Origin of the sequence: Robertmurraya dakarensis (genome assembly GCF_900156875.1) — a bacterium.
GTDB lineage: Bacteria > Bacillota > Bacilli > Bacillales > Cytobacillaceae > Robertmurraya > Robertmurraya dakarensis.
This window is the reverse complement of record NZ_LT707408.1, coordinates 1,397,481-1,512,823: the sequence shown is the minus strand read 5'-3', so window position 1 is coordinate 1,512,823 and position 115,343 is coordinate 1,397,481. Positions and strand designations below refer to the sequence as shown.

Here is a 115,343-nt window from a genome sequence, read left to right as displayed (position 1 = left end):
GCGATTAAAGCATGCGTATTTCATTAAATGTGAGGATGTTATTAAAGACGAAAATGGAAATGTCGTCGAAATCCATTGTACTTATGATCCGGAAACAAAAAGTGGGACAGGGTTTACGGGAAGAAAGGTGAAAGGAACGATCCATTGGGTTGACGCAAAACATGCTCTCCCTGCAGAGTTCCGCATTTATGAACCTTTAATATTAGATGAGCCAAAGACAGAGGAATTTGAAGACGAGGCTGCTGAAAAAACATTCCTTGATCAAGTTAATCCTAACTCACTTCAGGTGATTCAAGGGTATGTTGAACCAAATATGAAAGACGTCAAAACACAGGATAAATTCCAGTTCTTCAGACATGGTTACTTTAACGTTGACCCCAAACATACTACACCAGAAAAACTAGTATTTAATTTAATCGTTTCACTCAAAAGCTCATTTAAATTATAAAAGACCAAACCTCATCAATGTGCAAAATAAAGCCTGCCGGATAAATCAACCTTCCCGGCAGGCTTTATTATTGATAAAAACAAACTGTCCACTCCACACAAACAAATGTCCACGAATGGTACCAGGTACCTAATTATTAAAAGATGGTGACACTTTCGCTTGAGTCGGTGAATTCTCTTGTCCGTCTTGCAATTTCTTCTGGGTCCACTTGTTTCTGTGCAACACCCGTCTCAATTGCTGCCTGCGCAACACTTTTTGCTACTTCTGCTGCGACACGAGGATCAAACGGAGCTGGGATGATATAGTCCTCAGATAGTTCATGCTCTTCGATTAAATTAGCGATTGCATAAGCAGCAGCAATTTTCATTTCTTCATTAATGTCCGTAGCTTGGACGTCAAGTGCTCCTCTAAAAATACCTGGGAATGCTAATACATTGTTTACTTGGTTCGGAAAATCCGATCTTCCTGTTCCGATGATTCTTGCCCCTGCCTCTTTAGCCTCATCAGGCATAATTTCAGGAACTGGATTAGCCATTGCAAATATAATCGGCTCTTCCTTCATCGATTTAATCATTTCTTGCGTTAAAGCACCTGCAACTGAAACTCCGATAAACACATCAGCATCAACAACTACATCCTCAAGCTGACCTTCAATTTTTTCATTATTCGTAAATCCAGCCACTTCCTCTTTTACCGGATTCATACCATAAGATCTGCCTTTAAAGATCGCTCCTTTTGTATCGCACATGATCATATCATTTACACCTAGGCTGTTAAGCAGCTTTGCTATCGCTACTCCTGCAGAACCTGCGCCATTAATAACTACCTTAATCGTAGATAAGCTTTTTCCTGTAATCTTTAAAGCATTAATTAATCCAGCTAGTGTTACGATGGCAGTTCCGTGCTGGTCATCATGAAATACAGGAATATTCATTTCCTTTTTTAAACGTTCTTCAATGATAAAGCAATTTGGTGCTGCAATATCTTCAAGGTTAACCCCGCCAAAAGTCGGCTGCATCAACTTTACTGTTTCGATAATCTTCTCAACATCATTTGTATCTAAGCAAATTGGGAATGCATCAACACCCGCAAACGATTTAAACAAGACTGCTTTACCTTCCATAACTGGCAGCGCTGCTTCTGGACCAATATTTCCTAAACCTAAAACCGCTGTACCATCAGATACAACTGCTACCATATTTCCTTTCATGGTGTACTCAAAAACTCTGCTCTTATCTTCAGCAATATCCTTACAAGGCTCCGCAACTCCTGGAGAATAAGCTAAGCTTAAATCCTTTGCATCCCTCACAGGTACTTTTGATGTTACCGATAATTTCCCCTTTGCCTCTTTATGAAGTTGTAGTGCTTCCTCACGTAAATTCATTCCCTTTTCCCCCATCAATTTAAAATTTATTTTTTATTTAACCTTCTAGCTACCCCAGACAATCTAGATAACTGAATGGCAGTTTCCAACTTTCATTACTTCTGCATCCTTATAAATACATTTGCAAAATTCATGCCACTTGTTTTAAAAATTCAAAATTGTCTAACTTTAATTCTGTATATTAATCAGACCTACGGCTTTTGCACCCTGTTTTTATATTAATTAAAACATAAACAACATAAATATATTAGTTTTAAAATTAAAAAAACTGTTTGATTTTAATACAATATAAAATACTCTTGTATGGAATCAAGATTTGTTGAAGTAAAAGTTAACTGACCCAAAAAGTCCTTTCGGGTCAGCTCTTTTACAAGAGATAATAGCTCTTAAATGGACACTTCGCTCCATTTTTGCTAGTTAACAAAACCTCTCCACAGGAAAATTATTTAACGTCCTCAATTTGTTCACGAAGAATGAACTTTTGTATTTTCCCACTAGCGTTTCTAGGGAGCACATCAACAAAGACATATTTTCTTGGGCGCTTATAGTTCGCTAGATGATCACTGTTTCTGCAGAAATCTTCAAGTTCTTGTTCAGTTAAAGCAGGATCCTTCTTAACGACAAATGCAATAACTGTTTCACCCCATTTTTCATCAGGCTCACCTAGGACAGCCACATCTAAAACTCCAGGATGCTCGTAAATAACATCTTCAACTTCACGTGGATATATATTTTCTCCACCACTTATGATCATATCATCGACACGATCCTTAACCCATAGGTAGCCCTCTTCATCAAGATATCCAATATCCCCTGAATGGTACCAACCTTTATACATGGATTTTGCTGTCGCCTCCTCGCGATTGTAATAGCCGCTCATCATGCATGGCCCTTTTACAATTATTTCTCCTGTTTCTCCTGCCGGAACCACATCATCTGGATCTGAAGGTCCGTTTTCATTTGGACGAACAATCCGGATTTCATGGTTTAAACAAGCTTGCCCTGCTGAACCCGCCTTTCGAATCTGATCTTCTTCCGATAAAAACGTAATAGCAGGTCCCATTTCAGTCATTCCGTATGCTTGAACAAGGGAGATCCCGAGTTTTTCCTGGCAAGCATACACTAATGTTGGGGCCATTGGTGCTGCTCCATACAAGCCCAATTTTAAACTTTCAAGATTGTATTGAGATAAATCTTCCTGCAGCAGCATATTCCACATCGTAGGCGCTGCAAAGAATTTCGTGATTTTCTCTTTTTCTATTAACCTTAGGACCTCAGCAGGATCAAAATGATGCATGATGACACTAGAGGCACCACAATGAACTCTCGGAATGATATTACAATGCAATTCTGCACAATGGAACATCGGTGCCGTAACAAGTCCACGATCATTTGAACTTAGCTTAGTCCCAACAATACAAATTAAGCTTTGTTCTGCCATATCACGATGGCGATGTATAACCCCTTTTGGCCGGCCAGTTGTCCCGCTAGTGTACATAATTGCATAAATATCATTCTCATCAATATTAGCTACTATATCAGTATGTGGAGCTGACTGAACCTTTTCTTTGTAGCTAGCCCCATAGGAGGCTGCATCATCATCAATACTCCAGAAAGAAATATGTGAAAATCTCTCTGCAATCGGGGTAATGCCAGACTCCAGCATTTTTTCAAAGAGTACCACCTTTGGTTCCGCATCGCCTAAAATAAAAGCCACTTCTTCTGACATGAGACGAAAGTTAATAGGGTTAAAGACAGCACCTATCTTTGCACAAGCAAACAGAGCTGTTGCCATTTCTTCTGTGTTAAATAAATAAGTAGATACACGGTCACCCTTTCTAACTCCTTCTCTTAAAAGGGCATTTGCCAGCTTATTGACCTGAATGCTCCACTCCTTGTATGTGTACCTTACATTTGTTCTAACATCATAAATGGCTTCCTTATTTGGAAACTTCGATACCGTTAAATCGAAAATTCTCCCTAGTGTAACCGTCACTATAATTCCTCCTTTAAGATATGTAAAATAGAATTGACTTAAGGACCATGCCACACCTGCTGAACTTCCTAAAAAAACTATTGAAGTGTAATACATCTATTCTACAATATTTTATTAAATTTTAAATATTTTTATTTTTAAATTTTCACAAAATATTAAGATAACTTTAAAGTTTATAAAAAAGTACCCATTTTCATGGATACCGTTTCTACTTAATTATTTGGTTTAACCCACTCAGGATATATTGGTGCGAGATGTTCAGTTGTATCAGACTGAATCCCAACGGGAGGTATTGGATAACGTATGCCATTCTTAGAGAGCTTTTCTAACCCTTCAAGTCCTTTTATTAAGTCCTTCGGGGCAATAGCCATTAGCATTTCATCATCTTGCACTCCGCCAAAGCGCCTTTCTGCATAGCACGGGATGGAAAGACAAGGTTCTCCTGTTGTTAATGCTTTTCCCCATGAGTCTGCACATGCACTTTCACCAGAAACACTCCACTCAAATTTCTTAAATCCAACCCACTGTAAGCCATTTATCAATAGTATCATTTGACCCGGGGTTCCATAGATTAAGCAAATGTCTGGCTCTTGAAGCCTGCCTGACTCAAGTGGTGAGATAACAAGTGCTTCATAGCTGCCATATGGTACAACATCTAGACATTTCTGATGCGCAGCAGAATCTTCCCTCGTACCAAACCAAACACCGTCCATCGCCTTTCCGGAATAAAAGTCATCATCCTGTGGCATCAATCCAGCGATTGCCCCGCATTGCTTCATCGCAAGGTCTTCCGCCGTTACCCCTACTGTCCATCCTAGACGAACCGACTGGGCAACAAGTTGATCTAATAGATATCGCTTTTTTGGACGGCGTATTCTTGGAATCGCTTCCATTTCTGCTTTTGTTGAACACTTTTTCATCCCAACCGGCGTTGTTTTTATGCGCAGAAGACGATTCAATCTTTCTACGACTTCCTTCCAATCATATGCAGCTTTATGATTTGTTTCCATCGTTCCACCCCTCCCAAACTTAAGTGAGTATCCTAATGACGTGGCCTCTTAACGTTTACACATCATATATGATTAAATTTATTATAACGAAATAAAAAGATGGTATCAATATAGTTTTTAAAATATTCAAAAAATTAAACAAAGTAATTTTCTTAGACTTATTAAATTAAAAAAGCTGACACACATTGGTCAGCTTTTTTTAATCCTGCTACTGCTTCTTCGTTAAATGAACTAAATCAATGTTCATCCACTCATATTGGCGATGACGAATTTCAAATAATGTTAACGGATCTTGGAAATGTTCTGGGTTTGTTTTAAAGGCATTTAAATCATTCTCGGTTTGCTTTATGACCTGCTCTAACTCCCCAACCACTTCACTTAGCATATCGAATGGCTGTTGAAAGAACATTTCCACATCCCGATCCATGGATCGTTCAAACAATTCAAATTGCTGTAGAAAACGGTCAGCAACTAATTTTGCCTCATCATGAAATTCCCCGTTCTCAATCATTTTTTTATATTGAGAGGATAAGAGTTTATTATTTTTCGGAATTGCACCAAGTAATTTTCCTGCGCTTTTTAGAATGAATTGTGCAGGTGTGAACTTTTTCAAAATATTGATCTTTTCTATTGGAACAAAACCTGTCATTCGATTGATATCACGACGCCAATCCTTTACGACTTGAATGTCGCATTCCATCTTTAAGCGTTCTTCACCAAACAAAGCATTAAAGCCCTCTTGCATTTCCTCAATAAATTTTTCGCTTTCAGAGAACACTTCAACTGTACTTGAAATCCATTCCTGAAGCTGACTCTTAAACCTTGGTGATATCGATTCATTTAAGTATTGCTGAATACGAAGATTCATTTCATCATTCAGCTCGTTCTCAATATTTTTAAAATCACTATCATCCTTAATGTAATCCGCACATTCTCTAAGTATCCCTGGGACATTATTTAAAATGCTATCCCTCACTTCTTCTTTACGAACATTAAAGATTTTTTTGATAATCCTGCTTTTATCTTGTTGAAGATCATTAAGCTGATTGATTGCTCCGTTCATCTTTAAAAGCATTTCTTCGTTCCATTTTTTCGCATCAAGAAGGAAGTTCTCCTGTTCCACTCTCTTTTCAAGAAGAGAGTTAATAAAATTACGAATGACTAACAGAAGTTTTTCCTCTCGATTTACTGCTGTTTCTTTTTCAAGTTCGGCAGCAATCACTGATTTAAGATCTTCCTTATTTTCTAAATCTAATTGGCTTCCATTAATGTTAAGCGACTGGGCCCAATCAATATGCTGTTCCTCGGCCCAATCTACAATATTCAACAGTAGTTCGATACGGTCCTCTAGCTTACTTCCTCCATTGATTCTTTGACCAATTCCCGTTTCAGCCTCCTGCACTAATGGTGCTGGAAGGCTTGTTGGTAAATAGTCATTCCATGCAAGAATGGCTCCACATATAGATGGTGCTTGCTGGTCACTCGCAACATTCAGCCAGTTTTTAAAATAAGCCGGCATCAATGGTTCAATCTTTTTAATAAAATAAGATCCGCTAATCAGCCTGTGATAGGCCTGCTGGAATAACAGGGTTGTTGTATCCCAGTTGTGTTCATTATTGATTTCTAGGTTAGAGAATAAGTGATTGATTGTTTTGATCCACTGCAAGAACGTTTCTTCCTTTTCATAACAATGCCACAGGGAAGATAGCAATTGTTCGAATTGCGGCTGGTTCATCTTATATAAAGTAACTAAAGGCTTTTCAAAGTAGTCAGAGGGCATATTCACTGCTGCGCCATTATCAACATATGTCTTTAGCGTCAAGAACCATTGCACCGATTCTGTTCTGATTCCTTCATTTACTGCTAACTCAATGGCATTTTTCCAATCTCCATGGTCCTCATAAAGCTGACGTGCCAATTCCGTTACGTTCTTATAATCTGGGTTCACTGAAATAACACGTTTGATGACCTTGTCGGCCCTTTCAATGTTGCCACGATCTATGTAAAGCGCGAACAATTTCAAGCCAATTTCTGCATTTAACACAGGAGAATCTGAAACAATCGAATTATAGAGATCCTCTGCATTAGTCAGCAGCCCAAGCTCCATATAAGCATCCGCTGTATTTTTCTTAGCCCACGGCTCTAATTCATTCCGAATGCTCTCCCATTTAAAAATCGCTGATTCATAGTCCTTGTGGTGAAAATAGACCTCTCCTTGCGCAAAACGGATCGACGATAAATCATATAATTCATTTTTCTGCTCTTGATAGTAAATCTCCCCAAGAGCTTGCACCGGATGAATATGATTATTTTTATCTAAAAAACTTTCATAATACTTTTTATTAGTAAGCTGGACTTCGTATGTCATTCTTTTTCCTCCGTAGAATGTATTTACAAACAGAAGATATTTATGTAAACATCCATTATCTTATACTTTATCATGATATTTTATCAAAGAACCAGATGAGGAAAGTATGAATCTTCTTACAAACACATTACAAATCATCTCGATAGTGTAATAATACAGGAAATATCTGGACAATACCAAAAAAAGATAGTCATATAGACTATCCTTCAATATCTCTTTAAACAGTAACCTTTGAGATTGCATTAACCGCTATGATCGCTTCGGCCTCTATCGCCTTAGCAACCGTATCAGTATGAGGATCATACTCATCACGAAGATCAGCATCAGCAAAGCCATCAATAGCTAAGATGGCGCCAGCCTTAATTCCGTTTAGTGCAGAGATAACGAATAAAGCGGAATTTTCCATTTCTGCAGCTAGTACACCCGACTTTTTATACAAATGATGTGGAAATTCAATGACTCCACTATAAAAAACATCTAGAGTCAATGTCATCCCTTCCTGTATATTTAAACCTTCTGCAGTACTGCTAACAGAAGCAGCATTCAACGCGTCTACAATATGCCGGTCAGCAACAGCTGGGAAACCTTCTGGTACAAGCTGGCTTGTCAGACCGTCACATCTAACTGTCGACGTACTGATCACAATACTGCCAGGAGTTATATGAGATTGATAAGAACCAGCAGTTCCGACACGAATGATTGCATTTGCTCCACCTTTAATCAATTCTTCAAAGCAAACGGCAGCACCAGGTGCCCCAACACCATGACTGACAACGGCAATTTCCTGACCTTCCCATTCACCCACATAGCTATGATACTCACGATTTTCTGCTAGAAGTCTGCCATTCTTTAATAACGAAGAGATTTGCCTTGCTCTTTGCGGATCCCCGCACACGATTACTCGACAAGGCAGTTCAGCAGGATTTACTTTTAAGTTTGGCAATAACTCAGTCATAATCTTTTCTCACCCACTCATCTTCCGGAATTGGCAAATCTTCTCCTGAAAAACGTTCTTCTTTAAATGGATCTCCATTGATGTGAAAACCATTTTGTTCCCAGAAGCCAGGAGCATTGTCATTCATAAATTCAATACCGCGTATCCATTTAACACTTTTCCAAAAATAGAGATGCGGAACCACTAATCTAAGCGGCCATCCATGCTTAGCCGTAAGATGCTTTCCATCAAAGCTATGTGCTAGCAGGACATCTTCGCGGTCTAAATCACTGAATGCTAGATTAGCAGTGTAATCTTGATCAGCGTGAAGCATCACATATTTACCCTTATGCTGTATTCCCAGCTCTTTTAAGAAATCTCGAAAAAGCACTCCTGTAAATTGATTATCAAATCTAGACCAGCGTGTTACACAATGAATATCCGTTGTAATCGTTGTTTGCGGCATCTTCATAATATCGTCGTATGTTAGTGTTACTTCTTGATCAACTTCTCCAAAAACACGCAGTGACCAAGTTTTTAAATCATAAGTTGGTACTTCCCCTTCATGAAGGATCGGAAAACGTTCCGTCAACGCTTGTCCAGGAGGCAGACGTTTAGCCATCGCCGGATCTGCCACTGGTACTACCATGTTTTTAATACGATCTGCTTTATTCATTTTCTAACAACCTCCCTAAATACTATTTTAATCACCTATTTATCGTGAACTCTGCTGCTCAGACATCTGTGAGGCTGCCCCACGATCTTTCAAGAAAAACATCGCTATAATCGTAATGACATATGGAAGCATCGCTGTAAACTGTGTTGGCATCGAGAAACCTTGAAGTCTTACACTCAATGCATCCATTAATCCAAATAAGAAACTCGATCCAATGATTCCGATTGGATGCGACTGACCAAGCATGGTTGCAACTAAAGCGATGAACCCGCGCCCGGCAGTCATTCCCTCTGTGAACATCGTAACCTGTCCTAAAGACAGCTGAGCTCCGGCCATTCCGCAAAGAATTCCGCACATTAAGACAGCTAAATATTGAAGGCTGTTTGTTTTTAAACCGATGCTATTTGCTGCTACTTTGTTCATCCCAACAGCCAATACTCTAAATCCCATCACTGTACGGTACAGGAAGAAAAAGAGCAGGATAGCAAGGATAAATGATAAATAAACGAGTGCTGAGTGTCCAGAAAGGACCTCGCCAAGGAATGGAATATCTTTTACAAGTGGGATATCAATCTTCGGAAGTCCGGTCATATCTTTATCATAGAAAGCTCCCTTAACATCAAATATTGCTCTTAATCCAAATGTCGTTAACCCTAATGCTAAGAAGTTTATCCCGAGACCGACAACAATGGCGTTTGCTTGCAGATGAATCGATAGATAGCCAAATAATAAAGAAAATATCATCGAAACCCCCGCTGCAAAACAAACAGCTAAAAAGACACTGCCTGTGAAATAATTGCCGACAATAGCTGAAAATGCACCGATTAAAATCAGTCCTTCTAACCCTACGTTGAATATGCCAACGCGTGCACAGATTGCTCCGCCTAATGCCGCGAGCAAAATTGGGGCAACCATACGAATCGTTGAACTGAGCAAGGCAGCATCAAACCATTCCATTTTTATCCCTCCCCTTCTTCATTCGCTTCCACCAGTTAAACGAAATTTTTGCTGAAATTAATAGAATAAGAACCGATTTTATGACACTAGCAATCTCAAGTGGAACGTCAGTGTTACGCTCTAACCCCATTGCACCTGTTTCTAATGCGGCAAGAAAGATTGCTGTTACTGCCGTTCCTAGTGGATGCGAGTTTGCTAATAATGTCGCCATCATTCCCGTCCATGCAAAACCAGGACCTGTTAAAGCCCCATCAACAAACCGATATTGAGTACCAAGTACTTCAACTGTACCGGCAAGACCAGCAAGACCGCCGCTAATAAACATGCTCGCTAATAATACCTTCGTTTTATTTACTCCACCGTAAGATGCAAAATAAGGATTTAAACCAAGCATTTTTACTTCATAGCCCACACTTGTCAGTTTGAAAATGAAATACATGACAATCGCAAGAATTACTCCAATGATGAACCCCCAATGTAAGCTCATCCCTGCAAATAACTTAGGCAGCCATGCGGCTTGTTCAAGCATAGGTGTCTGCGCAAGAGCAGCAGACCCGGAACGATCTTGAAATGGCTCAGATACTAGGAAACTAGCAAATAAAACAGCAACATAATTTAATAGTAGAGTTGAAATTAATAATTGTACTTTAAATTTCGTTTCCATCCAGCCGGCAAGTAAGGACCAAAGTCCTGCAACGGTGATACCTGCAATTAAAGCCGAGAGTATTTTTACGATCCCTGGACCTGGAACATATAGAGCTGCAAGCGCGGCACTCACTGCACCTAATACCATCTGCCCTTCTGCCCCAAGGTTAAATACACCTGCGCGAAAAGCAAGGGAGACCCCTAAGCCAATGATTAAGATGGGAGTTGCTCTAGCAAATGTAGAAGTCATAAAATAGAAGTTTCCGAAAGCCCCCATCCAGAGCTCTTTATAAGTTTCCAATATTGGTGCCCCGACAATACTAATCGCAATAGCTCCTGTTAATAATCCAATAAATATCGCGATAAATGGCTGGAGTAAAGGGCTTAATAGCCGCTGTATTCTTTGCTGTGCTTTCATTGTTTGCTCCCTCCTGCCATAAGAATACTTATTTTCTCCTCAGTCGCTTCTTCTCGTGTTAATTCCCCTACGATCTTACCTTCATAGATGACTAGAATTCGATCGGATAAAGTCAGAATTTCAGTTAATTCTGATGAGATCAGTAATATCCCATCTCCATTATTTCTTTTTTGAAGCAATGCTTCATGAATATATTCCATCGCACCAATATCAACACCGCGGGTAGGTTCTGCCGCTAACAGCAGCGGCGTCTCTTGGCCAAGCTCTCTTGATACAATCAGCTTTTGCAGATTCCCTCCAGAAAGATTCCCTGCTTGCTCATTAATAGACGTCGTTTTGATTTCAAATTTCTTTATCCATGATGATAATAAGCTTCTAAACTGCTTTTTTAGTAAAATCGATTTATTATTATAATCTGGCTTATTCTGATAACCCATCAAACCTGTTTCTTCGACCGTTGCCTGTTTAGCAGCGCCCCATAAATACCTATCTTCAGGGATATGAGAGAGTCCTGCAAGGCGAATATCTGCCACGCTTTGGTTGGTGACGTCTTTTCCATCAATTAAAACCTTGCCCCCGTTAACTTTCCGCAGGCCGGAAATGGCTTGCAGCAGTTCAGATTGTCCATTTCCTGACACACCAGCAATACCGACAATTTCCCCTCTTCTCACAGAAAGTGAAATACGATCAAGAAGCGGTTTCTCTTGTTTTTCCTTGATTGTCAGTTCATTTACTTCCAATAGTGAGTTTCCATTAAGCTGGATGCGGTCACTAATCGTTTGAAGCTCTCTGCCAACCATGAGTTTTGCCAGCTCATCAGCCGTTGTTTCTTCTTTATTTACAGAACCTGTCACTTTCCCGTTTCTAAGTACGGTAACCCGATCTGCTACTTCCATCACTTCACGAAGTTTATGCGTAATTAAAATGACACTTTTACCTTGTTCAGCTAAATTTTTAATGTTCTTTAATAAGCCCTTTACTTCAATCGGAGTTAATACAGCAGTAGGCTCATCCAGAATGATAATATTCGCACCTTGATAAAGCACTTTTAAAATCTCAATCCGCTGCTGCTCTCCAACTGAAGCATCTGCCACTTTTACATTCGGTCTTACTTGGATTTGATACTGCCCGGCTAATTTATTAACCGTATCAATTGCATCCTTTCTTCTGAAAAAACCTGCTTTTTTAGGTTCATGTCCGATTACAACGTTTTCTGCTGCAGTAAAATCTGAAAATAACATAAAGTGCTGATGAACCATACCGATTCCATGGGAAATTGCATCATTTGGTCCATCAAAAGATACAGGTTCTCCATCAAGATAGATTTGACCGCTTGTTGGCGGTTCCATGCCATATAGCATCCGCATCAGGGTAGTTTTTCCTGCCCCATTCTCCCCAACAATCGCGTGAACTTCGCCAGCGTTGAGTGTAAATGATATATCTTCATTTGCAAGAAAATCTCCATATTGTTTAGTCATTTTTCTCATTTCCAAGCGAATTGACATTTCTTGCTGCCTCCCATCTGAAAAAGAAAACCGACTATAGGCTAGTCGGCTTCATATCTTATTGGTTTAATGGATTAGCTACTTCTAAAGTTCCAGCGATGATTTCGTCTTTAATCGCAACAACCTGGTCAATAACGTCTTGTCCAATAAAGTCATGTAATGGCGTCTTACTTTCATGCGTTACATAAGTAAGGCCCACTCCACCTTCTTTTAAACCGTACTCTACGCTGCCTGCTTCAAATGTACCTTCTGCAAAGGCTTTGATCGTTTCATATGCTACTGCATCTGTACCTTTTAACTGTGATAAAACAATATGCTCTGGATCCACTTCTGTACGATCCACATCTTGTCCTGCTGTGTAGAATCCTTGTTCCTTCGCAGCTTCAAATACTCCTAAATCACCTACAGCTGCTGCACCAACGATAAAATCAGCACCCTTAGAAGCTTGTAATAAAGCTAACTCTTTCGCTTTTGCAGGGTCGCTGAAACTTCCAACATAGTTTAATAGAAACTCAGCTTCAGGATTCGTGCTCTTAAGTCCTTGCTCAAATGCTACTGTCCATTTTTTCATCAATGGAATATCCGCTGCATTTACCATTCCTACTTTGTTTGTTTCTGTTGCTAAACCTGCCGCTGCACCCATCAAGTATGCCGCTTCATGTTCTCTGAAGTTAACACTTTGAACGTTCGGTAAATCTACTGTTGTATCAATAATTGCAAATTGACGGTCAGGATTTTCACTCGCAACCTTCATCAATGCATCCTCTGATTCAAAAGAAGATGTAATAATTAAGTCATATCCTTCTGCTACAGCTACTCGTAAATTCTCTTCAATCGCTGAATGATCAGCTGATTCGATCGTATTCAATTCAACACCGAATTCTTCTGCTGCTTTTTGCGCACCTTCATCCATTTGCTGGAAGAACGGGTTAACTCCAATTTTTTCTGGTAAAACTAGCGCAATTCTCTTTTTCTCTTCTGCTGCACCTTCACTATTCGCTGGCTGCGCTTCTTCATTTGATCCACAACCAACTAACAACGCTGCAAATATCGTTAAAAGTAATACTATTTTTTTCATCTAATAAGTTCCTCCTGTTGTATCATTCGTTTTCTACTGAACACAAATAATACTTTAACCTATAACTATGTTATTTTCAATAAAAACATGAACTTTTTTATGTTTTTCATTGAAAATGTTCGTGTATTGACGAAAACAAAAACTCTTCCGTACTTTGGAAGAGTTTTTTGGATATCTTTTTTTTCTGATTAGTCTACATGAACACAAAACTATATTTAAATAACAACCAGTATATATATACTATTTTAAAGATTTATGAGAATATTACAAGCATTCTTTAACATTTTATAATTGAGAATTCACTTTATCTTCCATACACGTTTATTCTCAACTCGTTTTGTGAAACCTTTGTTATCCATACATTCCAAAAATGGGATCATATACTTTCTCGACAATCCCAGTATTTCTTTTGCAGCACCTACATCAAATTCTGAATCTGTTTGCGCTTTTAACCTTTCAACCGCCTCATTAAAGACTTCCCCATGCCAATAATATTGGTCATCAAGAGCAACGATAGAGCCTTCCTCTTCAAGAAACTTCTTTAAATCAGCAGCGATTTTATCTGGGATCCCTGCGTCTGTTAAGTAATCTTTAAAATATTTGACTTGCATCCCATCGCCTTTTAATTTTGCCAGCATATTAACTGTCCTAGTTTTCCAATTGTTTGGAACATGCGGCTCAAAGTCCCCAATTGAAATAAACTGACCTTCTCTTTTAAAGGTATTTTTCTTGACTCCTTCATCAATTGAAAAGTCAATGACTGTATTCGGGTATGATTTTGAAAGAGTTTGAAGTAGTTCAGCTTTATTTAATCCTTTTTTCATTGGTGAAGAGGTGTGGAAGTCCCTTAGGATGTTATAAAGTTCCTCTTCAATCACATCCACTAACGCCCTTAGTGTATACTCTTTTCCGTTATACAGAACAAAGTCATCACTCCCTAACTCTTGCATTAGCGCTTCTTTTTCGAGTGAAGTTCGAGTCAACAATTCATCCAAAGACAGACTCTTTGTTTCCATTAATGCTGAAACCATTCTTTCAGCAGGTGTGCCAACTTTTTTCTTTTCCAATTCTGCAACGGTTCTTTCACCGAAACGGTATTTTTGTCCTTGTGGGTCTATCACCCAGCCGCCGCCAATTGTTTCTTGAGGGCTTGGCCTTCTTAAAATGAATCGATCTCCCCGTTTCGTGACAACTTCTTCATCCAAGCGTATTTGGCAAAGAATTTCCCCATTTTCTTCCTTTAATTCATTTCGATCAAAGAAAACAATTCTTCCCATAACCTCGGCTGTCCCGATATGACATTTAATCGGCATCCGTTGTTTTACCATATAATCCAAATCTTCGACGACGCGAATCGCCACATCCATTGTTCTTGTGACTATAAAATGCTCAGAAGAAACAAGGACATCCCCGCGTTCAAGATCTTCTTTTGACACCCCTGATAAATTAATGGCCGCACGCTGTCCAGCATACGCTTTGTCTGCATTCTGATGGTGAACTTGAATTTGTCTTGCTCTTGCCTCTAGACCTTTCGGCATGATTTTTAAAGCTTGACCTTCTTCCACCATTCCGTCATAAACGGTTCCACGGACAACCGTTCCCTGGCCTTTCACCGTAAACACTTGATCTATCGGAAGCCGAAAAGCCCCTTTGCTGTCTCGCGTTTGCTGCTGCTTTAATGTATGTATAATAAGTTCTTTTAAGTCATCGATGCCTTTTTTAGAAAGACTGTCAACTAATACGAAAGGAGATTTTTCAAAAACAGTTCCCTCAAGCTCCTCCATAATATCGTCCTTCACCAGATCGATAAATTCTTCGTCAACACGATCAATTTTCGTGACCGCCACGACTCCATTTCGTATCTCAAGAAACCCTAATATATCCAAATGCTCGCGTGTCTGCGGCATGACGCCTTCATCTGCTGCCACGACTAAAACCACCAAATCAATGCCAGCAACACCCGCAATCATTTGTCGAATAAACCGTTCATGTCCCGGCACATCCACTACAGATATTTGGATTTCATCGTCCTCATATAAAGGGGCAAAACCGAGTTCAATCGATATTTGCCTCTCCTTTTCTTCCTTTAAACGGTCCGTATCAACATTCGTCAGCGCCTTCGTAAGCGTTGTCTTTCCATGATCAATATGCCCTGCCATTCCGATCGTAAAATATCTCTTCGTCAAAACTGCCACTTCCTTTGATGGTACTTCTTATAATGTAGCTTTTAATCTAGATTTGTTCAAGGGAACTAGTTTTATTTAAGTGTGTACGCTTGTAAAATTACGCTACCTTCGTAAAGTAACTATGAAATACCTCAAACGGAAGTCCTTCACCCGAAAAAATTAAAAAACACCTCAGTAGCGAGGCATTAGTAATATATTTTTTTAATCAATTATTCAACTCTACCTTCGACAACACCGATGTCACAAAATGCAGCGTATCCCACTCTCCGCCAGAAATTTCAACAAGCGGGTGTTTGCTCGGTAAAAGCTGAGCTTTAATTTCTTCTGGTGTATATCCTTTAGCATGAAGATTCATTATTTTTCCGCTGATTTCTTCCATATAATCTAGTTTCTTTTTTAACATCTCTTTTCCATTGGGAACATGTCCAGCATGACCGCAAAACATGTCTGTAAAATCATAGTTTTGAATTCTTTTTAAGGAATTTATGATGTCTGGCACCGATTCCTCTCTTAGCAGCATTTTCGGTTTCGGCGTAACGTACAAATCCCCCGTAAATAGATAACCTTCACTGTAATTTAGAAAAGCCATTTGGTCAAAGGCATGCCCTGGAACTGGGATCGCCTCCCATTTTGATGTCCGTGTGGAAAAATGGCTATTTAACGGCTTTGCCTGAAATGCCTCTCTATCTCCCCATACGTCGTGACGGTATGGTAAATAATCTCCCTCTCTTGAACATATATCCACCGAGATTTCATTAATATAAATCGGTTTTTCCTTATGATCCTGAATCCACTTTGCACCGCCCGTATGGTCTTCATGGTGATGCGTCAAATATACCTGATCAAAATCTTCTGATTCAAAAAAAGGAATAAAATCTTTGATTAATGAAGGTGAGCCTGTATCAATTAATAATCCGTCCATTAAATACACCATCACACTGCTAAACCTTTCCCGATCTTCCACAATACCCTGAGCACAAGTAACATTGTTTATCTTATTAATTTTTAACATCTTGAATCCCCTATTTCATTAAATTTAAAACCTTTGAACCATTTCGTCTTTAATAACTTCTTTCTTTTTCTTAAATCCCCTTCCTAATTTTTCTAAAAAAATGAATATGCATACAGAAGCGAAAAGCGGATATCCTACAATAAAAAGGGGGTACCTCATGTTAAAAACTATTGTATTTCTCCTTGTATTCAGCATTACTTTTTCTACGAATTTACAGCTCCCATCCATGATTACCCCTGTTTTTGCAAAAGTTGAAATGAATCAACCTGCTTATGCAAAATGGGGGAAGGTTGCTATGGAGAAGACAAAAGAAAAGTATCCACAAGCTTCCATTGTTGATTACCTCCACGTTGAGAGAATCGCGGGCTCTCAAACCACTACTGAGCGTTTTAAGTTGTGGTTAAAGGAACAAAATAAAGAATTCGGGGTGTTTGTAAACATTGAGTTTGAAACAGACACGGAACGGATCGTGAATGTTACTTTTAAAGAAGTAACTCAATAAAAAATATTATTAAGGAATTAAACTTTATCTTTAGACTAAGTCCTTCATCACGTTGATGAAGGACTCAGGCTGTCGAGAAAGTCTCGGCAGCCTATATTTCGTCCATTTTCTTTATCAATTCACCGCGTTAATTTGGTATAATATAAGTATTAATACTATTTATGAGTGGTGAAATATAATGTTAAAGTCAAAAGGTTCTTCCCAAAATGAATTTGAGTTCGTTTCAATTGACGAATTAGTACCAGAAAATCATCTCTTACGCGTGATAGACAAATATATTGATTTCTCTTTTATATTGGAAAAGGCTCGTCCTTATTATAGTGAAGATAATGGTCGTCCAACTGATCCACTTATCCTTTTTAAAATGATGTTTATTGGTTACTTATACGGCATTCGTTCAGAACGACAATTAGAACAAGAAATTAAGATGAATATCGCATATCGTTGGTTTTTAGGTTTAAAATTCCATGATCCAGTTCCCCATCATTCTACGATTAGTTGGAATCGTAAGCATCGTTTTAAGGATACTAATATTTTTCAAGATATTTTTGATGAAATTGTGCTTCTTGCTATCAATCACAAGATGGTTGGAGGAAGAGTTTTATTTAGTGACTCTACTCATTTAAAAGCTAATGCTAATAAGCATAAATTTACCAAGGAAGAGGTCGAGGTACAGACTCGTGAATACTTCGAGGATTTAAATAAAGCAGTTGAAGAGGATCGGGAGAACCATGGAAAAAAGCCTCTAAAAGAGAGAGAGGAAGTGAGGGAAACAAAAGAGATTCGCGTAAGTAAAACTGATCCTGAAAGTGGGTTTATGTCTAGAGACAATAAGCAGGAAATGTTCTGTTACTTGGATCATAGGACAACGGATATGAAGTTTAATATTATTACCGATGCTTTTGTTACGCCTGGTAACGTTCATGATTCGGTTCCTTATCTTAATCGTTTAGACCGCCAAATCGAAAGATTTGGATTCAAAGTAGAAGCTGTTGCGCTGGACTCCGGGTATCTGACGAACCCTATTTGTAAAGGATTATCTGATCGGAAAATTTTTGGAGTGATTGCCCATAGAAGATATCATCCTACTAAAGGTTTATTCCCAAAGTGGAAATTTACATATGATCAAGAACGCAATTTATATGTCTGCCCAAATAATCAAGAACTGACCTATCGAACAACCACTCGTGAAGGATATAGAGAATATAAATCTGATCCCAAGAAGTGTTCCAGTTGCCCACTACTAACTCAATGCACGAGATCCAAAAATAAAGTAAAAGTGGTCACACGCCATGTTTGGGAAGAGCATAAGGAGAAGGTAAGGTTAAATCGATTATCTAATTCGGGAAAAATGCTATATAAATTTAGAAAAGAAAAAGTGGAGCGAAGCTTCGCAGACTCAAAAGAGCTGCATGGGCTTCGCTACTGCCGGTTACGGGGATTAGAGAAGGCAAGTGAGCAAGTTTTATTAACAGCTGCTTGCCAAAACATGAAAAAGATTGCCACACACCTAGCAAGACTAGGGTAAATGTGTGGCAATCTTTTATATTTATGGGTCCATTAAAAACTAGATGGTAATAAACACAAAAATAAAACAGCTTGCCGAGAAAAAATACCCCTTTCTCAACAAGCTGAGTCCTTCATCACGTTGATGAAGGACTTTTTTTTCATCAGCAACCTAGTTTTGGTCTTCATCCAGTGCACGATGACCAGTTTTATAGATCTCATGTCAGGTTTCGGTTTTCATTCCGTGTATGACCATTTTTAAAGATCTCATGCCAGATTTCGGCTTTCATCACGTACATGATGACCATTTTTATAGATCACTTACCAGATCTCGGTTTTCATCACATGTATGATGACCATTTTTATAGATTTCATGCCGGATTTCGGTTTTCATCACGTGTATAATGACCAGTTTTATAGATCACATACCAGATTTCGGTTTTCATCACGTACATGATAACCAGTTTTATAGATCCCCTACCGGGTTTTGGTCTTCATCCCGTGTATGATGACCAGTTTTATAGATCACATGACAGGTTTCGGCTTTCATTCCGTGCATGATGACCATTTTTATAGATCACATACCAGATTTCGGTTTTCATCACGTACATGATGACCATTTTTATAGATTACATACCAGATTTCGGTTTTCATCACGTACATGATGACCATTTTTATAGATCACATACCAGGTTTTGGTTTTCATCACGTACATGATGACCATTTTTATAGATCCCCTACCAGGTTTCGGCTTTCATCACGTACATGATGACCATTTTTACAGAACTCCAACCGGGTTTTGGTTTCGTCCCCTTAATGAAGGCCTTTCCCCTCCACATCTAAACAAAATTTGCCTTTCATAACATTATAAAAACAAAAAATAACAGGAGAATCATAGGATTCTCCTGCACGTTATCTCGGGTTGTTCACGCTAAGCCCATTCTGTATTTAAATCTGATTACTTAGACTTATTTTCAAGCCAATATTGTGGGAAATCATCTTTACTAATGTTTTGCTCTTCTGCTTCTGCAGTGATTTTTTCCCATTCTTCTTTCAGACTCTTACCATATTCGATTAATTCATTGTTTTGAGTTGTTTGCTCTTCACTCCACATTCCTTCTTCTTCTAAGAAGCGGATCGTTCCTTCATGGAAAGGTACTCCTAGTGGTGTTGTATTAACGCGATCTTTAGCCCATTGGATATTACCAGGAGTTGCATCTTTATATTGATCAATTGTATTGTCGAGTCGTTTAATTAGTTCATATACTACTTCCTCGTCCACATCTGCACGAGAAACTAGAGGATAAGGATATGCCATAAATGTTAATGGTTCATCTTTTGACAAACCTGCTCCTACTGACCATTCATCTGGCACTAACCAAGGTACTACCTTTTGAACGTTTTTCCACTCTTCTGAATTTACATCATCTGATAATTCTAACCAACGAATACCTTGCATTTCATCAAGCTCTATAAGTGATGATGCTCCTGGCAGCATAAGTGCCATATCTGTTTGACCTTGTTTTAAAGCATCAGCCTGAGTTGCATAACTAGTTAATTCAACTCTTTCAACATCATCCCAAGTTAATCCACCTGCAGCCAGAACTGCTTCAACTTTTGTATTAATTGATGCATTTGCTGTGATATAAGGGATCTTTTTACCTTTAAGATCTGCTGGTGTTTTAATATCTGAATCCTCTAGAACTGCTCCATTAATGTGAGTCATTGTTTGCCAAACAACTCTTAAATCCTGTGGACCCCAGTCCATTGTAGCAAATTCTTGTTCTCCGCGATAAGCAAATTGGTATTCATCACCTAAACGACCAAATGGAGTAACGCCATCTTTCATTGGGATCATTCGGCCAACACCAGTTCCGGAAGGAATTAAACGAATTTGTGTTCCATATTCCGAAGTCAACGCATTCGCAACTGCTGAAAATTCTGCATATCCTGATGAACCAACATCATACACACTCACTGCCAACTGTTGTGGAAATCCACTTTCATCTTTTGGTGCATTGTTACTGCCGCTATTATTTGATCCGCTGTCTGTTCCACCACTGCTGCCCTGACTGCTGCACCCCGCAGCGATCATTATGACTGCTATACAAGATAGGAGCCACTTAAAAGATTTCATTTTTCGCATCTACTTTCTCCCCTTTTTACTTTTAAAATAAATTATTTTTATAGTTACAAGCTGCAGGTGTTATTCCCCTTTTTGTAAGTTATGAAAGTCCCTGCAGCTAGTAAATCAATCAATTTGAAACTACCTGATTACCCTCTTCTATCCTTACGAAATTCGATATTAAACTTCTTGATTTTCCTCAACATTGACAGAAACAGAAGGTTTAATAAATTTTAATAGATAAATGGCCACCATCAAAGCTAGTCCTAAGATATCTGTCCAAACTCCCGGAATGAACATACATAAACCGCCAACTACCCCAACAACCCTTAGCAATATATTGTTCATTCTGCCGAAGCCAGCCATATATCCCTCTAGTGCTGATGCGAGCATAAACACCCCAATAATAGCTGATATAACTGTGATTGTGATATCTAATGGCTCTCCTCTTGCAATTAAAGCAGGTTGATATACAAAGAAGAATGGAACTAAGAATGTTACAATTCCAAGTCGCACGGCTGTGAAACCTGTTTTCATAGGACTTGCCTTTGCAATTCCCGCTGCAGCAAAAGCAGCTAATGCAACTGGAGGCGTGATATATGAAACAGTTGCCCAGTATACAACAAATAGATGGGCCGCTACCGGATCTACCCCTATGGAGATAAGTGCCGGAGCCATGATAACTGCAAGAAACACATAAACAGCTGAAACGGTCATTCCCATACCTAGAATGAAACTTGTTAATGCTCCCCCAATTAAGATGAGAAACATACTATCTCCTGCTGCTGCAACAAGTTCTCTCGAAAACGAAAATGAAACACCTGTTACAGATAAAGCACCAACTATGAAACCAACTCCAGCAATAATACAAACAATTTCTGCTAAAACTTTTCCTATTTCTACAGTCATATTGAAGAGTTGTTTAAGATTCATTCTTGTTCTTTTATTGATCATGGCAATAACCAATAATACTAAACTGGCATAATAAGCTCCTTGGCCTTCAGAATTAAGGACGACAAGGAACACAACTAACAATACTAGAGAGAATAGATAGAACCATCCTTCTTTCATTGTTGTGATAAAGGAAGGAATCTTTTCCTTTGGCAGCCCTCTTAAATTATTCTTTGCGGCATATCCATCTGCTTGGATAAGTAATCCCGCATAATATAAAAATGCTGGAATGGCTGCAGCAATCGCTATTTCATAATAGGGAATCGCTAAAAAAGAAGCCATAATAAACGCTGCAGACCCCATTATTGGTGGAGTAATTGAACCACCAGTTGACGCAACCGATTCAATTGCACCTGCATAGTGAGGTTTATAACCCGATTTTTTCATGGCAGGGATAGTCATTGCACCAGTTGTAATTACGTTTGATATTGCACTTCCACTTAACATACCGAAAAATGCACTACTAACGATTGCAACTTTTGCTTCCCCGCCGCGATATCTGCCAAATAATGACTGAGCTAACTTAAAGAAGAAATCTCCGCCGCCTGAATGTGATAACACAACACCAAAGACTAAGAATCCAAGGATTAAATTTCCAACCGTTATTAGTGGGATTCCTAGAACACTATTGGCACTCATAATATGATTTCTTGCTATCGTAAAGAAATCATATGACTGCCCTTGTAGAAATCCGATTGGCACTCCCGAAGCAATTAAAGGGTAAAGAGAGAAGACCAAACAGATCATCGATAATACCAAACCTGCAGCCCTTCGCAAAGCTTCTAGTAAAATAGCCCAAAGAACAATGCTGGCATAAGTAACATATTGTGGAGCGTTATACTCCCATCCTTCTAAAATAATCCTTTGCCCGTTCAACGCAAGATAGAGCAAAATGGCAAAAGAAACCACAGCAATTGCAAAATCATACCACTTTATCTTTTGACCTTTTTTTGCCGGGAAAATTAAAAAAGATATTGGAATAAAGCAAGCTAAGATAAAGTATAAGTAAGCATTTTGGATAGGATTAAATCCAAAAAGTTCTAAGTAAAACAACATATTAATGGATAACAAAATCCCTATTATGGTAAAAACTACGATGATAACTTTTAGAGATTTATTCAATCTTTCTACAGCCATTCAAATCCCCCTCGAATAAAATGATATTTATTGTTTAGCAGCGTTTTCTAAAGGAATCTCCTCATCGAACAAGAACTGGGAATATCGCAGATTGCAAAATCACTATATTTGAACATTGGTTGGTCCCCTCCTCTACTGTCACTTCACCACGATTGCAACCGTTTGCTTGTAAAATTTCAACCAAACATTTGTTAGAATCTGTGAATCATTATTGAAAATATTCCACAGGCCCCGAAACAAGATAATAAAATCTACTATTTCAGGCAGTTTATTCTATAAATAACGCCATTCTATTGCAATCGCTTCCAAATTGTATGTACTTTATTTTATATATTAAAAAACTATTAGTCAACATAAAATTATCAATATTCTGCAAATTCTATATTTAAATAATATATTGTATTTTTAGTTTAATAACTTTTCGTTTAATAAAATTCGATGAATTGACTAAAATACCTCTCAGTAAAGCAGAGATTTTTGAAAGTAAAGGGAAACATTAAAATAAAATATCTTTTACAATAGCTTTTCAATGATTAAAACTGTAGATGTTTCCTTATGAAACACAAAAACCCGATGCTTTTCAAAACATCGGATTTTTCTTTAGCTGCTGCTTTTTATCCTTTCGATTGCCATTTGCGCTAACAAATCACGTCTGATCTTTTCCCCGTTAGATCCAAATGACTTAGGAAAATCTTCTACAATAAAGATTTTCTTTGGACGCTTGAAGTGAGCTAGTTTCTTACATTCCTGCTGAATATCTTCGATTGATAGTGTCTTTCCTTCTTCTAATTTTACAAATGCCGTAACGATGATATGATGATCGAGTTGTACACCAACAACTTGAGCTAATTCTACTCCAATAATCTCTTCCAAAAAGCCCTCAATTTCACTTGGTGATACCAGAAATCCTGATAAACGCAACGCTTCCTTTAACCGTCCTAGGTATTCAATTGTTCCATCCTCTAATTTTCTGCCGAGGTCACCAGTTCGGAAAAAGTTACCTTCCATAAATGAAGACTCATTTGCTTCCGGTCGATTATAATATCCCGTTGTCACGTTCATACCCGAAACAACAATTTCTCCAACCTTCTTAAAAGGCAATTCCTCTAACGTGTTAGGGTCGATAATCTTCACTTTGCCTGAGGTTGGCTGCCCCCCAGAAATTGATCTTGTTTCTGGTCGATCACTTGGCTTTCTTAAAAATAGCATGGATCCAACTTCCGACATCCCATAAGTATGCAAAATACGATAATTAAGATTCTTTTCAACCTTTTGAATTATATCAAGACCATCATAAATAAACATACCTGCTGCACCAATGCGCAAAGAAGATAAATTCACTTTATTCTCATTGCTATAATCAATAAGCTTCATGTACATCTGATCTGCTGCATTCCAAACAGTACAGCTGTATTTCTCAATTCTGTCACAGACCTTTTCAATTTCAAATTGATCAATAACTACAACAGTTGCTCCTTTTACTAAAGCTTGCCATAGAGAGTTCAAACCAAAAATACCACAAAAAGGTAGTGCTGCCAAACATACATCATCTTTAGAAATTTCCATCTTGGACCCGGTATTAAAGGAATGACCAATAATGGTTCCCTGATTTAATATAGCCCCTTTAGGACGAGATGTAGTACCAGATGTAAATAAGATATTTAGTGGATCCAGTTGATTAGAAAGGATATGCAATGGTTCCTTCTGATTAATAAACGGCGCACCATTGAACTTCTCCCAACTCTCGGCACCCTTTGGACCGTTACCGCCTATAGATATTACTTTTTTTAGTAAGGGGAAATTCTTAAAATTTGCTGGTGCTTCATCTATAAATAATTCAGGCAGCATTTCTTTCAAGATCTGCTCCGCTTCGACTATTCCATGATCATAAAATAACCATTTACAATCCGTATGACCTATCATATATTCTAACTCATGTATACGATATCTAGGGTTTAAGCCCACCAATACAGCCCCCAGCATACCGCAGGCAATTTCTAATAAAATCCATTCTAGAGAATTGGGCATCCAAACCGCAATATGATCTCCGTCACTTATGCCATCATCCCTCATAGCTTTTGCAAGTTCTGTAGATTGATTAATCAAGTCTCTGTAGGAGATTTCTATTTCATCCTCACCTATTACTGCCGTCCGTTCAGCAAAATTTTGTTGAGCTAATTTCACCCATTGGCTAATATGATCAATCAATCCTATCTTCCTCTCTTAAACTAAATCTTTTTCCTTTAATTTTATTTTCGCGATCTCTTGCAGTTTGTTCTTCTGAATTTTCTCTCCATTTGATCCGGCAGTTGTAGGAAATTCATTAACAAAAATAATAGCATTTGGACACTTGAAATCCGCTAAACCTTCCTTGCAATATTTGAAAATTTGTTGGTCGGTAATTTGTTTACCTTCTTTTAATTTAATAAAGGCAACTAGCCGGTCATTTTTTTCTGTTGTAACATGTACAATTTGAGCAATTTCCACCTCTGGCATTAAACTAATGAAGTCTTCAATCTCTTTTGGAGAAACTAAAAACCCTCTTAATCTTAATGCATCCCTTAAACGCCCTTTATAGATGATAGAACCATTATCTAATTTAACTCCTAAATCACCTGTCTTAAACTTTCCATCAGCTGTAAGTGACTCTTTTGTTTTTTCAGGGTTACCGTAATAGCCTGACATAACGCTATAACCCCCTACTACAATTTCTCCCTCCTCACCATTTTTCAAAGGCACTCCTGTTTCCTTATCTATTATTTCTATTTCTATTTCCTTGCTCACTCTAGGTCCACCTGCCAGTGTTCGAACCTCAACAGACTCATCAGGATCACCAACAAATAACATTGACCCAACCTCTGTCATTCCGTACGGCTGAACAACCGTCATGTTTGGGAAAATCTTTTCAGTTCTCTCAATGAACAATTGATTATTAGTTGCAAAAATCGGGAAAGCTCCAATTCTCATAGCATCTAAATTAAAGGCGATATCTTTCTTATCAAACAATGGTGTTATCATCCCATCAACACCATTAAACACAGTACACTGAAATTCTTCTATAAGCTCCAATGCATCGAAAGGTCTATACCTATCCATTGGTACCATACAAGCGCCTGAAGTTAGGGTGCCAAATAGTGTGTTAAAGCCAAATACTCCGCAAAAAGGGAGTGCACCAAGTACGATATCTTCCGAAGTGATTCTAAGATATTTCGCCGCATTATTTGAATGTTTTACCGCTGCACGTTGAGAAATCATAACTCCTTTAGGATTGGATGTCGTCCCGGAGGTATACATAATATTAAGAATATTATTCGGATTAGATGACTCACTTTCAAAATGATCTATCCTGCTTTCATTCTCATTAAAAAATGTAACTAACTCATCTGCTTTAAATTTACAATTAGTTGGCAGTTTGTCTGAAGAAACAATATATTTTAAATCAGGAAATTCTTGTTCATTTAATAATTCTTCCACAATAGAAGTATAATTGTAACCTTCCAACTCCGGCTGAAGGATTAGCATTTTAGTCTTAGAATCTTGTAAAATATACGTTAACTCATGCTTTTTATAACGTAGATTCAAGGTTACCACTGTCGCACCGATGAGCCCAGCCGCAAGCTCTATTAATACCCATTCAATCGAATTCGGCAGCCAGACTGCAATTTTATCACCTGGGTTTATCACCCGTTTTAATCCAGTGGCCAAGCTAAAGCTTTTTTTAATCAGTTGTTCATATGTCACTGTTTGGTCACGTGTTACAAATGCTTTCTTATAATCATGCTTTTCCATGCTATTAAATAAATCTTGAATAGTCTCCACGTTAAAAGACCTCCCTCCGACGGTAAAAATTGGATATTAATATTAATAAAATACTCTGTTACTCATAAATCTATAAATCTTGATATCTCTTTCTTTTAATTGAAATAACATTATCACAGACAGTATATAAGTTACCCGCCATACGGCCAACAGGTTCAAGACCTTCCCACCTAATCCGATGACGATCCATCATGATATCATCATCAATGTGAAATAAAACCACTTCACCTATGATAAAGGCGTTTGGTCCTTCACCCAACTCAACAATTTTATGAAGTTTGCATTCAAGATGGATTTTTGACTCAGCTACTCGAGGTGGTTTTACTGAAATACTTTCTTTCTCCTGCAAGCCCGCAAGTTCAAACTCGTTAACTCCAATAGGCGAATCTGCGGCAGTTATGTTCATTTTTTCTAAAAAACTACTTGAAACGATATTTACAACAAATTCACCTGTTTCCTGGATGTTTAACTGTGTGTCTTTAGGTCCATATGGCCCTGGCATCGAAGTGAATCCGACCATCGGCGGATCTACTGATACACCCGTAAAAAAACTGAATGGAGCTAAATTAGGTCCGTGCTTTCCTAGTGTTGATACAAATGCGATTGGTCTTGGGACAATTGAACCTATTAATAACTTATATCTGTCTTGATGCTGAAGTTCAGCTGGATTAATTTGCATACTATACCTCCTACATTAATTGCCATAATTCCTCTGAATTTATTGTTCCCGGTACAAATTCCTTAATAATTGACCCTCTGCTCATGACATAGACTCTATCAGCTATTTCTAAGACTTTTTTTATGTTTTGTTCTACAATTAAAATACTAATACCAAATTCTTTGTTTACCTTTACAATGGTTTCCATTACTTTATCCACTAGATTAGGCTGGATGCCAACAGAAGGCTCATCTAACAGTAGATAACTTGGATTGGACATTAGTCCAATTCCTATCGCTACCATTTGACGCTGCCCACCGCTCATCGTACCAACTAATTGCTTTTTTCTCTCTCTTAGTATTGGGAAAATTTCATAGACCTTTTCGATCGTAAATGCACCATTTTCCCCCTGATTAACAACAGATCCTAATTCCAAATTTTCTTCTACTGAAAGATTTCGAAAGACGTTATTTAATTGAGGAACAAGGCCTATCCCTTCTCTTACAATATCAGTTGTCGACAAATTCGTTAGAGCTTTGTTATTTAACTCAATCGTTCCATTTTGTATCCGATGTGTACCAAGCACTGCACCAAGTGTTGTGCTTTTTCCAGCACCATTATGACCGATAAATGCAACAATTTCTTCTTTAGCGACATGCATGGTAACATCCTCTAAAATCCTTTTCTTTCCAATGCTAACTTGCACATTTTCAAGCTTAAGCATATCCAATCCCTCCTCTCTGTTTATGCACCGAAGTATATGTCACGAAGCTCTTCATTTTTCGCTACTTCATCAGGCTTTCCTTCAGCAAGTGCCTCACCATGATGTAAAAATACCATCTTATCGGAGATCTCACTTACAAGGGAAACATTGTGTTCAACGATTAAAATCGTTTTGTTATTATTTGTTAGATCCCTAATCAGCTCGACGAATTTCCTCAATGAACCTGGGTCCAAGCCCGAAGCAGGCTCATCCAATAAAAGTAATTCTGCGTCTGTGGCAAGTAGACGTGCCAAAATTAGCAATTTTTGTTCTGCATAGGATAAATCTCCAGCTAACTTATCTTTTTTATCACTTAATCCTACATACTCTAGGATTTCAAATACTTTTTTTATGTTGTGACTTTCCTCTTTTCTAACTTGGTTAGGTCTAACAAGTGATAAGAGAGGGGATTCAGCGTACCTGCTCGGACATGCTAAGATCACATTTTCGAGAACAGTCATTTCCGTTAAAGCCCTCACATCTTGAAAAGATCTTGCCATCCCTAAATGTACTCGTTTATGCTCTTGAACATTCGTGATATCCTTCCCTTTAAAATATATTGAACCGCTGTCAGGTTTTAACGCACCCGTAATTAAGTTAAAAATAGTAGTTTTACCTGCTCCATTGGGACCAATTAAAGCAACTACTTTTCCCTTCTCTACGGTAAAAGAACAATTAGAAACAGCTTGTAACCCGCCAAATCGTTTTGAAATTCCATTTAGTTGGAGAATCAAGCCTTTTCCCCCTCTCCTAATTCAGCAGTAATATTAGAATCTTTGATTTTAATTTTTTTGGCCATATTTGTTCCAAAAATACCCTGTGGCCTAAGGATCATGAAACCAATAATTAGTAATCCGAAAAATACTTGTCTAAGTGGCGCAGCATATGTCTCTGAAATTGGCAAAAACTTTAGGACTTCAGGCAGACCTAGTAGAATGATCGTTCCTATCGTAGCGCCTCTCCAGGAACCAAGACCCCCTAGGATAATTAATTGTGCAATAAAGATTGATTCATGAATTGTAAAGCTTGCTGGACTAATATATGTAACATAATTTGCATAAATACTTCCAGCAACTGCTGCTACACAACCCGAAAGTACAGTCACAGTTATCTTTGAACGTTTAGCGCTTTTCCCTAAAGATTGAACTACCGTTTCATCTTCCTTAATGGCTCTTAATACACGACCAAAACCTGTTTTACTTATTCCAACTAAAAACCACAAAACGATAGCGGTTAACAGTATTGTTAAAATTAGATATTCTATATCAGAATTCAGTTGATAGCCAAAAAACTCAGGTCTTGGGATTCTTTGAACACCTGCAGGACCGTTAGTTAAACCATCTAAATTCATGAACAAAGTATGAATAAGCATCTGTAAGCCAAAAGAGGCAACGATGAAATAATCTCCGGAAACTCCGAGTGAAGGGAATGCCATGATAGCACTGATTACACCAGCTATGACGATAGCCCCAATTAATGAAGGGATAAACCCCCAAGTTAACTTTGTTTCCAACAGTGCTGCAGCATATGCACCCACTCCGAATACGGCGGCTTGCGCCATTGAAAATATTCCCGTATATCCAATTAAAATATTTAATGAACTAGCCAAAATAATATAAATACATGCCAGAATTGCAAATCCAATTAATAATTCCATAGTCCCTCCTAAGCCCGTTGACCAAATAAGCCTGTTGGTCTAACCATAATCATAATTAAGAAGAGGAAAAAGATAATAGATGTTTGCCAGTGTGGTGGAATCCACAAAATGGACATATTATAAAACATCCCAATAAATAGTGAAGCAATCCATGCTCCCACTAGACTGCGAATACCGCCCATAATTACTGCCATTACAGCTAAAATGACTAATTCCACACCTTTTCCACTGTTAGCCCCTGTATCTAATGCAAAGTAAAATCCTGGAATTGCGACTAAAGCAGATCCGATCGCATAACAAATAACATGAATCTTTTTTAAGGAAATCCCCACTATTTGTGATAAGTCTGGATTTACAGAGGCAGCCTTTATCATTCTTCCAGCTTTTGTGCGGTTCATAAATACATAAAGGAGTAATAAGGCAACTATTCCGATAATGATCATCCCCAGCTGAATAACAGTAACAGGAGCCCCTAAGATCATTAATACCTTGTTAAATTCCACAGATGTGGTAAACGTTTGTGGATCTGGTGAGAAGATAGCAACGATACCATTATCGATAACCGTTAACAAACCTAGCGAAGCAATAAATAGCACTAGATGTGTTCCATTTCTAGATAATACTGCTCGATAAAGGGTCAGATAGATTAGTGCACCCAAAATGGCAGATATCACAATTGCTAAAATGAGAGAAATCCAAATTGGCAGCCCCATACTTTCCATTAATAAATAAAGGACATATCCAGCCAGGGTAAAAACCCCGGCGTGTGAGATATGAAAGTGTCCAGTTGTTCCGTAAATTACACTAAACCCTGAAGCAATAAGCAAATAAACCATTGACAGGACAACACCCTGTATAAATAATTGCCATAAAATTTCCACTAGCAATTCACCTACCTTTAATAAGACTTTATAAGATTACTTTGGTTATCTACAATTTCCGAAACATCTATTTGTCTAATAGATGTACCATCATCATTAAAGGTAATGATTCCATTTGCACTTTCGAATTCTTTAATTTCCTTAATGGCGTTGGCAATGGCCTCGCCATCTTCTCCTAATCCATTTTCAATTGCATATTCATAAGCTTGCGCAAATATTTTCACAGCATCATAATAGTTTGACACATAACTACTTACTTGGTCAGTTCCATATTTTTCTTTGTACTTCGCTAACCATTCTTCCGCTGGATTAAACGCTATTGATGTATGGATAATTCCTTGGCCATTCGGATTCGTGACTATTTCAGGAATAACAGTCCAAGATGTATTAACAATTTGAGATTGAATCCCTAATTCTTTCGCTTGATCAATAACTAATTTGGCATCTTGACCATGAGACGCAATATAAAGTAAATCAGGATTTGATGCCTTAGCTTTTGTTAGAATTGCACGGAAGTTTGTTTCACCAAACTTATGAGATCCGCTTCCAAGAATTTCTCCACCATTTTTTGCGAATTCTTCTGTGAATTTGTTCAAACCAGAACGACCAGAATCATCATCAACATGGATCACATAAGCATTTTTTAGCTCAGGCTTTTCTTCAGTTAAGTATTTTACTAATACTTCTACTTCTAATCCTAATAACGGAATGGTGTTAAATAGAAAAGGACTTGCTCCAGCCAATTCGTCGCCTTGCCCACCGCCATTGATTACTGTGATTTTATTTCTCTCAGCTGTAGGTAAAATACCTAATGTTACACCTGTATATGCGGAAAGAACAAATGGTATATCTTTGGCTGCAAGTGTTTGAATAGCCTGAACAGAAGTTTTAGGCTCTGCTCTTCCATCTTCATAAATAACAGATAGTGGTTTCCCATTAACTCCACCAGCAGCATTGATTTCCTCAATTGCCAAGTCCACACCCTGTTTGTACATCTCTCCGTATGTTGCACCAGCTCCAGTGAGTGGGAAAATAGCTCCAATAGCAATTGTGTCACCATTTGTACTGTTACTTCCATCAGAACCTTCATTGTCTCCAGTTGAAGATGATGAACTACTGCAGCCTGATAAAATACCTAAAAATAAAATAAATGAAAACATTAATAGTCGTACTTTATTAAATTTCATATTACATCCCCCGTTCTTCCTCTAATTATTTAGATTTGTGAAACTTTAAAATTATTAATATAATTATCACTGCAATTTCAAATTTACTTATGCGACATTACTAAACTAGTATTAACTAAACTAAAATTGAAAATATGTAAAATCTTTTAAAAATATCAATGAACATATTCCCTTTAATTTATTAAACAAAAAACAAATGACCGGTAGAATTATTTGCCTAAATTCCTCTTAATAAGTACGGGCATTTCACCGTTTTGGACAACCTCTCCTTTTTGATTAATTAATTCATAAAACCTATTTACAATTCCTGTTTCTGGATTGGACTTTGAAGGCCTCTTTTCGGTTATTGTATAACGAACATATACAGTGTCCCCGATAAAAATTGGTTTCAAAAACTTCCAATTATTAATCCCCAGCATCGCAATTGCTGTACCCTCAAATGTACCAGCTCTGCTCATTAAGCCAGTAATGATTGAGATACCAAGCAAACCATGGGCAATCCTTTCCCCAAACTGAGTGTTTTTACAATACTCTGTGTCGGTATGAATGGCGTTATAGTCCCCAGAAAATCCAGCAAACATAACCACATCTGTCTCAGTTATCGTTCTTGCTGGTGAGTCAAAACACATTCCCACTTCAAAATCCTCATAATAAAACGCTTTCATTTAATCACCCTTTCATCAGTAATGTAAACATTTAAAATGTTTTAAAGATAATGTTTATACTTTGAAATTTTATGAAAAAAACAACTTTTTGTCAACTGAAAATTCAAAATATAAAGATATTTTTGTAAAATTAGTATTTTGAAAATTTTATAAAAATAAATTTTGTACTATTATTCCCATTCTTAGAGACCTTTTCTTCTCAATTAGTTAGTACAAATAAGTTATGGGGATAGTATAATACTCTACTTATATTTTGCTTTCCATCATAATATTTTTGCTTTTGTACAAAAAAAAAGCGTCTCATCAAATTTCAGAAACACTTTCAAATTAACCAATTTGTATTTTGTTTATAACAGTTTTAATATTTATTTTTTTATCATTATTAGAAAACAACCGTCTTATTCCCATGTACAATAATACGATCATCCAAATGCCATTTTACTGCTCTTGCTAAGACACTTCTTTCTATCGAACGTCCGATTTTCTTTAAATCATCAATGTTGTCACGATGGTCCACTCTCATAATGTCTTGTTCAATAATTGGTCCCTCGTCTAAATCATTCGTTACATAGTGGGAAGTGGCACCAATTAGTTTTACCCCACGTTGATAAGCACGGTCATACGGCCTTGCCCCAACAAATGCCGGTAAAAAAGAATGATGAATATTAATGATTTTAAATGGATTCGCTTCCACGAAATTCGGTGTCAAAATTTGCATATAGCGTGCTAAAATAATGAGATCGATATCGTGTTCTTCCAGTAATGCCAGCTGCTGCGCTTCTGCCTCAGCACGATTTTCTTTGCTTGCCGGGATATAGTAAAAAGGAATACCCAACAACTCAACCTCTTCTCGTGCTACTTCATGATTACTGACAACGAAAGCAATGTCTGTCATTAAATCGCCGCTTTGCCATTCCCATAATAGTTCTCGCAGACAGTGAAGTTCTTTTGAAACAAACACAGCCGTTCTCTTTATTTTTGATACAGACGATAGTGTCCATTTCATCGAGAAGGTATCACCAATACTTTTAAACTGTTCGTTCAGATCCTCTAACTTATGTAGTAACTCAGCGCATTCAAATTCAATACGCATAAAAAACTCCCCGCCCTGCGGATCAGTTGAATACTGGCTAGATTCGATAATATTTGCTCCATGATCAAATAAAAACTTAGAAACTGCTGATACAATTCCTGGCTGATCTGGACATTTAATTAGGAGCCTTCCCCGGTTTTTTTGCTTTTCTTTATACAAATTTAACTGTTTTTCAATTTGCGCGTGCATGATGATCTCCTTTTATCCTCATTTTTCTAATAATTGAATGTAAACTGACTGAATCCTATTGTACCAAAAAAAGTTCTATACTACATTAATGTTCGGCATTAGATATTTATCATCTTTATTTCTCCGTAACAAAAGCAGCTTGTTTTCTATGAAGCTTATTTTTTCTTCCCTCAATAAAGGTCATAACCATTGCAATCAGCAGGAAGACACTTGCTATTTGGAACAAAGCCCCTGTCTCAACATAATCTGCCAGAAAGCCAAAGACGATGCCGCTTAAGCCAATGCCAAGATCCAATGCGGAAAAATACATTCCATTTGCCACTCCACGACGATTTGGTGGAGTGAGAGACAACACCCATGACTGCATCGTAGGCATTAACGAACCAAAGCCCAGTCCAAATAAAATCCCTGCACTTAAGATGTGTATATCTGAATGTGCAAAGGAGAGCACCCACATTCCTAGGAAGGTAAACGCAGAACACACGATGACTAGCCCTATTGGACCCTTTTGATCAAACCATCTTCCAACAATCGGCCGAGTCAGCGCCGCAACAATTGCATTGCCTAAGTAAAAAAGAAAAATATGCTGAATTCCTCTTTCTTCTCCAAAAATCACAATAAAGGTCATGATCGCTCCATAACCGAACGTGGCAATCACTGTAATAAGTGCCGGAAACCAGCTGGATTTTTCAACCATCGATCCTAGGTAGGTAAATTTAATGTCCTCTTTCCTCGTGTTCTTTACTGCTTCAGGTGTTCTAAACTGAACCGAAAATACTAGCATAATCGAAATAAAGCCTAAGATTGCAGATGTGTAGATAAGATTGGTAAATGTGGTGATTTGAAATAAAAAAATACCTAAACTAGGAGCAATAATCATTCCGAGTGTAACGGAAAGACCAAAATACCCCATTCCTTCACCAAGGCGTGAATTAGGTACGATATCAACACCTGCCGTTCCATTTGCCGTTGTAGACCATCCCCATGCTAGACCATGAACGAGACGAAGAAGGAGCAGCAAGAGTATCATTTGTGAAATTGGATAAAGCAATGTTATGAGCAAGAGAGCAATGACGCCGAATAATACAAGGGGTTTCCTCGTTTTATACTCTAAGAAATATCCAATAAAAGGTCTGCTAAAGATCGCCCCTACCGAAAATAATGTCGTCACTAGTCCGATCTCTAGTCCTGATGCACCGATTGATTTAAAATAAGGCGGTAATGTGGGAATAAGCATTTGAAAGGACATAAATATAAATAAATTCGCTAAAATTAACATAATAAATGACTTCGACCAAAGCTTTTCTTTCTGTTTATGTTTCAGATTCGTTCCCTCCTTTAATAGGTTTATAGCAGCCTAGTTGATCCTCTAAATTTTTCGTCACCAATTCTATTTTATTAATTCTAAACAATTTCTTTCCCTTTTTAAATGATTTTGTATAAATTTCCAAATCTTTTTGTTTTAGCCGCTAGAAAAAGGAGCCCGCATCACAAGGCTCCTCTTCATAATAATTAACTTATATTATCCATTCATAAAATGAAATTCTGTCATACTTCCCATTTGTGTAGCTGTTACTTCTAAACGTGCATCAATTCGTTCCTTCAACTCAGGGACATGGGAAATAATCCCTACCAAGCGTCCACTGCTTTGGATATCAATAAGGGCCTCAATTGCTTGGTCAAGTGATTCTGGATCAAGCGTACCAAAACCTTCATCAATAAACATCGTTTCTAAAGACACACCGCCCGCATAATTTTGGACTACATCCGCCAATCCAAGCGCCAATGATAAGGCCGCCTTAAAACTTTCCCCACCGGACAATGTTTTTACATGCCGTTCCTGGCCTGTATATTGATCAAATACAAGCAATTCTAGTCCGCTTTGTACATTTCCCTTAGAACGGTCGGTTTTTCGTCTCATTTCATAACGTCCATTCGTCATTTTAATGAGTCTCCCATTTGCTTCCCGCAAAATGTCATCAAGAAATGCAGCGAGTACATAACGTTCGAATGTGATCCGCTTTGTATTCTGACCTTTTGAGATATCAGAAAGCTCACCCACAAGCTTATATCTTACTTCTAGAGTTTTTATCTCTTCATTGATTTTCAGAATACGATCCCGGATTTCTTCATTGTCACGTTTTTTCATGTAAAGTTCACGGATTTGATCATGTAAGCTAGAAATTTGCTGCTGGATTTCTTTCATCACAGTCTGTAATCCTTCGATATCTGGCTCTTTCACATCTTTCAAAGCAAGAGTAACTTCATTTAATCGATCTGTAACAGAACGGACGTCTTCACGATATTCACGGATTTCTTTATCTAGCTGTTTAATCTGTTCATCCGATCGTTTCGCACTGTCATAACCCCGGTAATTTTCAAAGCCTTGCGCCGTCATTTGTTCTACAAAGGCTTCTTTTTCGTTTTTCAACTCTCGTTCTTTTTCGAGCATATGTGATTTAACGGTTAAAAACGCAGATTCCTCATTACCGTGTTTTTCCTTTGTCTCTTGATAAATCTGTTGCGCTTCTTCATATCTTCTTTGCAGATGTTCCTGCAATTGAACAGCCTGCTTCCACTGCTTTTCAAAACCTTGTATGGAGCGTATCTCTTCTGGAATTCTGTCTTTAATACCAGTTAAGTTTGTGTTTTTTTCAGTAAAAGTGACCGTGACCTCATTTACCTTTTCATTAATTCCATTAAGATGTTCTCTACCTGCAGTCAGCTTCTCTTCATATTTTTTAAGATTAACCTTAACTTTTTCTAATACATCAAGATCTTGCTGGAACTTTTGTTGTTTTTGTAAAAGCTCGCTTCGCTGCTTTTGGATAAAATACTTAATGTTCTCAACTTGATCATCTGCAAAATCACTGCGCTTCTTTAGTATTTCTCCACGAAGCTCACCAAGTGTTTGTTCCAGTGTTGTGACCATTGATTGCACTTCAAAAAGAGCAGATTCTGCCTTCGCCTTTTCCTTTTCAGTATAGGATACCTGTTCTTTAGCAGCTTTCAAATCTACTTCATTAGGAATGACGCCCACACTGAGTTTGGCAGGGTTCGGATGATGTTCTGATCCACAAACAGGGCACTCTTCCCCATCACGAAGCTGATTAGCTAAAATGGAAGCTTGTCCGTGCAGCCACTTGTGCTCAAGCTCCTCTAAAAGAGCTCTTGCATCCTGCAGTACCAGCTCTGCTTGCTGGAATTGCCCTTTTCTCTTATCAAGTAAAATACGATATTCGTGGTAACGCTGCAACTGATGCTCAAACTTCATGATGTACTCAATCTCATTGTCAAGCACCTCGATATTGCGAGTGTTTTCCAAGAGCAGGACATCTGTCTTTTCTAACACCTGTCTTTCTTCTGTTAAAGATTTAATATAACCTTCAGTTTTTCTAAGACTTTCTTCGGAATTCTTTTTCTCCTCCAAGATCTGGGCTAGATGCTTTTCCAAACCATTGACCTCTGTTTGAAGGACCGCAAAGGAATGAACCTCATCTTTCATTTGCTGAAGCTTATGAACTTCCGATTGTGCCGCTTTTCTCTCATCTTCCCGCTCTTTTTCCTGCTTATAGGCTTCTTCTTTCTCTTTTAAAAGATTAGATAACTCCGAGATCCTCTTATCACGCTTCATTATGTCCGCTTGATATCCATCGAGCTCCCTTTTCAAACGATGGCACAATTCTTCTTGTTTTGAAAGAAGCGCTGCTTTACCCGCAAGGCTGATCTCAATTTCTTTTCCTGCGATTACCTCTTTTTTATTTTCAAGCGCCGTCTTGTTTGCTTCCAATTCACTTTTTTGCTTAAGCTGTTTTACAATCGTTTCAGCTTCATAAAGTTTTTGCTGCAGCACATCACGCTCTTTTTCTTTTCCTTGCACCTCTTGATTTAATGTCTCCAGCTGCGCTGTCATTTGTTGAATTTCATCAAGTAATAATGGATAAATAACCGTATCATTGTCACTTTCTTCTTCTAGAAGGGTTTTTAATTCTCCATTGTGTAAAGCCGTAATTTTTCGAATCCAGTGATTCCGGTCTTCTGTTTCCTTTTCAACTGCCTTTTCTAAGCTTTTCGCCTCTTCCTTGAGCTTTTCCTCGACTCGTTTATATACTTCCGTATGAAAAAGCCTCTGAAGAATCACTTCTTTGTCCTTACTGTCTGATGTAAGCAGCTTTCGAAATTCCCCCTGTGGAATCATCAAGATCTGTCTAAACTGATTGCTGTCAATCAGCATAATTTCTTTTATTTTCTCATCGACATCCCTTACGTTCGAAGCAATAAGCTTTTGCTCACCGTCCTGTTCAATCAAATAAAGCTCTGCTTGGGCGCTGATGGTCCTGACGCCATCTCCGCGTTCTTTCTTCTTTTCCTGCTGGGGAGCCCGTTTTATATAATAACTTTTCCCTCTTAAGCTAAATTGTAAAGAGACTTCAGTGAGAACGTCCTCATTCGCAAACTGACTTCTCAGGTCAGGTCCATGTCGGTCATCACCGCTCGCCTTCCCATAAATCGCGTAGCTGATGCCATCAAAAATGGTAGTCTTTCCTGAACCAGTCTTTCCAGAGATTACAAACATCGTTCGATTTTCAAGCTCTGTAAAATCAATGATCTCTGTCCCAGCATAGGGCCCGAACGCTTGCATCGTTAATTTTAACGGTCTCATTTCACACCCTCCTCAATCAGAACCTTTCCGATTACTTCTGTCATGACATCCTTTTTCTCATCACTAAAATGCGATGATGTCATATCCTCATAAAATTGCTGAAATAATTCTAATTCTGATTTTTTTCCTTCTTTTACCGAGGTAAAGGATGTACCTTTTTTCATGTCCGTAAGAGTAATTTTTCGTTCTAAATGTAGGACATTTGGATACACCTGTCTTAATTTATTAATCGGATCGATCAAAGCACCTTCATCAAGAAGGGTGATTTTTAAGTAATCATCAAGCTTTTCTTTTTCGTAAAAGCCAGGGGCTAATAATTCCTCTAAGTATCCTTCTAATTCACGCATATCATGTCTTGGTTTTAAAGAACGATAGCGAATCTGAAAAGTGCCATCATCATTCATTTCAATGATGGAAACTGACTTCTTTTGCTTTGCTTCGGAAAAAGAGTATTTTAGAAGAGAACCTGAATAATAGACTTTTTCATGTTTAATCGCATCAGGGCTGTGGAGATGTCCTAAAGCTGTGTACGAAAACGGTTCGAACAGGTCCACACTGACACACCCAGATCCCCCAACTGATAATGTCCGTTCTGAATCAGAGGTTGCCCCACCCAGTACGAAGGCATGTCCAACAAAAACATTTGGCTCATTATGGTTCATGTTCTCTTCGATTTTTCCGATCACAGCTTTCATCGCATCTTGATGAGAATGGATACTATCATCTTCGAGTAGATACTTGACAACACCAGGTTCAGCATAAGGGACTAAATAGAAATTCACTCCTTTTATCCTTACAGGATGAAATGGACTTTGAAGTTTACCTGCTAAATAGAATCCGCTGTTCCGGTACCAAGAGCTGCCGAATGACAAGCGTTCTGCACTATCATGGTTCCCAGAAATCGCGACAACAGGTGTTTTCAGCTCAACATTAATTTTAAAAAGAATTTCATCCAAGAGCTCAACCGCATCAGTAGGAGGGACAGACCGATCATATAAATCCCCTGCAATGACAACCGCATCCGGCTTTTCTTCTTCCACTAAAGCAACAAACTGGTTGAGCACTTCCCTTTGGTCATCTGTCATGTAAATACCATGAACAAGTTTTCCTAAATGCCAATCTGCTGTATGAATAAACTTCAAACCGTTCACCTCTTCAATAGTTTCTCTGATTCTTTAATAGTATCATTATATCAAACCGTGGAATGTGAAAAGCTATACAAAAATAGGAAAATCAACATTAAAAAACAGTCCAACCAATGGTTGAACTGTTATACTAGTTGTTTTAATTATAGTTTAGTAACGTTAGCCGCTTGTGGCCCACGAGCTCCTTCAACAACTTCGAAAGATACTTCTTGACCTTCTTCTAAAGTTTTGAAACCTTCAGCTTGGATTGCAGAGTAATGAACGAATACATCATTTCCATCTTCAGCTTCGATAAATCCGAAACCTTTTTCAGCATTAAACCATTTTACTTTACCGTTTTTCATTTAAAAAGATCCTCCTATTTGGCTCCTAAAAAGCCTATAAAAATTCACCATTTACAACGTATTGCATTTTCTTGACATTACTCTTCCAAACTCGTTTTCAAACTTTGGAACAAGCGTTTTGCAAAAATCAATCACGATGCAGAACGGCTAATAATAATTTAACATTTTCAGCCTGTTTTGTCAAGAATGAAAGCGCATTAAATGCCTATATATCAAGGTTTTATCCATTGTCGAACCTTGAATGATCCTATCGAAAAATCTTGTCATTTCTCGTCTATTTTCTTTGGAATTTTGTAAGAATCACTTCATCATTTCATTTTCCTCACTTTTGCTAAATCCCTCTTTTAAAAGGTCTGCAAATAGGCTCAAATCATGAAACGTTGAAATATCAGATGACAATAATGGAACCAGAACTTTCTTTTCTTTCGCAAACACAGTCTGAATTTCACCTAGATAATGTGATTCAGTTTCCTTTCTCTTTTGTAAGAAAATCCCATCAGCTTCTTCAGGGATCAGTTTATTAATTAATATGGTATTCACCGCAATACCATGCTGTTTAAGAGTGTCCATAGCCTTTCTTGTTTCTAAAATCGGTAGCCTTTCAGCATTTAAAACAAACAGATATTCAGACTGATTTCGATCCAGAAGAATTTCTCTTACTTTATTAAACTTTCTTTTTCGAGATTGAAGGACCTCATAAATGGGATCTTCTACCTTTTCTCCATCATCCATCCATCTATTATAGTTTTTTTCATTCACGGCCCTTCTTCTTTCCAATAACCCATCCATCCAAACTCCCATTAATTGCGGCAGCGTTAACAAACGGATCGTATGCCCAGTGGGAGCTGTATCAAATATGATCGCATCATAGTGATGGATTTCTTCCATGATAATGGATGACATGCGGTCAAATAGGGCTGCTTCTTCTGCGCCAGGGGTAGTGGAGGCCAGATCAATTTGTCGAAAGGCCTCCTGAATCATTGTTGACTTTACAAATCCTTTTATGTTCTCCTTTACGGTTTCAATGTACCGGTTGGATTCCTGTTTGGAGTCAATTTCCAGAACATCTAGATGATCTTTTATATTCGTCACTTTCCCCTCCAGCTTGACATGAAAAAGATCTCCTGTATTATGAGCTGGGTCTGTGGAGACAAGTAATACCTTCTTCTTTATTCTAGATAAGTTGTATGCAAGTGCTGCAGAGGTTGTACTTTTTCCTACACCGCCTTTTCCACCAACAAAATATAGTTTCTTATTAAAACCTTCCATCCGTTTTCTCTCCTTTAGCAGCATCGAATTCCATCAAGTGGTGAGGTTTCCAAGCCCATTCGTAAATGCCAATCGTGAAATCGTACTATTAAAAGCGGATATAGTTCCAGCGTGTAATAAAATGCGGGATTAGGGACACCAACCATTTCAGAAAAACAAAGAAGCATAAATAAGTCCTCTTCATCCCTTAATTCTCGTGCAAGTTCCGTCCGGTGAGGCTGTTTTAAAATTTCATCATATAGTGCAATGAGCTTCTTTAATTGATCAAAAATATACATTGAAATCACCACCCTCGTAACCACTTAATCAATAAAAGACCGAACCATAAGTCCGGCCTCTCTCATGAAGATTATTCATCATCAGGAATGGATGGAGGCTCTTTTTTCTGGAAAGCTGAGATGGCCTCCAAAATAATCCAGAAGACAAGAATTAAGATGATCCCTCCTAAAATAAAGAGAAGTAAATTCGCATCTTGACTTCCTAAGCCAGACCATGTGAAGACCACCTGTTGTATCATTGCCCATAACGTCATAACAAAAATGAATACCATTGGGATAAAGGTCGGTAAAAAGTTTCTTCCTTGCCGTTTTAACCAAATCGAAATTAACAATAAGCTCACTCCAGCTAAAAGCTGATTACTCGTACCAAACAATGGCCATAATAAATATCCTCCAGACCCGAATCCATTTGGTCCTTTTGGTAAAAGGACCAGCGCTGCACTTGCAACCACCGCAACAGATGTTGCAGCATGTGTCTTTGTTAATGGTTTAAAATTGTACTCCAATCCAATCTCCGCAATGATGTATCTCATCAAACGGACAGATGTATCGAGTGTTGTAGCTGCAAAGCTGACAACAATAACTGCAACGATCGTTCTGGCAATTTCCTCAGGAATCCACACACCGGTTGCAAGCATTGCTGCACCATTAATGAAGTTCGTCAGCCCTCCACCATTTGCAGCGGAGAAGCTTTCATAAGCAGTTAAAAACTCCCCTTGTGTGGCAAAAAGCGTGACACAGGCAATAATAGAAATCAGCGCTAAAGCTCCTTCTCCTACAGCCCCGAAATATCCTACAAAGCGGGCATCAGTTTCTTTATCAAGCTGTTTTGAGGTAGTTCCTGAAGAAACTAGACCATGAAATCCTGAAATCGCCCCGCAGGCAATAGTGATAAACAATAACGGAAACCATGAGGCATCTGTTACTGCCCCGTTTGTTACAGGTGCAGTTACTTTTGGCTGTAAAAACACTAAACCTGCATATAAAATGACCAATCCGACAACAAGCTGGTGAGAATTGATATAGTCCCGAGGCTGCAACAGTTTCCAAACAGGCAATGTCGAAGCGATATAGCAATACACCATTAAGATAATGATCCAAACAAAAAATGACATTGCTACTCCATCTAAACCAAATAAAACTGTATTCTCAGCACCGCCAAAATACTTTAAAAGGTCAATTTGAAGGGCAGGAGTGCTCGCTGACAAAACAGCTGTCCCGTACATAATCACCAGCGCAATAATGGAAGGGAGGAGCATTTCTTTTTTTCGCTTGTATACAGCATAGCCAATCCAAATAGCTAATGGAATCTCAATGAATACCGGAAGCACACTGGCAGGAAATTTAATAAATAAATTTGAAATAACCCATGCAAACACAGCGTTAACCATTAATACCAATATGAGAATGATAAATAAGAACATGTTTTTAGCCCGTTTTCCAATGATTCGATTTGTGATTGTTCCAACGGACTGACCTTTATTTCTAACCGATAATACAATGGTGCCAAAATCATGTACCCCTGCCGCAAATACAGTACCTAGGAGTACCCAAAGAAGCGCTGGAAGCCATCCCCAATAGACAGCTATCGCCGGTCCGACAATGGGAGCAGCACCGGCTACGGAGGTAAAGTGATGCCCCCAAAGAACCCATTTTTTTGTTGGAACAAAATCCACTCCATCTTCATATCGATGTGCTGGAGTCACATAATTTGGGTCTAGGCGGTAAATCTTTTCTGCCACCCATTTAGAGTAAAAGCGATAGCCAAGTGCGAATACAACCATTCCAATGATTGCAAGCCAAAGTGAATTCATCGTAAATACACCCTCCTTTTGACTATTTCTCACTCTATTCATATGAAAACGTTTGCATATTATTATTCTTTTAGCTCATAAAATATTAATTTTTATGTTTGTTACAAACAAACATACGAATACTGCGGACAAGTCATATCATATAATAGAAGTTTTTTAATATCTCGATATAATAATCGTCACTAAACTGTAGAAGCGGTACAGCATTAAAAAAGGAGGTGGATACATTGGAATTAATTGACTTTTTAAATCAAAACTATTATATGCTCGTACCAGCACTATGGGTAATTGGATATGCTTTAAAACAAACACCAAGAATCCCCGACTGGACCATCATCTGGTTCCTGCTGGCAATATCCGTAATATTCGGTACGATTACTTTTGGCTTTTCGGGAGAAGGAATCATTAATGGGGTTATTGCCGCTGGGGTTGCCGTACTTGGTCATCAAATGTTTAAACAAACTGTTGGAGCTAGAGCTGCGGGGAAAAATAAAAAATAATGAAGGTGGTTTAAAACTTTTGTAAAAGGGTATTGATAAACTAGAGTCAAAAACTAGATCCTCTCCCCCTCCCTGCCGAGTTCTTCCCCTCGACAGGGATTTTTTTCTGTTACTGTTAATAAAGGAAAATACGTATGGAGGTGTTACGATGTGTGGAAGATTTACATTAACAGATGAGATACTGAAACTTCAATCACAATTTCAATTTGAATATTCTGAGGAAACTGTCCCTCGATATAACATTGCACCTGGACAAGATATATTAACGATCATTTCAGATGGAACTGGCAGAAGTGGTAAAAACATGAAATGGGGGTTTATCCCTAATTGGGCAGAGGATAAAAAAATTGGCTATAAAATGATAAACGCACGTGCAGAAACGATCGAGACAAAGCCGAGTTTCAAACATTCTTTCCGACGCAGACGATGTTTAATTTTAGCTGATGGTTTTTATGAGTGGAAGAAAACCGAAAATGGCAAGCAGCCGTACCGATTTGTCATGAAGGATGGAAGTACATTTGCTTTTGCGGGTCTATGGGAGAGTTGGCATAAAGAGAATGAACGAATTATATCTTGCACAATCATTACGACTGAACCCAATGAAGTGACAAGAGAGGTTCATAATCGAATGCCTGTGATCTTACCACAACATACATATGACACTTGGCTTGATCCAAATTTTGATCATATCAATGAACTAAAAATGCTGCTTAAACCCTTTCCAGCGCAGGAAATGGATAAGTATGAAGTCTCAACATTAGTCAATGCTGCAAAAAATGATCATCCAGAACTCATTTCACCGCTAAATAGCTTATAATTGGATTAGAAGGGAGTTTTGTACTCCCTAATCATTTTGATGATTCCTTACCTGCTTTACTCGGTGCAGGCTGCTCTTCCATTACTGATCCACTCAAATTTTCTCGATTAAATTTACTTTTATCATCTCCCATACTAGGCGCTATATTAGCCATTGGCAGCTGCTCTAACTCTTTTCCTCTTGGCATTACTAAAACACCTCCTTGCCTATAACATGTACAATACACGCTAATCTAATCTGAGTCTGATGAAATCTGCAGAAGGCTATTTCAAAAAAATGAATAAAAAGGGATGGAAAATAATGTTTTTTGTGCATCCTAATGAGAGTAACAAAAAGGGAGGACGGATTATGGATTATGAAATGAACTTTGAATATGAATTTTCCACATTAGAGAAAGCAATGGAGTATGCTGGCACGAATGAAGAAAAAGCTATCATTACAAAAGATTATAATATGTTCTATGTGGTGGACTGCCCATCAGTCGATGAATATGTGAAACTTGGATATGATCATGTTTAACAACTCTTAAAAATATCGTGCATATTTTTTGTACAACTACTCAAACTATCATCAAGGGACTTGTAGCTCAATGTGCAGAGCAACCAACAGTTCTACCGAAATCTGTTGTGTATCTTGCAGGTTCAAATCCTGCCAAGTCCCCTCTCAAACGTTAAATATTTTCCATATTTTAAAAAATATTTTCTTTTTTCTCCCATATAACATAACTCAAGATGGTATATTGGTAGAAAGGAGGAACAATATGGTAGTTAAAAGATGGATATGGATTCTCGGTACTCTAACCGGACTGATCATTATGATTAGCTTTGACTATATTAAATCTTATAAGGAAGCAGAGCCTCCAATCCCTATTGTCACAGTAGGGGATCAAGAAGCTGCAGTTACTCTTGGTACATTTCAGTGGAATGATGAACCATTAAATACATTTACGAAAGAAGAAATCATTGCAGAAGCATCCACTACAACGATAAACCCCCTCCAAGATATACAGATAAGATTCCCAGATCCTATACCAGCAAATTTTACTGTTTCCTCTTTAGAAGAAATGAAGGAAGGAAACGAAACAAAACTGCTCCAAATCTCATCTACTCACAATTATCAGATTCCCAATCAACCAGGCAGCATTACAGTTATTATTTCTGCTTCCTGGGGTAAAAAAAGACAGGCTGACTATTATGTCTCGCTAGAAAGAGAAGAAGTACTATCCTATCAGGAGTTATTAAGTGAGGAAAATGGATCATACTCAACTTTAATTATTTATCCCTCCGATGGAGGAGATCCATTCCAAGATACTCCTATGCAGACTGGAATTGTTCCTATTTATCATTGGAAAGGAACAGACAATTTAGATAGTATTCAGAAACAATTCCCTGACCTCGACATAAAGGAAGCACCTGCATATCTCGTATTTGACCATGAAAAACTTCTCATCCATACAAAAGAAATTGATGAGCTCACCCAGTTTTTCTTATCCAACTATCAACCAAGAAGGATTGACCTCCATGGTCTCGTAATGCAAGTTGACCGTGACAATCATTTAGTAAATATCTCGGGAACGAAGTTTTTCTCTGAGGAAATTGACAATATCAAAGTAGGTCAAGAAGCACATGCGGTCGTATCATTCAATCATCTAACAGACCCAAAAAAATCCGTTACTCATTTTATTACCGTACAAAGGGAAGCTCCAGATTTTGTACTAGAAGATACTTGGAAGTCAAAAAGACCTAACCAGTATTCAATTTTGGGAGTTGGAGACGAAGATTTTCTACACAAGTTAGCTAACCATTCCTCTAGTACATTAAAGAATGTGGAAAAACACTTGGAATTAATTAACAACGTTAAAGAACCAATGCCCATGCTGGGTCATACCATAACCCTTTTTAATCAGAATGAAGCTGTTTTAATGGCTTACGACATTGAAGAAATCTTGAGATATATAGAATCGAATCCTCTAACACCTAAATAACTTTATAGAATAAATAAACTGCTGCAGGAAATGCTAATCATGTATTGACTATTTTCTATAGGGGTGCTGAGAATGGCAGTGTATGTCTACCAAACCTTTGAGATAAAACAAGGCAAATTTAAAGATGCCATCGAAAATTTAAAAAAGCTAAAAAAATACCGAAATGAGCAATATAGCCATACTGTAGACATTTTAACTCCGATCTCCGGAAAAGATCATACATATGCACTTCTTTCTAAATATGAAGGACTAGCAGAAATGGAGTTACAAACGAAGAAGATGCACGAAGACGAGGAGTATGGGAAAATGATAAACGAATTTTTTCTTGAACATATAGAACAAGGCAGCATGCATACTCAGTTATATAGACCAATGTTAGACTAACACGTGTTCGTAAAAAACCATCAAGGCAGAGCCTTAGCGACTCTCTTCCTTGATGGTCTTAATGGTTATAAGAAATAAAAAATTTTTTATCATTTTTTTCAAAAATGACTCTTATAATTTATTTCCATCTCTATCTATTCTTGATAATTCCTCTAACTCCATATTCCTTGCTTCCTCGTCCATTCGATAATGATCATGTAATAGCTTTTCCAGCCATTTATTTTTTTCTTCGTATGATAGAGGAAGTTTCTTTATAATCTTTCTGCATTCTGATAGAAATTCTGTATACGTGTCCCAAGATTGATCAAATTGTGATTCCAAATCTTTTTTTAACTTGCGCGTGAGTTTCGGACTAGCACCAATTGCTGAGACTGCCAAGTGGAGATGGCCTCTGCGAAGACTTGCGGGGAATATGACATTTCCTTCTGTTGCTTCATCCACTACACAAACAAGCTGGTTAGGAGGTAATGTTTGCGCTAGTATCCGGTTTGTATCACGGTCATTGGTTGCAAGAATAACAAGAAATGCTCCTTCAAAATCGGCTAACTCAACTTTCCGTTCCACAAGAAAAAGACCCTTCTCCTCGGATAGTTTTCTTACCTCATCCGAGAAGTCAGGAGCAATAAGCTTAATCTCCGCATGTTCCTGTGATAGTACTCTTGCTTTTCTGGCAGCAATTTTCCCGCCGCCAGCTATCACTACTTTCTTTCCCGACAAATTAATAATGAACGGCTGCATGCTGGTGCTCCCTTCCAAGTGCACTTCTAAGCACAACTTCTTCTATAGCCGAATGAGTACTTAACGGTCCAGTATGAAGTATGGATTGCCCATTTCTTTGCCGTTTGAGCACATGCTGATGTACCTCTGATAAGAGGAGGCCCGAAAATAATAAGTAAGGAATGACAATTACTCTTCCTGCCGCTTTTTCTGTTATATTTTCCAGACCTTCTTCCAATCTTGGTTCTGTCGCTGCTAAATAACAAACATCCACATTTTCTGTGTTAAGCCTAGTTTGGATCCCTTTTGAAATAACAGCAAAAGATCGATGAATCTCCGGATCACTGCTTCCCCTGCCGACAATCAAGATTGAATCGTTAGGAGACAAATCTTCAACGAGATTTCTCACAAGTGCAGCAATTCCTTCTAGAATCACATCTTGTACACCAAATGAATTCCTAACATGAATCTGGACGAAAGGATATTTTTTTTGCAAAGATTTAAGTGCTTGCGGGATATCTTCTTTAATATGCCCTGCAGTTAATAGAAAGATAGGAACAACGGTTATTTCCGTTGCTCCCCTTTCCACACAGCGTTTGAATCCTTCTTCTATTGACGGCAGAGTCAACTCAAGAAAACAGAATTCTTGCACCGGTACATCTATTTTTTTCATCACATTTTGGAAAAAGGACACTGCTTCCTTTGCACCTTTTTTAGACCTCGTTCCATGGCCAATATAAAGGATAGCTCTCATTTTCACGTCCCCTTTCCTAACGCCTGGCTGCCTCTTGTATGTCTTTATTGAACCAGCTAAGCTGCTCATGTAAAGTGACCACTTCTCCGATCACCATCATACTTGGATTAGAAATACCTTTCTCTTTAACAATTTCTTCAATTGTCTCGAGAGTTCCAACAGCTGTTTTCTGATTGCTTAATGTTCCCCAATGAACTAGAGCAATTGGAGTCTGTGGAGATTTCCCACTTTCGATGAGACTCTTTGTAATGGTCGGCAACTGCGATACCCCCATATATATACAAAGAGTATCCACTCCCTTAGCTAGATGCGTCCACTGGTGATCTGCAACAGTATCACCAATCTGATGTCCTGTAATAAAAGCAAAGCTCTTACTCAATGTACGATGCGTCACCGGGATGCCTGCATAAGCAGACGCACCAATACCGGCCGTTATACCGGGCACCACTTCAAACGGAACGAGATGCTTCACACATTCATCTGCCTCTTCTCCGCCCCGGCCAAAGACAAAAGGATCGCCTCCTTTTAATCGTACAACCTGCAGCCCTTGCTTCGCATAATCGACGAGAAGTTGATTAATAGACTCCTGCTGCAGAGTATGCAGCCCTGGACTTTTACCACAAAAAATGAGCTTCGCATCTTCTTTAGCATGATTCAGTAAGTCCGGATTGACTAAGCGATCATAAAGGATCACATCGGCTTGCTGCAGGCATCGCAGTCCTTTTACTGTAATTAAATCTGGATCTCCTGGTCCCGCACCAACTAAATATACCTTGCCAATCATCGGACTTCCCCACCTTTTCTTAACCTATAATGTTATCTTATTTTATCAAGTATGTTCATTATACTTCAATAACATAAAATAATCCATGTAATCCGACCAACTTACTCAAATTATATTTTTTTCTTTAAGAAAGTTAAAGATCGCCTCAACCGATTCTTCTACAGATAACTGGTCTGAACGAATCGTTAATTCTGGTCGGTCTGGTGCCTCGTAAGGTGAATCGATTCCTGTAAAATCTTTGATTTGCCCTGAGCGTGCTTTTGCATATAATTGCTTAGGATCACGGCGCTCACATTCCTCAATAGGACAATCAATAAAGATTTCAATGAATTCTCCATCCTCAAAAAGTTCTCTCACTCCATCTCGATCCGATTTAAATGGAGAAATGAAAGCTGTTGTTACAATCTTTCCACTGTCTACAAATAGCTTTGCTACTTCACCAATGCGACGAATATTCTCAGTACGATCATATTCCGAAAAACCTAGATCCTTATTCAGACCATGGCGAACGTTATCGCCATCAAGGACATACTCGTTGATTCCTTGCTGAAATAATTCATTTGAAACAGCATTCGCTATCGTGGATTTGCCTGATCCTGAGAGGCCAGTGAACCAAAGAACACAGCTCCCATGACCATTTTGACTGCGTCGGTCTTGCTTTGTAATCGTTGCGTCATGCCATGTAATGTTCGTTGCTTTTGTCATTTTCAATCACCTCGGAACCGTTGTTTTTTCTTTCAAGCCTTCGATCAATACCTCTACTACCTCTTTGCGGCTAAAAGTAGATGGCGGAAGAACACCACTTCTTAACATTTCTCTAACTTTAGTGCCCGATAGAATAACGCGGTCTTCTTTGCTATGCGGACATGTTTTATCAGATGCCATTCCTTCACATTTGTTGCAATAGAAGCTATGTTCAAAGAATAACGGTTTGATTCCCAATTCTTCTTCTGTAAAATTGCTAAAAATATGCTGTGCATCGTATGTTCCATAATAATTTCCTACACCAGCATGGTCACGGCCAACAATAAAGTGTGTGCAGCCAAAGTTTTTACGAGCAATAGCATGGAAGATTGCTTCTCTTGGACCAGCATATCTCATTGCTGCAGGGTACACACCAAGCTGTACTCGATCCTCTGGATAATAGTTATCTAGTAAAGCTCGGTAGCTCTTCAAACGAACGTCTGCAGGGATATCATCGGATTTTGTCTCTCCAACAAGCGGATTAACGAACAAACCATCAACTGTCTCCAATGCAGCCTTTTGAATATATTCATGCGCACGATGAATTGGATTTCTCGTTTGGAATCCAACTACAGTCTTCCAGCCCTTTTCTTCAAAGAATGCACGAGTTTCTTTTGGTTCATACCATACATCTGCAAATACACCTTTTTCAGGCTTCTTAATAAGTGTCACATCACCAGCTACATAAACAGAGCCTCTTTCAAACAAACGTTTTACCCCTGGATGGGCAGTCTCATCTGTTTTATAGACTTCAACAGCCTCCGTATGTAAATCCGGCTCATACCATTCTGAAACCTCAATCACACCGTATACATCATTTTCAAAACGTAATTTATATTGTTCTCCTACTTTTAATCCTTCTGCTACTTCGCTCGATACTGGAAGTGTTACAGGAACAGACCACACGGTTCCATCCGCTAATCTCATTGACTTCACAACATTTTCATAATCTTCTTTTCCTAGAAATCCAGTCAACGGACTAAAAAGCCCAACACCAATTAGCTCTAAATCACTCAATGCAATGGCATCAATTTCAATTTCCTCAGCTATACTTGCAACATTAAGATTTGGATCAAACGCCTGAATCAATTTACCTCCATGAGGTTTTGGCAAAAATGACATATCTATTCATCCTTTCAGTATTGTTTATTCTTTTAAGGCTTCTGACGAAATCGACACAGCCTGAGTTTGTTTTTTCAATAAGAACAGAACACCAAGTACAGAAATAATAACTCCCACTACGACAATGATCGGGTATACATTTTGTTCAATCACTAATTGAATCAATGTATAGGACATCACCATAGAGATGACAGGTGAAACAATCCATACTGTCAGTAATTGAATAACGATATCCTTTCTTAAGACACTCGTTCCTTGTTTGGCAAAGCCCATCCCGATAATCGAGGAAGTCGTAATTTGCGTTAATGGGACGGGAATACCGAATAATGATGCAACCGTAACGATGCTTGCCCCAGTTCCGGATATTACGCATCCTTCCTCCAAACGAAGGGTTGTTATCTTCTTCCCATTTGTCTCAAGAACACGCCCACCAAGAACAAGGGCTCCTAGTGCGACAAAAAGCCCGCCCCAGAAAATGCCGTTTTCCGTAGACATTATACTAGCTCCAACTAAAGGACCAACTGCATTTGCAACATTGTTCATCCCTGCGGAAAATGCTTCAAATAGCCCCATGAACAGTACTAGAACAGTAAGGAAAGGTGCAGCCTTTGGCGCTTCAACAATTGGCTTTATTTTTTTGCTTTTCAATAGGGTTGCGGCAATGACAGCTATCGTAAATGCAACGATTGGAGTCAACAACCAGAAAATCATGATCCAAACCAACTTACCAACAAACACGGATTGATACACAATCCCCGCACCCACTACAGCTCCGACTGCTACTTCACTTGTCGAAAGTGGAATGCCGATCACATTTGCTAAAAACAAAGATAATGCTGCTGAAACTAATACAATTAAAGCAATCGACACAGAGAAAATTTCATTCGGTACTATTCCGCTTCCAATCGTCTTTACAACCTCGGAACCGCCAAGCCAAGCACCGAAGAAAACAGCAATTGCACAGAGTGCTAACGCTATTCTTTTCTTAACAACTCCGGACCCATAAGCAATTCCCATCGAGGCTGCAGCACCACTGGCACCGATATTAATAGCAAAAAATAGTCCAATTATTATTGCTGTTACGACCAAAAAGACGACCTCCTTTCCTGCATATGGTTACATCTATCAACCTATCAACTTCTAAAACATTGACTCGCTAAAATTGCTTTATCACCCGTCCACGGAAAATTCACCCTTTACTGAGTATGCAAGCCACACTCCGTCTTCCCGCTTCCTGACCAACGTCCTTCCCGCGAATCCCCATCCGCTGAAACAGCTTGAGTACAAGGGAAGCAGCCAATGCTTGGGTATTGGTGGTCATGTAATTCGTTATATGGAAGATCACGTTCCCTGATATAGTTCCAAACATCATCCCATGTCCAGTGAATCAGCGGGCATAGTTTAATATTTTCAAATTTTTCATCCTTGTTGACAAATTCCGTATTTGCGCGTGTCGGAGATTGTTCCCTGCGCAGTCCAGAAATCCAAGCATCCTTCGTGATCAAGGTTTCTCTTAAAGGAATGACTTTTCGAATATTGCAGCATTGATTAGGATCCCTTTTCCAAAGTGCTGTGCCATACTGTGCTGCCTGCTCATCCAATGTAAGTTCAGGCTTTTTCTTTTCAATCTTTAGTAAAGGAAAGCGCTCTTCAATCTTTTTGATCACTTCATATGTTTCGGGAAAATGCAAATCGGTGTCTAAAAATACAATATGAGCATCAGGTTTGACCTGCTGGATTAAATCAATTAAGACGATTGCTTCAGCTCCAAAGCTCGACGCATAGACGATTTTGTCATCACGGTAAACGCTATATGCCCATTCGAGCACAGCACGGGCACCTTTTGTTAAATCATCATACGAAAAGGTTTCCGAAATCGGTTGCCAATTTTGGTAAGTTACAGAAACAGACATTATTTCATACCCCCTTATGTTTTAAATAAAAAAGGCAGTCTTCCACTTCCTGTGAAGTGTGAAGACCGCCTCTAGTTGTCTAGTCAGCGTTCCTTATTTGGTTGAAGACGAACCTTTTCGTTTTTCTCAATTTGTACAATCTTACCATCTTGAACGACAAGTGTGATGGAACCAAATTTAAGAGTTCCAAGCATTCCTTCAAGATGATTAATAACTTCTTGCCATTCAGTCTTGTTCAGTTTGATTCGCCCCTCCTTTTCCTAAAAACCTTCCCTTTTTTTAGGAAAGGTATAGTTTCACAAATTATCCTTCCGTCATTCACTGGACTGCCACCATGCTTGCCTGCTGCAAGCTTCAGGGCTTCATAAAGCCAGTTCCCTGCACCACTAAGGATAAGAAATATGGAATTGAATAAATTAATCCTACCATACCTATAGGTTTTGTCAATATGTTGAAAAGAAAATTTTTTCAATTCTATCTTTAGTTGGTGTATGATGAGAATCAGACAAAGTAATTAGTCATATTACTAGGCTTTTCGACCATGAAATCAGTCCTTAGTAATCATAAGAATTTCGATATTGTAAAAAATATGGCCCTTCATTAAGCTAAAAGGTTGTTTATTTATCCTCAGTATTTTATTATAAAATTAAGAATATTTTAAAAACAGGCAAAAACTTTGTGAGGTGTATATTTTGGCAGTCATCGAGATTATTCCAATCTTAGTTCCAGTTAAATTTGATTTAAAAACGGTAAATTTCTACTTAATTAAGCAAAATAAGTCTTTAACATTAATTGATGGCGGATATAACGACGAACAATGTTGGAATGCATTAATAAGTACGCTTGAAAACAACAATCTTCAGTTACGTGACCTTACGGAAATCATCCTTACCCATCATCATGTTGATCATGTTGGATTGGTAGACAGAATTGTTTCGAAACATCCGATCCCTGTCTACGCTTCCCCGCTCTCCATTCCCAGATTAAAAAGAGATAAGGCCTTTTTTGAAATGAGGGTAGAGTTCTTTTCGAATTTATATCGTTCAAATGATTGCGGTGAAAAGGGAGAAAAACAAATTGCTTATTTACATAAAGCAATTCGAAACAATCAAAAGAAAGCCATGCAGGCAGATGTTATTGGGATAACTGAGCCGACACTGCTCAACTTTGAAGTCATCCAAGTTCCAGGGCATGCCCCAGATCAACTTGCTTTTCTAGATAAAACAGGCAATCAATTAATTGCTGGTGATTTGCTCATTGAACATATATCAAGCAATGCACTGGTTGAACCTGACGAACATGGCAATAAACTGCCATCTCTTATCCAGCACAATGACTCTTTATCCAAATGCATGTCCCTAAATGTTGATCGAGTCTACTCCGGGCATGGTAAAATAATTAATAACCCTAATCCGTTAATCAAAAAAAGACTGGAACGTACAGAGGAAAAAGCTGAGCGACTGCTCAATCAAATTAAATCAGGTATTACCACGGCAAATGGACTCGCCGAAGTCAATTATAAAAAAATCTACGAACAGCAATTTTCCCTAGTTATGTCAGAAATTATCGGTCATTTAGATTACCTGGAGCACAAACAGAAAATCCAGAAAGACCTTCTTCATGGTATTTGGCAATATTCAGTTACTAGTGCGTGTAAAATATAATTATAAAAGCCGCTCAATTACTTTCATTAATACAGCAAAAATTGCTCTTGCGATGCAAGAGCAATTTTTAATTTAATAAACTAGCTTTAGCTATTCAAAAACTTGACTGTCCCAAGTGTTAGAGGTAATTCCCTCTTGTCTTAATATATTCTTCCTAATCTTTTCAGTCGGTGTTTTCAATATACTTGTTTTATACTCAATATAGCGTGGAACCATAAAATAAGGCATTCTGCCCTTTAAATAAAGATGTAGATCCTTGTGATCCAAATAACAGTCCGGCTTAAACACAACAACTATTTTAATTTCGTCCTCAGAATATTCCGAAGGGACCGCTACAGCAGCTGCTTCAAATATATAAGGATGGCTCAAAACCTCAGCCTCCACTTCAGCAGATGAAATATTTTCTCCTCTTCGACGAATGGAATCATTTACACGGTCCACAAAATAGTAGTTTCCTTCCTCGTCATAATACATTGCATCCCCTGTATGAAACCATAAATTCCTCCATGACTTTAATGTTTCAGCGGGTAAATTATAGTATCCTGACATTATCGTCCATGGAATTTTTGGTCGTACACATACTTCTCCAATTTTTCCAGGCGGTAAGGGATTATCGTTTTCATCTACAACTTGAATTTCATAATCACACCGAACCTTTCCACAGTAACTAGCTGATGTCACTGTATTAGGAATAGGAAATGTATGAATTGGCATACTAGATTCCGTTGAACCATATGACGTAGCAATCTGTAACTGAAATCGTTTTGCAAACATTTCAAAGTTCTCAATTAAAGGGACCATAGTTACTACCCTAAGAGGATTTTGACCGTCATTATCACGCTCGGGCTGCTCCCATAAAAAATTCGCCATTGCCCCCAGTAGTAATGTAACTGTACATCCGTATTCATTTATATGCTCCCAAAATCTAGATCTGGAAAATTTCGGGAACAAAGCAACCTGAGCACCTTTTGCCATTGCTGTATAAAAACCAGCCCACTGTCCACCAACATGAAAGAGTGGAAGTGGTAAATAAAAACAGTCATCTACTTTAAACCAAGTTTTAGATTCTAATCCTATATAGCTGTAGGCATGATAATAGGTCAATACAACTCCCTTTGACTTGCCGGTTGTTCCAGATGTATACATAATAGCCATTACATCATTGCCCTTTAATTCTACATCGGGGCGTGAAGTATTAGGTCCTAACAACTCTTTAAAACTACGAATTTTCCAGTTAGTAAAACCTTGTTTAATATTTTCTAGATTACTATTCCCATAAACAAAAAACTGATTAAGAAAATTTAGATCAGGTAATATATTTCTTAAATTTTCCAAATAATTTTCGTGCACAATCATTGTGGTTGCTTTCGAATCGTTTATAACATGCTTTAACAAATTACCTTTATAAGCTGTATTTACCGGAACCTCTACCCCTCCTATTTTAGTTAAACCGAGGAATGCGAAAATAAATTCCGGAACATTTGGTAACATTATTAAGACATGATCCCCTTTATTGATGCCGAACTTGGAAAATTGATTTCCAATTCTATTTGCTAAGGTATCTACTTCTTGATAAGTCCAACATTTATCCTCATATTTAAGTAATACTTTATTTCCTTGTTTTTCTGCATGATTCTCTAAGATTCGTGGGCATATCCGTTCCTTTTTTAGTATTTGTTCTAAAACATTGCTCACTAAGTAACCTCCTAATTTTGTATTCTAATTTTTTGCATAGATTATCATTAGGTACAGCTAGACTATTATCTTTATATGAATATTTAACTCATGGTCTGAGGTAAAAACAAGGCAATTTCCGGGAATATAACAAGTAAAATTATTAAAAAAATAATGGGGATGACAAAGAGTAATGCCCCTTTAAAAATGTCCTCAAGTTTATATTCAGTCACAACGCCATTCAAAACGAAGCAATTCATTCCAATAGGTGGAGTAATCAATCCCATCTCAACCACAAGAACAATTATTACAGCAAACCAAATAAGATCGAATCCTAATGCCTCAATAATCGGTAGCACAATCGGTACTGTAACTACAATCATCGCTAACGCATCCATGACTGCACCTAATAATATATACATGAGTATGATACAAGCAAATATTGCAACGGGCGGTAGTGAGGTATTAGCTAAAAATTCTTCCAACAGCATCGGAACACGTGTGATTGCTAATAAATAATTTAAAAAAAATGCTCCAATTACAATAGCAAATATAAATCCTGTAGTTCTCAAGGTATCAGCCAGCGCCCCTAGTAAATTCTTTAGTGTTAATTTTCTTTTTATTAACGCTATGATAGCAGCACCTACAGCTCCAACACCTGCAGATTCAGTTGGAGTAAAAAGACCAGTATACATACCTCCAATCACCACGAGAAAAAGTATTAGCACCCAACCGGTAGCTCGTAGGCTAGTTATTTTCTCTTTCCAGCTATACTTTTCTCCTACAGGAGCTAAGTCTTTTCTAAAATACACTACGATCATCACTGTAAAAATAAAAAAAAGTGTCAAGAGAATCCCAGGTATTATTCCGGCTATAAGCAATTGTCCAATTGACTGTTCTGTAAGCATCCCATATATAATAAACATCGTACTTGGAGGAATTAAAATCCCCAAAGTACCACCTGCTGCTATAGAACCCCCTGCTAAAGAATTATTATACTTTGATTTAATCATTTCTTTTGCTGCTATAACTCCCATTGTTCCTGTTGTAGCTACACTAGAACCAGAAGAAGCAGCAAACACTCCCGATGCACCAATTGTTGCTATAGCTAACGCTCCTCTAACTCTACCAAATAACTTTCTAAACATTTCAAACAAATTAGAACTAATTCCCGTAAAGTAAAGAATTTGCCCCATTAGTATAAACATGGGAATTGTAGTCAAGGTGTAGTTATAACTATGGTCCCACACAATTGCTTCGATAGCACCAAATAAGGCCATTTCACCTCTTAAAAAGTAAATTGCAACGATTGAAGGAACCCCCATAGCAATTGCAATTGGTATCCTTAAAAACATTAGTATAAACATGACCAGAATTACTAATAAACCAATATATTCAACTGACATCTACTCACCCTCTCGATAAGTTTCCCTAGATTTAGAAATATCAAGAAATAATTTTAGGATACACTCCACCGCCCATAACAAAGATAAAATAAAGATCAAAATTTTAAACGGAAGAAGTGGTATGTTTAGTAGGACAGAAAACTCTGGATTTTCTATATATCGCAATGTGGTATGATAATATACAATGGAAATAATCGAGGCCATGAAAAAGGTTAAAATTGACGATGTGATATCTAAAACTTTCTGGAGATACCAAGGAAGGCGGTCAGCAAAGAGACCAATTTTTATGTGTGCATCCTTTGATTGAGTATAAGGGATTCCAAAGAAAATTATACAGACCATTAATAAAGAAGTAATTTCTACATCACCCAAAATTGGATGATTACCTGATCTAAGAGCTGATGAAATAGTAAGAAATAACATTGTAATAATCAAAAGGATAAAACCTACATATGACGAAAAATTGGTTATCGAACTTATGATGCAAATTAATTTTCTCATTATTTAGATCTCAACCTCCATTTCAATCTAAAGTTTCCTAGTAGCCCCCAATTAATTACAAATTATTACTCAATAATATTAAACTTGTAGTATTGGCTCAGCCTAACGTAATCAAATGGGAGCAATATAATTGAGGGCATAGCATTATTTAATAATTATTGAATACGAAAGCGTTTTACATTTCAAAAGGAATAACCACTCCCTCTGATTCGAGAGTTTCTATAAAGTCAGACATAAGCTGATTACCATCATATCCTTTTTGATTAGCTTCCTCTACCCACGCATCCCAGACACCTTTTGCGGGCTTCATAAACTTTGCATATTCCTCTGGAGAAAGCTTTGATATTTCAGCTCCACTTTCCTTAAATTCGTTCATGGCTCTATCAATTTCCTTGTGATAGCTTTCAAAAAATGCATTAGGCATAAAATCAATTAACTCATTATCAAAGATTTTCTTCACATCGTCAGGAAGGCTGTCATACAGGGTCTTATTCATTACCATACTAACCGGGTTATTACTAATGCTAATATCAACTATATAAGGAGCTACCTCATGGACCTTCCATGAAACAGAATTGGCAGCTGAATTAACCGCAGCATCAATTACCCCACGTTCTAAAGACTGATATAGCTCTTCGGTAGCTAAACTAACAGGTGTTGCTCCCCATCCTTTGACTATTTCTGCTACCGTATCCCCGGGAACAAATATTTTCATCCCTTTTACATCTTCAACCGTTTTTATTGGTTTAGTACTCTGAATAATATAAGGATCCGTAGGAGTGAAACCACCTAAGCTAATAACCTTGTCAAGGTTAACATCGTCTTGATGACCCTGCACGTATTTATCAATAACCTTTTTCGCAACATCTATGTCTGGAAAAGCGAAGGGCAAAGTTAATACTGTATATGGAAATAAGGTGCTATCAAATTCATACCCTAGTGCCACTATACCAACGTCGTAAACACCACTCCCAGCGTCTGTCATTGTATTTGCCGGCTTACCCAATGTTCCATTCGGATGATATGAAACAAAAGCTTTACCATTTGTTTTTTCTTCTACTAAATCCACCCATGGAGTATAAACATTCTTATGTGCATGATGAGATGTGGAGTGGGGTGTTCCCATAATAATTTCGATTTGTTTTTCTGATGATTTCGAATTGACAGAACTATTTTCTGTGGTCTCATCTTCACTACTACTACACGCAGTTAACAACAATACAAATAAGAAAAAAATAAATGCCTTCATACGAAATTTTTTATTCATTTTCTCTCCCCATTTCATTTTAGTCAATTAACCTAATAAATTATTAGAAAATATCAGGTTATAGGCCTTAATTAGCGCAAGGATCTTTATTTTTCATAATATTCAGAAAATTTAACTTCTAATTAAAATACCTCAGTAAACTGGTTTAAACTCTCTCCTCAATATCTTTCCAGTACATGTCTCGAATCTTACGTTTTAAAATTTTACCAGCACCACTTTTAGGCAATTCATCCCAAAACTCAAAAGATCGTGGTTTTTTATACTTTATTAAACTAACCTTACAAAGCTCTAGTAGTTCATTTTCTAGCTCCTCGTCGTTCACCGATTCATCTTTCTTAACCACAATTGCTTTAATTGACTCTCCCCAATGCTCGTCTGGCACACCAATAACAGCTACCTCTTTTACTTTTGAATGATTTTGTATGATGTCCTCAATTTCTGAAGGGAAAATATTTACCCCTCCGCTTATGATCATGTCTTTTTTTCGGTCAACTACATAAAAATACCCTTCTTCGTCCTTATAGCCCATATCACCACTTCTAACCCAATCTCCCTTTTTTAAATCAGCTGTGGCTTTAGAATTTTTATAATACTCTCCCCCAGTAATATTTCCTTTCTTATAGAATTCACCTATTTCACCTGCAGGGACTTCATTACCTTTATCATCTAACAACTTTATTTCCACTCCAAATGCTGGCTCCCCACAACAACGATGCTTTCTCATTATATCCTGGTGCTTCAATATTGTGTATGGTCCTCCTTCGGTAGCAGAGAATTGCTCACAGATCTCAGCGTTTTTAAAAAATTCAATTATAGCATTCTTTGTATTAGACAATAAGGGAGAACCGGCACTAATTATTAACCTAATAGATGAAATATTATACTTTTCTTTTCCCGGAGTATTTATAATCATATTGTACATAGTTGGAACCATTGCTGAGAAAGTAACCTTATGTTTTTGGATCATTTGCAATACCTTTTCAGCATCAAATTTCTTCAACATAACGAGAGTACCACCAAATTGTAAGGTAGCTAACCCAAAGACAAAGCTCAAGCCATGATAAAAGGGCCCACTTGATAAATAAATATCTTTATCATTAATTTTATAATCCACTGACATCCCAAAATGGGACTGGAATATATTTCTATGTCGTATAACCGCTGCTTTAGGGGGACCAGTAGTACCACCTGTGAAGGCTATATAAAATGGATCACTTTCTAGTACCTCAACATCTGGTTCATCACTTACGCTGTCAGTAATTAGTTTCTCATATTGATGAATTGCACGGTCGCCGTCATCAAGTAAAATTATATCCTGGTTATTAATTCTCTCTATATCTTTAATTGCTGTCATTAAGTTGGAGATAAAATCCTTAGACACAAAAATCTTAACAACATCTGAAAAATTAAGGGTATACTCCAATTCCCTTGGAGTGTAGTTATAATTTAAATTTACCGCCACAGCTCCAATTTTTCCTAGTGCATATAGAATTTCAACGTATTCGATTCGAGAATATAATAAAATTGCAACTTTATCATCTTTCTTAATCCCTAACCTCAATAAACGATTTGCCAGTTTATTAACTCTTGTGTTTAGTTGCTGCCAAGTAATTTGGCTCTCTTCATCAATAATTGCTATTTTATCTTTCCAATGAAATTTATTTGAATAAAACCTCGGAGCATTTCCCATCAAAAGCTGCCCTTGATACTTAGCCAATTTACGTACCTCTTTTCTAATTTATTTTATTACTCAACTCCTATAATTAGAGAAATAAAAGAACATTTACTCTAATTCTATTAAAATAGCTCCTTCATTAACAAAATCCCCCTCACTAACCATTACTTGTCTTACTATACCACTTGTTTCCGCTTCAATCGGTATCTCCATTTTCATTGATTCAAGAATGATTACTTGTTGTCCCTCCTCAACCCTATCCCCAGCTTGAACATGAATTTTCCATACACTACCTGCCATCATTGATAAAATCTTCTCCATTTTTGCCCTCTCCTTGTATTAAGTTGACTAGTTCCCAGTAATACTTTGAGAAATCTAACTCGCTATTTCTGACTATCTTACCCCCTTCTTGTTTGGTTTTTATACAACATTAATTCTTAAATTGGAATGATGCCGTGTTTTCGTGGAGGGACTTCTTTAAGAAGTTTTTCAGGTAGACGCTCAAGAGTTTTAGCAATAAGCAATCTTGTGTCTAAAGGATTAATTACATCATCGACGCCAAAGCCCTCTGCACCACGAATCGCACCAATTTGGGAACGGAATTTATCAATTAATTGCTTTCTTCTTTGAACAGGGTCATCTGCTGCCTCATAGTCACGATAATAGGCAACATCAACTGCTCCTTCAATTCCCATTGCACAAATTTCTGCAGTAGGCCATGCTATGGAATAGTTAGATTGAAGAGTTCTGCCACCCATCATAGCAAAATAGGCTAAGCCATATCCTTTACCAACGGTAACTGAAACCTTCGGGACAGTTGCTTGTGCAAACTCGTATAATAGTTTGGCAGATTTTCTAACTAATCCAGCCTTCTCTGAAGCGCTTCCTGGTAAGAAACCAGCAACATCAATAAAGGAGATTAACGGAAGATGGAAAGCATCACATAAGCTAACGAACCTCGAAGCCTTTGTACATGCTGCAGAATCTAGTATCCCGCCCATATAACGCGTTTGATTTGCCACAATACCAACTGCTTTACCATTAATTCGAGCAAAAGCTGTAATAATATTCTTTGCAAACTGAGGTTTAATTTCATATACACTATTATGATCAAATATTAAATCTAATATTTTCCTCATATCATAGGCTTGATTTGTAGACTTTGGGAGTAATTTTAGTAAGGATTGATCAACATTGTTCAAGGGCTGATTACAAGGAATTTGTAGTGGAGTTGCCTTTGCGTTTGAAGGGAGATAACTTAAATATTTTTTTATTTCCTTAATACATTCTTCATCATTTTTCACAGTCAAGTCCGCCATGCCTGATACCTTAGTATGAAATGCAGCTCCCCCCAATTCCTCTTTTGTTAGATCTTCCCCTAGGGCTGCCTTCACCAATTTGGGACCAGCTATCCCCATTGTTGACCCCTCAACCATCGGAATGAAATCACATAAGGATGCAAAATTTGAAGGACCTGCAAAACCTGGACCCATTATTGCTCCAATTAATGGCACCCACCCCGACATTAAAGATAAATCAACAAATGATGATCCCGAAGAACCCCTTGCGAACTCACGTGAATCCAGCCCCTCCTGAATTCGATGTCCTCCTCCCTCCATGAGGAAGATTAAAGGATACCCCGCTTCTTTGGCAATTTTAATAATACGTGCTTGTTTCTCTAAACCAATTTTCCCCATCGAGCCACCCATTACCGTATAGTCACTGGCACTAACTGCAACAGTTCGACCATCGACTTCTCCTATACCCGTAATGATTCCATCAGCAGGTGTATCTATACCCTGCATAGTCTCCATTCCAATATTTTGTACAAACTTGCCTATCTCAATAAAAGTTCCTTGATCGAAAAGTAGTTCAATTCTTTCTCTAGCAGTTAACTTTCCTTTACTGTGCTGTTTCAGCACTGCATCAGGTCTTTGTTCATCCAATAATGCATCACTTTTGACTAGCAGCTCATCCATCAATCTTCTAATTCGATTTTCTTGGGTTTTATCTTTGTTCTCGTCACGAAATGTTTCTGAATTCAAAATAACTTCCTCCTAATAAATACTTTTAAACCACTTTAACATTAATAAAGTATGAGTTTTCATACCATTCCATATTAAGAACAATTAATATGGACTGTATATCTTATGAACTAGTCCGGTATAGTTATGACAATTTACATAAGATTAACTGCTGGAATTATTAATCAATATTCCTCTTAAGCTTGTAATTTTAAGAATGTGTTTCAAAAATTAATTGTATTTTTGCTATATGTTCGTTAGTTTAATTATAGAGACTCAAGGAGTGTAGAATTCTCCAAATAGGCTGGCTATAGAAAGGATTGCATCCATGCGTGGTAGTCATGAATAATAACGATCAAGCAGAAAAACAATTAATTTTTAAAATAAATGAGCTGCGGCAATCTTTTGGGCAGGATTTATCCAAAACACTTTCAATCATTGAAAAAAACAAACAAAATCTAAAATTCAAGCAAAAACTTTATTATGATTTTGAGCAGGACTTAACTGATATCTCCTATTACTATACTAAAAAGAAAAATAATCAAAATGTATTTTTGAGTTATCATAATTTGGTGAGGAAATCACATACACAGCTTCTTCCATATTTTATTAGCAAAGACCAATACTTGTACACTTGGGTTGATATGCAGCCCGATGGCACTATAAAAAACATCTACTCTGGCGAGGAGAATGATCCAGGAGCGCTTATTGAACAAGATTATAAGACTATCCAAAAGAAACATAATGAATTTAAAAAACTACTGGAAAATAGAGAAGCTATCTGGCAAGTACGCAACGAAAAAACAAAATATATTGATACAGCCTTTAAATTTAATACAGAACATATTGTTCCCCAATCCTGGTTTGGAGCCAAGGAACCAATGAAAGGTGATTTGCATCATCTCTTCGCCTGTCAGCCTGAATGCAATCTAAAACGTTCAAATTTCCCATATGAAGATTTTTCTTTTTACCGGCCAGAATCACCCAATGAACAGATTCAGAATCAATGCGGTGTTTCAATGGACGGCTATTTTGAACCTGAATACGGAAAAGGGGCTGTTGCCCGAGCAATGCTCTATTTTATCCTCCGTTATCCAAAAGCTATTAAGAAATCCTTTTATAGAAAAATTGATATTTCTTTGTTAATAAAATGGAATAAACAATTCCAAGTATCAATCTATGAAAAACACCGCAACCAAGCGATTTTTCTTATTCAAGGAAACCGCAATCCTTTTATTGACTTTCCTGAAATAGCCGAAGAAATGAACTTTCCTAAAACTTCAGCTCGAAGATAGTACATTAATAGAAAAGTAGTGAATAGATTAAAAATTCACTGCTTTTTCTTTCTACCGTTCACTCTTTTCTATTTATCTTTAGCAGATCTTCGCACCCAAAAAAAGAGATGGGAGTATTCCCCATCTCTTGCAATACGATATCAATCATGAAAATTTGTTCCATCAGTTGTTGCTTTGATGATTCCTGCTCTGATCACAAAGTCACCAAAGTGTTCGCCCTCTTCACGTTCTTTTGCAAAACGTGATAAAAGCATACGTAATTCACTTAAGATTTCTTCTTCACCGATATTTTCACGATACATTTTATTTAGACGGCTTCCATCAAAAGCAGCTCCAAGATACATATTGTATTTCCCCACTGCTTTACCCATAAAGGCGATTTCGCCAAGTCCTGGGCGGGCACAGCCATTTGGACAACCTGTCATTCTGATCGTAATCTCCTCGTCTCGCAGACCGTTCTCATCTATAATCTCTTCAACCTTATCGATTAATTTAGGCAAATAGCGTTCTGCTTCTGCCATAGCCAATCCGCATGTTGGAAGAGCCACGCACGCCATGGAACTGCGGCGCAATGCTGAATGATGTTTTCCATCCGTTAAACCATATTTTTCGATCAATTCATTAATTTTTTTCTTTTTCTGGCTTGAAACATTCGCAATAATCACATTCTGGTTTGTAGTCAAACGGATTTCTCCAGTATGAACTTTTGCAATTTCACGTAATCCAGTCTTCAGCTTATAATCTTTAAAATCGGCAACACGTCCGTTTTCAATAAACAGGGTAAAATGCCATTTTCCATTTATTCCTTTTACCCAGCCATAGCGGTCTCCATTACTATCGAAATGAAATGGCTTTGCTTCATCCAGTTTCCAGCCAAGGCGGTTTTCTAGCTCTTCCTTCACATTTTCTAGACCAAGGCGATCAACCGTATATTTAAAGCGGGCATTTTTTCTCTCTGAACGGTTACCATAGTCACGCTGAATGGTAATGGTTTTTTCTGCTACCTCGTAAAGTTGCTCCGGTTTACAGAAGCCAATAACCTTAGCAAGCTGCGGATAAGTAGTCTTATCACCATGAGAACTTCCCATGCCGCCTCCTATTGCAACATTAAAACCGATTACTTTTTCATCTTCAATAATTGCAATAAACCCAAGATCATTTGCAAAAACATCGATATCATTCGTTGGTGGAACAGCAATACCAATCTTGAACTTTCTCGGTAAATACAGCGGTCCATACATCGGTTCAACCTCTTCAACATCAGGGGTTCCCGCTACCTTTTCCTCATCAAGCCATACTTCATGATAAGCTCTAGTTCTTGGCAATAAATCATCACTTAATCTTTTCGACCACTCATATACTTCACTATGGACTTCCGATTGATATGGATTCGGTGTACAAAGAACATTACGATTGACATCCCCACAGGCTGCAATCGTATCCATAAGAGTTGCATGGATTCGCTGAATTGTATTTTTCATATTCCATTTTAGAATACCATGCATTTGAAATGTCTGGCGTGTTGTAATCTTTAACGTTCCGTTGCCATTCTCTTCAGCTAACTGATCCATCACAAGCCATTGTTCCGGTGTTGCTACGCCACCTGGCAAACGAACACGAAGCATGAACTGATAAGCCGGTTCCAATTTTTGCTTTTGGCGTTCATTACGAAGGTCGCGATCGTCCTGCAAGTAACTCCCATGATGTTTCATTAACCGATTGTCATCGTCTGGTATACCAGCGCTAAGACGATCTAACATTACTTCCTTCAACGTACCACGTAAATAGTTACTTTCATCTTTGATGCGCTCAACATCACTCGGCGGGCCGCCTGGTGCTTTTAAACTAGTCTTAACCATTTATGAAAATGCTCCTTTCAGTCCAAATCAATATACATCACGTTGATAACGTCTTTGCTGCTGCATGTTTGCAAGATATTCTTCCGCTTGTTCACGTGTCATATTTCCTTCTTTTTCAATAATCTCTAGAAGGGTTTGATGAACATCATGTGCCATATTTTTCTCATCTCCACAGATGTAGAAAACTGCACCTTCTTCAAGCCACTCAAACAGGTCCTTGCTTTGTTCAAGCATACGATGCTGTACGTAGACTTTTTCGTTAGTATCACGAGAGAACGCAACATCCATTCTTGTAAGTACGCCATCCTTTAACCATTTTTGCCATTCTGTTTGGTAAAGGAAGTCTGTTACAAAATGCTGGTCGCCAAAGAACATCCATGACTTCCCTTCAGCCCCAGTTTCCTCACGTTCCTGCATGAAAGATCGGAATGGTGCCACACCTGTTCCAGGTCCTACCATAATGATCGGTGTATCGGGATTTTCTGGCAGCTTAAAATTCTCGTTATGCTGCACGAATACAGGAAGAGTATCTCCTGGCTGCAGACGTTCAGCACATAAAGTCGAGCAGACACCTTTTCTTTCACGTCCGTGTGATTCATATCGTACTGCACCGATTGTCAAATGCACTTCATCTGGATTAGCTGATAAACTGCTGGCGATAGAATAAAGTCGCGCTGGTATTTTTCGTAGAATCGAAACAAACTCTTGTGCGTTTTCACCCCATGGACCAAAATCTCGAACTAAATCAACTAGATCTCGTCCTTCTATATAGGCCTTAGCTTTTTCTTCGTTCCCTGGTGCAAGAAGTTCTTTTAATTCTTCATTTCCAGATAACTCCGCAACTTTTTGCAGCAACGGCTTTGTCAGAACGGTAATTTCATACTGCGAGGTAAGCGCCTCTTTCAGCGATCTGACGTCTCCTTGCTTATTAATGGTCACTGTTTGATTGGATTCCCATTTCAATTCTGCAAGAAGCAATTCAACTAATTCTGGATCATTTTCAGGATAAACTCCCAGGCTGTCACCCGGTTGGTATGTGATTCCAGAACCCTCTAGTGATATCTCCAAATGACGGGTTTCTTTATTAGAACCACGTCCATTTAAGTTTAGTGATTCTAAAACTTCTGCTTTGAAAGGATTTGTTCTTGTATAGACAGATTCAGCAGTTGGTGCGGCTACTGACGCAGCAACAGCTTCAAAAGCTGAACTGTCACCTTGCGCCGTATTTAAACTGCCAATAACACCCTCAATCCATTCTGATGCTGGTTCTTCAAAGTCCAGATCGCAATCAAAGCGAGGATATAAGCGTGTACCTCCAAGCTCCTCTAATTTCTTGTCAAAATCTTTTCCTGTTTGACAGAAGTACTCATAGGAACTGTCCCCAAGGGATAGCACCGAAAATTGGAGATCATCAAGCTTTGGCGCTCGTTTTCCATGCAGAAATTCATGAAATGAAAGAGCATTATCTGGCGGCTCTCCCTCACCATGTGTGCTGACAATAATCAATAAATTTTTAAGTTTCTTTAATTGATTTGGCTTAAAATCACTCATCGCAGAAACGGTTACATTAAACCCTTTTCCCTCAAGTGCTTTAGCCGACTTTTTCGCAAGTCCCTGGGCATTGCCCGTTTGCGATCCAAAAAGAATCGTTACTTCCTTAGAGACCGGCTGGGCGTTGTTTTGTCCTGGAAGCTCTACTGGTGCAGCTCCTGGAGTTCCGACAACGCTGTTCACAGAATAAGTAGCTGCTGCTAGGTAACCACTAAGCCAAACTTTTTGTGATTCAGTTAAAGTAGGCAGTAGGCGATTAAGAAGTTCAGCCTGCTCCTGATTAAACGGACTGTTCAATACCTGTAGTTGCATTATCTCCACCTCACAAACACATTGTATATTTTTCATACAGTCTAATTAAAAGTATTAATAATACCATTATAGACTTATAACATATGAATTGTAATCACATTTTGACTTTCCCTATAAATTAAGTCGGGATTAAATGTTTCTATATTAGAACTTTACCGAAAGTTAAACAATTAGTAAAATAATTATAAGTAATCATTACTATTAATATTACTAATATAAGGAGGGGTTTCATTGTATTATGAAGAATTGATAACATTTGTCACTCTTGCTGAGGTAAAAAATTTCACAAAAACAGCAGAAAAGCTCCTTATGTCTCAACCAAGTGTCAGTCTTCATATAAAAAACTTGGAAAAGGAATTTCAAACGAAATTATTCAAGAGATCACCTAAATATTTAAAAATCACCCCAACTGGTGAAATTTTATATGATCGTGCTAAACAAATGATCACGATATATGAACAAACGAAACTAGATATTTTAGAACATCACAACTCCATAAGGGGACAGTTAAAAATTGGGGCCAGTTTTACAATCGGTGAATATATACTGCCTACCTTATTACATGACCTCCAAAAAGAATTTCCAGAAATAGAATTGCAGGTCATCATTGGAAATACGGAAGAAATCGTTGAATCTGTCCGACTCTATCAAGTAGATATAGGACTTATTGAAGGGCAGACAAACGAAAAAGAACTGTCTGTTCATCCCTTTATGCAGGATGAGTTATTTATCGTCGGTGCTAATGACAGTATCCTTGCTAAGAAGGGTGAAGTGCCTATTGAAGACCTGCAGAATCAATCATGGGTAACAAGAGAAGTAGGTTCGGGTACAAGGGAGTATTTTAATCATGTCGTTCGTTCAAATGGATTGAAGATTAAATCGATCCTTACCATTAGCAGTAACCAGGGTATTAAGGAAACTGTAATAAACGGCATGGGTCTTTCACTTCTTTCTCAAAGTGTGATCGAGAGGGATATTAAGCACTCGAACCTCTCTATCATCAAAATAAAAAACCAATCCTTTACTAGAACCCTTTCCTATGTCTATTCCCCCATTATGGAGGAAAAAAAGATGGTCAAAACCTTCATCCAAGCTTTGAATCATAAATGGCCAAACAAAAACGCACAGTCATAACTCTGCTGTGCGTTGGCTAGTTATCAGCTTTTAAATTTTCGTTTTTGGTGCAATAACATGCTTCAATTCTTTATGATCCATAAATTTCTTAATATTAGTAATCGTAATATCTCCAATTCTTTCGATCGCTTCAAAGGTTGCTCCGCCAATATGTGGAGTTGCTATGACATTAGGCAGCTTTGCTAACTCCCCTGTTGGAGGTTCTTTCTCAAATACGTCTAATGCAGCTCCTCTTATCTTATTCTCCTTCAGAGCATGCACTAAATCACCCTCATCAATCAGTCCGCCTCGTGAAATATTAATGATAAAAGCTGTGGGCTTCATTAATGAGAGAGTTTCTTTATTTACCATTTTTCGGTTGTTTTCAGATAGAGATGTACTGATGATAATAAAATCTGAGGAAGAAAAAAGCTCATTTAAATCTACAAAACTCACATTCCATTTCGCAGCAGCATCAAAGTCCTTATAATTTCCATAGCAAATCGTTTCCATATTAAATCCCGCTGCACGTCTGGCAATGGCTTGACCAATAGAGCCGAATCCAATAATCCCCAGTCGTTTTCGATAGATTTCATTCCCCATAGATAATTCCCAATGGTCCGCTTTAATTTCTTGGTGCTTTTGAGGAATTTTTCTTGCTGCAGTTAACATTAACCCGAAAGCATGGTCAGCAACTGATTCTGCGTTTTGGCCTGGTGCATTTGTGACAGGTATTCCCTTTTGGAAGGCATACTCTACATCTATATTATCGTAGCCTGCTCCATATTTAATAATGTACTTTAATTGTGGTGCAGCATCTATAACCTCTTGATCAATTTTTACCACTGCTACAACAATAATGTCTACATCCTTTACTTGCTCTATCAGCTCTTTCTTATCGATACCATGGTCAGTGTATAGGAACTTTACCTGCGCTCCTAATAATTTTGCATCATGAATGAGCTTTGGATTTGCGTCATAAAAAGCATCTCTTAACATAAATAATATTTTCATAAGTTATCCCCTTTACTCTTGTTGCGTATCTTAATTAGAGTATAAACTAAAAGAAGAATAAAGGGAGAAGTTATTTACTAGTCAGCACTCTCTTCTATCCTTTTTATAAGTTCGTACGGGCGGACTTTAAAGGCCTCATGTGGTACACATCGTCCTTTCATGGCATCTGTGATTCTTTGAACAAATTTGCCTCGTTTTATATAGTTTGAAACATTTGACTTTGTTAATTTGACGAACATAACTTCCTTTGTTTCATCTGAAAGCTGGAGTGCTCCGCCAATGCACTTACCTCTAAATACAACACAGATTGTGTTTCCATTTGAGTAGACTCCGGTTACACCGGATAGCTCAGTTTCTATTCCTGTTTCTTCAAGAATCTCCCTGCACAAAGCCATATCTAATGTTTCCCCAAAATCCACTCCTCCCCCGGGCAATTCATAAGTGTCAGACCTCCAAGAGGTTTTAACCAGCAGAGTTTCATTCTTTTCATTTGTAATATAGCCGCTGACTGTCACATTCTGCAGTGGGGTATCGTACTTTCCTGTTTGAGTTAAAAATTCCTGCCGATAGTCTGAGTATAATCCTTCATACTTTTGTAAAAACATCGGATCATTTTTTACTCGTTTATCTATTTTTATATACTCCTCTTCGCTTGGATATTCCCAGAAAACAGCATGTTCAGATCGATCATCTGTAACCCAGCTTCCTACTAGCTTTGCCCCGCTTTTTATCTGTACCGGAAGAATATTCTCATCAAAGAATTTAATATGCTCATTCATGTTTTTTGGATGAATTTGAAAAGTTTCTCTTCGGTAAAACATGTTAATCCTCACTTTATTTAAGTTTGTCCATTCTTGTAATCTATTGTACGCGGATATTTAAGCAGGAGTGCTAGGTTAAACCACAGAAAAAGACCTCCTACATGATTTTGTAGAAGGTTCTTCTTGTTTCTTTCATTTATTTTGAGAAAGCATTTCTTAACGCATTTGCCGCCTGTTCAATTCCTTTTTTACCTTGATCTAACACACCTGGCATCCAGAAAAATCCATGGATCATTCCATTATAACGTGTAGATTCTACTTCCACCCCAGCTTCTTTCAGACGAGCTGCATATGCTTCACCTTCGTCACGAAGCGGATCAAATTCCGCTGTCAGAACAAGAGCTGGAGGCAAGCCGCTTAAGTCCTCCGCAAGTAATGGAGATGCATATGGGTTTTTCCCATCTGCTTCTTCTCGCAAATAATGATTCCAGAACCAAACCATACTATCTTTTGTTAAGAAATACCCCTCTGCATTATCCCGGTAAGATGCTGTTTCATAAGAATGGTTGGTAACAGGATAAATTAACATCTGATAACATATTGATGGCCCTCCTGAATCCCTAGCCATTAAAGCCACGACAGCCGCTAGATTACCGCCGGCACTGTCACCGCCAACTGCTATGCGATTTGGATCAACCCCGATTGAGGCTGCATTTTCTGCCACCCACTTTGCAGCAGCATAAGAATCTTCAGCTGCCGCCGGATACTTATGTTCAGGAGCTAGACGATAATCAACAGAAACAACCACGCAGCTAGCTTTATTAGTTAATAGTCTGCAAGTGACATCAACTGTATCAAGATCACCAATTACCCATCCGCCTCCATGATAATAGATCAGCACGGGATGAGGCCCCTGCCCTTGTGGTGTGTAAATACGGACTGGGATCTCACCACCTGGTCCCGGTATTGTTCTATTTTCTACTTTTCCTACTTCCTCAGGCTCCCCTGCCAAAGCCCTTAAGTCGGTTCCTTGTCTAGCTTCTTCAGGAGTAAGCGTATTCATTGGAGGGGCACCTGCTGCCTCCATTTGTTCTAATAGAAATTTTACTTGTGGATCAAGAGCCATAGTATTCATTCCTCCTAGTTCTATTTAATAATTATGCAAACGATAAATTATCTAATTCTATTAAATTACTTCGCAGTATTAGAAGTCGATAATAAGGTGAATCCCTCATATCCCTTTTCTTGCACTTCAGTACATTTTTGCCGGTATGTTCCTACCCCACCAAGATAGGCCATAAAGCCTCGTGGTTTTCCTTCAATATTTGCCCCCATATACCAGGAGTCGGTCTTAACCGCAAGTGTTACCTCAGCTACATCTCGGACATGTTTGCTCCAAGTTGCTTCTGCGTCAGGATTTGCTTCGATTGAAGCTTGATTATTTTTATGAAGATAATCAATACAATCTGTAATCCATTCCACATGTTGTTCAATCGAAACCATCATATTGCTCAGTACAGAAGGACTTTCAGGACCTGTAATCATGAAGAAATTTGGAAATCCAGCTGTGCTGATTCCTAGATAAGTCCTTAAATTAGCACCGCCAGCCCATTTTTCTTTCAACGATACCCCGCCTCTGCCGCGAAGATCGATTTTAAATAACGGTCCAGTCATTGCATCAAAGCCTGTCGCGAAAACAATTGCATCCAATTCATACTCTTTATCAGCAGTACGAATCCCTTTTGCTGTAATCTCCTCGATAGGGGCCTTCTTGATGTCAATTAACGAAACATTGTCCCTGTTATAAGTTTCATAATAGTTTGTATCAATAATCTGACGCTTTGTACCAATATAATAAGTTGGCATCAGCTTATCTGCCGTTTCAGGATCTTTAACAATTTCGCGTATTTTAGAACGAACAAAATCAGCCGCCGTTTTATTAGCTTCCTCATTAAGCCCTAGGTCATTGTAGTTGTAGCTTAGTGAAAACAGTCCGCCTTTCTCCCAGGCTTCTTCGAAAAGCTTTTGACGCACTTCAGGAGGATCATCTAAAGCAGAACGTTCTCTCGGACCGAATGGAACACCATGTGCAGATTCTCGCATTTTCTTCCTAATTTCGCTGTAATTTGCTCTAATCTGCTTCACATATTCAGGATCCAATGCTTCGTTTCTAGCGGGAATGCTATACTGTGGCGTCCTTTGAAACACAGTGAGATGTTCGGCTTCCTCCGCGATGACAGGAATTGCCTGAATCCCACTCGATCCAGTTCCGATAACACCAACCCTTTTTCCTTTAAAACTAACTTCTTCATGCGGCCAGCGTCCAGTGTGATACCACTCACCCTCAAAGTTCTCAATTCCCTTAAAGTTTGGCACATTTGAGACCGACAGACAGCCAACTGCAGCAATTAGATGCTTAGCAGACAACTTTACACCATCATCTGTTTCGATGTCCCAGCGATTATGATCCTCGTTATAATGTGCTGAAACAACTTTCGTGTTAAATTGAATATCGCGCCGTAAATCCAATTTATCAGCTACAAAATTAGCATATTGAAGGATTTCTGGTTGAGGAGCATATCTTGAGGACCATGTCCATTCGTTTAAAATTTCATCAGAAAAAGTATAGTTATAATAAATACTTTCAATATCGCAGCGCGCACCAGGATAACGATTCCAATACCAAGTACCACCAACGCCATTTCCTGCTTCAATAACTCGAGTCTTGTATCCCATTTCACGCAGGCGGTGAAGTGTGTATAGTCCAGAAAAACCTGCCCCAATAACAACAGCATCTAACTCAGCAACATGATTGCTCTTTTGTCCATGACTCAGTGACATTGTACCAACTCCTTTAAAAATTTTATTTTTGTTTTCCAAAACCTCATTCAACAAAAAACGATTTTTAATAGTTCAATAGTTTTCAGTTCATGTCCTAAATCATTACAATAACCTGAAAGCGTTTGCATAACTTAAATGTATATTCCTATTACTGGTTAAGTATGAAAACATATTTATCGTAGATCTTCCGTTAAAGGAAGATCTGCGACTTTCGAGTACAATTAATCTAAAATTGCCGTAACAGGCGGCTTATTTAGAAATGGCAGTAGATTAGCCATATCATTTTGAGCAGCTTGCGCATCTGGCGAAGCGAATGCCTTCGAAAGTGTCTCCATATCTTCAAATATTAATTCTGCAACTAAATAATAGTTCACATCTGAATTTTGAGTTTGTAACACCCTCTGAACAGCAACTTCTCTAATATTAGGCATTTTCCTCACAAGCGGGATATGCACATCATGATAATGTTTCTCAAAACCATCCTTATCTTTCGGTTCTTCATACATAACAATTAGTTTCGCCAATCAAACAACCCCTCCTTGGTTAATTATATTAACTATTTTAAATATACATTCAAAAAACTACTAAATCAATCAGAATTTTTAAAAAATTCAAATTTTTCTAAAAGAATCGCAAATCGATTCTAAAATATTAAGTCTTGGGGTAAATATAAAAAGATCCTCGTAATTGTTCTCAATGTATTCACTTATAATAGTAATTGCCTTTTTAAACCGGTGCACTAAAAGATAAGTCACCTTCTCATCCCATGTAAATCTATTAATTCTCCATAGTTCATCTGCAATAATATGAAGCTTATACTCTTCTACAAGAAGCTTTAAACGAAAAAGTTTTTCTGGATCTGAAAGGTGAACATTCTTTTCTTGATAGCTTTTATGAACATAATCGTTAAACCCTCTAATATTCTCCGCCAATAGCTTTGCTTTCTCCATTTCCGATACCAATTTATCACCCCGATTCCATGTTTTGAATACTTAGTTACCAAAAGTTTATGAACGATCACGATTGTTATTCTTGAATGTCATTAAAAAAACCAAACTAGGCAAATGCGCTAGTTTGGTTTTTTAATTCTATGGATGTTTTTTCTGCCTCTTGAAGCAAGTGATAAAGAGAATATCACTGCATTGCTTCCTCTCCTTGATAAATCCGAAATGCCGGAACAATTGTTTCCGAGACAATTTCTTTTCCTTTTTCACGAAGGAAGTCCAACTTATAAAAAGCATCGAATCGTTGGCTGATTTCCGTTTTCACCAGTTCTGGCGGTGTCACAACGATGAATTGGAACTTCAATTTTTCAGCCACCGCAAAGATCGGGTCAAGAACATGTGCCGATGCGGCCTGTCCGAACGGATTATCACAGACTAACGGTACCCAAGCTTGGTCTGTTTCGCTTTTAACAGATAAGAGCATCATCATCATCACCATTCGAGCTGAAAGCTTTTGTCCGCCGCTTCCATCGGACTTCGTTTTCGACCCTTGATTAATCGTTTTCCATGTAGAATAATGCTCTCTTTGAGGTTTCCCATACATAAAGGCATTATCGGTTCGCATATTGTACACAAGCAGCTCTGGATATCGATTTCTTAAAGAGACAAATAATATCTGTTCATCACTAATCAGTTGTTTAATCTCTTGATCTAGTAATGAATTATGATCATCAATAGCATCAAATTTGTTCGTTATTTTGTTAATGGCACTTACAAAGTGCTGTTTTAACAACGATTCGATATCTTCAGCTTTCTTAGGCAGGATGTCTTCCTTAAGCTGAACAAGCGGAAACGAACCACGTTCGTTTTTCAATTTCATTTTTGCAATCATCGAGCGAATCGCTTCAGCAATACTCATGACCTTCATGCTGGCACGGCTTGCCCAGAAGTTCTGCGCCTTTTCAGCTCTTTCTTTATCACGTTCCAATTGCTCTAATCCACTCATGGAGAAACGCTTCATATTCTTCACAATGTTTCCAATATGGTGATAATGCCTTGTATCCATATGATCAAGTGTCGTTAATACTTCATTCTTAAAGCGGATCTCCCAATCTTTCCCCTCAATGGTGAGCTTCAAATTTCTTAGTGATTGGTCGATTTTTGCATGCTTTTCTTGTCCGTCTTCTTGAATGCTTTGATGTTCTTCACACCAGGAAAGAATACATTGTTTTCCTTGGCTCTTAATTTTTTCAATATCTTCTTCTGTAAAGGCTGCCGCTTCTTCTTTTAGAATCACGGATAGGGTTAACATATCGCCTTCATATCCCGTAATCTTTGACTCAGTTTCTTTTTGCAGCTTCTCTGTCTGTTTGATTTCGTCTTTTATTCTCTTCGTTTGGTCCTTAATTTCTACAGCTTTTACTTCTAAGTCAAATTCTTCCCATTTCTCCGGCTCTTTCTCATGCTTGGCCACTTTCTTTTCAGACTTCGCGCGCTGTGCAATACCATGCTCCATGGAAGTTTCTGCAACCGTTACAGCTTTTTCTTGTTCTCGTTCTTCTTTTTCCGCTGCTTTTACTTCCTTTTGAGCTGTTTGCAGCATATTTTCTAATATACTAATTGGCTCCTCCGGCTCTGGTTCATCTTTCCACTCATTGTTAAGAGCGTTCAGCTTTTTCTCTAACTTTTTTTGCTGTTTTTGTTCAGTTTCTTTTCTAGCCTGAATAACAAGCAGTTCCCTTGCCTGTTCTTCTTTTGATTTTTGCAATTGTTTAAGTTCGTCTATTCTTCCTTTGATTTCTTCTAATATATGAGATGACAAGCGTGGAACATCTTCACAAGCTTCTGCTTTTTCCTCAGCAGGAAAAGCAGCATTCTCAACAAAGACTGCAATTTCTTTAATGATTTGTTCAATTGAATGCTTCCATTCAACATACGTTTGGTTCCACTCTCTTTGCAAATCAATAATACTTTGATGCTCAATCCCTATTTCTTGCTGCTTCGCAGATAAGTGTTCCTTTTGTTTCTCTTTCTCTCTTTTCACCCGCTTGTTCTCTTCATGAAGGGACTTCTTCTGATTGAATGCCTCTAACGTCTCTACATCTTTAGTAAGCTTTTCAATCTTTCTTTTAGTAACCTCCATCTGATTTATTAGCTCAAGCTGTAATTCTTTCTCCTTGTCTTCTTGATTCGTAATTTCCTGTAATTCATTTCTTTTCGAAAGAAGAGCAGTCTCTTCCTTTTCTAAAGATCTTTCAATATCGCTGGAAAGCTCATTTGCTAAGAATCGATCGATTTCTTTTAAAATACGGCGGTAAGAACTTTCCGTTTTTTCAATTTCATCTAGTGTTTCTTTCTTTTCATCTATTTGTTTCGCAATCTTAATTTTCCAGTCGGTGAACTGGTTTTTATTTGTTAATAATTCTTTCTCCGAACCATTAAGCACGACAAACGACGGCTGATCACTTTCTAGGTTCATTTCTTCACGTAAGAAGATTGGAACAGGACTTTTGAACATTCTTCCGGAAAGAACTTGGGCATTCACTTTTTGCCACTGCTGTCCACTGACGACTAGACCGTATGGAAGTAGAGGATATGATCTTAGGTACAACGCTTGTTCTTCACCAATTAATGATTGAAGAAATTGGCTGCCATAAAACACGTCAATACCCGTCTTCTCATCAATCCATTCTTTTAATTCTTTTACATCTTTATTTGCGATCCAGAAGTGTTCGTCATTTAAAGAATGATCCAGCTGTGTTTCCCACAATTCTTTCTTCATCTGTTCCGCGAGTTTGTTATTTTCATTGAGCAGATTCTCTACTTGTGTACCGTACTTAGATAATGATGCATTAGTAAATGGCACCGTCACATCTTCTAGTAACCCATGAAGTTTTTCTGCCAGTTTCGCTTCTTTCTGTTTTTGGCCTTCATTCTTAACCATTAACTCTTCAATCTTTTCCTCTAAAAATTGAATGTATTGCACGAGTGTACCATGTGAAGTCGCAAGTTGATTTTGTTTTTCACTAGACTTTTTATCTTTCCCTTGTAACTCTTCCAACCCAGCTTTTTTATCTTGGACTTGATTAGAAAGTCTTTCGATAAATCCCTGCAAGTCATATGTTAATACATCGCCAAATTCTTTAATAAGTTCTTCCGCTTTCGACTCAAAATTATGAATTTGCGTATAAAGAAAATCAATTTCTGTTGTGATTTGAGCAATGTCTTTTGTCTTTTGTTTATCCTGCTGAGATAGTTCCTTCTCTTTTTTCTTCAAGAACTTTTGATAACCGGCATACTGCTTCATTACATCTTTAATGGCTTGAAGTGAATGTTCCCAATGGATAACCGCTTCTTTTTTAATCTCATCCATTCTTTGATTAACTTCCTCTAAGCCGCTATTTTGTTCCAATGTCGCAATCTGCTGAGAAAGAGAAGTAATGCTCTGTTGATTTTCACTCCATTCTTTTAACAATGCTTTAAAAGCAAGCTGGTCTTTGTGTTCTTGCTTTTCCTTTACAAGGTTTTGTAATGTATCAAGCTTCTTCTTTTCTTCAGCTAGCTTCTTTTCCCAATCCATGACCTCACGATGAGCTTTTGCATACTCTAGATTATCTTTTTCGTAGCGGAGATCTTCTTGCTTTATCGTCAGTTTTTCCATACTTTTCTCTAAAGTGACCAGTGTTTCGCGCTCGACTTGAAGCAAATGCTCTAACGCACCAAGCAGTTGTTTACCTTCCTTCACACTATTTTCAATAAATTCTTTATGAAGGATTCCTTTTTCAAGATACTCTTCAAAGGGAACAATGTCTTCTAGAAACTCTTTATGTGCTTGCTCTCTTTTTAAAAGAACAGGCAGATCCTTTGCAATACTAGCCTGACTCTTAAAGATTTCCACAAGATCGTTCTTATGATGTTCCGTTCGATGCAAGACCCCGCTTATTGTAGGGATGATTCGTTTTTGAAAAAGGGAATGATCATCTTCCGCTCCTTCAAAGTACTTTCCGACTCCGCCTTCATCCTTGTTGATTTCCTTCATAATATCCCAGTCTTTACGGTTAATTCCGTATGTATCAAGAATACGGTAATGCTTCTTCGTATCGCGGTAGACGTCATAGCCATTCCATTTTAAGTAGTCCTTTAAACTCTCGGTTTCTGCCACCTCATCATGTTCATAAAGTGGAATATGTTCAAGTGCTGCCTCTTCTTTCCGTTCAAACTCTCTTGTATAAAAAGTAATATTTGGAAGGATCTTCGCTTCTTGTTCCAAAGTCGTACTTTCATTTCCATTCTCTTCACTCATTGAAATCCGCTGCTCAGCTGAGAACATTCCTCCAGTAATCAGATGCCTGCTGTCACTCCCATCCAATTCCCACTGAATGGCGACATGAAAGGTATAAGGAATAAACTGTTCTTTATTATTAAAGAAGAATTGCTGGTAATACCGATTATTCTGTTTCCCCCACGATGTACCCGGTTTCAGTATCTGGAAAATGGTTTGAAGGAATACCCCTTTTCCACCTCCGTTCATCATCGAAATGAGCCCGTTTGTCGAAGTCTCTTCGTTATGAAAACTAAAAGTAGTATCCTTGTATTGCTTTTGCATGCCATCATACTTCAGGCCAACAATTCTAATTCGATGAATTTTCGGCATGCTCATCCTCCTCTGTATTGATTAATTTCTTAAATAATTCATAGCGGTCATAATCGTGATACAAATATTCAATCCGTTCAAACAGTTCTTGTCTTGGAATCGCCTTAGCTATTTCGTCGCGGTCAAGAATGACGATTAACCCTTCCGTATCCAATAAACGCATGGCACTCGTAATTAAACCGATTCTAGTTCGTTTATTCCCTTTTTTCGGCCCAAAGTGATCTGTATCGACTTCCATGAACTTCCATACTGTCACAACATCCTTCATATCAATTCGGTTATCTTCCCCGAAGGTTGGCTGAGCTCTAAGAATGCCATCCCATTTCATGATAAGTTCGTCGACAAGACGTTCTAATGCAAAGAAGCTAATCCCTTCCCGTTGTGTTCGTATTCTAGCAGCTTGATTGCGGTCGATAGCTGCTAAGAAAGTCATGATGACTACACTAACAAGATGAAAATGTTTTTTCGTTTCAATTTGCTTATGCTTGTCTTTCATATGGGTGAAATTCGTTGCAAAGACTGAACCGGTTGGCTGAACAACCAACTGAATTCGTTTCGGGGATTCAATGATATACGTACCCGACTCATCTGCCAATAATAAAACCGTCTGTCTCACTTCTGGGTCAAAATAAGTTTGAAAATGTTCACTATTTTCGTCAATGACTTTCTCTTTTAATAGAGTAAAAAAGACCGCTGATGCTCTCTTGATGGTTTCTGCACTCATGCTTTTGCCTCCTGAACACATATTTTAAATGGGGTCAATTTCGTACGATGCCACAGTAAAGGCTCGGCACGATGATCAAACACAGTAAAAATCATCGAACCTTCTAAGGTTTCAAACTGCGGGTATTCTTTCATGAGTTTTAAAAGTAGAATCTCGCGTTCGTCCGTAATCGTTTCTTCTTTACGATGCAGCACTTGAACCTTCAACGGCTTTTTATCAAACATCATCCATAAATCAATGGTTTCTGACTCCTCAAACCATAAATCCTGCACTTCCAATGGCAGCTGTGATAAATCAGCCAAAGAAAACTCCTGATATGACTGCAAATATTGAAAGACATAACTCCATGCTTTCACAACAGAATCCCAGTTCGTTACACGCTTACGAGGAGCCTTTTCTTCCACTTCTTCCTCATTCACAACATCTTTTACTTGTTTTTCATCAAACTCTTGTTCTCCCCATACCCAATCAAGCGGCAAAATAAATTCATTCTTCGGTGAAAATAAAGGCGAAAGCACTTTTTCAATAGAGCTGAAACTTTTCACGCCTTCTTTCATAAACCAGTTCTCATAGATATGCTCCCTAAATGAAACAAGGCTTGTTTCCCAGAACAGTGAAGGATTCTCTGCTTTTAACTTCATTTCATAAGAGATATTTTGAATTACAAGTTTGGCAAGCCGGTCATGCAGCTGCCTTGTATGGCCGATTTTTTCCTGAAGAAGGATCAATTCTTTTTGGATATAATCATCTTCTTCATTTCTGCGTTTCGTCTTTTCAATCATGCTAAGAATGGTACGGAAATGATTTTTTTCTTCATCAAATTGCTTCTCAATTTCCTCCCGATTATCGGCCCTTTGCATTTCCTCTTCCATTAATAAAATTTTGGGATTGTTGAACATTTCCTTTTGAAAAGAAAACTCTCTTGCCAGCAGGCGGTTAACACGTGAAATGAGATGATCGAGGTTACGAGTAGCCTTTCGAAAATTTCCGTTTTTAATCAGCTGCATACTATAGAGCTGTTCGATCGTAATCGAGAATTCTTCTGCCATTTCCCTGCTCATAAAAATCATTTCTTGAGCAACATCTGTCAGCTTATAAACAATTGATCCGCCCATTTCTAAATTAGTATAAGATTCATCCATTTTCACATAACGGAAGACCTGCGTTTCCCATGATTGTCTTACTTCATCATAATACAAGGCTTCAAACGGCTTACTGTATTCTTCTTTTCCCTGATAGAGAAGCCCGCTTGTAATCCTTTCAATCTGTTTTTCATCTGCTAACAGCTTCATTTGTTTAATCGAATCTTCAACCATATACTTGATGTCTGACTTTCTTCTATGAATATCATCATTTAGTTCTTTATAGAAAAGGGTGAGAAGTACCTGCATGAGGATCGTCTGAAGATGAGGTTTCAGCTCCCCTACCTCCATTCCCCTGCCTAGTTCGAACAATGGGTTCAATCGTTGCATTCTTTGTGCGAAACCTTCCCATGACTCGTTCACAACCATCTCCTCCATGTTTCGATGTTTAAAACTTCCTGAGCTATTCGCTTATTTTCCAACCATAATTCCATTAATTTTGACTGCTCTTCTTCCGTAAACCATTGAAAAAATAGATCGCGATACTCCGTATTCTCCATTTGACCCATTTTCTGATCATTCCTTTGTTCATAATACTCAAGCATTTTACGGTAGATTTTTAAGGCAGGCTGAATACAGCTATCCCGATACTTTTCAATCAACCGAATGAGGATCCCGTATCCTTCCGCATCAAGGTCTCCTGCGTAATAGAATAAATAATTCTTTCTGGGAAACATTCGAAAGAAAAAGGAAAAGCTCTTTTCGATTTTCTTCCCTTCACCATATATGATGAGCTCAGGTTCATAATCAAGTTGATCCTTTTCCAATAATTTAATAGAAGTATGAAAGAATGATAGATTTTCAACGATAAGAACACGCTGAATATCTTTTATTTCTTTTCCTTGTTTCAGCCAAAAAACAAAAGGCTCACCATAATGCACCACTTTTAACTGCTCTTGTGATACACCAATTCTAGTTAAGAACCCTTTCCCTTCTGGGAAACTTTCACTGTCCAGCAAAAATTTTTCATGTCCAAACAGTTCCAGACTTCTTTCTTCTAATGACACAAATTCCCGTTCGTCAATGGACTTCAAAAAAGTATATAAATTTTCGATCCTATTCCATTCATCTTTTGTTTGCCATTCAGGATGCCTTTCGTAAAATGAGAAATCAAATAGATTACTTAACTTCATCATCTCAAGCCGGTCCCATTTTACTGCCTGAACTTTTACATTCACCCAGTAATATAGTGGCAAGCTAGGTGTTCTTCCATTGTATTGGTTATTTCGAATCGGAATCAGCTGCCCTTCGGCTTCAAGCGTTTCGATCGCGTGGTAGAACAGCGAATAACCATCCATTTCAAAGTAATCATCTGAAAGCTTACGCAACTGAAGCTCTAGATCGTAAATATTAATCTTCTTTTTCTGACTCGGGTGTTGAATGTCTTCAATAAAACCCCTCACCCTTGTTTCAATGATATCGATTGTACTCACCTACTTACTTCTCTTTGTGATGAACAACTACACAAAGTACAAAATTTCGACATCCTTCTATTATAAACCAGGTAAGTGATGGTTGGTAAATGAAATTTCCTATAGATTTTACGGAAGCAAATAACAAAAAACCACACGATCGTAAAACACCACTGTGCAGCTTATATATGTATTCGTACTTACCTTAACTTTGAAGTGGCTTCGTGAAACTACCTTTTCAATCACTTTCAAAAAGATATGATAGCGACTCAATTTCATACTTCACTCACATTAGATTTTCTTCTATTATATTATTAATTTTGCGAAAACAAATTGTTATGCTAGAATCATTTTAATAAAAAAAATACCAAAAGAATGGTAGAATTACCTTTGCATCGCAGCATTATGGAGGAGAGAAAATGAAAACAAATATAAGAGAATGGAAAAGTGGGATAAAGAACGGAATTCCTATTGCGATGGGTTATTTTGCAGTTTCATTTACCTTTGGTATTCTCGCCAAACAAGCGGGGCTAAATCCATTTGAAGCGGTATTTATGTCCATGACTAACTTAACATCAGCTGGGCAGTTTGCAGGGCTTACGCTTATTGCCAGTGCCGCAGCAATCGTAGAAGTTGCTCTCACACAGCTGATTATTAACTCTAGATATTTTTTAATGTCGTTTGCGTTATCCCAAAGGATTGATCCAAACACGTCCATTTTCCATAGATTAATAATGGCATTTGGGATTACAGATGAAGTATTTGGGGTGTCCGTTTCGGTTTCTGGAAAGTTAAGCCCTTATTACGCTTATGGTGTGATGAGTGTTGCTGTTCCAGGATGGACACTAGGCACACTGTTTGGAATTATTTCTGGTAATATTCTGCCGCCAAGATTAACTAGTGCATTAAGTATTGCACTGTTTGGAATGCTGCTTGCTGTCATTATCCCTCCGGCAAAAGGGAATAAAATCCTTACGGGAGTCATTGTCAGTTCTATGGTATTAAGCTTGGTATTTGCCGAGCTGCCATTACTTCAGTCTATCTCATCCGGCGTAAAAATTATCATCTTAACGATTTTAATTGCAGGTATCGCAGCGGTTGTCTTTCCGGTAAAGGAGGATACTTATGAATAATGCTATTTTTTATATCTTGGTGATGGCATTTGTGACATATCTCATTAGGGTTCTGCCTCTTACTCTCGTCAGAAAAGAGATCAAAAACGTGTATATCCGTTCGTTTTTACACTATGTTCCGTATGTGACATTGGCCGTGATGGTTTTTCCGGCAATTTTAGAGGCAACGGCATCGCCATGGTCCGCGCTAGTTGGCTTTATTATTGCCATTCTTTTTGCCTACCGGGGAGCAAGTCTAGTGAGTGTTGCCCTAATATCCTGTTTTTCTGTTTTTATAGTAGAACTGTTTTTGTATTAAGGGAGGTATTATACTAACTTCAAACTTAGAAGCAAAAAGTTTATCGAAGTAAAATAATTTAAAAACCGCCTTCTAGTTAAACAGAAGACGGTCATATGTTTCGGAATTTATTTAGGAATCCCCTTCTTCGATCAAACCGTAAGATTAGTAAGGAGGGGGTAGTAGATCAATTATCTTTTTCACTAGATTTTGGTTTGTTTCCCCACCAGCCCTTGCTTCTGAAATACAATGCAATGCCAATACCTAAGCCGAACATGAGAATAAGTACGTAAACATAGCCAAATCTCCAGGCTAATTCAGGCATTTGCTCGAAGTTCATTCCGTACATTCCTGCGATAAAAGTCATAGGAATAAAAATAACACTCACTAAAGTTAACGTTTTCATTATAGCGTTTGTATGATCGGCTTTAAGAGACATTTGTAAATCAAACACTCCATTTAATTTATCAATAAAAGCATCAAACGCAGTTACTACCCTTTGAAAATTATTTTCTAACGTTTTTAAGTAAATCCCAGAATCTTCATTTTTATTTGGCAGATCTGAATTCCCAATATCCTTAATAACCGTTTCCTCAGCCTCGACAACCTGTCTTAACTTATGTATTTTTCTTTTCCAATTATAAACTTCGTGCCCTATTTCATTTGCAAAGGGAGCCTTAAATACATTCTTCTCAATTGCCTGAATTTCATTAGAAATTGTATCAACAGCCTCTAAATAAAATTTACTTACTTGATCCATGATGTGATAAAGAATATGGCCTGGATTTGACATATGTTGAGGGTGGTCACTAAAATCCTCTAATAAGGTAGAAAAAATTTCTAAGTCATTTTTTTCTTCGTGCGTAATGACATAATTTTCACCTAATAAAATACTGATTCTTACAGTAGAATAATCCCCTTTAATCGCAAACGTTGATATATACATATGGTTCTGATACATATCCATTCTGGGCGATTCACTAAAGGAGGTGATGGCATCTGCTGCAAGTGGATGCATATTGAGTTGTTCAATATACTTTGTCAGCTCATTTTTATTAGAAGGCGTAATATGAGCCCAGAGTGTATCCCCTGCTTGGTTTGGAACCGAAAATTCATTTACTTCTTGACTAGATTTATCCTTGGACCGATAGAATAATAATATGGGCTTGTCCTGAACTCCAGCCTGTCTCATTTGCATTTGCATACAACTATCCTTTCAACTTCTTTTCTATATATTATTTATTAATTTAGGATTTATATAAGCTGCGATCAGGCTGACATCAAATTTTGTACTCGTAAATGTCTAAAATCTGTGAATTCGACCAGGGTCTATACGACTTTACAAAACGTTCAATAACGGTTTCAACGAAAAGTCTCACACGGTCTAGCGAAAAAAACAAAAAAACCATACGAGTGATTGCTTCACTGTACGGTTAAATATGTAATAGTATCAAGGTTTGGCGGGACTGCCTGGGAATCGAACCCAGCTATCCTGGCACGCAGGACACAAGCGGTTTTGAAGACCGTGGAGGACACCAGTACCCCATTCAGCCCCGAATAGACAATTATCATTATACCGGGAAAACCAGTTCGTATCAATAGATACATTCCGGTAAATTGCAGGAGAATGTGGCGAAAAAAGTAAATCTACTTAACTCCTTCATTCTTCTAAAAAAGAACTTACTACTTATCTCATCGAATTCCTTGTAGAACAACGCTATTAAGGTCTATAATAAAGCGGAATAGAACTATTATGTAGGTGAATTGTGATGCAACTTGAAGGCTGGTTTTTATGGTTTATTTTAGTATGGATTGTAATATTTGCTGGTTCTATGGCGATCGGCGGATTCTTTATGTTTCGAAAATTTCTAAAAAGAATGCCTAAGGAAGACGGCAAATCAGATATGGATTGGGAAGAGTACTATGTTAGTAAAACTAGACATCTTTGGGAACAGAGAGAAAAAGATTTGCTAGAAGATTTAGTAAGCCCTGTACCTGAATTGTTTCGAGATGTAGCAAGGCAAAAAATAGCTGGAAAAATCGGAGAGTTAACACTAAATGAAAAAAAGGATAAAGTGACAGAAGACCTCGTGATCAGAGGATATATATTGGCAACTCCAAAACGAGATCATAAATTTCTATTAAAAAAATTAAAAGAGAAAAAAATTGATGTCACTCCTTATCATCATTTATTTTAGTAAAAAGGCCGAGTTCACTACACCCGGCCTTTTTACTATAAAATTTTAATGTTCATGTTTCCATACAGTTCGCGCTGAAGCTTGCGATAGCTAATAAACATCGCAACTCTCCATGGAACAATCATGCCAAAAGCAAGGATCCAGAACATCCCTCCTAGTTCTCCTACTTCAATTGAAGCACTAAGATATAGTTTTGCAACTATTCGTAAAGCTAACAAGCTAATTAATATATAGATGAATGCACGAGAACGCTTTAAATATATTTCATTATCACGAATTTCAAACTTCGATGTTTTTATAAGCAGAATCGAAAATAGTATTCCAACCGATAGGGCTTCTATGATTTCAATTGGAGTTACACGAAACATTGGAAAAATAAACATTAATGCTCCAGTACTCATAAATATGGGAGGAAGAATTATTTTCTTGGCTGAAACGGGTTTTTTTGCCGCCTTCATCCGCACAAACAATGCAAATACTGCCATGAAGACAGCTCCGATCGAAGTGATCACAACGATGTCCATTATCGTCATCCTTTACATTATAGGTTTCAACTATCATTATATCGTAAACCTCTTTATTAGAAAAAAGGTTTCGCTATTGTTTTTCTATCATCTTGATGATTTAGACTCATTCTTGTCATAATTTCCATGTAAAAAACCATTTAAGCAAAAAGCTCAAATGGCTTTAGACAATTAATTTAAAACTCGATTAATGGCTTCTAATACCCTTCCCTCATCAAAAGGTTTCACGATAAAGTCTTTTGCTCCGGCTTCGATGGATTCTACCACCATTCTCTGCTGTCCCATAGCGGAACACATAACAATCTTTGCTTGCGGGTACTCTTTTTTTATTTCCTTCACCGCTTCAAGACCGCTCATCTCAGGCATGGTTATGTCCAAAGTAACTAAATCTGGCTGCAGCTCGCGATAAAGCCGGATCGCATCCAATCCATTTTCACCTTCTCCTACAACTTCATGATCCGCTTTCATTAATATATTGGTAAGAGTCAGTCTCATAAACTTTGCATCATCCACTATCAATATCCTTGCCATCTTAGTTACCCCCAAAAACAATAACACTAAACATATATTCTCAGATGCGTACATTTATAATTTATTGACGAGTATTTAAAATCCAGTAAATCCGCCAAACAAACCAGAAAATACCGCAATAATTTTAGTCATCCAATCAAAAAATAAAACGATCCCCATTACAATCATGATGTAACCGCCAATTTTCATGATAATAACATTGTGTTTTCGAATCCATTGCATTTTTCCAATAAAAAATGAGAGGATTAGAAAGGGGATAGCAAATCCAAGTATATAAGATACCATATAAAGTAGTCCTGAGCCAGGATTCGTAGCTGCTAACGCAATGACTGACATAAGGATTGGTCCTGTACAAGGTGTCCATCCAGCTGCAAAAGCAACCCCAATTAATGTTGATCCAAAATAGCCAGATGGTCTATTCTTAAACTCGAATTTTCGGTCCTTCATTAGAAATTCCGGACTTAAAAACCCTACAATCACAAGCCCAAAAAAGACGATGAAAATAGCGCCTAACTGACGGATCAAATCTTGATATTCACTAAAAAATCTTCCTATAAAGGTCGTACTAAATCCTAACGCCAAAAAGATTATTGAAAATCCCAGTAGAAAAAAAAGTGTATGTAATAAACTTCTTCTTTGAAGCATGGCATTTTCATTTTTCAGTTCTCCTACAGACATCCCTGTGATGTATGATAAGAAAGCAGGATAAAGCGGTAAACAACAAGGGGAAATAAAACTTAAGAAGCCCGCTCCAAGAGCAAGGAATACGTTCACATCTGCCATGTTAACAACTCCTAGTTAATGATTCATTACCCATTCTAACAAATATCCTCATGAAAAGATAACAAATAATCTGTGAACAGTTTGTGTCTAAACTAATTCTATCCCCATTAAAACAATCATTACCTTGAGTTTTCCATGACACTTTTATAAAAAACTCAAGGTAATGATTAAGAAATTAATTCACGATTGTTTTTGAACTCCATTAGGCAGGAAACATAAAAAACCACTATTTCTAACTTATAAGAAAAAGTGGTTTAAATTAGTTGAATCGCTCATATAAATGCTCAAGAAAAATCCCGCTTAACTGCCCGTTCAGCAGGATTTATCTATTATTACTTGCCTTGCTGCTTATTCATCGCCTGCATCATTTGATTGATTTTCTTCTGAGAAGGTTTCATTCCCATTTGCATCATCATCATTTTTAGCATTTGTTCGTTAATTGGTGGATTTTTCTTCAAGTAGTCCATCATGTATCTACGAGCAATGAAAAATCCTAGTGCTACACCAGCAAGCAAAGCTAGTATACCGACTAGAATATATGTCCACATATATACTTCCTCCTTCATGTTGTCTATCATAAAGTGTACTAGACCAAATGCTATTATACAATATTTGACTCAGATTTTCTTACATTTAAACAAATTTTCTTTCCTTAATCGGTTTTAACCATCCGTAACGATCATTGTTCAAGTCAATCGCTAAAAAAGAATGCTCATTTTTTCGCAATACTTCAAAAAATACTGTTTCTGATTCATAGCTTCCACTTGCTTGTATTTCTATATAACGGTCATGGACAGCGAGATTTGCGCAGCTATTTTTTCCAATTTCGTAATAGTATTTACCTTTATTTGTGCGAAATCCTCGCTTTTTTTGGAGATGCTGATGAATGGTTTGGTGGATTCTTAAGGTAGGGATTGGTTTCGTAATAAAATTTATCTGTTTAGATAAAATGACTTTCATATCTCCAAAAGATCTATCATAATCCTTAAAAAGTTTATAAAACATACTTTCTCTTCCAAAGTAATGGGAGGCAAATTCATCATCAATTAAATATACTTGATAGTTTCTCACTAAATCCCCTCTCCTTTTTTCCCTTTTCTTTCATTATAGTAAAAAGAATTCCAATAGTTTGTTCTATTAAGTCAAAAATTTTCACTTTTTTTGTCGAATTCATAAATTTCCAACTATTAGTACTATTATTATATATGAACATCATTTAAAAAGGGAGGAAAAGGAACCGTGTCTATACCTCAAAAGTTAAAGAGAGACATTGGTATACGCCCAATGTCTCTCAAAAATATTAATTATTTAATAAAGCTTTCACTCGTGCTACGACGTTCTCAACAGTAAAACCATATTCTTTCATAATGGTTTCACCTGGAGCAGAAGCACCAAATTGATCAATCGCTAGTACATCTCCTTCATCTCCTGTATAGCGATGCCAACCTAATGAAGCTCCCATTTCGATACCTAAGCGCTTTTTCACATTTTTAGGAATAACACTTTCCTTATATTCTTTTGACTGCTTTTCGAATCTGTACCATGATGGCATACTTACTACAGATGCCTGTATACCCTCATTCACCAATGCTTTCTGTGCCTCCACTGCAAGGCCAACTTCAGATCCTGACGCTAAAAGAAGAACATCCGGATTACCATTTTCTGCAGGTGATACTACATATGCACCTTTGGATACTCCCTCATAAGCATTTGCATCTGTACCTTTGATCGTCGGTAAATTTTGACGAGTTAAGACAAGTGCGGTCGGTTCATCCGTTGATTCAACTGCAATTTTCCATGCTGCAGCTGTTTCATTTCCATCTGCTGGACGAACGACATTGATATTCGGCATTGCACGCAGTGCTGCCAATTGCTCTACAGGCTCATGTGTAGGCCCATCTTCTCCAACAGCGATACTATCATGTGTAAACACATAGGTTACTGGAAGCTTCATTAACGCAGCTAAACGGATTGCTGGGCGTAAATAATCAGAAAATACAAAGAATGTTCCACCAAATACCTTGACTCCACCGTGAAGAGCCATACCATTCATAGCCGCACCCATTGCAAATTCACGTACACCAAACCATATATTTCTTCCAGCATAGTTAGCTGGTGTAAAATCATCTGTTCCTTTTATTGTTGTCTTATTGGAACCAGCTAGGTCAGCAGATCCACCGACAAAGTACGGAAGATTTTTGGCAATCGCATTTAAAGCTTCTCCTGATGATGCACGCGAAGCAAGACTTTTACCTTCTTCATATACAGGGAGATCCTTATCCCATCCTTGGATTAGCTCACCCTTCATTGCTGCTTCAAATTGAGCTCCTAATTCAGGATACTCATTTTTATAAGCTGCAAGTGTATCGTTCCATTCTTTTTCTTTCTTCTGACCATTTTCAAGCGTGAATTTCTTAAACTGATCGTACACCTCTTCTGGAACATGAAAATCAGCTTCAAAGTCCCATTTGTAGGCTTCTTTAGTTAGCTTAAGTTCGTCCGCACCTAAAGGAGCACCGTGAACGTCAGATTTTCCAGATTTAGACGGTGAACCATAACCAATGATGGTTCTAACTTCAATTAAGGTCGGTCTATTTTCATCACCTTTTGCTTCTTCAATAGCTTTAGCAATTTCATTAAGATCATTGCCATCTTCCACACGCAGGTACTGCCAACCATATGAATCAAAACGCTTTGCTACACTTTCTGAGAATGATCGATCTAAATCCCCATCTAGTGAGATATCATTTGAATCATAAAGAACCACTAATTTGCCCAATTTTAAGTGACCTGCTAAAGAAGCTGCTTCTGCAGATACTCCTTCCATTAAGTCACCGTCACCACAAATACTGTATGTATAATGATTTACTAATTCATATTGATCCTTATTATATACAGCAGCTAAATGACGTTCAGCCATAGCCATCCCAACTGCCATTGAAATACCTTGGCCTAATGGGCCTGTTGTAGCGTCTACCCCTGGAGTATGCCCGTATTCAGGATGGCCAGGTGTTTTACTACCCCATTGGCGGAAATCCTTAATGTCATCCATGCTGACATCATAGCCTGATAAGTGAAGGAGGCTGTACAATAACATTGACCCATGACCTGCAGATAAAACAAAGCGATCACGATTAAACCACTCAGGATTCTTTGGGTTAATATTCATATAGCGTGTCCAAAGTGTATATGCCATCGGTGCTGCTCCCATTGGCATTCCAGGATGGCCTGAATTTGCTTTCTCAATTGCATCGATTGACAAAGTTCTTATTGTGTTAATCGATAAAGTATCAACTTGTCCAAACATTTTGTTCAATCCCTTCTATTGTATGTATACCTACTTACTTATATTATAGTGGGTTGTTTCTTTGTACAATGGTTAATTGGATAATAACGAAAAAAAAGGAGAATTATACCGATATTCCTACTTACAAACCACTATTATAAAAATACAAAATTTGACCTATCTTAAAAATTTTCTCCCCTAACAAAAAAGGAATACAATGTATTGTATTCCCTATCATTACCTTATTAATGTAAACGATTTTTATTTTGATATTCTTTTAACTTTTTTGGTGTCACATCTTCGCCATTAGGGTCAACGATTGTTACGCCCTTTAACGTATTTAACATGGATGAGCGAAAAGTTTGTAAGTACTCTTTTCTCAGTCTAGATTGTTCCTTCGCTTCTTCCTCCGTTAAACGAGAATTCTTTGCTTTGTTGGCCAGCTCATTAATTCTTGCTAATTTCTCCTTAGATAGCATTTCCAAGCTCCTTTATCGTACTATATATTCAAATATGATGGATTTAATGGTAAACAAAAAGAAACTTCTAAAAGAAGGTTCACTTTATGTTACTAGAAACCTAATATATTTACAAGTATAGAGCTTATGACTAATCCTTCTTTAGATTATCAACATACTCTTTGTATCTTCGGTGAACGGTAGCTTTTGAAATATTATGTCCGAAGCCTCTTAAAGTAGCAGCTATTTCAGAAAATGTAAGATCATTCTTTCTCAAACGAATGATTTCATCAATAGGGACCTCAAGCCTGTCTCTTCCGGAGTTCATTCCTACATTTTTTAAATTTTTCTCAGGCCGGTAACCATTTTTTATGGCTTTATCCATCCCTCTTTTAATCTTAATATTATGTATTTTTCTTTGATATTCCTCTACGATTCCTACTATTTGCAGTACCATTGAGTCCGAATCAGAAATTTGCAATTGTCCGTTATGGGCAATTGAATATAAAGTAACGCCTTCTTTAATAATACAATGCAAAAGCGCTATTTTAGCATTGCCTCTCCCTAGTCTTGTTTCATCCTGAATAAGCACAGCCTTAACTTCCTTGTCTTTTATCAATGTTAAAAGCTCAATCATTCCCTCTCTATCTAAATCATATCCGCTTGCTTTTTCCCTTATGACTTTGACGACTTGGAATTTATTGCGATCAGCAAGCGCCAACAGTTCTTCTTCCTGTCTTCTTAAAGAAGTTTCTTGTGTATCTTTATTCGTGCTAACCCTGCAATAAATAATAGCTTTCATAAAAACTTCCCTTTATTCATCATTTTTTTCTATACTTGCGTAATTATTAGCATATAACTTTTCTTTAGAAACTGGAATAATAATTGACTCTCCCGCAAGAATGTATTCATCAATTTCATTCGTTTTCTTTACCCAATTGATAAATTGATTAGGCGACAGACCATGTTCCTCAGCATATCTTTCTGAAATCTCCCAAATGGTTTCTCCCTCCATTACTTTGATAGCAATGTATTCATCTGTTTCATCACTAGATTTCTCTGAAAGAATTAACGTAATCGAAAAGCTTAATAGAATTAATATAATTGCATAGGAATGCCGCTTCCAGATTTTCCTCATTTCAAACACCTCTGATTAAGAATATATGTTCGTTTTTCGTTCTTTAATGATGATTTTAATACGAACATTTGTTTCTGTCAACCCAAAAATTCGAACTTATGTTTGTATGCAGTGGAAATACATGCTATAATAAATCAAAGATTATCCAGACGAGGTGTGTTGGAATGGTGAAACTATCAAAAAGGCAGCAAGACATTCTGGAATTTATTAAAGAAGAAGTAAAGCAAAAAGGATATCCGCCATCTGTGCGTGAAATTGGGGAAGCTGTTGGTCTTGCATCAAGTTCGACCGTGCATGGGCATCTTGCAAGACTAGAAAGTAAGGGACTAATTCGCCGTGACCCAACCAAACCGCGTGCCATTGAGATTTTGGAAATAGATGACGCTTCCAATATTCCAAAGAGCAATGTAATTAATGTACCGATTGTTGGGAAGGTTACTGCAGGACTTCCAATAACCGCAATTGAAAATGTTGAAGAGTTTTTTCCATTGCCGGAACGTTTAGCACCTGCGGACGAATCAGTTTTCATGCTTGAAATCATGGGAGAAAGTATGATTGAAGCCGGAATACTTGATGGTGATTATGTCATTGTCAGACAGCAGCAAACAGCAAATAATGGGGATATTGTCGTTGCGATGACAGAAGAAGATGAAGCGACAGTTAAACGCTTTTTTAAAGAAAAGGACTATATTCGCCTGCAGCCAGAAAACTCTACTATGGAACCCATCATTTTAAGAAATGTTTCCATTCTAGGTAAAGTAATCGGCGTTTATCGTCACATTCACTAACTATAAGAATCTCTTAAAAAGCAGCAGTCAAATGTCTGCTTTTTTTTATGCGCTAGAAGATCGTGAACCCCAACTTATTTCATAAATTCATCAAATACATACCACCTAGTTCCTTAGTATAATAGCCATATAGGAAATGAGAGGTATATAAAAATGGAGCCAACTATCAGAGAAGATACTACCGTCAAAACTAGTAAAAAGAAAAGGCATGTGTTATCTGAACATGAATTAACCAAAATCCTTACCACTATTAAACGAGACTCTCAACCTGATGCTTATTTTTACATCATGGTGGTATTATCCTGCTCCATGGCTACATATGGTCTGCTTTCAAATACTATAAAACACCGGGGGAAATCATCGAGAACAAAGTATTAGAGAAACTCACTCTTTTCGATGGAACCGAACTTGAAGATTTTGAATTTTCTTATACCCAAGGATCGGGTACCTATCATATCATGTTAACTATTGTCGGTAATGAACGTTTAGATCAACAATTTATAAGCGCATTAGAAAATGTGCTCGAAGAGGAATTAAAGAGAAAAGTCCTTATTACCATTAAGCAGGATACTTCACTTGAGACAAAAAATGAGAGTAACCCTTTGAGAATAAGGTAAAAAAGGTTAAATGCATTCAGGCAATTCAAGACTGAATGCTTTTTTACATACTGATGTTTATGTGATAATTAGAGAGGAAATGTTCATATTAATGAATATATGATAACAATTATGACAGAAAATTCATGAATAATAATCGGTGAGAGGAAATCGTGCATATGGATCGTCATGAACATAATGAAAATGAGGAGCACTATGATGAACCACCTCTGGAAGATTTTTTACCTAATGAAGAAGATCTAGAATTAAGAGAACGTCAAAGAAAACGAAAGGCTTTGGTTCGCAGAGTCATCGCGGGCTTATTGGCAATCGCTTTACTTGTCAGCCTAAATCAAGTGTGGCCGCAAGTGGTTAACCTTGCATCTATTAAATTTTTAAAAAAATCTCATGAACTTTCTCAGCAAGGGGATATTAAATTATATAAAGAAGCCGTTGTCACCATTCAAGATCAATATTCAAAAGGAACAGGTTTTAACATCTCTGAAGATGGATTAATTGTTACAAACAGACATGTTGTTGATGACATGTATCCAATTACTGTTATTTTTCCTAACGGCGAATTAATGAACGCTGAGATTATCCATGAAGAAACCGATATAGACCTTGCTTTCCTTGAGATTAAAGGGGAAAAACTACCCTATCTCAGTCTTAGTGAGCCAGACGCTTGGAATGTCCAAGATCATATATACGTGATTGGAAATCCGCTTTTTCATAATCAAATTGTTAATGAAGGAAATATCTTGAAAGAATCTCATAAAAGCGGCGTTATCAGGCTTTCAGCACCTATCTACAAAGGAAATAGCGGGAGTCCATTGATCAGTGAAAACGGTACAGTTATCGGTGTAGTGTATGCAAAATCAACAACCGAAGAAGTAGGTTTTGCCATCCCGATTGAGCAGGTCCTTGATTCATTACCCAATAAAGATATAAATTGATAGCATTCATAACATACTATTTGAATGCTTTTTTATTTTAATGAGCCCAATAAAAAAACCTTGACACTTAAAGTGCCAAGGCTTCCTTGTATTAATACATTGACATGTATTGTTCTCTTTCCCATGGGTGTACTTGCGTACGGAACATATCCCATTCAATCTCTTTAGCTTCAATGAAGTGCTCAACGATATGCTCACCTAATGCGTTCAACATTACTTCATCTTTCTTTAGTTCATCAAGAGCTTGAGCTAATGTAGCCGGAAGATCAACGATTCCTTCTTCAATGCGTTCTTCTCTGCTCATTACATAGATGTTTCGGTCAACTGGTGCCGGTGGTGTAGCACCATTTTTGATTCCATCTAAACCAGCACTTAGAAGGACAGCCATTGCTAAATATGGGTTTGCAGCCGGGTCAACGCTACGTACTTCAACGCGTGTACTTATACCGCGAGAAGCTGGAATACGAATTAATGGTGATCTGTTTTGAGCTGACCAAGCAACGTAACAAGGTGCTTCATAACCTGGTACAAGACGCTTGTAAGAGTTCACCGTTGGATTTGTAACAGCTGTAAAGCTAGGTGCATGGCTAATGATTCCAGCAATGAACTGACGAGCAGTATCACTTAATTCTAAATCGCCTGTTTGATCATAGAATGCGTTCTTACCATTTTTGAATAAAGAAACATTACAATGCATTCCAGAACCGTTAACACCAAACAATGGTTTTGGCATAAATGTCGCATGAAGACCATGCTTGCGAGCAATTGTCTTAACAACCAATTTGAATGTTTGGATTTGGTCACATGCAGTAATCGCATCCGCATATTTGAAATCTATTTCATGCTGCCCAGGTGCAACCTCATGGTGAGAAGCTTCAATCTCAAATCCCATTTCTTCAAGCTCTAACACGATATCACGACGGCAGTTTTCCCCAAGATCTGTTGGAGCTAAGTCAAAATAACCGCCATTGTCATTTAGTTCAAGAGTCGGTTCACCCTTTTCATCTAACTTGAATAGAAAGAACTCTGGCTCAGGTCCTAAGTTAAAGTCTGTAAACCCTAAGTCTTCCATTTCCTTTAACACACGCTTTAAATTATTACGAGGATCTCCAGCAAATGGGGTACCATCAGCACTATAAATATCACAGATTAGGCGGGCTACCTTTCCTTTTTCAGCTGTCCAAGGGAAAATCACCCATGTATCTAAGTCTGGATATAAGTACATATCTGATTCTTCGATACGGACAAACCCTTCGATAGATGATCCATCAAACATCATCTTATTATCTAATGCTTTTTCTAATTGGCTAATTGGAATTTCAACGTTTTTGATTGTTCCTAGAATATCTGTAAATTGCAGGCGAATAAACTTAACATTTTCTTCTGTTGCCAATCTTCTAATATCATCTTTTGTATACTTTCCCATTGTAAATCCTCTCCATTTCTATTCATTTATTAGTGAAAAAAGCGAGACATATCACCTGCACGCAATGATGAACGATTAAAGCGCCCTGCTTGCATTAGCTCAGTTCTAAGGAGTTTCCTTAATTCATCGTCAGATAATTCACGTCTAACTTTTTCATCCTCTTTCTTAGCCTCTTCGGCTGCTGGCTTTTCATTCTTAGCAGAGAATAATTGTTTGATCCCAGCAAGATTGACACCTTGGTCGATAAGATCTTTAATTTCTAACAACAAGTCAATATCATTCAGAGAAAACATTCTTCTGTTTCCTTCTGTTCTTGCCGGAGTAATCAATTCGTGCTCTTCGTAATAACGAATCTGCCTTGCGGTGAGATCTGTCAGCTGCATCACAATCCCGATTGGAAAAAGTGGCATCGTACGACGAATTTCGCTTCCGCTCATTTAATTAGCTCCTTCATGTTTTCTATTATATTCTCATTATATGTATTGTTAGATTATCTGTCAACACAATGTTATGTTTTATAACATAAAAAATAAAATTATTTTTCTATACTTATTGAGACAATAGATTCGTATATACGATTCTCTAATTCAATTCAATTAATCCTCTTTCTAACAATGTATTTAGCGCAATACAAACCGCCATCTTTACATGTGAATAGGTTAATCCACCTTGAACATAAGCTATAAATGGCGGACGAGTTGGACCATCTGCTGTCAGCTCAATACTCGCTCCTTGAATAAAGGTTCCTGCTGCCATAATCACATCATCTTCATAACCTGGCATATAGCTTGGATATGGAGTAACATGTGAATTGATCGGAGAAGCAAATTGAATCGCTTGGCAGAAGGCCACCATCTTATCCTTGTCATCAAACTGAACAGATTGGATAAGGTCTGTTCTTTTCGCATCCCATCTAGGATGAGTCTTCATTCCAAGTCTTTCTAACAAAGCAGACGTAAAAATAGCCCCTTTTACAGCTTGACCGACAATATGCGGCGCCATAAAGAAACCTTGATACATTTCCTGCAAACTATACAAAGACGCTCCTGCTTCTTTCCCAATCCCTGGAGATGTCAACCTGTATGAACATGCCTCCACATATTTTTCTTTTCCTACTATGTATCCACCCGTTTTCGCTAAACCCCCGCCAGGGTTTTTTATCAGTGATCCCGCTATTAAGTCGGCACCAACATGACATGGCTCAAGCTCTTCTACGAATTCACCATAACAATTATCGACAAAAACAACAATATCCGATTTTATTTCCTTCACAAAAGAGATCATTTCTTTAATATCTTGAATCGTAAAAGATGGACGATCGGCATAACCCTTGGACCTCTGAATCCCGATCATCTTAGTGTTGTCCTTTATTGCCTTTTGCACTGCAGGAAAGTCGACACCTCCTGCATCATTTAAAGGGATACTATTGTATCCGATCCCAAACTCTTTTAAAGAACCGACCCCATTTCCTCTAATTCCGACTATTTCTTCAAGGGTGTCGTATGGACTACCGGTAATATACAATAATTCATCACCAGGTCTAAGAACTCCAAATAAGGCAATTGAAATGGCATGAGTGCCTGAAATAATTTGAGGTCTAACCATACCGGCCTCACCGCCGAATACCTCTGCATATACATTTTCCAAAGAATCTCTTCCGATATCATCATACCCGTAGCCTGTAGACGGGATAAAATGAGAGTCACTGATTCGATGATTCTGAAAACTGGTGAGAACCCGAAATTGATTAGAATCGATTCTCTCATCCACTTCTTTGTAGAGAGGCGCATTCTGCCTCTCTACCTCTTCAACTAATTTTTGTAGTGTTTCCCCATACTTTAATGACTTAAACATGTTGTTTCTCCTATCTATTTCGAATACTTGTTAAGCTGTCCATAAATTTGATGGTCAGCAGGCGCATAACCTTTACACAAATAAATCTGCTTCTCTTCATTAAAAGTTAGTTCCCGCAGGATCGTTTCATTTTTTAATTGGGAGAGGAGCTTCCCTTCAGTCGAAGGAACTTCAACATGATAGCTTTCCATGCTATCGATTACCATTCTTTCAATTTGATTCTTTAGCACGCTTTGATCGGATTCATTGAGAGCACTAATCTGTATGGATTCTGTTTTTGCCGAAGGTACAAAATCCATATGCATCAAATCTTTCTTATTATATACCGTCAGCTGAGGTATTTGGTGAATTTCCAATTCTTCCAAAAGCTTATGAACGGTTTGTTCATGCTGAAAATAATCTGGACTTGACATATCGACTACATGAAGCAGCAAATCAGCTTCCCTAACTTCTTCCAACGTTGATCGGAATGCTGCGATAAGCGTTGTCGGCAGGTCTTGAATAAAACCAACGGTATCTGTCAGAAGTACAGTGAAGCCGCTAGGTAATATCAATTTCCTTGTTAACGGATCAAGCGTCGCAAATAATTGATTTTCTTCAAAAGAATCTGCTTCTGCTAATCGATTAAATAAGGTAGATTTACCAGCATTCGTATATCCAACGAGGGCTATTTGAAAAGCCTTATTTTTCTTTCTTCTTTCTCGATACCGATCTCGGTGTTTCACAATAACGGATAGCTGTGTTTTGATATCATCAATCCGTCTTCTGATGTGCCGCCTGTCCGTTTCAAGCTGAGTTTCACCCGGCCCTCTTGTTCCAATTCCAGCACCTAATCTTGAAAGCTGTGTTCCTTGTCCACCTAACCTTGGCAGTAAATATTGGAGTTGAGCTAGCTCTACCTGCAGTTTTCCTTCCTTCGAACGTGCTCTCTGCGCAAAAATATCTAAAATTAATTGCGTACGATCAATGATTCTTGCGTTAATATACGATGATAAGTTTCTAACTTGGCTTGGCGATAACTCATCATTAAAGATAATTAATTCTGCCTCAAGTTCGTCTTCTAGTGCTTTTAATTCTTCTACTTTCCCCTTGCCTATGTATGTTGATGGATGAATTTTTTCTCTCTTTTGCGTTAAGGTTGCCACAACCTTTGCTTTTGCTGTTTCTGTCAACGATTGCAATTCATCAATTGAATATTGATAACGAAGATCGTCTTCCACCGTTTGACAGCCGACGATAATGACCTTTTCCAATACAGTCTGTTCAGTCAAGTAAAATCCCCCCATCGCTTTATTTCCATGAGAACATCATAACAAAAAAGGTTTTGTAACACTAATTTCTCCTAAATCGCAAAAAGAATGATTAAAAACATAAAGAGAGGACTCAGAAAAGTGTTCTGAATCCTCCCTTAGTCCTCAGTATCAAATACGAGATCATTGCTCCTAATCGTCATGAGATCGTGGCGGTCATAGTTATTGCTCATTAACAATCTCATCGATTGAGCTCTTATTGATTTTTCGATAATATTTCTCATATATCTTCCATTGGAAAAGCTGTTTGTATGTGCAGCTTTTACCCAAAATAAGTGCTCACGGAGTTTCTTTTCTGCCTCATGGCTTAAGACATATTCTTTTTCTACCAACATTTTTTCTCCAATTTCCATTAACTGATCAATTGTATAATCAGGAAAATCAACGACTAGCGGAAACCGGGAATGCAATCCAGGGTTCAGATTTAAAAACTGGTCCATTTCCCGAGAATAACCGGCTAGTATTAAGATGAAGTCATGCTGTTTATCTTCCATATGCTTCACCATTGTATCTATGGCCTCTTTTCCAAAGTCCTTCTCTCCTCCGCGTCCTAGAGAGTAAGCTTCATCCACAAACAGTATTCCGCCCATCGCCTTTTTTATCAAATCTCTTGTTTTTTGAGCTGTATGACCAATATACTCACCAACTAAGTCGGCTCGTTCTGCTTCAATCAGATGTCCCTTCGAAAGAACATTCATTTTTTGAAATAGTTTACCAATAAGCCTTGCCACTGTTGTTTTCCCGGTTCCTGGATTTCCTTTAAACATCATATGAAGAGCTTGTTTCCCTGCTTTCAAGCCTGCTTCTTCACGCTTTTTATTTACATAAATCCATGCATAAATTTCTTTAATTGTTTTTTTCATTTCCTCCATCCCTACAAGTGCACCCAGTTCCTCTTCAATTTCCTTCAACGCTGTATGCTCAGGAGGAATGACCTTTGGAACAACTTTCGTATCTGGCAGTTCTTTCGCTATGTTTTTCCTTTTTTGTGAATTAAGTACAATACTAATTTGTCCGTTATTTTTCATGCGGAATGGTTGGTCCAAAGCTTTCACCTCACAATTCTAAAACAGTATACGCAAGTCTTGCTGCATTTGTGACAGAAGCCCATTTATTTTCATATTCTGAACCATTGAATAAACAGCTTATTAATATGTATTCAGTACACCCTAAAATCATTAAAAAAGTTTCTATTTTGATGTTTTCTCCTATAAGCTGTAACACAAAAAACTTCCATTTCAATAGAAATGGAAGTTTTTTCTCAAGAGATCATATATTGAATATGAAGTTTTCTAATCATTGTACATTGAGATAATCCAGGTTTCTTAAGCTGTCCCGGAGAGTTCCCTTACCGCTTATATTTATGATTGTTGTTGTGCTTGTTGCGGAACCTCTAAGTCAATTTGTACATTTCTTTGCGGCGCAAATGTAGAAATGGCATGCTTATATACAAGCTGTTGCTTTCCTTCCGATTCAAATAGAACCGTAAAGTTATCAAAGCCCTTAATTTGTCCTCTTAATTGAAACCCGTTTAATAAAAATACTGTAACACTGGTACCATCTTTGCGGAGCTGATTCAAAAACTGGTCTTGAATATTAATGGATTGTTTCATCGTGTATCCTCCTCTTTTATCTCTATTATTAATTATTCGATTTAATTTCTAGCTTTCCTTCAATATAGTTAGAAATTTCCTCAATTTTTTTATGTAAAATTGCTTCATTCGTTACATCTGTCATATCGAACCACTCTACATTCATCTTATTTCGAAACCATGTTAACTGTCTTTTAGCATATCGGCGGGAATTTTGCTTTAGCTGTTCAACCGCATCTTCTAAAGTATTTTTTTCATCAAAATAATCATAAAGTTCTTTATATCCAATTGCTTGGATTGATTGACAGCTCTTCAGTCCTGATTGGTAAAGAGACTTTACCTCCTCAAGAAGTCCTTGTTCCATCATTTGATTAACGCGATCATTAATTCTATTGTAGAGCTTTTCCCGTTCCATCGTTAGTCCAATCAAAGCCTCTTCATAAAGATGTTCAGGCATCTGCGATTCTTGCACTTGCGAAGCCGTCTTTCCAGTGCAATGATAGATCTCCAATGCTCTAATCACTCTTCGAACATTATTTGGGTGGATTTTTTCTGCTCCTTGAGGATCTACTTGAGAAAGCATCTTATGTATCTCACTATTTCCCTCTTCCTGCGCTTTTTTTTCCAGCCTTTTGCGAAAATGTTCATCAGAAGCAGCATCAGAAAAACGATAATCATAGATAACTGACTGAATATACAGCCCTGTACCGCCTACAATCATAGGAAGGTTTCCTCTACTTGTAATTTCCGTTATTTTTTTTCGGACAAGCTCTTGGAATTCAGCAACTGAAAAGGGTTCTTCAGGATTGCGGATATCGAGTAAATGATGCGGAACTCCCTCCATCTCTGCAGGTGTTATTTTGGCAGTACCAATATCCATTCCTCTATAAATCTGCATTGAATCCCCGCTAATTACTTCACCATTAAATTTCTTCGCAAGTTCTATGCTTAGCTTTGTCTTTCCGACTGCAGTAGGACCAATAATCACAAGCAGCTTTTCTTTTTTGTCCAATATTCCCCACGACTTTCTATTGTCTTAATTACTAAAAAAAGTATACCATTTTTCTCTCTCGTATGTAAAAATCAGTCAATAATTAAATTATATAACATCTATGCATTATAACCAATTTTCTAGTCTCTAATCAACCTCTTCCAAATTTTCCAATGTTTACATCAAAGATTGCATTTTGTTAACGATTGTATAACAATCTCACTTTCACCCCCATATTCATGGTACCTTAATAGAACAGTATAGTGCTGTTTAATGAATAGTTGAAACATAAATTAGAATTGGTGGGAAAAAGAATGCTTGCAACAACTGAAATTGGAATTGATTTAGGTACAGCTAATATTTTGGTATATAGTAAAAATAAAGGTATTATTTTGGACGAGCCCTCTGTTGTTGCCATAGATACAGAGTCAAAAAAAGTTCTAGCTGTTGGCCATGAAGCAAAAATGATGATAGGCAAGACCCCTGGCAGAATTGTAGCCATTCGCCCTCTCAAGGACGGAGTAATCGCAGATTACGAAGTAACAACAGAGATGCTAAAAGCGATCATGAAAAAGGTTTCTAAAAATATAGGGATGACGTTACGAAAGCCTAATGTTGTCGTCTGTACGCCATCTGGTTCAACAAGTGTGGATAGACGTGCGATACAGGATGCTGTACGGAATGCAGGAGCTAAGAAGGTTATTTTAATTGAAGAACCGGTTGCTGCAGCAATTGGGGCAGGGCTTCCAGTTGACGAACCTGTAGCAAATGTTGTGGTAGATATAGGTGGAGGATCTACAGAAGTAGCAATTATTTCGTTTGGCGGTGTCGTAGCATGCCATTCTATTAAAGTAGGCGGCGACCGCTTAGATGACGATATTATCCAGTTCGTCCGGAAAGAGTATAATGTGTTAATTGGGGAGAGAACCGCTGAAGAAATTAAGAAAGAAATCGGTTATGCCCCCATCGACCACGAAGTACTAACCATGGAGATAAGAGGTCGTGATTTAGTTACAGGATTACCAAAGACTATCACACTTACTTCCGTAGAAATTAGAGACACCCTAAAAGAATCTATGCTCCACATCTTAGAAGCGCTTCGTGCAACATTGGAGGATAGCCCAGCAGAACTCAGCGGTGACATTGTGGATCGAGGCGTTATCCTTTCCGGTGGAGGCTCCTTATTAAACGGCTTACGGGAATGGATTAGTGAAGAAATATTCGTTCCTGTAGAGTTAGCTCCGAGCCCGCTGGAATCCGTGGCGATTGGAACTGGAAAAGCATTAAAGTTTATCGATAAATTGCAGCACGCAGCTAAATAATTATTGAATTGCTAAAAGGACACCCAATGGGCGTCCTTTTATTTTAATAGAATCGTTGATGTCTATTTCCGTGGTGTCCATGATGTCCATGATGACCGTGATGTCCACCATGTCCGTGGTGTCCACTTTGGCCGAAAGACCCATCTAATAGAGATCCTCCTAATAAACCTGCACCAAACCCTAATAACCCGGCTCCAAGTCCAGAGCCAAAGCCTCCGTACCCTCCTCCAGAAGGGAACCCATAGCCGCCATAACCTGGGCCGTAGCCTGGACCGTACCCTGGGCCGTAGCCTTGATATCCATAACCTACGCCTGGGTAGCCATAACTAGGACCGTAGCTTCCATAAGCTGGGGGAAAGCCTCCGAAATCACCGTATCCATAACCATATTGTCTTTGCATCTCTAAATCTTGTCGATTCATAAACATGCGCATTCCTCCCTCTCTTTAACTAGAGTCAATCTAGTGTATGTCGTTCACAGTAGAGATGGAAGTGGTGTACAACCTATTTGGGCTCACCTAAATATTACTGAAAAACAGCAACAGGAGTTTTTTCCTTCTTATTCGACTATCTTTCTCCTCATCCGATTGAAATAGATAAAGATAGGTAATGGAATGACAATAAAACCAAGGCTTTTGATAATCTGGTTCTTAGCATTTTCACGTTGGCGGTTTTTCTGGTCTTCAACTATTTGTTCATATTCCTTCATTAGCTCCTCTTCACTTACTTCTTCCTTATTACCTTCCATTTTTCCTGATTCTTTCATCATCTTAAAATCAGAATAACTTTGATAATAAGATGGAGGACTAATTAGATCAGCACTTGCCATAAATATTGAAATGCCCCCTCCAATCACCATCATAAGTGTTGCAAACAACACCAAATATGTGTATAAATGACGAATCATTGTTTCACCCTCTTCTTCTTTATTTTTGACCGTAACCAAAATAGCAAAAACAATTAAAATGAAAGCAGTTGCTGCTCCTATCAACAAAACTACAGACATTTATTCACCCCCATTGTTTCTTAGACTTTTTAAGTAGTGAATATTTCAACACTTGGTTAGGAAATAATTAGTACGTCTACAGATATTAATTATCGCTGTCTATATATCTGACGAAAAGGTTTCAGAAAAGTCACAGATTTAAAGCTTCTTGATAAAGAAATTTCAGGTGGGGAATACTACCAACATCATGCAAACGGGAGGTTAATGATTTTGGGAACCTATGACAACACTTTATCGATTTTCGCACTGGGCGGGATTAATGAAATTGGAAAGAACATGTATGTACTTCAATATGGTGATGATATTATTATCATTGATTGCGGATCTAAATTTCCGGATGAAAGTCTGCTCGGAATAGATTTAATCATTCCGGATATCACTTATTTGCAGGAAAATAGGGATAAAATTCGTGCATTAATCGTCACACATGGACATGAAGATCACATTGGCGGCATTCCCTACTTTTTGAAAAGTTTAAATGTACCAATTTACGCTTCTAAATTTACGCTCGGATTAATTGAGTTGAAATTAACCGAACATAAGCTGCTGAGAGATAGCAAACTAATTCCGATTGATTCCGAGTCAAACTTAGAGTTTGGTAATATAAATGTTACTTTCTTTAAAACAAACCATAGCATCCCTGACTGTTTGGGAATTGTCTTTCAGACGCCTCAAGGAGCAGTTGTTCATACCGGGGATTTCAAATTTGATTTAACACCTGCAAATGACCAATATTCTGATATCCATAAAATGGCTCAGATAGGGACGAATGGTGTCTTAGCTCTTATATCCGAAAGTACCAATGCAGAAAGACCAGGATTAACTCCTTCGGAACGAATAGTGGCAGATCATGTGGAGGAGGCCTTCATGAAGGCGGATCAAAAAGTCATTATATCGACCTTTGCTTCGAATATAAACCGAGTTCAGCAAATTGTACATGCAGCGATCAAAACAAATCGAAAGCTGGCATTACTTGGCCGCAGTATGGTTAACGTTGTATCCGTTGCAATGGAACGTGGTTATGTAGATATCCCAGAGGGAATGTTAATTGAAGCACATGAAGTGGACAATTTCCCTTCAGAGAATGTAGCGATCCTGTGTACCGGAAGCCAAGGAGAGCCAATGGCCGCACTTTCCCGCCTCTCCACTGGAAACTACCGGGATGTTTCGGTTCATCCAGGAGATACCGTTATTTTGGCTGCCGGCCCGATACCCGGTAATGAAAAAAACGTCTCTCGAATCGTTGATAATCTATTTCAACTGGGTGCTAAAGTCATCTACGGGTCTGGTTCCGGGACAGGAATGCATGTTTCGGGACATGGTTATCAGGAGGATTTAAAGCTCATGCTGACCCTGATGAAGCCGAAATATTTTATTCCTATTCATGGTGAGTTCCGCATGCTTCACCAGCATCGGCTATTAGCTGAGGCTGTTGGGGTTGAGACAGAAAACACCTTTATTATAAACAATGGGGATGTCGTTGATTTTGTTAACTCAGAAGCGGTCCAGACTCGGAATGTCCCTGCGGGCAATACGTATGTAGATGGAATTGGAGTCGGTGATGTCGGAGATGTTGTTTTAAGAGACCGAAAACAGCTTTCTGAAGATGGAATGCTCGTTATTGTATTAACAATAAACAAATATGATAGAAAAATCATTTCGGGACCTGATACGATCACACGCGGCTTTGTTTACGTAAAGAATTCAGAAGACCTGCTTAGAGAAATAAACGAGCTCGTCAAAAAAACGGCTAAAGAACTCCAAGACGCAAATATACGGCAATGGAATGTAATGAAACAAAACATCAAAAAAGCAGTCGGACAATTTTTGTTTAATCAAACAAAAAGAAAGCCGATGATCCTTCCAATCATTATTGAAGTCTAAACAAATCTAAAAAAGCGGGAGACGCTGTTTAAGTCTGGGCGTCTCCTTAACATTTTTCTTATACAAATTCATTTTTTTAAGAAGCCTATGATCGTTGAATCATGGATGTCGAATAATTCTTTACTAGTTTTTGAAGATTACGGTGACTTTCTCGTAATTTAATAGATTCCTCGATTATTTTTTGAAAACCCTCTAAATCCTTATCTGTTGCATTCAAGACTGACTTTGGGATGCTTTCGGCTATTTGTTGTAAAGTTGCATCAGAGCTCAATACAATGCCCACCTTTCTATTAAAAGTTTCTGACATCTATTTTCGTCTTCATTACTAATTTGAGATTAATCGTAAATATTCCTGCGAAGGTATGCAAAAACTTATCTACATATTTCTGCAGATATGGATAAAAACAGAGAAATTGCTCCTTTATCTACCATATGCCGACCGACTTTTTATAAAACTTAATAAAAAAACTTGCAGCGAGTATCCTTTTGCTGCAAGTTGAAAAGCTGTATTCACATGACACGTTTAAACATTTTTTCCATTTCATAGGTAGAATAATGAATGATAATCGGTCTTCCATGCGGGCAAGTAAACGGGTCAGATGTCCTTCGCAATTCATCCAATAATGCCTGAATTTCACTGCTTTGCAAATAATGATTTGCTTTAATAGACCCCTTACAGCTCATCATTATCGCTGCCTCTTCCCTTAATTTTTTGATGTCAACTTTTTTCATTTGGAGCAGCTGTTCAATCATTTCTTCAATGGTTTCTTTTTCTTCCCCTTTCGGGAACCATTGTGGATGGGATCGAATAATAAAGCTCGTTGATCCAAAAGGTTCTAGAAATACCCCAACCTCTTCAAGCTTCTCGCGATGTTCTACAATCTTTACATATTCATCCATTGAATATTCTAATGTTAATGGAACTAACATCTCTTGCAATTCTTTACGTACTTGTCCCACTTTTTCTTTGAAAAACTCATATTTAATCCGTTCTTGCGCTGCGTGCTGATCAATGATATAGAGACCTTTATCATTTTGAGCAAGAATATACGTTCCATGCATTTGACCAATAGGATACAACGGCGGTATTCGTGATGGTCTTTCCTCTTGGACAATATCAATCTTAACATTCATTGGAGCCTGTTCTCGTATTACTGGGCTTGTTACTGATTCCCGTAAAAGTTCAGTTCGTTTAGCACTTCTTTCATCATCTTCTTCACGAGTAACAGGTGTTAAACTAACTCTTTCTTCAACAACATGTGCTGAAAAATCAGCTGGAGAATCACTTTCCCATGTTGTTTCTGCCGCAGTTGTCTTCACATCATCATTGAGGGAAATATGATCTAGTTCCAACATCGTCTGCTCTGATTTCGGAACTTCTTTTTTTTCATGGCTAAAACCCGCTGGGATTAGTTCCTTTGTTTTAAACGCTGCTTTGATAACAGACGAAATAAATCCGTTCAATTCTTGCTCTTTACTAAACCGTACCTCCATTTTTGACGGATGAACATTGACATCCACTAATAATGGATCCATTTCGATATTCAAACAGACTATAGGGTATCGTCCAATTGGTAATAAAGTATGGTATCCTTCTTGAATTGCCTTAACTAAAGGATAGTTCTTGATAAAACGTCCATTGATCATGGTCGAAATATAATTTCGAGACGCCCTTGTGATTTCAGGTAATGCAATCCAGCCACGAACCGAAAAATCTAGTGAGCTTTCTTCAATCGGTATCATCTTTTTCACAATATTAAATCCATATATTGCAGCCAACACTTGGCGAACATCCCCGTTTCCATTCGTATGGAGAAGCTTGCGTTCATTGTGCACCAAGCGGATTGACACTTCAGGGTGGGATAATGCCAATCGATTAACAATATCAGTAATATTACCGAGCTCTGTATGAATGGTCTTCATATACTTTAGTCTTGCTGGAGTATTATAAAACAAATCTGTTACCGTAATATCTGTTCCTTTTCTGCTCGCAGATTTCTCAAACGTTTCTACTTTTCCTCCAGCTATAACGATTTTTGTTCCTGCATCACCTGTGGAACTTTTCATTTCAAGCCGTGAAACAGAAGCTATACTTGGAAGGGCCTCCCCCCTGAACCCCAATGTTCTTATGCGGAATAAGTCATTATCATCTTTAATCTTACTTGTGGCGTGACGATTGAAAGCCATTAGGACATCGTCTTCAGCAATTCCATCACCATTATCAATGATGCGGATTTTTGAAAGACCAGCCTCTTCAACTTCTATTTCAACAATTGTACTGCCCGCGTCAATAGCATTCTCAACTAACTCTTTTACAACTGAAGCAGGCCGCTCCACTACTTCACCGGCAGCAATTTTGTTGGATAGTGCATCATCGAGCTGAATAATCTTCCCCATGGTCCTTGTCACCTCGCTAATATGTTTATGAAAAACTTCCAATCAATTGATCAATTTTTTACTTTCTTATGAAGTTCATATAGGATATTCATTGCTTGCATTGGAGTCATGTCTAAAATATCAATATTTTTAATTTTATTAACAATTTGTTTTTCCTTTGTCGTTAACTGATGATTAACCTTTTTATCCTGTTCCTGTTCTTCAAAGAAGGATAGCTGTGATATTTCCTTAACACTCTCAGCTTTCTGTTTTTCTCCTTGTCCTTGTTCATTTTCCCTGTACTCCTGTTGTTGTTCAAAACTTTGCAGAATTTCATTTGCACGGGATATTAACTCAGAAGGCAAATTAGCAAGCTGCGCTACATGTATTCCGTAGCTCTTATCCGCTGCTCCTTCTTTAATTTTATGAAGGAAAACAACTTTGCCATTTTGTTCAATTGCACTGACATGAACATTCTTCAAATGATTTAATTCTTCTTCTAAAACCGTTAATTCATGATAATGTGTTGAAAATAATGTCTTTGCACCAATTTTATCATGAATGTATTCGATAATTGCTTGTGCAAGGCTCATTCCATCATAAGTAGAAGTACCACGGCCAATTTCATCAAACAATATCAAGCTATCACTAGTTGCATTAGCAATCGCATGGTTCGCTTCTAACATTTCCACCATAAACGTACTTTGACCGGCAATTAAATCGTCAGCTGCTCCAATTCTCGTAAAGACTTGGTCAAAAATTGGCAAGGTAGCTTCTGAAGCTGGTACAAAGCATCCGATTTGAGCGAGAATGGCCGTTAGCGCAACTTGTCTCATGTAAGTGCTTTTCCCGGACATATTTGGACCAGTAATTAGAAGAAGTTCCCTGTTCTGGTCTAGATAACAATCATTCGGCACATATTCTTGTGCGTTCATGACCTTTTCCACTACTGGATGACGGCCATCTTTTATGAGCATGGTCCGCTCACTGGAAAAATTGGGTTTTACATAATGTCTTTCTTCACTGATGGTTGCGAAACATTGCAGTACATCTATTTCACTAATCGTTTTTGCTAATGCCTGCAGTCTAGGAATAAATTCTTTCACATATTCCCTTATTTCCGTGAATAACTCATATTCTAGGTCAACACTTTTTTCTTCAGCTTGTAAAATTAATGCTTCCTTTTCCTTCAACTCCGGAGTAATAAAACGTTCCGCGTTGGTCAACGTTTGTTTTCTTTCATATTGACCTTCTTTTAACAAATGCAAGTTTGCTTTTGTTACCTCAATATAGTAGCCGAACACACGGTTATAGCCGACCTTAAGGGACTTAATCCCCGTTTTCTCTCTTTCTTCACGTTCAAGCTGCGCAATCCACGTTTTACCATTACGGCTCGCATCTCGGTATTGATCCAACTGTTCATTATAGCCATCTTGAATCAAATTTCCGTCCTTTAAGGACAAAGGTGGATTTTCAGAGAGAGATCGTTCAAGCATATCAACAATTTCCTCACAAGGATCCAAACGTTCCATTATGGCATGTGCTTCTTTCGTATTCATGCCAGCAATAGCTGTTTGTATAAACGGAACCTGAAGTAATGAACGTTTTAGTTGTACTAAATCTCTAGCATTTACATTTCCAAATGCTACTCTTCCCGCTAAACGTTCCAGATCATATACTTCTTTTAATTTTTCTCGAATGTCTTGTCGTTCGAAATAGTTAGTGATAAAAGTTTCAACCAATGTTTGCCTTCTAACTATTTCACTTTCCTGAAGAAGCGGCCGGTCAATCCATTGTTTAAGCAAACGACCTCCCATCGCTGTTTTCGTTTCATCCAACAGCCAGAGCAGAGAGCCTTTCTTTGCTTTTGATCGAATCGTTTCCGTTAATTCCAGATTTCTTTTTGAAAAATAGTCTATTTTCATAAACTGTTGAAGTTCATAAGAATCTAGTGCTTGAAGATGGTCTAAATTTCTCTTTTGTGTTCGATATAAGTAATTAAGCAATCTAGCAGCTGTTGTGGAAAGTTCCTCGTTTGGTGAGTTCGTTAATAACCTGCTGTAAACAGACTTAAATTCTGTATCGCTCTCAAAAGAAATAGTTGCCCCAGTTCGTTCGCGAATTTTTGTTTGCCAATTAGCATCAAATTCGTTGTCTAGGACAACTTCTCTTGCTCCAGACAATGCAAGCTCATTTAATACAATATCAAAGTCACCTTTCAGCAGGGTTCCTTTCATTTCACCGGTCGAAAGGTCACAGTAAACAAAGCCATATATTTCCCCATCAAACTGAGAAATCACAGCAATAAAATTATTTTCTTTTTCATTTAACCCCTTGCCTTCCATCATGGTTCCTGGGGTAATTAACTGAACAACTTCTCTTTTCACAACACCTTTAGCTTGTTTCGGATCTTCCGTTTGTTCGCATATTGCAACCTTGTAGCCTCTTTCAATCAGCCTCTCGATATATTGTGCTGCAGAATGGTAAGGTACTCCACACATAGGAATCCTTTCTTCCCCACCACCTTCACGGCTTGTTAATGTAATCTCTAATTCTTGAGATGCACTTATTGCATCATCAAAAAACATCTCATAAAAGTCGCCTAAACGAAAAAATAAAAAGGCATCTTGATAATCTGCCTTCACCTGTAAATATTGTTGTATCATCGGCGTATAAGTTGCCATAATTTCCTCCAAAGCATTCAATCTATCAATGTTTTCAATAATCTATTATAACATAGCCTTTCAAACAGTGCCTATTTGTCAGATATTAGAAAAGTATGATTAGCCGCCATTCTTGGTGGAAATCGATGTCTTTTCTTTTCCCTTAAAGAAGGTAATTTTTTTAAAAATAAAAGAAAAAACTAGGAAGTATTACCTCCCTAGTTTTAGGTTACTCTTCTTCCGATCCGACTAAAAAGTCTGGATCTAACTCCTCGAATTCTTCATCGTCAACATCAAATCCCCAGTCATCGTCATCTTCATTACATTTATCTTGGTGAACTTCAACGCATACTTTTGTTTCACCGATGACTTCAACTAAAAACTCTCTTTCTACTTCAACAATGATTTTATTTCCATTAGGGGAAATCACTGCTTCTACACAGTTAGGCTGTTGAAGCACTTTAGCAATGACATCTAGGTCATCTAGACAATCTGGATCACGGTATTTTAGTTTGATGATATCTGTATAATCTACACGCTCTGTGACAACTTCTGTTTGTGTATTATCATGAAAGGAGTACCAAACGTTAATGTCATAGTAGCCGCAAACCTCAACTGTTTTACCGCTCTTTTTCGCTTCATACGTATGGTTTATGATCCAACATCCTAGAATACTAGATGGGTTGTGATCCGGGCTAATCGTATGATTGGACTGGGTAAATTTGCGTCCTTTCGCTACGACTGCTTTTGTAATAATCTCTCTGTAGTCTCCCATTACGAGCGAACCTCCTCATTCAGTTTCAATTCATCCTATGCGGGATATTAGACTAGTGTGCTTAACTTTTTCTCCGGGTACAATGGTTTTTAGGTAAGTGAAAATATAGTGTATTCTATGCGTTCACCCATAGATGGGTGACATGGTTCTTACTAACGCCCGTTTCTTTCCCTAAGGAGTTTCATTTATCTGTTTCCATCGGTCCGACCAAAACAAAAAACCATCCCATTCAATCTGAATAGGATGGTTTTTTATTAATGATGAGAACATTCTTTGTTTTGTAATTCAGCGCCAGTTTCACCGCTAAGCAGGTCTCCGCCGGTAGAAGTAAGAATTTCATCTGTCACTTTATTAGAGATCGTGGATGCGACTAGCTGTAATAAGTCATTCACATCACCTTGAGACTGTTTAAACTCCTGAACAACTGGAATTGCATCAAGCTCAGCTTCGATTTTAGCAATTTTATCTTCTGTTCTTTTTAAAGCCTCAGGTTTACCGTAATGATGCAAGTTTACAGCTTGCTTTTGCAGACCTTTAATTTCTGATATCAAGCTGCGGACTTTTTCATTTCCATGAATTTGCGCCTCTGCTCTTTTAAAGAAATCAACTTCCTCTGTTTCTGAAATCATTTTTGCCAACTCTTTTGCACGATTGACGATATCATCTTTTGTATACTTCGCCACTCTACTTCACCTCAATTGGTTGTAATTCTTCCACCATTTCTCCGTTTAATGACCATGTTTTTGTTTCTGTGATCTTTACTTTAACAAGCTTACCGATTGCTGTCTTTGGTCCAACAAAGTTAACCAGCTTGTTTCTGCGAGTATAGCCCGCAAGCACATCCGGGTTATTCTTGCTCTCCCCTTCAACAAGCACTTCGACGGTTTCGCCTTTATATTTCTTCATTGCATCAGCAGAAAGTTCATTTACGACTGCATTTAAACGCTGAAGACGTTCTTTTTTCACCTCAAGCGGCACGTTGTCCTGCATTTTAGCAGCAGGTGTCCCTTCTCGTGGTGAGTAAATAAATGTATAGGCAGCTTCATAGCCAACTTCTCGATATAATGATAAAGTTTCTTCAAACTGCTCTTCTGTCTCATTTGGATATCCAACAATAATATCAGTTGTTAGAGCAACGTTTGGAATAGCAGCTTTTATCTTACGAACAAGTTCTAAGTATTGTTCTCTAGTATACTTACGTGCCATAATTTTCAACACATCTGTAGAACCTGACTGAACTGGGAGATGAATATGTTCGACTAAATTTCCACCTTTTCCTAATACTTCAATTAAATGATCATCAAAGTCACGTGGATGGCTGGTTGTAAAACGGATACGCGGGATGTCAATTTTGCGAATCTCATCCATTAAATCTCCAAGACCATACTTCATATCTTCAAAGTCTTTTCCATATGCATTTACATTTTGTCCGAGGAGAGTAATCTCTTGGTAGCCTTGTGCAGCTAAATGACGCACTTCTTGAATAATTTCATCTGGACGACGGCTGCGTTCTTTCCCGCGAGTATACGGAACAATGCAGTACGTACAAAACTTATCACACCCATACATAATATTTACCCAAGCTTTTATATTCCCACGGCGCACTTTTGGAAGGTTCTCAATTACGTCACCTTCTTTAGACCATACTTCTACAACCATCTCTTTTGACATATATGCTTCTTGTAGAATGTTTGGGAGACGGTGGATGTTATGCGTTCCAAAAATCATATCGACGTGATGATAGGTCTTTAAGATTTTGTTAACGACAGACTCTTCCTGTGACATGCATCCACAAACGCCAAGCAGAAGATCCGGTTTCTGCGTTTTTAGATGTTTTAAGTGTCCTAATTCACCAAAGACCTTGTTTTCTGCATTCTCACGAATCGCACATGTGTTTAATAAGATAACATTCGCGTCTTCTACTGTATCAGTTGGTTCATAACCGAGTGCTAGAAAAATCCCCGCCATAACCTCTGTATCGTGTTCATTCATTTGACAACCATATGTGCGAATATAGAATTTACGGCCATTACCTAACCCTTTAAATTCTCTTGAAATAGAAAAATCAGTATGATACTTAACTTCTTCTTTCCCACGTTTTTTCGCTTCTTTTAAAGAAGGCGGTATATAAACAGTTTCAAAGTACTTACTGTAATCCTTCTCGGATTTTTTGTCCGATGGATTAGCAGATTGCACTTGCTGACTTTCTAATCGTTGTTTTTCGTTCATAAAAATCCCCTTTCTTCTATTGGATCTATCAGGATATCATCAATTAAAATTTCATCTTTACCTCTTAAAAAGAAGGGTATGTGTAGCACTGCACACATTATTTAAGTATAAACCCTATAGAGACTGAAGACAATAGAAACATTGTAATCCTCTTTACAGCTATTTACCATTATGTACTCTCTTAAACAATCTACAGAATTTTATTTTAATGCACCGTCATATTTATTGAAGTGACAGTTATCACAATCTCAGAATAATAATATGAAAGTCCTAAAAAAACAGCCCCGTCAACGGGACTGTTTGTCAATTCTCACATAAATTCTGCAGCTAATTTGTCAAAGTGTTCTTGATCTAGCTTTAATTCAGCATCTACTAGTGGTTTTTCAGAATAACCCTTTAATAGCTCTTGGTATGAAGGTCTCTCAGTATTTTG

General features: G+C 37.9%; 103 protein-coding genes and 2 tRNA genes (2 of these 105 cut by a window edge). 19 read left to right on the top strand and 86 right to left on the bottom strand.

What is annotated here, in order from left to right; genetic code table 11:
- A protein-coding gene (locus CZ487_RS08515) for a glutamine--tRNA ligase/YqeY domain fusion protein (protein ID WP_077211693.1) crosses the window boundary here: on the top strand, window positions 1-448 show its final stretch. 1,220 nt of this gene lie to the left of the window's left edge; 448 of the gene's 1,668 nt are visible here — the last part of the coding sequence; its start codon lies off the left edge, out of view; its stop codon occupies window positions 446-448.
- Window positions 449-584: 136 nt separating this feature from the next.
- Here CZ487_RS08515 and ystJ read toward each other — a convergent pair whose 3' ends face one another.
- The 12 genes from ystJ to CZ487_RS08455 form a co-directional block, all read right to left on the bottom strand.
- The gene (gene ystJ, locus CZ487_RS08510) at window positions 585-1,832 is read right to left on the bottom strand and encodes an NADP-dependent malic enzyme (RefSeq protein WP_077211692.1); all 1,248 of its coding nucleotides are present in this window, start codon (window positions 1,830-1,832) and stop codon (window positions 585-587) included.
- Between the two features lie 442 nt (window positions 1,833-2,274).
- A complete protein-coding gene (locus CZ487_RS08505; RefSeq protein ID WP_077211691.1) occupies window positions 2,275-3,828 on the bottom strand; it encodes a fatty acid--CoA ligase in 1,554 nt (517 codons plus the stop codon).
- 212 nt (window positions 3,829-4,040) lie between these two features.
- Complete coding sequence (locus CZ487_RS08500; protein WP_077211690.1) at window positions 4,041-4,838, bottom strand: DUF169 domain-containing protein; 798 nt, start codon at window positions 4,836-4,838, stop codon at window positions 4,041-4,043.
- Between the two features lie 208 nt (window positions 4,839-5,046).
- Window positions 5,047-7,206 (bottom strand): tetratricopeptide repeat protein, encoded by a 2,160-nt coding sequence (locus CZ487_RS08495; protein WP_077211689.1) that lies wholly within the window; start codon window positions 7,204-7,206, stop codon window positions 5,047-5,049.
- A 217-nt stretch (window positions 7,207-7,423) separates the two neighbouring features.
- Window positions 7,424-8,161: a nucleoside phosphorylase gene (locus CZ487_RS08490; protein ID WP_077211688.1), complete on the bottom strand. Its 738-nt coding sequence runs from the start codon at window positions 8,159-8,161 to the stop codon at window positions 7,424-7,426.
- A complete protein-coding gene (locus tag CZ487_RS08485; RefSeq protein ID WP_077211687.1) occupies window positions 8,154-8,816 on the bottom strand; it encodes a sulfite oxidase-like oxidoreductase in 663 nt (220 codons plus the stop codon). The genes CZ487_RS08490 and CZ487_RS08485 overlap by 8 nt, the downstream gene beginning before the upstream one ends.
- A gap of 39 nt (window positions 8,817-8,855) precedes the next feature.
- Complete coding sequence (locus CZ487_RS08480; protein ID WP_077211686.1) at window positions 8,856-9,773, bottom strand: ABC transporter permease; 918 nt, start codon at window positions 9,771-9,773, stop codon at window positions 8,856-8,858.
- Window positions 9,760-10,836, bottom strand: a complete 1,077-nt coding sequence (locus CZ487_RS08475; RefSeq protein ID WP_077211685.1) for an ABC transporter permease — start codon at window positions 10,834-10,836, stop codon at window positions 9,760-9,762. The genes CZ487_RS08480 and CZ487_RS08475 overlap by 14 nt, the downstream gene beginning before the upstream one ends.
- Window positions 10,833-12,341 carry an ABC transporter ATP-binding protein gene (locus CZ487_RS08470; RefSeq protein ID WP_077211684.1) on the bottom strand — a complete coding sequence of 503 codons (1,509 nt, stop codon included), beginning with the start codon at window positions 12,339-12,341 and terminating at the stop codon, window positions 10,833-10,835. The genes CZ487_RS08475 and CZ487_RS08470 overlap by 4 nt, the downstream gene beginning before the upstream one ends.
- A gap of 58 nt (window positions 12,342-12,399) precedes the next feature.
- Window positions 12,400-13,419 (bottom strand): BMP family protein, encoded by a 1,020-nt coding sequence (locus CZ487_RS08465; protein ID WP_077211683.1) that lies wholly within the window; start codon window positions 13,417-13,419, stop codon window positions 12,400-12,402.
- A gap of 299 nt (window positions 13,420-13,718) precedes the next feature.
- Window positions 13,719-15,605, bottom strand: a complete 1,887-nt coding sequence (gene selB, locus CZ487_RS08460; protein WP_077211682.1) for a selenocysteine-specific translation elongation factor — start codon at window positions 15,603-15,605, stop codon at window positions 13,719-13,721.
- Window positions 15,606-15,810: 205 nt separating this feature from the next.
- Window positions 15,811-16,617 (bottom strand): MBL fold metallo-hydrolase, encoded by an 807-nt coding sequence (locus tag CZ487_RS08455; protein ID WP_077211681.1) that lies wholly within the window; start codon window positions 16,615-16,617, stop codon window positions 15,811-15,813.
- 157 nt (window positions 16,618-16,774) lie between these two features.
- Here CZ487_RS08455 and CZ487_RS08450 point away from each other — a divergent pair, with 157 nt between their 5' ends.
- Both CZ487_RS08450 and CZ487_RS08445 read left to right on the top strand, forming a co-directional pair.
- Complete coding sequence (locus CZ487_RS08450) at window positions 16,775-17,119, top strand: DUF3889 domain-containing protein (RefSeq protein WP_419865703.1); 345 nt, start codon at window positions 16,775-16,777, stop codon at window positions 17,117-17,119.
- A 178-nt stretch (window positions 17,120-17,297) separates the two neighbouring features.
- Window positions 17,298-18,647: an IS1182 family transposase gene (locus tag CZ487_RS08445; protein ID WP_077211680.1), complete on the top strand. Its 1,350-nt coding sequence runs from the start codon at window positions 17,298-17,300 to the stop codon at window positions 18,645-18,647.
- A 936-nt stretch (window positions 18,648-19,583) separates the two neighbouring features.
- Here the strand turns inward: CZ487_RS08445 and CZ487_RS08440 are convergent.
- The 19 genes from CZ487_RS08440 to CZ487_RS08350 form a co-directional block, all read right to left on the bottom strand.
- The gene (locus tag CZ487_RS08440; RefSeq protein ID WP_077211679.1) at window positions 19,584-20,771 is read right to left on the bottom strand and encodes a TAXI family TRAP transporter solute-binding subunit; all 1,188 of its coding nucleotides are present in this window, start codon (window positions 20,769-20,771) and stop codon (window positions 19,584-19,586) included.
- 159 nt (window positions 20,772-20,930) lie between these two features.
- Window positions 20,931-22,838, bottom strand: a complete 1,908-nt coding sequence (locus CZ487_RS08435; RefSeq protein WP_077211678.1) for a TRAP transporter permease — start codon at window positions 22,836-22,838, stop codon at window positions 20,931-20,933.
- A 600-nt stretch (window positions 22,839-23,438) separates the two neighbouring features.
- Window positions 23,439-25,046 carry a class I adenylate-forming enzyme family protein gene (locus tag CZ487_RS08430; protein WP_077211677.1) on the bottom strand — a complete coding sequence of 536 codons (1,608 nt, stop codon included), beginning with the start codon at window positions 25,044-25,046 and terminating at the stop codon, window positions 23,439-23,441.
- A gap of 15 nt (window positions 25,047-25,061) precedes the next feature.
- The gene (locus tag CZ487_RS08425) at window positions 25,062-26,657 is read right to left on the bottom strand and encodes an AMP-binding protein (RefSeq protein ID WP_077211676.1); all 1,596 of its coding nucleotides are present in this window, start codon (window positions 26,655-26,657) and stop codon (window positions 25,062-25,064) included.
- Between the two features lie 70 nt (window positions 26,658-26,727).
- A complete protein-coding gene (locus CZ487_RS08420) occupies window positions 26,728-27,336 on the bottom strand; it encodes a flavin reductase family protein (protein ID WP_077211675.1) in 609 nt (202 codons plus the stop codon).
- 10 nt (window positions 27,337-27,346) lie between these two features.
- Complete coding sequence (locus tag CZ487_RS08415) at window positions 27,347-28,039, bottom strand: ABC transporter ATP-binding protein (RefSeq protein WP_077211674.1); 693 nt, start codon at window positions 28,037-28,039, stop codon at window positions 27,347-27,349.
- 20 nt (window positions 28,040-28,059) lie between these two features.
- On the bottom strand, window positions 28,060-28,812 hold the full coding sequence (locus tag CZ487_RS08410) for an ABC transporter ATP-binding protein (RefSeq protein ID WP_161949605.1): 753 nt from the start codon (window positions 28,810-28,812) through the stop codon (window positions 28,060-28,062).
- Window positions 28,809-29,735 (bottom strand): branched-chain amino acid ABC transporter permease, encoded by a 927-nt coding sequence (locus CZ487_RS08405; protein ID WP_077211672.1) that lies wholly within the window; start codon window positions 29,733-29,735, stop codon window positions 28,809-28,811. The genes CZ487_RS08410 and CZ487_RS08405 overlap by 4 nt, the downstream gene beginning before the upstream one ends.
- A gap of 8 nt (window positions 29,736-29,743) precedes the next feature.
- Window positions 29,744-30,616, bottom strand: coding sequence for a branched-chain amino acid ABC transporter permease (locus tag CZ487_RS08400; protein WP_077211671.1), 873 nt, complete (start codon window positions 30,614-30,616; stop codon window positions 29,744-29,746).
- Window positions 30,617-30,633: 17 nt separating this feature from the next.
- Window positions 30,634-31,803 carry an ABC transporter substrate-binding protein gene (locus tag CZ487_RS08395; protein WP_077211670.1) on the bottom strand — a complete coding sequence of 390 codons (1,170 nt, stop codon included), beginning with the start codon at window positions 31,801-31,803 and terminating at the stop codon, window positions 30,634-30,636.
- A gap of 209 nt (window positions 31,804-32,012) precedes the next feature.
- On the bottom strand, window positions 32,013-32,468 hold the full coding sequence (locus CZ487_RS08390; RefSeq protein WP_077211669.1) for a MaoC family dehydratase: 456 nt from the start codon (window positions 32,466-32,468) through the stop codon (window positions 32,013-32,015).
- 382 nt (window positions 32,469-32,850) lie between these two features.
- Window positions 32,851-33,750: a formyltetrahydrofolate deformylase gene (gene purU / locus CZ487_RS08385; protein WP_077211668.1), complete on the bottom strand. Its 900-nt coding sequence runs from the start codon at window positions 33,748-33,750 to the stop codon at window positions 32,851-32,853.
- 115 nt (window positions 33,751-33,865) lie between these two features.
- Window positions 33,866-35,029, bottom strand: coding sequence for an MFS transporter (locus tag CZ487_RS08380; protein WP_077211667.1), 1,164 nt, complete (start codon window positions 35,027-35,029; stop codon window positions 33,866-33,868).
- Window positions 35,030-35,272: 243 nt separating this feature from the next.
- Complete coding sequence (locus CZ487_RS08375) at window positions 35,273-38,413, bottom strand: AAA family ATPase (protein WP_077211666.1); 3,141 nt, start codon at window positions 38,411-38,413, stop codon at window positions 35,273-35,275.
- On the bottom strand, window positions 38,410-39,555 hold the full coding sequence (locus tag CZ487_RS08370) for an exonuclease SbcCD subunit D (RefSeq protein WP_077211665.1): 1,146 nt from the start codon (window positions 39,553-39,555) through the stop codon (window positions 38,410-38,412). The genes CZ487_RS08375 and CZ487_RS08370 overlap by 4 nt, the downstream gene beginning before the upstream one ends.
- A 146-nt stretch (window positions 39,556-39,701) precedes the next feature.
- Entirely contained in the window at window positions 39,702-39,902 is a 201-nt protein-coding gene (locus CZ487_RS08365; RefSeq protein ID WP_077211664.1) for a cold-shock protein, read from the bottom strand.
- Between the two features lie 300 nt (window positions 39,903-40,202).
- Window positions 40,203-41,171 carry an ArsA family ATPase gene (locus CZ487_RS08360; RefSeq protein ID WP_077211663.1) on the bottom strand — a complete coding sequence of 323 codons (969 nt, stop codon included), beginning with the start codon at window positions 41,169-41,171 and terminating at the stop codon, window positions 40,203-40,205.
- 14 nt (window positions 41,172-41,185) lie between these two features.
- A complete protein-coding gene (locus tag CZ487_RS08355; protein ID WP_077211662.1) occupies window positions 41,186-41,449 on the bottom strand; it encodes a cory-CC-star protein in 264 nt (87 codons plus the stop codon).
- Between the two features lie 71 nt (window positions 41,450-41,520).
- Complete coding sequence (locus CZ487_RS08350; protein ID WP_077211661.1) at window positions 41,521-43,263, bottom strand: carbon starvation CstA family protein; 1,743 nt, start codon at window positions 43,261-43,263, stop codon at window positions 41,521-41,523.
- A 218-nt stretch (window positions 43,264-43,481) separates the two neighbouring features.
- On the opposite strand from CZ487_RS08350, the gene CZ487_RS08345 reads away from it, so the two are divergent.
- Together CZ487_RS08345 and CZ487_RS08340 are read left to right on the top strand one after the other, a co-directional pair.
- Window positions 43,482-43,763, top strand: a complete 282-nt coding sequence (locus CZ487_RS08345) for a phage holin family protein (protein ID WP_419865702.1) — start codon at window positions 43,482-43,484, stop codon at window positions 43,761-43,763.
- Between the two features lie 148 nt (window positions 43,764-43,911).
- Entirely contained in the window at window positions 43,912-44,580 is a 669-nt protein-coding gene (locus CZ487_RS08340) for an SOS response-associated peptidase (RefSeq protein WP_077211659.1), read from the top strand.
- A 31-nt stretch (window positions 44,581-44,611) separates the two neighbouring features.
- Here CZ487_RS08340 and CZ487_RS27065 read toward each other — a convergent pair whose 3' ends face one another.
- The gene (locus CZ487_RS27065; protein WP_202617800.1) at window positions 44,612-44,767 is read right to left on the bottom strand and encodes a hypothetical protein; all 156 of its coding nucleotides are present in this window, start codon (window positions 44,765-44,767) and stop codon (window positions 44,612-44,614) included.
- Window positions 44,768-44,928: 161 nt separating this feature from the next.
- Here CZ487_RS27065 and CZ487_RS26545 point away from each other — a divergent pair, with 161 nt between their 5' ends.
- From CZ487_RS26545 to CZ487_RS08325, 4 genes are all read left to right on the top strand, one after another.
- Window positions 44,929-45,099 (top strand): hypothetical protein, encoded by a 171-nt coding sequence (locus CZ487_RS26545; protein WP_154676015.1) that lies wholly within the window; start codon window positions 44,929-44,931, stop codon window positions 45,097-45,099.
- 56 nt (window positions 45,100-45,155) lie between these two features.
- Window positions 45,156-45,240: transfer RNA gene (locus CZ487_RS08335), tRNA-OTHER, on the top strand.
- A gap of 100 nt (window positions 45,241-45,340) precedes the next feature.
- A complete protein-coding gene (locus CZ487_RS08330; protein WP_077211658.1) occupies window positions 45,341-46,564 on the top strand; it encodes a hypothetical protein in 1,224 nt (407 codons plus the stop codon).
- Between the two features lie 72 nt (window positions 46,565-46,636).
- Window positions 46,637-46,948 carry a hypothetical protein gene (locus tag CZ487_RS08325; protein WP_077211657.1) on the top strand — a complete coding sequence of 104 codons (312 nt, stop codon included), beginning with the start codon at window positions 46,637-46,639 and terminating at the stop codon, window positions 46,946-46,948.
- 111 nt (window positions 46,949-47,059) lie between these two features.
- Here CZ487_RS08325 and CZ487_RS08320 read toward each other — a convergent pair whose 3' ends face one another.
- The 8 genes from CZ487_RS08320 to CZ487_RS08285 all read right to left on the bottom strand — a co-directional run bounded on the left by CZ487_RS08320 (window position 47,060) and on the right by CZ487_RS08285 (window position 53,221).
- Window positions 47,060-47,686 (bottom strand): NAD(P)-dependent oxidoreductase, encoded by a 627-nt coding sequence (locus CZ487_RS08320; protein WP_077211656.1) that lies wholly within the window; start codon window positions 47,684-47,686, stop codon window positions 47,060-47,062.
- On the bottom strand, window positions 47,667-48,419 hold the full coding sequence (locus tag CZ487_RS08315; protein WP_077211655.1) for a sirohydrochlorin chelatase: 753 nt from the start codon (window positions 48,417-48,419) through the stop codon (window positions 47,667-47,669). Before CZ487_RS08315 ends, CZ487_RS08320 begins: the two co-directional genes overlap by 20 nt.
- A gap of 16 nt (window positions 48,420-48,435) precedes the next feature.
- The gene (cobA, locus tag CZ487_RS08310) at window positions 48,436-49,203 is read right to left on the bottom strand and encodes a uroporphyrinogen-III C-methyltransferase (protein WP_077211654.1); all 768 of its coding nucleotides are present in this window, start codon (window positions 49,201-49,203) and stop codon (window positions 48,436-48,438) included.
- Between the two features lie 105 nt (window positions 49,204-49,308).
- Window positions 49,309-49,908, bottom strand: coding sequence for an adenylyl-sulfate kinase (gene cysC / locus CZ487_RS08305; RefSeq protein ID WP_077211653.1), 600 nt, complete (start codon window positions 49,906-49,908; stop codon window positions 49,309-49,311).
- Between the two features lie 6 nt (window positions 49,909-49,914).
- On the bottom strand, window positions 49,915-51,069 hold the full coding sequence (sat, locus tag CZ487_RS08300) for a sulfate adenylyltransferase (RefSeq protein ID WP_077211652.1): 1,155 nt from the start codon (window positions 51,067-51,069) through the stop codon (window positions 49,915-49,917).
- 24 nt (window positions 51,070-51,093) lie between these two features.
- Window positions 51,094-52,158: an inorganic phosphate transporter gene (locus tag CZ487_RS08295; RefSeq protein WP_077211651.1), complete on the bottom strand. Its 1,065-nt coding sequence runs from the start codon at window positions 52,156-52,158 to the stop codon at window positions 51,094-51,096.
- A gap of 107 nt (window positions 52,159-52,265) precedes the next feature.
- Entirely contained in the window at window positions 52,266-52,982 is a 717-nt protein-coding gene (locus tag CZ487_RS08290) for a phosphoadenylyl-sulfate reductase (protein WP_077211650.1), read from the bottom strand.
- An 83-nt stretch (window positions 52,983-53,065) separates the two neighbouring features.
- The gene (locus tag CZ487_RS08285) at window positions 53,066-53,221 is read right to left on the bottom strand and encodes a YezD family protein (protein WP_084783150.1); all 156 of its coding nucleotides are present in this window, start codon (window positions 53,219-53,221) and stop codon (window positions 53,066-53,068) included.
- A 444-nt stretch (window positions 53,222-53,665) separates the two neighbouring features.
- Between CZ487_RS08285 and CZ487_RS08280 the strand changes: the two genes are divergently transcribed.
- Window positions 53,666-54,646, top strand: coding sequence for an MBL fold metallo-hydrolase (locus tag CZ487_RS08280; protein ID WP_077211648.1), 981 nt, complete (start codon window positions 53,666-53,668; stop codon window positions 54,644-54,646).
- A gap of 90 nt (window positions 54,647-54,736) precedes the next feature.
- Here the strand turns inward: CZ487_RS08280 and CZ487_RS08275 are convergent, their stop codons facing one another.
- The 7 genes from CZ487_RS08275 to CZ487_RS08245 form a co-directional block, all read right to left on the bottom strand.
- Window positions 54,737-56,341 (bottom strand): AMP-binding protein, encoded by a 1,605-nt coding sequence (locus tag CZ487_RS08275; protein WP_077211647.1) that lies wholly within the window; start codon window positions 56,339-56,341, stop codon window positions 54,737-54,739.
- A gap of 83 nt (window positions 56,342-56,424) precedes the next feature.
- Window positions 56,425-57,726 (bottom strand): TRAP transporter large permease, encoded by a 1,302-nt coding sequence (locus CZ487_RS08270; RefSeq protein ID WP_077211646.1) that lies wholly within the window; start codon window positions 57,724-57,726, stop codon window positions 56,425-56,427.
- Window positions 57,727-58,149 (bottom strand): TRAP transporter small permease, encoded by a 423-nt coding sequence (locus CZ487_RS27945; RefSeq protein ID WP_419865712.1) that lies wholly within the window; start codon window positions 58,147-58,149, stop codon window positions 57,727-57,729.
- A gap of 253 nt (window positions 58,150-58,402) precedes the next feature.
- Window positions 58,403-59,494 (bottom strand): TRAP transporter substrate-binding protein, encoded by a 1,092-nt coding sequence (locus tag CZ487_RS08260; RefSeq protein WP_077211644.1) that lies wholly within the window; start codon window positions 59,492-59,494, stop codon window positions 58,403-58,405.
- Between the two features lie 145 nt (window positions 59,495-59,639).
- Window positions 59,640-61,211: a class I adenylate-forming enzyme family protein gene (locus tag CZ487_RS08255; RefSeq protein ID WP_077211643.1), complete on the bottom strand. Its 1,572-nt coding sequence runs from the start codon at window positions 61,209-61,211 to the stop codon at window positions 59,640-59,642.
- Between the two features lie 66 nt (window positions 61,212-61,277).
- Window positions 61,278-61,490, bottom strand: a complete 213-nt coding sequence (locus CZ487_RS08250; RefSeq protein ID WP_077211642.1) for an acetyl-CoA carboxylase biotin carboxyl carrier protein subunit — start codon at window positions 61,488-61,490, stop codon at window positions 61,278-61,280.
- A 116-nt stretch (window positions 61,491-61,606) separates the two neighbouring features.
- Window positions 61,607-63,214 (bottom strand): acyl-CoA carboxylase subunit beta, encoded by a 1,608-nt coding sequence (locus CZ487_RS08245; protein WP_202617799.1) that lies wholly within the window; start codon window positions 63,212-63,214, stop codon window positions 61,607-61,609.
- Window positions 63,215-63,534: 320 nt separating this feature from the next.
- On the opposite strand from CZ487_RS08245, the gene CZ487_RS08240 reads away from it, so the two are divergent.
- Window positions 63,535-64,488 (top strand): endonuclease I family protein, encoded by a 954-nt coding sequence (locus tag CZ487_RS08240; RefSeq protein ID WP_077211905.1) that lies wholly within the window; start codon window positions 63,535-63,537, stop codon window positions 64,486-64,488.
- A gap of 140 nt (window positions 64,489-64,628) precedes the next feature.
- On the opposite strand, the gene cysI is transcribed toward CZ487_RS08240, so the two are convergent.
- Both cysI and CZ487_RS08230 read right to left on the bottom strand, forming a co-directional pair.
- Window positions 64,629-66,347 (bottom strand): assimilatory sulfite reductase (NADPH) hemoprotein subunit, encoded by a 1,719-nt coding sequence (gene cysI, locus CZ487_RS08235; RefSeq protein WP_077211641.1) that lies wholly within the window; start codon window positions 66,345-66,347, stop codon window positions 64,629-64,631.
- 27 nt (window positions 66,348-66,374) lie between these two features.
- Window positions 66,375-68,210: an assimilatory sulfite reductase (NADPH) flavoprotein subunit gene (locus CZ487_RS08230; RefSeq protein WP_077211640.1), complete on the bottom strand. Its 1,836-nt coding sequence runs from the start codon at window positions 68,208-68,210 to the stop codon at window positions 66,375-66,377.
- Between the two features lie 231 nt (window positions 68,211-68,441).
- Here CZ487_RS08230 and CZ487_RS08225 point away from each other — a divergent pair, with 231 nt between their 5' ends.
- A complete protein-coding gene (locus CZ487_RS08225; protein ID WP_077211639.1) occupies window positions 68,442-69,344 on the top strand; it encodes a LysR family transcriptional regulator in 903 nt (300 codons plus the stop codon).
- A gap of 30 nt (window positions 69,345-69,374) precedes the next feature.
- Here CZ487_RS08225 and CZ487_RS08220 read toward each other — a convergent pair whose 3' ends face one another.
- From CZ487_RS08220 to CZ487_RS08175, 10 genes are all read right to left on the bottom strand, one after another.
- On the bottom strand, window positions 69,375-70,337 hold the full coding sequence (locus CZ487_RS08220; protein WP_077211638.1) for a phosphoglycerate dehydrogenase: 963 nt from the start codon (window positions 70,335-70,337) through the stop codon (window positions 69,375-69,377).
- A gap of 77 nt (window positions 70,338-70,414) precedes the next feature.
- Complete coding sequence (locus tag CZ487_RS08215; protein ID WP_077211637.1) at window positions 70,415-71,158, bottom strand: NUDIX hydrolase; 744 nt, start codon at window positions 71,156-71,158, stop codon at window positions 70,415-70,417.
- Between the two features lie 136 nt (window positions 71,159-71,294).
- Complete coding sequence (locus CZ487_RS08210; RefSeq protein ID WP_077211636.1) at window positions 71,295-72,224, bottom strand: alpha/beta hydrolase; 930 nt, start codon at window positions 72,222-72,224, stop codon at window positions 71,295-71,297.
- A gap of 65 nt (window positions 72,225-72,289) precedes the next feature.
- Window positions 72,290-73,939 (bottom strand): flavin-containing monooxygenase, encoded by a 1,650-nt coding sequence (locus CZ487_RS08205; RefSeq protein WP_077211635.1) that lies wholly within the window; start codon window positions 73,937-73,939, stop codon window positions 72,290-72,292.
- Window positions 73,940-74,160: 221 nt separating this feature from the next.
- A complete protein-coding gene (locus tag CZ487_RS08200) occupies window positions 74,161-74,463 on the bottom strand; it encodes an EthD family reductase (RefSeq protein ID WP_077211634.1) in 303 nt (100 codons plus the stop codon).
- A gap of 87 nt (window positions 74,464-74,550) precedes the next feature.
- Window positions 74,551-74,901: a hypothetical protein gene (locus CZ487_RS08195; RefSeq protein ID WP_077211633.1), complete on the bottom strand. Its 351-nt coding sequence runs from the start codon at window positions 74,899-74,901 to the stop codon at window positions 74,551-74,553.
- A 172-nt stretch (window positions 74,902-75,073) separates the two neighbouring features.
- On the bottom strand, window positions 75,074-79,537 hold the full coding sequence (locus tag CZ487_RS08190) for a coiled-coil domain-containing protein (RefSeq protein WP_077211632.1): 4,464 nt from the start codon (window positions 79,535-79,537) through the stop codon (window positions 75,074-75,076).
- Entirely contained in the window at window positions 79,515-80,261 is a 747-nt protein-coding gene (locus tag CZ487_RS08185; protein ID WP_077211631.1) for a DUF6063 family protein, read from the bottom strand. Before CZ487_RS08185 ends, CZ487_RS08190 begins: the two co-directional genes overlap by 23 nt.
- Window positions 80,258-81,772 carry a hypothetical protein gene (locus CZ487_RS08180; RefSeq protein ID WP_237562817.1) on the bottom strand — a complete coding sequence of 505 codons (1,515 nt, stop codon included), beginning with the start codon at window positions 81,770-81,772 and terminating at the stop codon, window positions 80,258-80,260. The genes CZ487_RS08185 and CZ487_RS08180 overlap by 4 nt, the downstream gene beginning before the upstream one ends.
- Window positions 81,763-82,836 carry a Wadjet anti-phage system protein JetD domain-containing protein gene (locus CZ487_RS08175; RefSeq protein WP_077211629.1) on the bottom strand — a complete coding sequence of 358 codons (1,074 nt, stop codon included), beginning with the start codon at window positions 82,834-82,836 and terminating at the stop codon, window positions 81,763-81,765. Before CZ487_RS08175 ends, CZ487_RS08180 begins: the two co-directional genes overlap by 10 nt.
- 398 nt (window positions 82,837-83,234) lie before the next feature.
- On the opposite strand from CZ487_RS08175, the gene CZ487_RS08170 reads away from it, so the two are divergent.
- Window positions 83,235-83,948: an AzlC family ABC transporter permease gene (locus tag CZ487_RS08170; protein WP_077211628.1), complete on the top strand. Its 714-nt coding sequence runs from the start codon at window positions 83,235-83,237 to the stop codon at window positions 83,946-83,948.
- Window positions 83,941-84,246, top strand: coding sequence for an AzlD domain-containing protein (locus CZ487_RS08165; protein WP_077211627.1), 306 nt, complete (start codon window positions 83,941-83,943; stop codon window positions 84,244-84,246). The genes CZ487_RS08170 and CZ487_RS08165 overlap by 8 nt, the downstream gene beginning before the upstream one ends.
- A 166-nt stretch (window positions 84,247-84,412) precedes the next feature.
- On the opposite strand, the gene corA is transcribed toward CZ487_RS08165, so the two are convergent.
- Both corA and CZ487_RS26540 read right to left on the bottom strand, forming a co-directional pair.
- Window positions 84,413-85,429: a magnesium/cobalt transporter CorA gene (gene corA / locus CZ487_RS08160; protein ID WP_077211626.1), complete on the bottom strand. Its 1,017-nt coding sequence runs from the start codon at window positions 85,427-85,429 to the stop codon at window positions 84,413-84,415.
- A 254-nt stretch (window positions 85,430-85,683) separates the two neighbouring features.
- Window positions 85,684-85,780, bottom strand: a tRNA-Sec gene (locus CZ487_RS26540).
- A gap of 214 nt (window positions 85,781-85,994) precedes the next feature.
- On the opposite strand from CZ487_RS26540, the gene CZ487_RS08155 reads away from it, so the two are divergent.
- Window positions 85,995-86,423: a DUF2621 family protein gene (locus tag CZ487_RS08155; RefSeq protein WP_077211625.1), complete on the top strand. Its 429-nt coding sequence runs from the start codon at window positions 85,995-85,997 to the stop codon at window positions 86,421-86,423.
- A gap of 35 nt (window positions 86,424-86,458) precedes the next feature.
- Here the strand turns inward: CZ487_RS08155 and CZ487_RS08150 are convergent, their stop codons facing one another.
- From CZ487_RS08150 to yneA, 9 genes are all read right to left on the bottom strand, one after another.
- The gene (locus tag CZ487_RS08150) at window positions 86,459-86,947 is read right to left on the bottom strand and encodes a CcdC family protein (protein ID WP_077211624.1); all 489 of its coding nucleotides are present in this window, start codon (window positions 86,945-86,947) and stop codon (window positions 86,459-86,461) included.
- 171 nt (window positions 86,948-87,118) lie between these two features.
- A complete protein-coding gene (locus CZ487_RS08145; RefSeq protein WP_077211623.1) occupies window positions 87,119-87,478 on the bottom strand; it encodes a response regulator in 360 nt (119 codons plus the stop codon).
- A gap of 75 nt (window positions 87,479-87,553) precedes the next feature.
- Window positions 87,554-88,261, bottom strand: coding sequence for a cytochrome c biogenesis CcdA family protein (locus CZ487_RS08140; protein WP_077211622.1), 708 nt, complete (start codon window positions 88,259-88,261; stop codon window positions 87,554-87,556).
- Window positions 88,262-88,593: 332 nt separating this feature from the next.
- Window positions 88,594-88,809, bottom strand: coding sequence for a YneF family protein (locus CZ487_RS08135; protein ID WP_077211621.1), 216 nt, complete (start codon window positions 88,807-88,809; stop codon window positions 88,594-88,596).
- 85 nt (window positions 88,810-88,894) lie between these two features.
- On the bottom strand, window positions 88,895-89,332 hold the full coding sequence (gene sirA, locus CZ487_RS08130) for a sporulation inhibitor of replication protein SirA (protein ID WP_077211620.1): 438 nt from the start codon (window positions 89,330-89,332) through the stop codon (window positions 88,895-88,897).
- A 229-nt stretch (window positions 89,333-89,561) separates the two neighbouring features.
- A complete protein-coding gene (tkt, locus tag CZ487_RS08125; protein ID WP_077211619.1) occupies window positions 89,562-91,568 on the bottom strand; it encodes a transketolase in 2,007 nt (668 codons plus the stop codon).
- Window positions 91,569-91,792: 224 nt separating this feature from the next.
- Window positions 91,793-92,026 (bottom strand): DUF896 domain-containing protein, encoded by a 234-nt coding sequence (locus tag CZ487_RS08120; protein WP_077211618.1) that lies wholly within the window; start codon window positions 92,024-92,026, stop codon window positions 91,793-91,795.
- A 130-nt stretch (window positions 92,027-92,156) separates the two neighbouring features.
- The gene (locus CZ487_RS08115; RefSeq protein WP_077211617.1) at window positions 92,157-92,807 is read right to left on the bottom strand and encodes a YneB family resolvase-like protein; all 651 of its coding nucleotides are present in this window, start codon (window positions 92,805-92,807) and stop codon (window positions 92,157-92,159) included.
- Between the two features lie 12 nt (window positions 92,808-92,819).
- Window positions 92,820-93,143 (bottom strand): cell division suppressor protein YneA, encoded by a 324-nt coding sequence (gene yneA / locus CZ487_RS08110; RefSeq protein ID WP_077211616.1) that lies wholly within the window; start codon window positions 93,141-93,143, stop codon window positions 92,820-92,822.
- Window positions 93,144-93,307: 164 nt separating this feature from the next.
- Between yneA and lexA the strand changes: the two genes are divergently transcribed.
- The gene (gene lexA / locus CZ487_RS08105) at window positions 93,308-93,931 is read left to right on the top strand and encodes a transcriptional repressor LexA (RefSeq protein WP_077211615.1); all 624 of its coding nucleotides are present in this window, start codon (window positions 93,308-93,310) and stop codon (window positions 93,929-93,931) included.
- A 775-nt stretch (window positions 93,932-94,706) separates the two neighbouring features.
- Window positions 94,707-95,483 (top strand): S1C family serine protease, encoded by a 777-nt coding sequence (locus tag CZ487_RS08095; protein ID WP_077211613.1) that lies wholly within the window; start codon window positions 94,707-94,709, stop codon window positions 95,481-95,483.
- A 91-nt stretch (window positions 95,484-95,574) separates the two neighbouring features.
- Here CZ487_RS08095 and glnA read toward each other — a convergent pair whose 3' ends face one another.
- The 7 genes from glnA to miaA all read right to left on the bottom strand — a co-directional run bounded on the left by glnA (window position 95,575) and on the right by miaA (window position 102,677).
- Complete coding sequence (glnA, locus tag CZ487_RS08090) at window positions 95,575-96,909, bottom strand: type I glutamate--ammonia ligase (RefSeq protein WP_077211612.1); 1,335 nt, start codon at window positions 96,907-96,909, stop codon at window positions 95,575-95,577.
- Window positions 96,910-96,938: 29 nt separating this feature from the next.
- Entirely contained in the window at window positions 96,939-97,346 is a 408-nt protein-coding gene (locus CZ487_RS08085; RefSeq protein ID WP_077211611.1) for a MerR family transcriptional regulator, read from the bottom strand.
- A gap of 145 nt (window positions 97,347-97,491) precedes the next feature.
- Window positions 97,492-98,763: a methionine gamma-lyase family protein gene (locus tag CZ487_RS08080; RefSeq protein ID WP_077211610.1), complete on the bottom strand. Its 1,272-nt coding sequence runs from the start codon at window positions 98,761-98,763 to the stop codon at window positions 97,492-97,494.
- Between the two features lie 14 nt (window positions 98,764-98,777).
- The gene (gene hflX / locus CZ487_RS08075; protein WP_237562816.1) at window positions 98,778-100,034 is read right to left on the bottom strand and encodes a GTPase HflX; all 1,257 of its coding nucleotides are present in this window, start codon (window positions 100,032-100,034) and stop codon (window positions 98,778-98,780) included.
- Window positions 100,035-100,171: 137 nt separating this feature from the next.
- Complete coding sequence (gene spoVK / locus CZ487_RS08070; protein ID WP_077211608.1) at window positions 100,172-101,119, bottom strand: stage V sporulation protein K; 948 nt, start codon at window positions 101,117-101,119, stop codon at window positions 100,172-100,174.
- Between the two features lie 315 nt (window positions 101,120-101,434).
- Complete coding sequence (gene hfq / locus CZ487_RS08065; protein ID WP_077211607.1) at window positions 101,435-101,686, bottom strand: RNA chaperone Hfq; 252 nt, start codon at window positions 101,684-101,686, stop codon at window positions 101,435-101,437.
- A gap of 28 nt (window positions 101,687-101,714) precedes the next feature.
- Window positions 101,715-102,677 (bottom strand): tRNA (adenosine(37)-N6)-dimethylallyltransferase MiaA, encoded by a 963-nt coding sequence (gene miaA, locus CZ487_RS08060; protein WP_077211606.1) that lies wholly within the window; start codon window positions 102,675-102,677, stop codon window positions 101,715-101,717.
- Between the two features lie 293 nt (window positions 102,678-102,970).
- On the opposite strand from miaA, the gene mreBH reads away from it, so the two are divergent.
- Window positions 102,971-103,978 carry a rod-share determining protein MreBH gene (mreBH, locus tag CZ487_RS08055; RefSeq protein ID WP_077211605.1) on the top strand — a complete coding sequence of 336 codons (1,008 nt, stop codon included), beginning with the start codon at window positions 102,971-102,973 and terminating at the stop codon, window positions 103,976-103,978.
- 43 nt (window positions 103,979-104,021) lie between these two features.
- Here the strand turns inward: mreBH and CZ487_RS08050 are convergent, their stop codons facing one another.
- Entirely contained in the window at window positions 104,022-104,405 is a 384-nt protein-coding gene (locus CZ487_RS08050) for a hypothetical protein (protein ID WP_202617797.1), read from the bottom strand.
- Window positions 104,406-104,536: 131 nt separating this feature from the next.
- On the bottom strand, window positions 104,537-104,983 hold the full coding sequence (locus CZ487_RS08045; RefSeq protein WP_077211604.1) for a hypothetical protein: 447 nt from the start codon (window positions 104,981-104,983) through the stop codon (window positions 104,537-104,539).
- 210 nt (window positions 104,984-105,193) lie between these two features.
- Here CZ487_RS08045 and CZ487_RS08040 point away from each other — a divergent pair, with 210 nt between their 5' ends.
- Window positions 105,194-106,867 (top strand): ribonuclease J, encoded by a 1,674-nt coding sequence (locus CZ487_RS08040; protein WP_084783148.1) that lies wholly within the window; start codon window positions 105,194-105,196, stop codon window positions 106,865-106,867.
- 85 nt (window positions 106,868-106,952) lie between these two features.
- On the opposite strand, the gene CZ487_RS08035 is transcribed toward CZ487_RS08040, so the two are convergent.
- From CZ487_RS08035 to CZ487_RS08005, 7 genes are all read right to left on the bottom strand, one after another.
- Window positions 106,953-107,138 (bottom strand): hypothetical protein, encoded by a 186-nt coding sequence (locus tag CZ487_RS08035; RefSeq protein ID WP_077211602.1) that lies wholly within the window; start codon window positions 107,136-107,138, stop codon window positions 106,953-106,955.
- Between the two features lie 239 nt (window positions 107,139-107,377).
- Window positions 107,378-109,264, bottom strand: coding sequence for a DNA mismatch repair endonuclease MutL (mutL, locus tag CZ487_RS08030; RefSeq protein WP_077211601.1), 1,887 nt, complete (start codon window positions 109,262-109,264; stop codon window positions 107,378-107,380).
- Window positions 109,265-109,314: 50 nt separating this feature from the next.
- Complete coding sequence (mutS, locus tag CZ487_RS08025) at window positions 109,315-111,927, bottom strand: DNA mismatch repair protein MutS (RefSeq protein WP_202617796.1); 2,613 nt, start codon at window positions 111,925-111,927, stop codon at window positions 109,315-109,317.
- A 208-nt stretch (window positions 111,928-112,135) separates the two neighbouring features.
- Complete coding sequence (locus CZ487_RS08020) at window positions 112,136-112,681, bottom strand: outer spore coat protein CotE (protein ID WP_077211600.1); 546 nt, start codon at window positions 112,679-112,681, stop codon at window positions 112,136-112,138.
- A 254-nt stretch (window positions 112,682-112,935) separates the two neighbouring features.
- Window positions 112,936-113,364 (bottom strand): YlbF/YmcA family competence regulator, encoded by a 429-nt coding sequence (locus CZ487_RS08015; RefSeq protein ID WP_077211599.1) that lies wholly within the window; start codon window positions 113,362-113,364, stop codon window positions 112,936-112,938.
- Window position 113,365: 1 nt separating this feature from the next.
- The gene (miaB, locus tag CZ487_RS08010) at window positions 113,366-114,910 is read right to left on the bottom strand and encodes a tRNA (N6-isopentenyl adenosine(37)-C2)-methylthiotransferase MiaB (RefSeq protein ID WP_077211598.1); all 1,545 of its coding nucleotides are present in this window, start codon (window positions 114,908-114,910) and stop codon (window positions 113,366-113,368) included.
- A 310-nt stretch (window positions 114,911-115,220) separates the two neighbouring features.
- Window positions 115,221-115,343, bottom strand: partial view of a 2-oxoacid:ferredoxin oxidoreductase subunit beta gene (locus CZ487_RS08005; RefSeq protein WP_077211597.1) — the 3' end only. The gene runs 744 nt beyond the window's last position; 123 of the gene's 867 nt are visible here — the last part of the coding sequence; its start codon lies beyond the right edge, outside the window; its stop codon occupies window positions 115,221-115,223.

Bases quoted from the DNA above. Each gene is read 5' to 3' on its own strand.
- CZ487_RS08395 (WP_077211670.1), bottom strand. From the start codon at position 31,803: ATGAAATTTAATAAAGTACGACTATTAATGTTTTCATTTATTTTATTT.
- CZ487_RS08465 (WP_077211683.1), bottom strand. From the start codon at position 13,419: ATGAAAAAAATAGTATTACTTTTAACGATATTTGCAGCGTTGTTAGTT.
- CZ487_RS08155 (WP_077211625.1), top strand. From the start codon at position 85,995: ATGCAACTTGAAGGCTGGTTTTTATGGTTTATTTTAGTATGGATTGTA.
- CZ487_RS08020 (WP_077211600.1), bottom strand. From the start codon at position 112,681: ATGGGAGACTACAGAGAGATTATTACAAAAGCAGTCGTAGCGAAAGGA.
- CZ487_RS08290 (WP_077211650.1), bottom strand. From the start codon at position 52,982: ATGTCTGTTTCTGTAACTTACCAAAATTGGCAACCGATTTCGGAAACC.
- CZ487_RS08365 (WP_077211664.1), bottom strand. From the start codon at position 39,902: ATGAAAAACGGTAAAGTAAAATGGTTTAATGCTGAAAAAGGTTTCGGA.
- CZ487_RS08480 (WP_077211686.1), bottom strand. From the start codon at position 9,773: ATGGAATGGTTTGATGCTGCCTTGCTCAGTTCAACGATTCGTATGGTT.
- CZ487_RS27065 (WP_202617800.1), bottom strand. From the start codon at position 44,767: ATGCCAAGAGGAAAAGAGTTAGAGCAGCTGCCAATGGCTAATATAGCG.
- yneA (WP_077211616.1), bottom strand. From the start codon at position 93,143: ATGAGGAAAATCTGGAAGCGGCATTCCTATGCAATTATATTAATTCTA.
- CZ487_RS08170 (WP_077211628.1), top strand. From the start codon at position 83,235: ATGAAAACAAATATAAGAGAATGGAAAAGTGGGATAAAGAACGGAATT.
- CZ487_RS08495 (WP_077211689.1), bottom strand. From the start codon at position 7,206: ATGACATACGAAGTCCAGCTTACTAATAAAAAGTATTATGAAAGTTTT.
- mutL (WP_077211601.1), bottom strand. From the start codon at position 109,264: ATGGGGAAGATTATTCAGCTCGATGATGCACTATCCAACAAAATTGCT.
- CZ487_RS08045 (WP_077211604.1), bottom strand. From the start codon at position 104,983: ATGTCTGTAGTTTTGTTGATAGGAGCAGCAACTGCTTTCATTTTAATT.
- CZ487_RS08355 (WP_077211662.1), bottom strand. From the start codon at position 41,449: ATGTATATTTTTGATCAATTAAAGAAGCTCATTGCACTATATGATGAA.
- CZ487_RS08140 (WP_077211622.1), bottom strand. From the start codon at position 88,261: ATGGCAGATGTGAACGTATTCCTTGCTCTTGGAGCGGGCTTCTTAAGT.
- purU (WP_077211668.1), bottom strand. From the start codon at position 33,750: ATGCACGCGCAAATTGAAAAACAGTTAAATTTGTATAAAGAAAAGCAA.
- CZ487_RS08085 (WP_077211611.1), bottom strand. From the start codon at position 97,346: ATGAGCGGAAGCGAAATTCGTCGTACGATGCCACTTTTTCCAATCGGG.
- CZ487_RS08485 (WP_077211687.1), bottom strand. From the start codon at position 8,816: ATGAATAAAGCAGATCGTATTAAAAACATGGTAGTACCAGTGGCAGAT.
- corA (WP_077211626.1), bottom strand. From the start codon at position 85,429: ATGCAAATGCAAATGAGACAGGCTGGAGTTCAGGACAAGCCCATATTA.
- CZ487_RS08120 (WP_077211618.1), bottom strand. From the start codon at position 92,026: ATGCTATCTAAGGAGAAATTAGCAAGAATTAATGAGCTGGCCAACAAA.
- cysC (WP_077211653.1), bottom strand. From the start codon at position 49,908: ATGACAAAAGCAACGAACATTACATGGCATGACGCAACGATTACAAAG.
- CZ487_RS08050 (WP_202617797.1), bottom strand. From the start codon at position 104,405: ATGTTTATGAATCGACAAGATTTAGAGATGCAAAGACAATATGGTTAT.
- CZ487_RS08315 (WP_077211655.1), bottom strand. From the start codon at position 48,419: ATGAGAGCTATCCTTTATATTGGCCATGGAACGAGGTCTAAAAAAGGT.
- CZ487_RS08475 (WP_077211685.1), bottom strand. From the start codon at position 10,836: ATGAAAGCACAGCAAAGAATACAGCGGCTATTAAGCCCTTTACTCCAG.
- CZ487_RS08390 (WP_077211669.1), bottom strand. From the start codon at position 32,468: ATGAAAGCGTTTTATTATGAGGATTTTGAAGTGGGAATGTGTTTTGAC.
- CZ487_RS08250 (WP_077211642.1), bottom strand. From the start codon at position 61,490: ATGGAGAAGATTTTATCAATGATGGCAGGTAGTGTATGGAAAATTCAT.
- CZ487_RS08095 (WP_077211613.1), top strand. From the start codon at position 94,707: ATGGATCGTCATGAACATAATGAAAATGAGGAGCACTATGATGAACCA.
- CZ487_RS08270 (WP_077211646.1), bottom strand. From the start codon at position 57,726: ATGTCAGTTGAATATATTGGTTTATTAGTAATTCTGGTCATGTTTATA.
- CZ487_RS08150 (WP_077211624.1), bottom strand. From the start codon at position 86,947: ATGGACATCGTTGTGATCACTTCGATCGGAGCTGTCTTCATGGCAGTA.
- CZ487_RS08330 (WP_077211658.1), top strand. From the start codon at position 45,341: ATGGTAGTTAAAAGATGGATATGGATTCTCGGTACTCTAACCGGACTG.
- CZ487_RS08440 (WP_077211679.1), bottom strand. From the start codon at position 20,771: ATGCGAAAAATGAAATCTTTTAAGTGGCTCCTATCTTGTATAGCAGTC.
- lexA (WP_077211615.1), top strand. From the start codon at position 93,308: ATGGTGAAACTATCAAAAAGGCAGCAAGACATTCTGGAATTTATTAAA.
- CZ487_RS08210 (WP_077211636.1), bottom strand. From the start codon at position 72,224: ATGGCTCTTGATCCACAAGTAAAATTTCTATTAGAACAAATGGAGGCA.
- CZ487_RS08415 (WP_077211674.1), bottom strand. From the start codon at position 28,039: ATGCTTAAGCTTGAAAATGTGCAAGTTAGCATTGGAAAGAAAAGGATT.
- CZ487_RS08205 (WP_077211635.1), bottom strand. From the start codon at position 73,939: ATGTCACTGAGTCATGGACAAAAGAGCAATCATGTTGCTGAGTTAGAT.
- CZ487_RS08230 (WP_077211640.1), bottom strand. From the start codon at position 68,210: ATGCAACTACAGGTATTGAACAGTCCGTTTAATCAGGAGCAGGCTGAA.
- sat (WP_077211652.1), bottom strand. From the start codon at position 51,069: ATGTCATTTTTGCCAAAACCTCATGGAGGTAAATTGATTCAGGCGTTT.
- CZ487_RS08455 (WP_077211681.1), bottom strand. From the start codon at position 16,617: ATGTTAAAAATTAATAAGATAAACAATGTTACTTGTGCTCAGGGTATT.
- cysI (WP_077211641.1), bottom strand. From the start codon at position 66,347: ATGGTTAAGACTAGTTTAAAAGCACCAGGCGGCCCGCCGAGTGATGTT.
- mreBH (WP_077211605.1), top strand. From the start codon at position 102,971: ATGCTTGCAACAACTGAAATTGGAATTGATTTAGGTACAGCTAATATT.
- CZ487_RS08350 (WP_077211661.1), bottom strand. From the start codon at position 43,263: ATGAATTCACTTTGGCTTGCAATCATTGGAATGGTTGTATTCGCACTT.
- CZ487_RS08185 (WP_077211631.1), bottom strand. From the start codon at position 80,261: ATGAGTGCAGAAACCATCAAGAGAGCATCAGCGGTCTTTTTTACTCTA.
- CZ487_RS27945 (WP_419865712.1), bottom strand. From the start codon at position 58,149: ATGTTATTTCTTACTATTTCATCAGCTCTTAGATCAGGTAATCATCCA.
- CZ487_RS26545 (WP_154676015.1), top strand. From the start codon at position 44,929: ATGGATTATGAAATGAACTTTGAATATGAATTTTCCACATTAGAGAAA.
- CZ487_RS08240 (WP_077211905.1), top strand. From the start codon at position 63,535: ATGAATAATAACGATCAAGCAGAAAAACAATTAATTTTTAAAATAAAT.
- CZ487_RS08375 (WP_077211666.1), bottom strand. From the start codon at position 38,413: ATGAGACCGTTAAAATTAACGATGCAAGCGTTCGGGCCCTATGCTGGG.
- CZ487_RS08360 (WP_077211663.1), bottom strand. From the start codon at position 41,171: ATGGAAGGTTTTAATAAGAAACTATATTTTGTTGGTGGAAAAGGCGGT.
- CZ487_RS08490 (WP_077211688.1), bottom strand. From the start codon at position 8,161: ATGACTGAGTTATTGCCAAACTTAAAAGTAAATCCTGCTGAACTGCCT.
- CZ487_RS08500 (WP_077211690.1), bottom strand. From the start codon at position 4,838: ATGGAAACAAATCATAAAGCTGCATATGATTGGAAGGAAGTCGTAGAA.
- CZ487_RS08325 (WP_077211657.1), top strand. From the start codon at position 46,637: ATGGCAGTGTATGTCTACCAAACCTTTGAGATAAAACAAGGCAAATTT.
- hfq (WP_077211607.1), bottom strand. From the start codon at position 101,686: ATGAAACAATCCATTAATATTCAAGACCAGTTTTTGAATCAGCTCCGC.
- CZ487_RS08145 (WP_077211623.1), bottom strand. From the start codon at position 87,478: ATGGCAAGGATATTGATAGTGGATGATGCAAAGTTTATGAGACTGACT.
- CZ487_RS08190 (WP_077211632.1), bottom strand. From the start codon at position 79,537: ATGCCGAAAATTCATCGAATTAGAATTGTTGGCCTGAAGTATGATGGC.
- CZ487_RS08380 (WP_077211667.1), bottom strand. From the start codon at position 35,029: ATGTTAATTTTAGCGAATTTATTTATATTTATGTCCTTTCAAATGCTT.
- ystJ (WP_077211692.1), bottom strand. From the start codon at position 1,832: ATGAATTTACGTGAGGAAGCACTACAACTTCATAAAGAGGCAAAGGGG.
- tkt (WP_077211619.1), bottom strand. From the start codon at position 91,568: ATGTTTGGACAAGTTGATACTTTATCGATTAACACAATAAGAACTTTG.
- CZ487_RS08080 (WP_077211610.1), bottom strand. From the start codon at position 98,763: ATGTTTAAGTCATTAAAGTATGGGGAAACACTACAAAAATTAGTTGAA.
- CZ487_RS08320 (WP_077211656.1), bottom strand. From the start codon at position 47,686: ATGCAGCCGTTCATTATTAATTTGTCGGGAAAGAAAGTAGTGATAGCT.
- CZ487_RS08435 (WP_077211678.1), bottom strand. From the start codon at position 22,838: ATGGCTGTAGAAAGATTGAATAAATCTCTAAAAGTTATCATCGTAGTT.
- CZ487_RS08180 (WP_237562817.1), bottom strand. From the start codon at position 81,772: ATGGTTGTGAACGAGTCATGGGAAGGTTTCGCACAAAGAATGCAACGA.
- CZ487_RS08215 (WP_077211637.1), bottom strand. From the start codon at position 71,158: ATGTTTTACCGAAGAGAAACTTTTCAAATTCATCCAAAAAACATGAAT.
- CZ487_RS08340 (WP_077211659.1), top strand. From the start codon at position 43,912: ATGTGTGGAAGATTTACATTAACAGATGAGATACTGAAACTTCAATCA.
- mutS (WP_202617796.1), bottom strand. From the start codon at position 111,927: ATGGCAACTTATACGCCGATGATACAACAATATTTACAGGTGAAGGCA.
- CZ487_RS08220 (WP_077211638.1), bottom strand. From the start codon at position 70,337: ATGAAAATATTATTTATGTTAAGAGATGCTTTTTATGACGCAAATCCA.
- CZ487_RS08405 (WP_077211672.1), bottom strand. From the start codon at position 29,735: ATGGAATTATTAATTGGATTTGCAATTCTGGCATGTATTTATATTATT.
- CZ487_RS08470 (WP_077211684.1), bottom strand. From the start codon at position 12,341: ATGTCAATTCGCTTGGAAATGAGAAAAATGACTAAACAATATGGAGAT.
- miaB (WP_077211598.1), bottom strand. From the start codon at position 114,910: ATGAACGAAAAACAACGATTAGAAAGTCAGCAAGTGCAATCTGCTAAT.
- CZ487_RS08260 (WP_077211644.1), bottom strand. From the start codon at position 59,494: ATGAATAAAAAATTTCGTATGAAGGCATTTATTTTTTTCTTATTTGTA.
- CZ487_RS08165 (WP_077211627.1), top strand. From the start codon at position 83,941: ATGAATAATGCTATTTTTTATATCTTGGTGATGGCATTTGTGACATAT.
- CZ487_RS08135 (WP_077211621.1), bottom strand. From the start codon at position 88,809: ATGTGGACATATATTCTAGTCGGTATACTAGCTTTGCTTGCTGGTGTA.
- CZ487_RS08420 (WP_077211675.1), bottom strand. From the start codon at position 27,336: ATGCAAATTAATCCAGCTGAACTTCAGCATCAAGACAGATATAAGTTA.
- CZ487_RS08115 (WP_077211617.1), bottom strand. From the start codon at position 92,807: ATGAAAGCTATTATTTATTGCAGGGTTAGCACGAATAAAGATACACAA.
- glnA (WP_077211612.1), bottom strand. From the start codon at position 96,909: ATGGGAAAGTATACAAAAGATGATATTAGAAGATTGGCAACAGAAGAA.
- CZ487_RS08445 (WP_077211680.1), top strand. From the start codon at position 17,298: ATGTTAAAGTCAAAAGGTTCTTCCCAAAATGAATTTGAGTTCGTTTCA.
- cobA (WP_077211654.1), bottom strand. From the start codon at position 49,203: ATGATTGGCAAGGTATATTTAGTTGGTGCGGGACCAGGAGATCCAGAT.
- CZ487_RS08450 (WP_419865703.1), top strand. From the start codon at position 16,775: ATGTTAAAAACTATTGTATTTCTCCTTGTATTCAGCATTACTTTTTCT.